Raw genomic sequence first — 115343 nt, 5'->3', positions numbered from 1 at the left:
CTATATCGATGGCAATGGTGAGTTTCATCGTGCTGGTGGTCGTGGTTATTTGCTGGATGATGCAGGTGGCGGTTTCTGGATAGCCCGTGAAGCCATGCGCCAGCTCTGGCGTGCTGAAGATGAACACCCCGACCACTGGAAAGAGTCGGAAATGGCCAAGCGCCTGTTCAAGCTCATCGGCGGCAATGACTGGAATATTTCCCGGGATTTTATTTACCACCGCAGCCGCGGTGATATAGGCAAGCTTGCGCTGGCTGTGGCGGCATCTGCCAATAGTGACCCGGTAGCCATGTCCATACTCAAGAACGCCGGCAAGGAACTGGCACGCCTGGGTACGGCCATGTGCACACGCTTTGGCAATAAGCCCATCGCACTCAGTGGCAGGGTACAAGAACTTCACCCAGCCATAATAGAATCCCTGCGCCTGCATTTGCCGCCAGAAATCAGTCTGCGCCAAAGTACTTGCGAAGCCCATTTTTCTGCAGCACGACTTGCAGCCCGCCATCTCAAAAAGCAATCATGAAAAAAATCTCACTCTATAGCTTATTTGCCGCCATCAGCATCTTCATCAGCGGCTGTGCCACCGTTGGCCCCATGGGCAAACTCGATACCAGTATCTCGGCCAAGAGCCAGGAAGAACGCGTGCAATTCATCATACTGCATTACACTGCGCTGGATCAGCCTACTTCATTGCGGGTGCTCAGCCAGCAGGCGGTCAGTGCCAATTATCTGGTCGGTGATGAAGCACCGATCAAGGTCTGGCAACTGGTGCCTGAGAATCGCCTGGCATATCACGCTGGTCTCAGTGAATGGAAAGGCTATAGCCGCCTGAATGCCAGTTCCATAGGCATAGAAATCGTCAATCTGGGTTTCAAGGATACGCCGGAGGGCAGGATTTATTTCCCCTTCCCGCAAGCCCAGATAGACCGCGTGATTGCACTCGTCAAGGATATCTCCCTGCGTTACCAGATACGCCCGGAATACATACTCGGCCATTCTGACATCGCCCCCATGCGCAAATCCGACCCTGGCCCGCTATTCCCATGGAAGCAACTGGCCGATGCCGGCCTTATCCCCTGGCCAAAAGCAGAAGAAGTTGCGCAACGCATCGCAGTCTATGAATTTCAATTACCTGAAATCAAATGGTTCCAGCAAAAACTTGCGCAATATGGCTATAGCATCCCGCAAACCGGCTTGCTTGATGAAACCACCCGCAGCGTGCTGGTGGCTTTCCAGACCAAGTACAGGCCTGCAAAATTTGATGGCATGCCAGATGCGGAAACTGCCGCCATGCTCGAAAGCCTGCTTGCCAGTCTGAAAGCGAAATAAGCATGGCAGGTGCTACGCCGCCAAACTTCATCATCCCGACGCAATTGCTGGAACAGCGCAAACTGCTGATCCAGCAAGAAGCCACCGAACTGGTGCTGGCCGAAACCGGCGAAGATGGCTGGCAATACCTGCTGACACCAGCAGCCAATCTGGCCTGGCAGGCGATGAAGCAAGCTGCCAGCCAGGATGGTATAGCCTTACTGATGATCTCTGCATTCCGCAGCATCGCCAGGCAAAACGAGATCATCAGCAACAAACTGGCAGAAGGTAAAACCCTGGAAGATATCTTGCTGGTTTGCGCCCCGCCCGGTTATAGCGAACACCACACTGGCCGCGCCATTGACATAGCCACACCAGAAGACCCGGAACTGGAAATCTCTTTCGACACCACGACAGCCTTTGCCTGGCTGCAAAATAACGCCTGGCGCTTTGGTTTTCATATGTCTTACCCGCCAGGAAATAGCAGCGGGTTTCAGTATGAGCCCTGGCATTGGTGTTTTTAGCCAGAATAAAATCATTGGCCGATAATGAACCTTGCCCTTATTGAAGATAAATTATTCGTCGTCAGCGAACAGCTGGGCCTTGCCGTCTATGACTTCGATTTTGATTTGCATTTCCAATGCGCGCATCCCTATCTGATTGAAGGGCAACGCCCCTGCATCATGCGGACAGGTGCCATCGCCAATTATGTGCAAGAGTATGAAGAGAAAATGGAGATAGGTTTACAACTCATCAACTCACCAGACCAGCATGTATTGGCAAGCGAGCTGGAAGCCTGGTATCCATTAATAAGTGAGTTAACACCACGCACCGTCGTTTATGAAACCTTACCGACAGCGCAGGAAATTGAATCCAGCTTTGACTGGCCGGTTTTTTTGAAGGGCTCCAGGCAAACCAGCAAACACAATCCCGATCTCGCCGTCATAAAAAACCGCGCTCACTATGAAAGAGCAGTTCAGCTGTATCAAAACGACGCCATATTGCATTGGCAAAAACCCGTCATCCGTGAATTTATTCCTCTGGCAAAAGTAGATGCGACCGTTCCGGGTAAAGTGCAGGTATCGATTGAATATCGTTCATTCTGGTGGCATGGTGTCTGCGTTGGCTGGGGGCGCTATTGGTATCAGGTGCAGCCATATGATTGCCCGGATACCGATATTGGACTTGCCATTGCAGCCGAGGCTGCAGCAAGACTGGCTGTTCCATTTTTAGTCATCGACTTTGCAAAAACAGCTGATGGTCACTGGATCATCATAGAATGCAACGATGCACAAGAATCTGGCTATGTGGGAATACAGTCTCTGCAATTATGGCAGAGACTGCTGGCACAAATCCCCTCACCTCCTAGCAGTTAGCTTTTGCTTATATTAATCCAGCGTCTGCCTGTACCTCTTCAAAGCCACAAACCCCGCCAGCATTAAAAATACCAGCATGGGCCATAGCTCGGGCAAGAGTTGTCCCGTCGTATTCCCTTTCAATAAAATACCCCGCACGATGCGCAGGAAATGTGTCAGGGGCAAAGCCTCCCCTATGACTTGCGCCCATTCTGGCATTGCGCGGAAGGGGAACATGAAGCCGGACAAGAGCATGGATGGCAAGAAGAAAAAGAAGGTCATCTGCATGGCTTGCAACTGGTTTTTTGCTATCGTCGAAAACGTGAAGCCGACTGCCAGGTTGGCCAGGATGAAGACACCTATCATGCTCATCAGCAGGCTGAAGCTGCCCATCATAGGCACCTCAAACAACAGGAAAGCAGCGCTGATGATGACGCCCAGTTGTATATAACCCATCAGCACATAGGGCAGGATTTTACCTACCATGACTTCTGCCGGGCGTACCGGTGTTGCCAGCAGGTTTTCCATGGTGCCGCGCTCACGCTCTCTGGTCATGGCCAGTGAAGTCAGCATGACCATGGTCATGGTGAGTATGGTGCCTATCAGGCCAGGGACAATGTTATAGCGTGAAAGACCTTCAGGGTTATAGCGACGGTGTACACGCACTTCATAAGCGGGTGCAGCGGTTTGCAGATATTGCAAAGGGCCTTTCAAGTCATGATGCAGGGCCTGGGTGGCGATGGCATTCAATGCAGCAATCGCATTGCCCGACGCAGATGGATCAGTAGCATCGACAGATATCAGCAAAGCCGGTTTTTCACCACGTACCATTTGCTGGGTGAACTGTGGTGGTATCACCAGCATGAATTGTATTTTGCCGTTTTCCAGCAGGCGTTCTGCCTCTTGCTCACTTTGGCCTACCGAGTCGATACGGAAGTAACCGGTGTTTTGCATGGCAACTACAAAGCTGCGCGCCATGGGGCTGTTGTCGGTACTGACTACGGCAGTTGGCAAACCCTTGGGGTCGGTATTGATGGCATAGCCAAACAAGATAAGCTGCAAGATGGGAATACCTACCGCCATGGCAAAGGTCAGGCGGTCGCGCATCATTTGCTGGAATTCCTTGATGAAGATGGCAAACATGCGCGCCACAGAAAAGCGCTTCATGCTGTCACCTTTTGCCGTATTTTCTGTACTTGCTGAACATCGTCTTTGGAAAAATTATCAGGTGCACTGGCGATGAGGCTGATGAAAACATCTTCCAGATTCGCCGCACTGGGCGTGATTTGTATATTGGCCTGATGCCTGATGGTGTCCAGTGCCTGCTGGATCAGTGTTTCATCCAGTCCGGCCACGTGAACGGCGTTGCCGAATGCAGCGACACTCAATACACCTGGCGCTGATTTCAGTGGTTCCAGCAAGGCACCCAGTTGCTCACCTTGCAGTGTCCAGACCTTGAGTTTGGAATCACGTATGATTTCTGCCTCGGTACCACGTGCCAGTATTTTGCCGTAAGCGATGTAGCAGAGTTCATGACAACGCTCTGCTTCGTCCATGTAATGAGTGGATACCAGCACCGTGATACCCTGGTCAGCCAGCAAATGGATCTGGTCCCAAAAGTCGCGGCGCGCCTTGGGGTCCACGCCAGCCGTTGGCTCATCCAGCAAGAGCAGGCGTGGCTCATGGATGAGGCAGGCAGCCAGTGCCAGCCTTTGCTTCCAGCCGCCTGACAATGATCCTGCCAGTTGATGCTGGCGCGCTGTCAGGCCCAGTCTTTCCAGCGACTGGTCAACCGCATTTTTTCTGCTTGGCAGTTCAAACAGGCGCGCCACGAAATCAAGGTTCTGGCGTATCGACAAGTCGTCATACAGGCCAAACTTTTGCGTCATATAACCTACCTGGCGCTTGATCTGTTCTGCCTGTTTGATGATGTCCAGGCCCAGGCAAGAACCAGTGCCAGCATCGGGTGTCAGCAAGCCACACAGCATGCGTATGGTGGTGGTCTTGCCGCTGCCGTTAGGGCCAAGGAAGCCGCAGATGCGGCCCTTGGCAACTTGCAGTTGGACCTTGTCAACCACTGCACGACCGCCATAGGATTTGCTCAGGCCATGGACATTGATGGCGAGATTTCCGGTATCAGCGCTGGTATTCATTGCGGCATTCACTGTGCTTTTCCTGTAGTTGCCATAGCCAGTAAAGATACATCCAAGGGTTGGCCGGGATGCAGCAAGAGCTTGCCGGGCTGATCTGGTTTGGCCTCAACCATGAACACCAGCTTGGCTCTTTGCGCATTTGAATAAATCACAGGTGGCGTATATTCAGCCTGGCTGGCGATGCGGGAAATATGTGCAGGGATAGCTGCCGGGCAGCCATCGCAATGCAGGCTGACTGCCTGGCCAACAGCGATTTTGCCGAGCTCGCCTTCAGGTACAAAAAACCTGGCTTTGCGGTTTTCTGGCGGAAGCAAAGACAAAACAGGCTGACCAGCTTGCACATATTCACCCTGGCGGAAAAACACTTCAGCCACCAGCGCATTTGCAGGCGCGTTTTGCGATTTTTGTCCTGAGCGCCAGGTAGTCTGACGCAAGGCTTCTTTTGCCGCATCAGCACTGGCCTGCGCAGCAGCGCGTTCATCTACGCGGGCGGGCAGCTTTGCGACACTCAGCGCCGCAGTCAACTCTGCCACACGGGCTTCACTGAGTTTGACATTGGTTTGTGCATCGTCGATACGGGATTTGGACACAAAGCCCTGCCCTACCAATTGCTGCTGACGTACCAGCTCCTGCCTCGCCAGTGCTGCCTGTGCCTGTGCACTGCTCAGTTGTGCCTGGGTGACGGCAATCTCTTCTGTGCGCCTGCCTTTTTCAGTATTGCTGACTTGTGCCTTTGCGCTTGTGAGGCGGGCATTGGCTTCGTCATGGGCGGCATTTTCAGCTTCGGCATCAAGGGCAAACAACAGGCTATCCCTGACCACTTGCTGGCCTGCCTGCACCTTGATGCTGTCGAGCTTGCCACCCAGAGGCGCAGAAATATAGACGTACTCCCCTTCTGCATAACCTGACCAGTTGGCGGATGGTTTTTCATTGCAGGCAGTCAGCATGACAAACATGACGAGAGTCAGGCTCATTGTGGTAGGCAATTTGAATTTTTTATACACGGTGTAACTCCTCATTGCTGGCAGCCAGGGCATACAGGGCGCGGTTGACGCGGTCGGTAATTGCCGCGTCGCTTAATACCTGGCTCAGGGGTTCTTGCAACATGGGAGGCACAAAGCCCATCTCCAGTGCACGTGGCACGATGACCATGGGGGCTGCGATACTGCCCATCAAAAACGCCAGCGCCTGGGTAGGTGGTGCCATGGCCAACTCGCCAGCCTGCATGGCTTGCATCAGCAAACCGGTGATCAGCAAGACATGGCGTGCGCCATTTTTTTCGAGAAACTGTCTGGCGACTTTTTCACCCTGGGCAGCATCAGCCCAGACCCGGCCTATCCAGCTGCCATGTTCACGCAACAAACGCCCCAGCAAACACAGTGCCTCGCGCAAGCGCTGCAAAGCCGAGCCATCGTGATTAACCTCTGCCTGCAGCTGGGCAAAAACTTCGTCGTACATGGTTTGCAGCAACTGCGTCAGGAAATTGTCTTTGTTTTTAAAGTGGTAATGGAACATGCCCACATTGACTTGCGCATGCTCAGCCAGCATGCGCAAGGACAAACCACCGCAACCATGCTGGGCAAACAAGGCACGGCCACTTTGCAGTAAAACTTCATCTAGTTGCTGGGAAGGACGGGCCATTTTTGCTTTCTTCAACAATTATTATGCACTTGACTAATAATCGAAGTTTGCGAGCTTTTCATGACCCTGTCAAGAACTTATTTGCCAGCTTATTTGCTTGCCATACCCTCGAAAAAGAATTCTGCCGCATCAAAACTCAGGCTTCATCTTTGTCGATAAAACATTCAAATTAAATATTGTTTTTGTACTATGCTGATAGATATAGCCCTGATGGGAGAACAGCATGTCTTTGCACAATCTATGGATACGCAAGCTCTTGTTTATCGCCCTGCTCTTGTTTGCGACAGACTCTTATGCAAGGAAGTTGGTGGATGTCCGACAGGACTTTGTTGTGATTGAACAAGTCCGGTAAACAGAGGACGTACTTAGAATAAGTAGATAGAAGAAATTGCTGAAGAAAACAGCTGTAATCAGGCCGTTGGCCTGCTGTCAAGAAACGTCCGCATCACCACAAATCACCTCCCTCAATTCATCCGCTGCAAACGCATTCCGATACTAGAAAATTGCACTTCGTCGCTTGCTGCTGGCGGCATTTCTGGCTGCGATCTACATTGCAATCACTCCCACCCGAATTGAAAGGAAATATCATGAACATCTCAGCAAACATGGACGGCGTTGTCATTGCTACTATCGCCTTGGTTATCATTAGCAGCTTGTTGCGCGTCATCATCGCTTAAGGAAAAATGATGCTAGGCTTCCTGATCTGGATCATTTTGTTTGTACTCTGCTGGCCTTTAGCCATACTGGCCCTGGTGTTGTATCCACTGGTATGGCTATTGTTGCTGCCTTTCCGTGTACTTGGCATTGCAGTGAACGGCGTGTTTGAATTATTGCGGGCTATCTTCATGCTGCCAGCCAACCTGTTAAAAAGCCGCCCCTGAATCTGGGCGGCTCTTCAGAAAACCTTAACTGCTTGCAAACTCAACTACAAAAAATAAGCTTAATGCGCATGATTGAATAATTCATGCAATTCTTCAAACCTGTCTTCGACCTCATCAGCAGATAAACCGAGAAACTCGCAAGCAGCGTCGCCACCTTTTTCCCATTCGCAGGATGATTCCTGTCCATGGTATTTTTGTATGCCGTATTCAGCCAGCAATGCCAGAGCAATCAGGCTTTTTACTGAATCTTCTGTATTGGGATCATTGAGGACGCTATAGTCGTGATGCAGGAGTATCGCCAGGGACACACTCTCTGGCAAACCCCAGGTACGTGCCATCAAAGAACCTATGGCAGTATGTGAAGTGGCATGACGCCCGTCTTCTATTGCAGTAAAAGTATCCTGCGCTTCCTGATTAGCCAGTTCCAGGGTTTCTGCATAATCAGGAAAACGTTCCAGCAACAGCGGTATGCCGATATCGCAAAACAGGCCAAAGGTATGGGCCTGGTCAGGCGGACATACGCGCATGCGTCTTGCCAGTTGTGTCATGGCCTGGGCACGCTTGGTAGAAAAGTCCCAGAACTTGACCAGGGAAACTTTCTCAACCTGTATGCTTTGCCGGGCAATAATCCCTGTCATTAAATTACCACACTGAGTAATCCCCAATAAATTGACAGCATGCTCTACCGATTTGGCTTTCAGGCGCAGACCAAAGAAAGAGGAATTGGCAAGTTTCAATAAAGATGCCGACATGGCCACATCATTGGCAATGATATTGGTCAGTCTGCGGGGATCCGGGTCATTTGCCGCCAACTCAGCCTGGACGTCCGCCAAGAGGCTGGGACGGGGCGGGATGCGTATCGTCTTGATAAGCGCATCAACGGATTGTTCAGTGGTCAGCTTGGGAGCTGCGGCGGAGCTTGTCATATTAGTACGCTAGGGGAAATTACGCTTACAAACTACATTGTAAGCGTAATTGGTTGCCGCATAGAAAAACCTGCTTATCTTTCCCATATCAGCACAGCAATTTATTTGATGGGTATGGGGGTGGTGCGATCAACTGCTACAGCGGTCACACTATTCTTTGGTGAACCTTCTATCAATTTGTCAGAGTATGTTAAATAGATCAGGGCGTTGCGTTTTTGATCCACCATGCGCACTATCCGCAACTTTTTGAACAGGATGGACAAGCTTTGATTGAATACTTCATCTTGCTGTTTCAGGGGGCCGGTGAAACTGATGGGACCAACCTGGCGGCAAGCTATTGAAGCATCAGACTTGTCCTCGGCCAGGCCCAGGCCACCAGAAATACCACCGGTTTTTGCCCTTGATATATAGCAGGTAACGCCATTCACTTTAGGGTCATCATAGGCTTCCACCACGACCTTATGGTCTGGGCCTATGAGCTTGAAGACAGTATCCACACTACCGATATTTTCTGCATGTGCAGTGAGGCTGCATGTTGAAAATATGCTGAGTGCAGCGATGGCGGCAAAATTCAGTGATAACAGTTTCATAATCTCGCTCTTCTCCTGAAAGCGCCCCGGATTGGGCGCATCAGGAATATCAGGCTTATTGCTGTTTATTCAAGTGTGAATGGGCTTTGCTATACAAGAAATAAATCGCGATAGCGACTGCCATCCAGATAAAGAATACATGGTAAGTCGTGGCCGACAAGTCCTTCAGGATATACAAGCAAGCCAGTATGCTCAAGCCCGGTATCAGGTAAGGGCCAAAAGGCACGCGGAAACCTCCAGCGCCCTCGCCCAGTTTTTGTTTGCGTATAACAGGAACAGCAACCGATACCACCATGAAGGCAACCAGGGTACCCATGCTGACCATATCCCACAAGAAAGTGGAATCAACCAGACCAGCAACTATACCCACCAGCAGGCAAACCATGATGGTGTTGCTGACAGGTGTACGGGTACGGGCATGTACGCGCTGGAAAGAGCTGGGGATGAGACCATCTTTACTGATCGCAAACAAGATCCGGCTTTGGCCATAAATCGTCACCAGCGTCACACTGAATACCGAGATAACAGCGCCGGCAGACAAGATCAGAGCAGGCCAGGCTTTGCCTGTCACATTTTGCAATATCACTGCCAGACCGGCTTCCTGGCCTTCAAACATTTTGGCAGGCTGGGCACCAACTGCCGCCACAGCAACCAGCAAATAAAACACGGTAACGACGATCAATGCCGCCATGATACCCAGAGGCACATTGCGCTTGGGGTCTTTGACTTCTGCCCCCGCCGTTGCCACGGTATCCAGACCGATGAAAGAAAAGAATACCGTTCCGGCAGCAGCAGTCACACCAGCCATGCCAGCCAGACCCTTGCTGTTGTCCGTATTAAAGAAGGGTGTGAAATGCTCGGCATTAAAGCCGGAAAATGCCACGACGGCAAAGAAAGTCAAAATCACCAGCTTGATGATGACCATGACTGCGTTCACAGTGGCAGATTCCTTAGCACCACGCAACAGCAATATGCAACATATGGCAACCAGGACCATGGGTGGCAGGTTGAATTGTCCAGCATGAAATTCCACGCCATTGGCGCCGGCCACTATCATCGGCGAGCGCAGCATTTCCGGTATTTGCCAGCCCAGGGCATTGGTCAGGAAGTTATTCAGATATGCCGACCAGCCTATCGCAGTGGCACTGGCTGCCAGGCCATATTCAAGCAATAAACAGGCAGCAACAATGAAGGCACCAAACTCGCCCACGGTGGCATAGGCATAAGAATAAGAAGAACCGGACGCCGGGATGCGGGAAGACAATTCTGAATAGCACAAGGCTGTCAGACCAGCAGTAATTGCGGCGATGATGAAAGACAGGATGACCGATGGACCGGCCTTGGGCACTGCTTCAACCATGGTAAAGAAAATACCCGTACCGATGGTAGAACCTACACCTATCATGGTCAGTGAAAACAATCCCAGGGAACGGTGCAAGCTATGTCCCTGATCATCGGTCACTTGTTCGCTATGGTCTATGGGCTTGGTGCGGGTCATTTGCTGACCCAGGCTGACTTGTCTCAAGATCTATCCTTCTGCTGATGCCCGTCTGGGGCTTGTTGATCTAATAGTTTGTAAATTGGGGAAATAACGCACTGCTATCTGACAAAGCTGAAATAATCCAGACGATGATATCAAGATAGCCAGATTTTGCTGCCTGCCATTCTGCGGCATAGCGCAGACTTGCCCCGAAAATCGCCATGATATCCCCAAATTTGCCTGATTTGATGTCAGCTTGCTTATTTTTCCTGAGTTCCAACAGCAAATTTGTCGTCGCACAGAAGGGTGATACAATGCCGCCCCATGTCCGCCCGCCGCATTTCCCTGTCGTGTTTTCGCCACCTGGTGCGTGCAGTACTGCTTATGTATGTACTGACGCTGGGTGTTGCCATGGCATCATCTGTGGTGAAATCTGGCGAACAGGGCATGAACCTGATATGTACCAGCACTGGTTACAAGTTTGTCAAAGCGGATGGCGATGGAGTCAAGGAAACTGGCAAGAGCATGACGCACTTGCTGGATTGCTCCATGTGTCTGGCCGCCAGCTTGCCTGCTGATTTCCCGCAGACTTCCGTTTGCGCTGCGCCACATGCCTTGTCGTATGCAACGCGCTCCATCCCGGCGGCACGCCTGGCGAGCATTGTTGCAGCACCCATGCCCGCACGCGGGCCTCCTTCCCTCTAAAAAATCCGGTCTTATTCAAGCTTGCCATGCCTGTGACATGTTCCTGTCCTGTGCTGCCTGGCATGCATTGCGCATTCGCATGCGCTCCAATTTTTTAGAGTATCCTTATGTCGAATTCTTTACGCACAGTGCGTTTGCGCGCACTAGTGGTTGCCATGGCAGCCGCCTTCCCCTTCCTGCCTGCAGACGTGCAGGCCAGTGAAACCACAGAAAACACCAGCACGGCTGAACGCGTCATCATCAATGGCGACCGCCCGTCTTCCCTTCCCAAGGAAATACCGACGACCATAGAAGGCATCAATGCCAGGACTATGGAGCAGACCATCAATGCCATCGATGCAGAAGATGCTTTGAAATACCTGCCCAGCCTGCTGGTACGCAAACGCTATATCGGTGACTACAACCATGCAGTGCTGGCGACACGCGCCTCTGGCACGGGCAATAGCGCACGCTCCATGGTGTATGCCGATGGCATCCTGCTGTCCAACCTGCTGGGTAATGGCGCAAGTTTTACACCGCGCTGGGGTCTGGTGACGCCCGAAGAAATTGACAGGGTAGATGTATTGTATGGACCGTTCTCAGCCGCCTATGCAGGCAATTCTGTCGGTGCAGTAGTCGATTACGTGACGCGTATGCCCAGACAGTTTGAAGCCCATGCCAAGCTGGTGGGATTCACCGAGAATTTCCAGCAATATGGTACGGACAAAAACTATAGTGGCAAGCAGCTCAGCGCCAGCCTGGGCAACAAGCAAGGGGCTTTCTCATGGTGGCTGAATGTGAACCAGCTAGATAGCGATGGCCACCCTATCGTCTTCGCCAACAAACTGGCATCTACGGGTGTCAGCAGTACAGAAGGAAAAGCTGTGACGGGTGCGATTGCCGACAAAAACCCACAAGGCCTGGACTGGTGGGTTCTGGGCGCGACCGGTCAATACCATACGACGCAAGACCATGCGAAGATCAAGCTGGCCTATGAGCTTAGCCCGACTTTACGTGCCAGCTATACCTTCGGCTATTGGCGCAACAATATGAATAGCGGGGTCGAAAGCTATCTGCGTGATGCAACGGGCAATGCAGTGTATAGCGGCGACATCAATATCGCCGGTAAAAAATATACCCTGGCCCCGACTGATATGTCCAACAGCAAAAACCAGCTGGAACACATCACCCACGGTCTGAATTTGAAGAGCAATACCAAAGGCGTATTTGACTGGGAAGTAGCGGCCAGCCTGTACGACTACCGCAAGGATATCGCCCGCGCACCTGTAGTTGCCATCCCCCGGGCAGATGCAGGTGGTGCCGGACGCATCACCGATGGTGCAGGCACAGGCTGGAATACCCTGGCCCTGAAAGGCATCTGGCGCCCACATCCAGAACATACTGCAGAATTTGGCTATCAGCGTGAAGCCTATCAAATGCGCACCCAGGTATCTGATACCGATGACTGGATCAATGGTGGTGCAGTCAAGCGTTTCTCTGCTTTCCAGGGCAATACCCAGTTACAGAGCCTGTATGCGCAAGATGCATGGCGCATCAATCCGGCATGGAAAGCCATTATCGGTGGCCGCTTTGAACAATGGCAGGCAGATCGCGGTGCTATTTCAAATGCCAGTTCCACCCTGCTCTTCGCCGGACGCAAGGAGAATTATTTCTCTCCAAAAGCAGCAATCGCCCTCAAGGCCAATGAAGACTGGACGTTGAAAGCATCAGCAGGTCGTGCTGTGCGTATGCCTACCGTGTCTGAACTGTATCAGGGCAGTATTTCCACCACAGCCATCGTCAATAATGACCCCAACCTGAAACCAGAAAAATCCTGGACTACAGAATGGACAGCCGAACGGGTGCTGAATGAAGGCAAGGGCTTTTTACGCACTACCCTGTTCCACGAGAGAACCAGGGATGCCCTGTACTCACAAGTGAATACCCTGGTCACACCGAATGTAACGAATATCCAGAATGTCGATGAAATCCACACCACAGGGCTGGAACTCGCTTATCAGGCAAGTGATGTTTACACCCGTGGCCTGGATCTGGCAGCCAGCCTGACTTATGCCAATTCCGAAATTACCCGGAATGACAAATTCCCAGTCAGTGTAGGCAAATGGCAACCACGCGTACCAGCCTGGCGCGCCAATTTTGTCATCAGCTATCGCCCTGATGAAAAGCTCAGTACCACCCTGGGCTTGCGTTATAGCGGCAAGCAATACGGTTCACTTGATAACAGCGACAGCAATGCCTTTACCTACCAGGGTTTTTCAAGTTTTGTGGTTGCTGACGTGCGTGTGCGTTATCAACTGGCCAGACAATGGACAGCGTCTGTAGGTATAGACAATCTGAACAATAAAAAATACTGGGCCTTTCACCCCTACTCGCAACGCACTGTCGTCGGTGAATTGAAATTTGATTTTTAAGCTGCTCTGATCATGAAGGCGTGTTCTGTTTTTTTCAGTTTGCCAGATGCGCCTTCGCGTAAGTTTCCTTATCGATTTCCAGTACCTCAACGCACAACTGCACATCCAGCCCTTGCGGCCAGGTTTGTGCAGTCTGTATCACTACCAATACACGCTCTGATAACTGTCGTCTTACTTCGGCGCTGCGCCCTGTCAATATCGCCAGTTTGGCATGCAGGAAAGCACGCTCATCTGGCGTAGTGCCTATCACTACATCTTCCAGACGTATCGCCCTGCTCTTGATATCAATTTCCTGAAAGTGCTGACTTTCAACCAGAGAGGCATTAATTTTCAGCAGTAAATCTCTGGCTTGAATTGGCAGATTGCTGGAATACTCCAGAGTAAAGTGAGGCATGGACTTCTTTCTTGTTTTGTTAATTTTTATAATGTGACCTGCATCAGCAGATAGGAATTTCTGACGCCGGTTTGCACAAAACCGCAAGAGGCATACATGCCCGCTGCCGGGTTTTGAGGATGCACAGTCAGGGAAACTTGTTTGATACCGTGTTGACGCGCCACATCCAGCGCCGCCAGCATCATGGACTTGCCATAACCCTTGTGCTGATATGCAGGCAAGAGGGCGATCCCCAGTTGCGGCGTCTGTTCATCGATAAAGGCCAGACCCATGCCATCTGGCACCAGACGCATCCAGCACGCGCCTATGGGGTCTGCTTCACCTTCCAGGATGGCAATCACGCCAAGATCACTGTCGCGCCCCCAGTTCTCGGCATAAATACGAACTGGCGGCAATTGCAGGGTTTCCAGTGGACGCAAGCCAGCCGGTGAGGGGTCCCACAAGGCGATATGCAAGAAATTCCAGAGTAAATCCTGATGCTGTGGAAGCAAAGGCGAAAAGCGTAAACTCATTTAGGCACTAAAAAGTGTAGGGCAATACGCATATTCTAAGCAAATATCGGCACTGGCGCTTGGTGCTGCATCAAATACGCAAAACGGGAGTACGGAAGTACATTAACCGGACAGTGTTGCCCTGGCGGCTCGGCTATCGTGCGATAGCGCGGTGCTTATTATTGAGACGATTTGACAAGCGCGCTGGCACTTGCCTTTTTCCATTCATCTTCCGGATTGCAGCCACCTACCTGTTCACTGTCAAATATGACAGGTTCCCACTTGCTTTCCATGATGGATTCTTTTTTTGCCACGATGTAATACCGGGTGCATGCCTGCACATCCAGCAACATGGTTTTCTGAGTAGGGATATGCGACCCGGAGTGAGCCAGTTCTACCACCAGCATATGCTTGCCGGGTGCAAGTTGAACTTCTCCGCGGAAATACAGGGACTGATCTACCGATACAATACGGACAGGATATTGATGGTTCAGCAAAGGACGGTCAGGGCGTCCGCTCAAAAAAGACAAGGGTGCAGTCTGACATGCCCCAAGTAGTATCATGCCAGTAACAACGACGAGATTTTTTATCCTGAATATCATGCAAGCCTCTCACTGCCTGTAGTCCGGCAAGGCTACAATTGTACAATACGGCGACATCTGCCAAACTGCAATTATTTGTATCGCTACGTAGCGCCAGAGTCGCAGTTCCCGCATTTCTCATGCATAATCGAAACAAATTTTTATGGAGCAGGCATGAGCATCACGATGATCATTTTTTTCAAGGCCCTGATCGTAGTACCGGTCACCTTGCTACCTATTTTGAACCCTATCGCTATTGCCCCTATTTTCTTGTCCATGACAGGGCCTATAGAACCACCACTGGCTAACCGCCTGGCAAAGCGTATTGCCCTGAATTGCTTCTTCCTGTTAATAGGCGCCATCTTCGTCGGCTCGTATGTGCTGGATTTTTTTGGCATCTCCCTGCCTATCGTCAGGGTTGCCGGTGGCATCGTGGTTGCCATGGCTGGCTGGAAATTATTGAATGACCAGGGCCAGGATAATTTGCGCAACTCTGTCGCCGCTTCACATGTCGGTAGCTGGAGCAGGGAGGAATTGCGCAAGCGCAGTTTTTACCCCTTCAGTTTCCCCTTGACAGTGGGGCCTGGCACCATCGCTGCTTCAGTCACGCTGGGCACGCAGATGCCACACAAGCCTGTGGACTGGATCATTACCGGCGTTGCCTCTCTGGTGGGCGTCTTGCTGACCAGTCTGGTGATTTATCTCTGTTATCGCTTTGCACGCAATATGGAAAGAATGCTGGGTGATGTCGGTGCCATCGTATTGTTGCGCCTGTCTGCCTTTATTCTGCTATGCATAGGCATAGAAATTGGCTGGGCCGGTGTTTCCGATTTGCTGGGTGATTTAAAAATCCGCTAATCCGGCTTCACATTAATTCATTTACCCGGCGCATGGCAGGCACAAGCTTCGCCATGCGCTGCAGCCACCAGTTCATGCAGAATGCCGCATTCCTGGCCCTGATGCTGCTCATCACAACGCGCCCGCAGTTGTGTCAATTGTTTCTCTAAAGCCCGCATACTTTTCAACCTGGCCTTGACGCGGCTGATTTGCTGGTCGATAAGCTCATTGATATCCCCACAATCTTCCAGCGGGCTGGCAATGAAAGAAACCAGCCGCCGGATGTCTGCCAGGGGAATATCCAGAGCGCGGCAATGGCGTATGAAAGACAGGCGCTCCAGATGCGCTGGCGTATAGCTGCGATAGCCGTTCTCTTCACGTGCTGGCTCTGGCAGCAAATCCTGTTTTTCATAAAAACGTATGGTCTCTATCTCAACGCCGGTAGCGTTCGCCAGTTCACTGATGCGCATGGGTACTCCGTTTAAAATGAGTGATAAAGCAGACAATATTCAACTGAATTATGACAGGAAATTTGTCCTTGACCCTGTAGTGACTCCACAGTTTACACTCATTGTAAACTATCGCTGAGAGATGCAAATGTCTGAAAAAAATACCTGCTGCAGCCATCAACATCATCATGAGAAATCGCCTGTCAAGGTGGACATAGTGACACCTGGCTTACCAGACTTGCCCAATTTGCCATCCAGCGCCAGCAAGTTCAGGCTGAAGATCGAACAAATGGATTGCCCGACTGAAGAAGCCCTGATACGCAAGGCCTTGTCTTCATTGCCCGGTGTGCTGGCGCTGGAATTTGACCTCATCAACCGTGTGCTGACGGTACATCATGAAGCAGCGGATATGGCAGCCATTCAGCAACGTCTGGCTGGTACAGGCATGCAAGGTATAGAACTCACCGGCGAACAAACTATAAAAGAACAAGCTGCAAACGTGTCTGCACGCAGCTGGCTGCACTACTGGCCAGTCGCCCTGGGCGGCCTGGCAGCCATTGCAGCAGAATTGCTGGGATGGTATAGCGGTGATGAAAATTCACTCGTCATTGCCCTGCTGGCACTCTGCACCATACTCAGTTGTGGTATCCCTACACTAAAAAAAGGCTGGATAGCCTTGCGTCACTTCAGCCTGAATATCCATTTACTGATGACAGCAGCCGTGCTGGGTGCAACTGCCATCGGTCAATGGCCAGAAGCTGCCATGGTGATCTGGCTGTTTGCCATTGCCGAACTGATAGAAGCCGCCAGCCTGAGCCGCGCACGCAATATTATCCAGGGCCTGCATTCACAAGCGCCGGAAACCACTTTGCTGCAACAAGCGGATGGAAGCTGGCTTAGTGTCCCAACCGGGAGTGTCGAACTGGGAAAAAGCATACAGATACGCCCAGGTGACAGAGTGCCACTGGATGGCATCATAGAAAATGGCCAGTCAAGCATCAATGAAGCAGCTATTACCGGCGAAAGCATGCCGGTAGAGAAAAAGACTGGCGACCTGGTCTATGCGGGCAGCCTCAACCAAAGCGGCTTGCTGCAAGTCAGGGTGACAGCAGTGCAGGCATCCACCATGCTGGCCAGGATTGCGCAATCAGTGCAAGAAGCACAGGGCCAGCGCGCCCCGACCCAGCGTTTTGTTGACCGTTTTGCAGCAATTTATACTCCAGTGGTGTTTGTGATTGCCATATTGCTTGCGGTATTGCCACCATTGCTATTGCAACATGGCTGGCATGACAGCCTGTATCGCGCCCTGGTATTGCTAGTGATTGCCTGCCCTTGTGCCCTGGTCATCTCCACCCCGGTGACCGTCGTCAGTGGCCTGGCACTGGCGGCCAGACGTGGCATCGTCATCAAGGGCGGCGTGTATCTGGAACAGGCCAGGCATTTGAAAACCATTGCTTTTGACAAAACCGGCACCCTGACAGCTGGCAAGCCACAATTAATAGAAACCGTCAGCCTAGGCGAGAAAAGTGCTGAAGACATACTGACACTGGCTGCCAGCCTGGATGCGCATTCCAGCCATCCGCTTGCCATCGCCTTGCTGAATGCCTGCAAGAACCCGCTGCTGACAGCGACGAATATCAAGCTGTTTGAAGAAGGTCGCGGTCGTGGTGTCAGTGGAGAGATGAATGGACTTGACTATCATCTCGGCAATCAAGCCATGTGGCAGGCCCTGCAAACTATGGATGCACCAGGCAAACAGCCTGCCGCACTGGAGCAAGAGTTAAGCAGACTGGAAGCTGCCGCAAATACCGTGCTATTCCTGTGTCAGGGGAATCAGTTGTTGGGCTTGCTGGCACTGGCAGATCAAATACGTGAACATAGCCGTGCGGCACTGGCTGAGCTGCAAGACATGGGTATCAAAACCGTGATGCTGACCGGTGACAATGCTAAAACTGCTGCGGCCGTCGCCGCACAGGCCGGTATCAGCGAATTCCAGAGCCAGATGCTGCCCACGGAAAAGCTGAGCGCGATACAGAAATATGGCGAAAAAGGTTTAACAGCCATGTGTGGCGATGGCATCAATGATACCCCGGCCCTGGCGCGCGCCGACATCGGTTTTGCCATGGCAGCAGGCAGTGATACTGCCCTGGAAACAGCAGATGTGGCTTTCATGCAGGATGATTTACGCAAGCTGCCAGAAATGATCAGAATCTCGCAGCGTACTGCAAGCATACTGACGCAAAATATCAGCTTTGCCTTGCTCGTCAAATTCGTGTTTTTTGGCCTTGCACTGACTGGGCATGCCAGCCTGTGGATGGCAGTATTTGCTGACGCTGGCACCAGTGTACTCGTGGTATTGAATGGCTTGCGCTTATTGAATAGCAAAAAATAGTCTGGTAAACATGGCCATAATCTATCTATATAGAAGAGTTAGGGGAGTGAAGCAACTTCCCTCCCCTGCAGGCAAGAATTTACTCGGCGTTGGAAATGGGTTCATTGAGCATCAGCGCATGCTCGACGATTTCTGTCTCATCACCGATGCGACTATTCCAGGCACGCACGAAATAATTTTTTTCAGCCTGGGTCGGCGCCTCATACCAGATCACCATCAGCGTGCCCTTGTGGTCATGTATCTTGGCCAGTTTGGTGATGCATTCTGTATTGCCATCAATATCTGCCAATCCCATTGCATAACCATAGACGCGGCTCAGACGTTCTATGCGGTCCGGTTCGGTTTCGCTATTGGTGGCAGAAATTTTTGGGTGGTCCAGATACATGGTGCGTCTCCGTCTTCTGATGGGTGTTTTTCATTCTAACCGATAGACAGGGCTGTCGCTATCTGGATTTAGAGGCTTTGCGCTGCCAGCAAGAAAAACTCAGGCTCTGTTGCGTTTTTCCCATTTGCACTCTTGCCGCGCCAGCACTTTGGATTCAGGATCAACCGTTTCCAGATAAACATCAAACCCCCATAATCTGGCCACATGCTTCAGCATTTCCCCGGTTTGTGGATTGAGGGGGCGACGCCGGTACTGGGTATGGCGCAGAGTCAGAGCGCGGTCACCCTGCATGTCTACCGACCACACCTGTATATTTGGCTCACGGTTACCAAGATTGTATTGCCCTGCCAGTTGCTCACGCAGATAACGATAGCCATGTTCATCGTGGATGGCTGAAATCAGCAGCTTATCCTTGCTGTCATCATCCAGTATCGAGAAAAAATGAAAGTCGCGCATCAGTTTGGGTGACAGATACTGCGCAATGAAACTCTCATCCTTGAAATTGCGCATGGCAAACTGCAAAGTTTTTTTCCAGTCGGCACCAGCAAAATCAGGAAACCACTCACGGTCTTCTGCCGTAGGGTTTTCACAAATCCGGCGTATGTCACGCATCATGGCAAAACCCAGGGCATAGGGATTGATACCACTGAAATAGCGGCTGCCTACTGGCGGCTGATAGACGACATTGGTATGGCTTTGCAAGAATTCCATCATGAAACCATCGCCAACTACGCCTTCTTCATAAAGCTGATGCAGGATGGTGTAGTGCCAGAAAGTAGCCCAGCCTTCATTCATGACCTGGGTCTGGCGTTGTGGATAGAAATACTGCGACACCTTGCGTATGATGCGCACCACTTCACGCTGCCAGGGTTCCAGCAGGGGTGAATACTTTTCTATGAAGTACAAGAGGTTTTCCTGTGGTTCCGGTGGAAAACGTTGTTTGACCAGGCTTCCCGGCGCTTCATTGCGACGCGGTATGGTGCGCCACAAGTCATTGACCTGGGATTGTATGTATTTTTCCCGCTCTTCCTGCCGCTCTCTTTCTTCGGCCAGGGAGATACGGGCTGGGCGTTTATATCTGTCCACGCCATAGTTTTGCAAGGCATGACAGGAATCGATGATCAATTCCACTGCCTCCATGCCATAACGCTGCTCGCAATCGGCAATATAGTTTTTGGCGAACAGCATATAGTCGATGATGGCATCGGCATCGGTCCAGGTACGGAACAGATAATTACCTTTGAAGAAGGAATTATGTCCATAGGCGGCATGTGCTATCACCAGGGCCTGCATGGTCAGGCTGTTTTCTTCCATGAGGTAAGAAATACAGGGATTGGAATTGATGACGATCTCGTAAGCCAGGCCCATTTGCCCGCGTTTATAACTTTTTTCAGTCGACAGGAAATGCTTGCCAAAAGACCAGTGGTTATATGACACCGGCATGCCTACCGAGGCATAGGCATCCATCATCTGTTCAGCAGTAATGATCTCCAGTTGATTGGGATAGGTATCAAGGCCGAATTGCTCGGCAACACGGCGTATTTCCTCGTGAGCCTGTTCGATGAGCTCAAACGTCCATTCCGATTGTTCTGGCAAGGCGCGTGCATGTTTTTTTCTGGGGCTGACATGGTCGTTTTCCATGGATTACCTCATTTTGGCTGTTTCTTGAACAGTTCCCGAAAGACCGGATAAATATCCGCCGGCGTTTCTATTTTTTGCATCGCAAAGTGCGCACTTTGCTCGGCGACTTTTTCATATTCCAGCCACAGGTTTTGCGGCTGGCCATCAGTAATTTCCACATAGGCATAATACTGCACCAGGGGCATGATGGTATTGACGAGCAATTGCTTGCAAGTTGCAGAATCATTGTCCCAGTTATCACCATCGGAGGCCTGGGCCACATACACATTCCAGTCGGATGCGGCATAACGATCGCGTACAATTTGTCCAAGCAAATTCAGGGCAGAAGAAACGATGGTGCCGCCAGACTCACGCGAATGGAAAAACGCCTCTTCATCGACTTCCAGTGCCGTTGTGTGATGGCGGATGAAGACCACTTCTATCTTTTCATAAGCGCGTGTCAGGAACAGATACAACAAGATGAAGAAACGTTTTGCCGTATCTTTTTTTTGCTCATCCATGGAACCGGACACATCCAGCAGACAAAACATGACGCACTGACTAGCTGGTTTGGGCACTTTGACGCGGTTACTGTAACGCAGATCAAATGGATCAAGAAAGGGGATGGCCAGCAAACGGGTACGCAGATGATGTATTTCCTGTTTCAATGCGACGAAGTGAGGTTCTTTAGGATCCACACCTACTTCCAGCAAGACTGTCATTTCCTGTTCTGCGTCTTTCAATCTGCGGGCCGATTTGCCACCGACTGCTATCCTCCGCCCCATCGCGCCGCGTAGAGAACGCAGTACATGCAGGCTGGAAGCCGTGCCCGATGTTTTGTAGCCAGCACGCTGGCTCTTGAAGTCTGTCGTCGAAGTCAGTTGCGTCTTGACCATATTGGGCAATTCCAGATCTTCGAAGAAATAATTCATGAATTCTTCGCGTGACAACTGGAACACAAAATCATCTTCGCTGGGGTCTTCGCTATTACCACCCTGCCCTTTACCTGAACCACCTCCACCGCCACCCTTGGGTCTGGCAACCTGGTCACCGCGCTGGTATTGCTCGTTACCAGGTTGCACACCTTCCCACACACCACCGTGGGCATGGCCAAAAGTAGGTTCGCTGACATCCTTGACTGGAATGGAAATGCGTTCACCACTTTCTATATCGGTGATGGAACGACCTTTGACTGCTCTGGCAACAGCATCTTTGATCTGCCCCTTATAGCGACGTAAAAACCGTTCGCGATTTGGGGCAGATTTATTTTTACCCTGGACACGCCGGTCAATCAGATGAACCAAAATGCTCTCCCGTTTGCCCTGAAATTTCCCTGCAAATCAGTTACGCTTAAAGTCACGCATCAATTAAGAAGATTTCCTGACACGCAAATACCATTCGCATAGCAGGCGTACCTGCTTGGCCGTGTAACCTTTGGCGACCATGCGCTCGACAAATTCCTGATGCTTGTTGGAGTCATCTGCACTGGCTTTGGCATTGAAAGAAATGACAGGCAATAATTCTTCCGTATTCGAGAACATTTTTTTCTCGATGACGGTGCGCAGTTTTTCATAACTGGTCCAGGCTGGATTTTTGCCGGCATTCTGCGCCCTTGCCCTCAGTACGAAATTGACGATCTCGTTGCGGAAGTCTTTGGGGTTGGATATGCCTGCCGGTTTTTCGATTTTTTCCAGTTCGTTATTGAGCGCATCGCGGTCAAAACTCTCGCCTGTATCAGGGTCTCGGAATTCCTGGTCCTGTATCCAGAAGTCAGCAAAAGTCACATAGCGGTCGAAAATATTCTGACCATATTCTGAATAGCTTTCCAGGTAAGCCGTCTGGATTTCCTTGCCTATGAATTCGGCATAGCGTTGCGCCAGGTATTCTTTGATATAGGACACATATTTCTGTTCGACCTCGGGCGCAAACTGCTCACGTTCTATCTGCTGTTCGAGTACATACAGCAAATGCACGGGGTTGGCTGCCACCTCGGTATTATCAAAGTTGAAGACCTTGGACAATATCTTGAAGGCAAAGCGCGTAGACAAGCCATTCATGCCTTCATCGACACCGGCATAATCAGCATATTCCTGACGTGATTTGGCCTTGGGGTCGGTATCCTTGAGGTTTTCACCATCGTACACCTGCATCTTGCTGAAGATGCTGGAATTTTCTGGCTCTTTCAGACGTGACAGCACGGCAAATTGCGCCATCATTTTCAGTGTACCTGGCGCACATGGTGCTGCTGCCAGTGAAGACGTACGTACTAGTTTGTCGTAAATTTTTATCTCATCATTAACGCGCAGGCAGTAAGGTACCTTGACGATATAAATACGATCAAGGAAGGCTTCATTGTTTTTATTGTTCTTGAAGGTTTTCCATTCTGACTCATTTGAGTGAGCCAGTATGATGCCCTCAAATGGTATGGCACCAAAGCCTTCTGTACCTTTAAAATTGCCTTCCTGGGTCGCAGTCAATAATGGATGCAAGACTTTGATCGGTGCCTTGAACATCTCGACGAATTCCATCAACCCCTGATTCGCCAGGCACAAACCACCTGAATAACTATAGGCATCAGGATCATCCTGCGCATACTCTTCGAGTTTGCGGATATCAACCTTACCTACCAGCGAAGAAATATCCTGATTGTTTTCGTCCCCTGGTTCAGTTTTGGACACAGCAATCTGTTTCAGTACCGAGGGGTAGCGCCTGACCACACGGAATTGATTGATGTCGCCATTAAATTCATGCAGTCGTTTGACAGCCCAGGGGCTGGGTATATTTTTCAGGTAGCGGCGTGGTATGCCAAAATCTTCTTCCAGCAAGAGGCCATCTTCATCTTCGTTGAACAGACCCAGAGGTGACTCATTGATGGGAGACCCCTTGATGCAATAGAAGGGGATTTTTTCCATCAGGGATTTCAATCTTTCAGCAATAGAGGATTTACCACCGCCGACAGGCCCTAACAGATATAGAATTTGTTTGCGTTCTTCCAGACCTTGCGCCGCATGGCGGAAGTAGGAAACAACTTGTTCTATGACTTCTTCCATGCCATAGAATTCGCGGAAGGCAGGATAGATCTTGATGACTTTATTGGAGAAGATACGTGATAGCCGCGAGTCGTGCCGGGTATCGACCAGCTCAGGCTCACCGATGGCAGCCAGCATGCGTTCAGATGCGCTGGCGTAGACAAGGCGGTCTTTTTTGCAAAGATCGAGGTATTCCTGCATGGAATACTCTTCTTCACGAGTCCGTTCATACCGTGCGGTGTAGTTGTCAAAGATATTCATCCCGACCTCCATGGATAAGCAGTGAACTTGCAAATACCGAACCGGGCTGGCAGCAATATCAAATCAATCCGAACGCATACAAATCAAAAAGATTAATTGCCCGCCAGCACACTACAACTTTAGTGTAGTTGAAATTATCAAAACGTGCAGACGAAATTGTTACTCTGTGCAAAATGTTGGAATTAAGCAAAACCAAATAAGAAAACCGATTAAAGGCGAACGCATTAAGTCAGAAAATTAAACCAAACAATTAAGTCAAACCCAACAACACATAAAGAAGCAATCTACACTATCCAACGCGATTGCGTGGAAGGCGTTGACAGTGATTGTTAATTTCTGTGATGTGAGAATTGCTGAGATACCGCTTTGCACAAATTTTTTTGTGCAGCTCATCACAATTCATTTATACATATTCAGGAATGATGACGAGCAGGTATTCAGGCTAGTTTGAACTGGTAGGGAGGCAGTGCTTCTTTGGCGGGCATTTCAGTGAGTAACAATTCCAGCGCTGAAACCTCCAGCGGTCTGTAATAATAATATCCCTGGAAATAATCGCAGCCTATCTCTTTGAGAAAGCTTTCCTGGGCTTCGTTTTCCACACCTTCTGCAACAGTATGACAAGACAGGATGTTAGCCAGCGAGATAATGGCTTTGATGATCATTTCACTTTTCTTGTTGTAGCCTATCTGCGCCACGAAAGAACGATCAATTTTGACACTCTGCGCCGGGAAGTGGCTGAGCTTGGACAGGGACGAGTAACCAGTACCAAAGTCATCAATCGCGATATTGAAACCCCGCGCCTTGAGTTCATCGAGGTGATGTATGGTCAGGGCTTCATTGGCGATCAGGCCAGTCTCGGTAATTTCAAATTCTATATAAGACGGCGCAATATCATAACGATTGCAGCAACTGTCGATGAGCTGCAACAAGTCATTGCGGGCAATATCGGTTGCTGACAAATTCAGGGCAATGACAGGGCAATCGGCATAGCGGTTCAACCAGTCCCTGACCTGACAGCATACCTGGTTCATGACATAGTTGCTGATCAGGCGTATCAGGCCAGCACGTTCAGCAATAGGGATAAATTCTGCCGGTGCGACATTGCCCAGGCTGGGAGACTCCCAGCGCAATAAGGCTTCCAGGCCTGCTATCTTGCCTTCGCGATCAACTTTGGGTTGATACACCAGACGGAATTCATTTTGTTTGAGTCCATTGACGATACCAACTTCAATCTCCACGCTGCGGCGTATTTGCAGGGCATCTTCTTCATCAAACAAAGTCACGCTTTGATCACTGGAACGGCGCGCGGTATCCAGCGCCACTTCACTGCGGCGTATCAGGTCATCAGGCTCCTGATCTTCCGGCCTGACCAGGGCAATACCAGCAGAGAATTGTATCAACAGATTTTCACCATTGACGTCCATTTCCTTGGGCAAATTATTCCTGACTTTTTCTACCAGTTTGATGATTTCACCGGGGGTACGCGAATTCTCGACGACAAAGGAAAATACGATGCTGCGCAAACGCGCACAAAAACAATTTTTTGGTAAGGCCCGCGATAATTCTTCAGCGAAGCGGCGCAAAAGGATATCGCCAGTGTGTGCACCAAATTGCTGATTGGCGTGGCGTATACTATTCAAGCGAAAAGAAACCAGGGCTGTTACCTTGGTATCGTCATTTTTTGCCAGCACGTCTTGCAAGTGGCTGCGCAACATGTCCCGGTTGGGCAAATTGGTCAGGGCATCATGACGGCTCAGATAATCTTCACGCTGCAAGCTGAGTTGCAATGCATGATGCATGGAATGCAGGCCAGAGACATCACGCAGGGCAACGATGTAATGGTCAGTCGAGGTCTGGGAAATATTTTCCAGTGCCACCAGCTTGCCATCACGTGTGCGATAAGCTGACATGCGCATGTTTTCTGACTCATCGCTGTTGGGGCTTTTCAGGCGCACACTATTATCCAGCGACAACCAGGCAAACAAGGCAGATTCATCCTTGTCATCCGGATGACGTCCCAGCAAATTATTGGCCAGCTGGTTCGCCTGCAAAATTTGCCCGCTGGCATCCGTCAGCAATAAGGCAGATCCGGCATTCTGGAAAACTTCTTCATATTGGGCATGGCTGACAGCCAGGGCAACACTGGCCTGGCGATACCGTAATGCTGACACGTCCAGTTCGTGCAAGACCCTGAACACAGCCAGAGGAACACAGGCATTGAAGAACAGGAACAGTAGCGATTGCACATAGGTATTACTGGCAGGCAGCGTGATATCAAAGCCGGGTATGTTCAGCAAAGGCCGGTTCAGCAGCAGTAAAAGAAAAGGCAGGATGTTAAAAACCATCAGGCCTATGGCCAGCCGCGTACCAAAAAACAGGCGGGCAATGACAGGCGTTGTATAGATGAAGATATAGCCAAACTTGGCAATCTCGTATTGATTGATGAGGCTGACAATGGCAAACGCGGACGCATACACCGTCGCTATGAGGATGGCGGCACCAGCACGCAAATGACGGGATGAATAATACAAACCCAATGCCAGCACAACATAAAAAAAGCCAACTACCCACAACACCTGATAGGCACCAACTGCGATTGCATCCAGAGAACTGTGAATCGCTACTGCCGCTTCCAGCACAAAGCCAGACATCAAAATGATACGTAGTGCACTTAATTTCCATGCAGCGTGCTCGGCAGGCGTTAATGCACTTTCATTAAGAAAAAGCCAGCGAAACATGTCATGTAATCAAAAAAATAAGCTGAACCTGTTGCTACAAATCGGGTGAATACATGAACTATTATGCAATTTTCTTAAGCAAAAGCAATAAAACTGATTTCAGGTATTATCTTGCCAATTTTACATCAACAAACTCTTGTGAATCTGTGAAAAAATGTTTCCAAAAGGATTATGCATTCTCTCATAGATTCACGGCTTTTCCGCACATATTGTCGCCTTTGGCAGCATTAAAAATGAAAACTAATTTTCATTTGGAGAAATGATTAGATATTTATATTTCATATTGTAAATTTTGCGTAAATAGCAATCTCTTCGCGCATTTACCTGCGGAAACATTCTCTTTCCACTGCAGGCGCAGGAAAAAACCAAACCTTACTCTTGAAAAGAGCAAGGTTTCTTCATTGCAATTTCAGGTGGATTTTTTTATCACATCCAGGCGAAAATTCAAGCCGCATCATGTACAGGATGCGACTGACGATGATATAAAAATTCCAGCACTTCGGTACGGTATTTCGCATATTGTGGATTTTGCGCTAAGGCAACTCGGTCGCGCGGTCTGTCCAGATCTACTTGCAAAATCTCACCTATGGTCGCTGCCGGGCCATTGGTCAGCATGACGATACGGTCTGACAACAATACTGCCTCATCCACGTCATGAGTGACCATGACTACGGTAGATTGTGTCTTGGCGACTATCTTCAGCAATTCATCTTGCAGGTGCGCACGCGTCAGCGCATCAAGTGCGCCAAAAGGCTCATCCATGAGCAAGACTTTGGGCTCTATTGCCAGCGCGCGGGCAATGCCCACGCGCTGCTTCATGCCGCCAGAAATTTCGTTAGGTCGTTTTTTTTCTGCGTGTGTCAGCCCCACCAGTGACAAGGCCTGCATGGTACGTTTTTGCAGTTTCGTGCCATTCTCGGTCGCGCCAAATACACGCTCGACTGCCAGGAAAACATTTTCATAACAAGTCAGCCAGGGCAGTAAAGAATGATTCTGGAATACCACGCCACGCTCTGGGGACGGACCAGAAATTTCTCTGTTTGCGCACAACAGGGTGCCAGCACTGGCAGTGGTCAAGCCAGCAAGCAAATTCAGCAAGGTAGATTTGCCGCAACCGGAATGACCGATCAGAGTAATGAACTCGCCTTTTTTGACATTCAGATTGATATCGCGCAGCGCATGGAAACTGCCCTTTTTGGTATTGAAAACCATTTCTACCTGATTGATTTCTATGTACTTGCTATCGACTTCTTTCATGATCATGTCCCCACATCTTCGTAAGTAAAGGCGCGCGCTATCGCCACCAGAATTTGTTCCAGTATCAGGCCCACCAGGCCTATGACAACGATGGCGATGATGATGTGCGGCACGTTCAGATTATTCCATTCATCCCATACCCAGAAACCTATGCCTACACCACCGGTCAGCATTTCTGCCGCGACAATGACCAGCCAGGCTGTGCCTATCGCCAGTCTGACGCCGGTCAACATATAGGGTAAAACCGAAGGCAAAAGAATGCGGGTAATGATTTTCCATTCAGACAAATTCAGTACGCGAGCGACATTCATATAATCTTGCGGGACGCGCTGCACACCGATTGCAGTATTAATGATCATGGGCCAGATAGAGCAAATAAAAATAGACCAGATCGCCGCCGGGTGGGCCGATTTGAATACCAGCAAACCTATAGGCAACCAGGCCAGTGGAGACACTGGTTTCAAGAGGCTGATGATGGGATTGAACATGCCAGATAAAAACTTGAAACGGCCTATTAAAAAGCCCAGCGGTATACCCACCGCTGCGGCCAGGCCAAAGCCGACCGCCACACGTTTCAGCGAGGCATAAATATTCCAGCCTATGCCTTGGTCATTAGGTCCCTTTTGATAAAAGGGATCAGAAAAAACCTTGATGGCTTCCTGCAAAGTCACCCATGGCGAAGGAAAGCTAGTGTTCTTCAGGGCGATAATTTCCCATATCAGTATCAGCATGCCTATGCCAAATAAAGGCGGCAACACGCGCAGAAAAAAAGGCCGGAAAGATCGAACTTTCTTTTCTGCTTTGGGTTTGATTTGCTTTGCCAATTTTATTTCCGTCACTGTTGCTGCTGCGGCGGAGGTATCGTCAGCCGCGGGCATTGCACCATGTACCAAGGTATTCATCACCACTCCTTAAGCCTTGATTTTGAAAGAAGCTGCATAGGCAGCCGGATTCTTGCCATCCCACACCGTACCATCCATCAACTTGCTGCTGCGTATGGGGTCTTTGGGCACCGACACTTTAGCCAGCGTCGCCGCATCCTTATAAATGTCAATGCGGTTGACGGCTTTTGCCACCGCCAGATAATCTGGATCTGTCTTCAGCAAACCCCAGCGCTTATGCTGGGTCAGGAACCACATACCATCTGAGAGATAAGGGAAATTCACCGCTCCATCATTAAAGAACTTCATGTAGTTGGGGTCATCCCAGGTCTTGCCCAGACCATTTTGATATCGCCCCAAAATGCGCTGATTGATGACATCAACCGAGGTATTCACATAGGATTTATCGGCGATGGTTTCTGCCATCTTGGTCTTGTTGGACAGGGATGCATCTATCCAGCGGCTGGCATCGAGGATGGCTGCAACAACAGCGCGTGCCGTATTCGGATACTTCTGTGCGAATTCAGATGTGGTCCCCAATACTTTTTCTGGATGGTCTTTCCAGATATCCTGTGTCGTTGCTGCGGTGATACCTATGCCATCGGCAATCGCCCGGTGATTCCAGGGTTCACCTACACAATAACCATCCATATTGCCTACCCGCATGTTGGCCACCATTTGCGGTGGCGGCACGGTGATGACCTTGGCATCTTTCAGGGGATTGATGCCATTTGCTGCCAGCCAGTAATACAACCACATGGCATGTGTGCCCGTGGGGAAAGTCTGGGCAAAAGTGTATTCACGCTTATCAGTTTGCATGAGCCTGGCCAGGCCAGCGCCGTCAACTGCGCCCTTCTCTGCCAGCTTTTTAGACAGGGTGATTGCCTGACCATTATTGTTCAGTGTCATCAACACGGCCATGTCTTTTTTATTGCCACCTATGCCCAGTTGCACACCATAAATCAGGCCATACAGCACATGGGCAGCATCCAGTTCGCCATTGACCAGTTTGTCGCGCACACTGGCCCAGGAAGATTCTTTGCTGGGTATGATCTTGATACCGTATTTTTTGTCGAAACCCAGTACAGACGCCATGACTACGGATGCGCAATCCGTCAGCGGGATGAAGCCTATGTTGACTTCTTCCTTTTCTGGCTTGTCTGATCCTGCAGCCCATACCCCACCTGTGCTCAAACCCATGATGCCCGCCCCGCTTGCCAGTGCAGCAGTTTGCAAGAAACTGCGACGTTTGAAATTAGGTTCATTTTCTTCCTGCGTCTTGATGAGATTGTGAGAAGCTTCCTGATTCAACATGTCTGCACTCCAGCTTTAATAGTTTATATAACGAAAAAAGGTGCCATCCCGCCACGGATCAACCGTGTGGAAAGACACCTTTGTCTGGTGAGGTGACCGCCGTTAGTCAGGCTCACTTTTAAAGTGCCAGCGTTGGCACTTTGTTTTTGATACAGCAATTGCCGTGCCAGGCCGAACATCAGGATTTGTATGGCTAAACCAGCCAGGCAACTGCAATCCAATTAAAACTTCGCACTCAAATGACGCATTGCACCATTTGTATGCACAAGTCTGGACTCAGCCGCCCAGCAAATCCGCCACGTCCAGCATGCGCTGGGCCAGATCAACCAGCTTGAGGTTTTTTTCCATGGCTTGCTTACGCATTTTTTGATAGGCCTCGTTTTCTGACAAATGATGTCGCTCCATCAACAAGCCCTTGGCACGCTCTATGGTCTTGCGCTCTTGCAGCTTGGCCTTGGTATCAGACAATTCACTGCGCAGCTTTTGATCGGCATTGAAGCGTGCCATGGCAACATCCAGCACAGGCTTGATGCGCTCTGACTGCAAACCGGCAACTACGTAGGCAGAAACACCGGCTTCCATGGCTGCCGCCATATTGGTTTGGCTACCATCTTCAGTGAACAAGACGATGGGGCGTGGTGCATCACGTGTCAGCATAACCATGTGTTCAAGCACATCGCGCGAATCAGATTCTGCATCGATGATGATCATGTCCGGCTGTAACTGGGTGATGCGCTCACTCATATAGATGTCACCGGGGATGACAGCGATGATGTTATAACCCGCTTGCAGCAAGCCTATGCGCAAGGCACGTGAACGCGCCAGTTGCGCCTGAGAGTCCTCATGCAATTCATCCTCGCTCTGGATAACGGTATTCACGACCACGATCCGCAGACTGAGGCCAGCTGATGTTATCGCATCGTCATTATTTGCTTTGCTGCGCATTGATGGCCCATGCCAGATATAATTACGTTATACGAGTCATAGCAAGAATCGCTCCAATCTCCGGGCCTGAAATGAAAAATGCCCCGTATGGCGTTCCTGCCCGCAGGTGCAATGGCTTACACTCCCTCCCATTTAGAAGCAAACATGATAGTTCTCGGCGTTGAATCCTCCTGTGACGAAACCGGTCTGGCCCTGTATGACACAGAGCGCGGTCTGCTTGCGCATGCCTTACACTCACAAATTGCCATGCATCAGGAATATGGTGGCGTCGTGCCGGAGCTGGCTTCGCGTGATCACATACGCCGCGCCCTGCCCTTGCTGACCGAAGTATTAACTAAGTCTGATGTAGACAAACAAGCCATAGATGCCATCGCCTATACCCAGGGACCAGGCCTGGCCGGTGCCTTGCTGGTGGGGGCATCGGTTGCCTGCGGCCTTGGCATGGCGCTGGACAAGCCTGTGCTGGGTGTCCATCACCTTGAAGGGCATTTGCTATCACCTCTGCTGGCCAGCAAGCCGCCAGAATTTCCTTTTATCGCCCTGCTGGTATCTGGCGGTCATACACAATTGATGCGGGTGGATGGCGTGGGTCGCTATCAATTGCTGGGAGAAACCCTGGACGATGCGGCTGGTGAAGCTTTTGACAAGTCAGCCAAATTGCTGGGACTGTCTTATCCTGGCGGCCCAGCGATTTCACGCATGGCAGAATTTGGTGACCCGGCGGCCTATCAATTCCCGCGCCCTATGCTGCATTCCAAAGACCTGAATTTCAGTTTTTCTGGCTTGAAGACAGCAGTACTGACCGTCGTCAAAAATCATCCAGCCAATATCTGTGAGCAGGATAAGGCCAATATCGCCCGTGGCTTTGTCGATGCCATCGTTGCAGTGCTGACAGCCAAGTGCGTAACGGCGATGAAGGAAAGTGGCTTGAAGCGTCTGGTGATTGCCGGTGGTGTCGGCGCCAACCTGCAATTGCGTGCATCGCTCAATGCAGCGGCGGCCAAGAAGCGCTTTCAGGTGTATTACCCTGAGCTGGAATTCTGTACCGATAATGGCGCGATGATTGCCTTTGCGGGAGCCATGCGCCTGAAAAACAATCCCGGCCTGGCGACGCGGGATTATGGTTTCAATGTCAGGCCGCGCTGGCCCTTGCAAGAACTTGTTGCGGCATGATCAGGATTCTTGCGATGCTGCCTGTCTATTTATAGATACCGCAGCCAACAATGACATTCTCGAATTTTTCTATGTACATGGACTTGGGTTCTATCTGTTTGGTAGTGGGATTGACGAACTTGTAATCCTGCCAGGCCTTGCCCTTGGCTTTCACTAAATCGATACGCTCGCGGATGAAGAATTTACCATCGACATCGGTCAGATCCATCATTTCTTTACCCACCATCTTGGGATTCAGGTGGGCCAGGTTTTTACCGTTCATGTCATACACGACCACGTACAGGTCACGGTCCTGATACTGACCATCACGCTTGTTGATTTCATTGATGGTTGCATCAATGCCATGCTTTTTCATCGCATCGATGGCTTTTTGCACCATGGCCTTTGCTTCATTGGCGCTGCCACGCTCTGCGGCCATGGCTGAAAAACTCAGCAATGCCATAGACAAGACACTGAGCATCCACAATTTCACAAATCGAGCCAGGAATTGAGCCGAAATTTGAGCCAACATAAGCAAACCCCCAATCATGATTAAAAAAGCATGCTATTTTTTAATCATAATTGGGGGTTGCAAAATAATCTAGATTTATTTCTTCTTTTCTTCTTTTGCCTCGGCCTTTTTACTACCCAGGCGACTTTCCTTGCCAGCGATCAGATTGGCAATGTTCTGGCTATGACGATACACCAGCAAGCCACTCATGATGGCTACGGCCAGCATTTTTACGTCGGGGCCAAATAACAAACCATAGTAGAAAGGTGCAAAAATCGATGCGATCAAGGCGGCAAGTGAGGAGTAACGGAAAGCAAACGCAACGATCATCCAGGTCGCCAGAGTCGCTACACCAAGCCAGATATCTATGCCTATCAGGACGCCGGCAGCAGTGGCCACCCCTTTACCACCGACAAACTTGAAAAACACTGGCCACAAATGGCCAATAAACACGGCCAGCGCCACCAGGGCGATACTGCTGTCATCAAACTGGAACTGGTCCTGAAACCTGATTGCCAGCCATACTGCCAACCAGCCTTTGAATGCATCACCCAGCAGAGTCAGCACAGCCGCGGCCTTATTCCCGCTGCGTAGAACATTGGTGGCACCGGGATTTTTTGAGCCATAAGTACGCGGATCAGCCAGACCAAATAATTTGCTGACGACCACCGCAAATGATAAAGAGCCGATCAGATAAGCTGCAACTACAGCCAGAATTGTATTCATCTTATTCCTTCATTCATAAATGCTTCGCAAGTATAAGCCAGGCCAGTGGCCTGAATGACTACCTACGCGAAATTAATGGCATCGAAGCTAGAGCTATTTTTCCAGCTATTCATCCAGCGCGCAATCAACCGGGCGTGCCTGCAACAGGCTTTCCAGTAAGGCAGGAGCAATGCCGATCAGATAGCCACGCTGGCCGCCGTTGATATAAATTTTTGGCAGCGCCAGTATGCTGCGCTCCACATAGACAGGCATGGCCTTTTTAGTGCCAAAGGGTGAGGTACCACCAACCAGATATCCAGAATGCTTTTGCGCATTTTCTGGTTTGCAGGGTTCTACAGATTTACAACCGATTTGCCTGGCCAGATTTTTGGTCGATACTTTTTTGTCGCCATGCATAAGCACGATCATGGGTTTGGCAGCTTCATCCTGCATCACCAGGGTCTTGACGACGTGATGCTCATCCACTCCCAGCTCACGCGCAGACACTGAGGTGCCACCGTGTTCTTCATATGCATAGGGATGTTCAGTAAACTCTGCCTTGTGCTTGCGCAGCAACTGGGTCGCCTGGGTGACCGATACATGTTCTTTCTTGGCCAAATTACACTCTCAAAAACGGGATTTGCGAAAACTGCGGCTGTAAAGCCTCTGTAAATTATAGCCTCAGGGGACGAACTTGCATAATTTGAGCACTCGCCATAAAAAAACCGACAAGCGAACTTGTCGGTTTTCAATTTAATGCTAAATCACTTTAGCTCATGACTATTATTTTTTTGCTGCAGGAGAGCTATCACCAATATATTTATCGATGAAGCGCAGGACAGATTCACCCCACAAGATGTTATTACTTTCTTTCGCCCAGCCATGTCCCTCACCAGGAAACACCATCCACTCCACCGTGTTGCCTTGCGCTTTCAATTTGTCGCGCATTTTTTCACCATGGATCAGGGGTACACGTATATCCTCACTACCATAAGCCATCAGCACAGGTGCCTTGATCTTGCTGGCGTTTTCTATTGCCGACACTTTCTGGAAATAGGCATCATCGGTTTTAGGATCACCATGCATTTTTGCGCCGATGTTGTCCATGACAGGACCAGACATATCTGACCAGTTCACCGTGAACAACATCTTAACGTCTGTTACACCCACCCAGTTAACGCCGCATTTATACAGATCAGGATCTTTGACCAAACCGTACATAGTGGCATAACCGCCATAACTGGCACCAATAATGCACACACGATTCTTGTCAACGATACCTTGCTTGACCAGATTTTCTATGCCGTCGGTAATGTCATCCTGCATGGCAAGACCCCATTGCTTCCAGCCAGCCGTATGATGTTTCCAGCCAAAACCGGTAGACATGCGGAATTGCGGCTGCAAGACGGCATAACCACGCGATGCGAGCATTTGCGTCATAGGATCATAGCCATGCTGGTCGCGTGCATGTGGCCCACCATGAATGTACGCTACCAGAGGCAGGTTTTTCGCTGGAGTACCCTCAGGCAAAGTCAGGTAAGCGGGAATATCCAGGCCATCGCGTGCCTTGTATTTGATGACTGTTTGTGCAGATAATTTCTTGCCTTCCAGTTCTGGCTTGACGACATACACTGGTTCCATGACTTTTTTGTCAGTGTCATAAAAATAGACAGCGCCAACATGATTATCACCACGCACGAAGACAACGACATTTTTCCCGCTCCACTGGAAAGAAACTTCCTGTCCTGGGAAACTTGCCTTCAGAGTTGCCTGCATCTTGGCATAGTCGTCATCAAAAAATATGATTTCTGGCTTCATTGCGTCAACAACTGAACCAAGCAATTTTTTGCGTGAACGGTCTGTCGAAAAGCTTGCCACATCAACATCAGGATGATCTGCGATGATCTCACCTGCGGCTTGCTTATCAAAATCCCAGATATGCACGGCCATCTTGTCACGCCCGTTGAAGCGGCCCGCTACCAGCATAGTCTTGTTGTCGAAGTCAAAGCCCAGTGGATGCATTTCCTTGCCCTCATCCATGTAAGCCTGATGAATGACTTTCCACGGCGCACCTTCAGCGTCGCGGTAATACACAGTCTGCTTGATACGCTTATTATCCGGATCTACACTGGCTGATACGCCAACACGAATAACATTATTCTGATCAAGTACCCAATCACCTATCTTGCCAGGGTTATCAAAAGTCAGGAGCTTGGTTCTGCCAGAAACCGTATCAAGGCGCAATACATCAGATGCCCCTAATTTGGTATCTCTGCCACGCTGATTGTTGACCACGATCAGGTCGTTCGTGCCATCAAAAGTGCGGGACAATACTGAAAACGGTTTGTAAGCGATATTGCCGCCGCGTGCTTCTTTTCTGGTTGGCACCAGTTTGCGAAAGGCCGAGCCATCGCTATTAACCGCAAACAAACCACCGCCATCATTGTCTTCCATCACGACATCACTGCCACGACTTAAACTAAATACCAGGCGATTGTCGTTGATCCATTGAGGAGCAACGATGTCATAGTCCGGATCTGAAGCAATGACTCTGGGCTTGCGTGAATCAAGGCGGATGATCGCCAGGACAAAACGACCATTGCGCGGAGTCAGTACAGCCATGCTCTGGCCATCAGGGGATAAAACTGGCCGTCCACTGAATTGTGCTTTTTTAAAAAAATCTGCGACCGGAATAGATTTGTCTGCATAAGCAGGCAAACTCACTGCACTTGCGGCACATAACATGCCGGCAAGTACTGTCTTGAATATGTGTTTTTTCACAATATGTCCCTCTGAAGTATCTGTTTTTATCACTATAATTTTTATATCGCCATCGTGTAGAAAGCGAGCAGATAAAAAAATAAGTGCCGGAATAGAAAATTCCGGCACTTATCAGTTCACGAGATTACTTGAATTTGTAATCTACAGTGATCTGGAAGTAACGACCAATCACATCATGCAAGCCAGTCAATGCTGCAACAGCTTGTGTTGATGTAGCACTTGGAGCAAACGGAGGCATACGATCAAATACGTTCCTGATCGCGAAGCTCAGTTTCAAGTCTTTCACCAAACCAGTGTAGCTGCCACCCAGGTTGAAGGTCGTGAAGGATGGGATATCCTTACACAAGTTCGCATAACCCTGAGTTTCGAATACGCATGGTTGTGTAAAGTCACCATTGGAAGACATATGGCCGACATGTACTGCGTCCAGAGATGCTCTCCATGCTGCTTTTTCCCAGCCTATGCCTGCAGTCGCAGTGACGCGCGGTTGATTACGCGAACCTGCGTATTCAATTGCTTCTGCTTCTGGTGAAGGAGCTGATTTATAAGAGTGGTTATAAGTCACTTTCAGATTTGGTGAGATACGACCATATTCACCCAGATTGAACTTGGTATTGATGTCGAGATCAACGCCGCGAACTTGTGTTGTCGCCACGTTAGTCAGCAACAATCTGAGATTGGTGATTTCACCAGCAGTCGCACCTGCTGTTTTATCAGCCGCACTCAAAGCGTCACGAGTAATCACTACTGCAGAGTTGCCCGCATAGCGACCAGGATTTGCCAGAACAGTAGTCAGATCAAATGTAGAGATTTCATCCTTACGCTTGATTTGCCAGAAGTCCAGGCTGGCATTCAGCCAGGATGTTGGCTCCCAGACCACACCCATAGTGAAACTGTCTGCAGTTTCTGGTTTCAGGTTAGGATTGGAACCACTTTCGTAAGCACTGCTCCATTGGCAACCATTCTTGAATTTATCGTTGCAACGCTCTGGATCACGATAAGACAAGAAAGCTTTCAAGATCTGAGAAGAGTTTTCTACCAGTGTCGGTGCACGGAAACCAGTTGCATAAGTACCGCGTACCAGCAAAGTTGGATCTGCATTCCATTTAATGCCGACTTTTGGTGTTGTTGAATTACCATAGTCGGAATAACGGTCATAACGTGCTGCGATCTGACCTTCCAGTGTTTTGAAGATAGGTACAGACAATTCAGCATAGGTAGACGCAATATTACGACCGCGTTTATAGCCTGGCTGAGCTTGCGCACGGTGATACAACTCACCATCGATAGACAACTGAGATGGATTCACTTCCAGAGTTTCACGGCGGACTTCTGCACCAATCGCGACAGACATAGGGCCAGCAGGCAACTGCATCACTTCGCCAGATACCTTGGCATCCCACATATACATGCCGGATTTAAAGTTATCGGAAGAGCCAGTCACGATTTTCTTGTACAGTTCAGCATTTTGTGCCGAGCTACCAAACAGGAAAGTACCGTTATTGTAGGCTTCGATAAAAGGCTTGGACAAAATACCGGCTGTTGCTTTGGACTCAACTTTGCTGGTGTTGAACATCAGCGCAGATTCCCAATCCCAGTTTGAATACGTACCTTTCAAGCCTGCCAGATAACGACCGAAATCTGTCGTATTTTCCAGACCCTGGCCTGGGAAATCTTTCAGGGAAGCGCGGACACGTACAGTGCCGTTACCGCCTGCCAGCGTCTTGCCAGTCACTGGATCGATCAACTCTTTAGGGTATTGTGGGTGGGTGATTGGCAAGGGTCCTGTTGGCTGGCCAGTCTGACCTGCAAGCCAGTGTGGTACGCCTGTTACAGTCGCCTTGTTCTGGTTGTACATGATTTCTGCAAATGCGCTGGTGTCTGCATTGATTTGCCATGTACCGCGGCTGGTCAGGCCAACACGGTCAGTTTTACCGCCAGAGTTGACGGAGGCATCTTTCAAATCATCGAATACGCAGACGTTACCCACTGTGCCGGCACCAAAGAAAGGCTCGGCTGGAACCAGGTTCTGCGGTGCGCAATTTTTGTCCAGTGTTTGTGAAACAAATTTGCCTGTGGCCTTATCAGTCCAGTAAATATTGCCTGGGAATGTGTACAGTGAGCGATTGTCTTTGTAGCCATAAGGACGCAGATCTTCTGTGCTCAGGTAACTATCGCGCTTGCTGATAAACATCGGTTTGCGCTGACGAATATCCAGAGTTGCATAGACGTTAAAGTGATCTTCAACCAGGCTACCAAAACCATAGCTCAGGCTGGTACGGATTTGTTCGCCGTCATTTTTTTGTGATTGCGCATAGGATCCGCTGATTTCTGCCCCCACAAAACTGTCACGCAAGATGATGTTAACAACACCGGCCATCGCTTCAGAACCGTAAATCGCCGACGCGCCATCTTTCAGGATTTCGATGCGATCAACTGCACCAACCGGTACAGAGTTCAAATCAACGAAAGTCGTTTGATATTCTGGTTGCGCATAAGCAGCAAGGCGACGACCGTTGATCAGCACCAGTGTTGCCTGGCTACCGATACCACGCAGGTTCAGGCCGGATGCACCAGCGGTAAAACCATTGGTACGGTTTTCATCAACCCCGCCGAGGTTGGAAGAAATAGTTTTTAATACTTCTGTCAGGGAAGTAGCACCACCACGAGCGATTTCATCACGGCCAATGACTTGTACCGGGGATGCAGTTTCGTAGTTGATACGCTTAATTTTTGAACCAGTCACTTCCACCTTCTGGATTTTTTCTGATTTCTTTTCATCCTCTGGGGTGGTCACTTGTGCCAATACGCCAGTGGCGATGGAGAACAAACCTATGCTGGACAATGCAAATGCGAGACGACTCAGCTTCATGAATTACCTTTCTATTTTAATTTTTCAATGCAAGCGCGAACTTCCAGGAACAGTAGTGCAACATTTTTACGCAAATTTTATTTGGCACGGTAATCAGTTTTATCCGAAAAAACCGATGGTCTCCCTTGCTTCACCAGATAAATTTGCTTACAAAAACATAAGGTTCTTTGAAAGAACAATGATTATGAACTGTGACATTATGTAACTTGTTTAGTTTTTCTTAATGAGTCCCAGACACTACACCTGCCATTTTTGAAAATTGGGAATATTGTTTTCGTTTAGTCCGGAAAATACATGTTTTTTATGGAATTTTCTTCATAGCCAGAATTATGTTTTTAAAAATTGCATAGAAAACAAGTATCGAAATATATTTAATGTTGTTGTTTTTTTGTATCAAAGCGGGAACTTTTGGCCGAACAAGGAACTCGCGACTACGTCTGAAAGCATTTGTAACATCTGCACCCAAAAAGCAAAAACCCGTGCGATGCACGGGTTTTTGCAAGTCAGCTTATTTTTTAAATAACAAATAATTTACATAATAAGCATCATTATGGCAATCAGACCCCTGCCCTGACCAGTGAGGCCTTGAGTACTTCGTTCAAGGTCGCCATGCTTTCTGACAAATGTGCGCGCGACTCTGCGCTCATAGGCTTGCCTACTGCGCCACGAATTGCCACCAACAGTTGGTTTGCCTGCTCTCTTTGCAAACTACGGGCATCTGCCGGCGCTGTCGCGGATGGCTTCAACAAGGCATTGGATAAACGTTTCAGATGCTCGCGTTGCAAGTTGCGACGCGCAGAAACAATATCGGCCCCACTGGACAATTCACTCCAGATAGTCGATTGCAAATTGCCATACAGCTCATGCAGGGACAATACTTTCTTAGGATCGCGCAGTTTTTCTGCTGTATTGAGCATACGCTGTGCCACAACATCTGACATCAATTGATCCAGTGCTGCTGTTTGCAAACCCAGCAAACGGGCAGAAATGGAAATGTCGTTACGATTGCCACGCTGGAAGTGATCCACACCCATACGGCTTAACAGTTCAGGCGAGAAGACAAAGCTCTTGGCAGTAAACAAGCTATCGGACACCAGCTTCAAAGCCTGGCGCTGACGCTCAGCGGCGATAGGTGTGTAAGTTGCACGTCCAGTACCAGCATGGTCACGCAAGAATGTAGTACCACCAACAAACTTGGTTGCCAGCGGCACGGTACGGGCAAACTGACCGAAGCCATATTCAAAACTACGGCGCAGACCCTCATAGCTGTCACCAGCTTTCAACTGACGTGTTTGCAATCTATCCCACAATTCGCGTGAAATCGTCAGGCGTTTCTGGATATAGGCCAGTGGATCTGAACCCAGGTCAAACACGTTGACATCAGGATCTGACACCAGGGTACCCATGGAATCTTCGTCGGTACCATAGGCCAGCAAAGGCTCGGTAGAACGTGAGGCTATGCGGGCCAGCTCTTCTTTTTCCTTGTCTGCATCGACAGGTTTGTAGGCGTATTCAATTGCCCAATAGTCATACGGGCCAAGAGAAGACATGACATATTCGCCCTGAGGCTCACCCTTGGTTGCCAGATTGAAAGGCACGTAATCCATGATGGAACCGGCCAGGCCATTGACCTTGGTAAACGCCGGATCTTGCAATTGCTTCAAGGTGTAAATGGTGGAAGAGCGGAAGTTGTGACGCAAACCCAGAGTATGGCCGACTTCATGCATGATGACGTCTTTAACATAGGCTTGTGCAAGTGCTTCAGCTTTAGGACTATCCATATCAACTTCACCACGGGCATCCAGCAAGTCCATGGCAAAACCCATTTCCATGGAAGCTTCATGGGCAAAATCACAATCACCATGAGCATGGCCGGACATGGCATTTGTTTGCGCATCCTCGCCGATCATGCGGCGTGCGCCACGGGCGAAGACGTCCGACATACCGATATCGGCATCCAGAATTTCACCACTGCGCTCATCGACGCGTGAAGGGCCAATCGCAAAGCCTACGTCAGCGCCAACGAACCAGCGTATCGATGCATGACGTGCATCCATGGTGTCGAAATTATCTTTTTCAGTTTGCTGTTTGGCGACGACGGCGTTTTTAAAACCTATCTTTTCAAATGCCTTATTCCACTCCAGGACACCCTCAGTAATGGACTTGCGATATTTTTCTGGAACGTTTTTATCCAGCCAGTAAACGATAGGCTGTTTGGGTTCTGACAAGGCCGCGGTCGGGTCTTGTTTTTCCAGACGCCAGCGGTTGACGAAATGGCGTGAAGTCTTGGGTTTGACGTCTTCTGTGAAATCGTAACTGGTCGTGACGAAATGTCCCAGCCTGTCGTCAGCCAGACGCGGACGCATGACTTCAGTTGGCAATGCAGAGAAATTGAAATAAAAGCCAACAAAGAAACTACGTGGATCAGGGGTTGTCTGTGGCGGAGTAGGAAGAGCAACTGGTGGTGGCACCAGCGGCGCAGCAGCAATACGTGGCGTGGCAAAGTGAGCATTCACAAAAAATCCGGACAGGGACTCATCTGTACTCAATTTGCCAAAGCTGGAATTTGCCCGGTCCAGCACGTACATGGTGCGGTAAGCATATTCCAGCCTGGTGGAGTAAGCAGGAATATCATTGAACAGCAAAGTGCTGGCATCTACCAGGATACCTTTGGATTCACTATTGGGAGAACTCAGTACCGGCGCGCTCGCCAGCAAACTGTCTGAAAAAGCCTGGGCTACTGCCAGCGCCTGAGGTGTACCTGGCTTGGCATAGAATTCTGTATTCATGGCCAGCAATTGCACCTGATTACCAATTTTCTTGAACACCGCCTGATAACCGCGTCCCATCTGGCTGCCATACAAACCACGCTCGCCTATGCTGTTGGGAATATTATAAGTAAACAGGAAAGGCTTATCAAATTGCTCAGGACGGATTTCCATCCAGACTTTGTCGTCTTTCTGATACAGATTAAAAAAGCCCTTAAGCTCTTTCGCATCCTTGATGATATCTTTGAATGGACGCAGTCCAGGAGCTGGCGCAGGAGCTGCTGCAACTGGCGCAACGGCAGGTGTCGCCGGTGTAGCACCGTTAGTTGCAACTGGCGTTGCAGCAGGAGGTGTCTGCGCCAGTGCGACTTCACTCAAGGCACACAACAAAAGGAGTAGGGTCTTTTTCTTGAAATGTACTTCTTTTGGCAATTTCATATATTTTTCCTGGTTAATTATATACATAGTTAAACATGCCGCTTTCATTTGGGCGTGCACTCACTAAGGTCGTAGACAGATTTTCCCGTTACAAGTTCTTACAAGTTGCAGGAACTTATTGGTGGCCTCGATTTTTACAGAAATCTCAAAATTTGAAAATTTTTTCGCATTTTTTTGTCCACCAACAAATAAGCAAACTCCCGGAATTTGAGGGAATTTCTGTTCATATAGTTCATTTTCTCTGAATTTTATAAGCTTATCCATATAAATTATATGGAATTAAATAGATTTGCAAAACGATCACACAATCTCAATTTCATGAAAATTTAGAAATTAAATTTTCATTTCTTGTCTCCATCAAACAACAGCACAGCAGAAATTGGTAACAAACGCTTTCCCCGGAGGGTATTTTATTTACATAATAAAGTTCTGTTTGATTCATTGCCTTTCATTTCTTCCACGCAAATAAAGAGAAGAAAGATTTGGTAAAAACTCATCGGACAGCAGCACAGAAAAGTTTGAAAATTCACAAAATTTTTGCAACTTTACCCTGACTGCCAAAACGGATCCGGCACCCGATTGCATCTGGTCTATCAACAAAGAGGGAACAATAATGATATTTAAAGAAAAAATAGGCGTGCAGTCAGTGCGCCTGGCGCTCAGCGTATTTGCTGGCTCCATGCTGATCGGGGGTTATGCCCACGCTCAGACTGAAGCACCACAACGTATTGAAATTACCGGCTCGAACATCAAACGCGCTGATAAAGAAGGTACATCACCGATACAAACCATCACCGCTAAAGAAATCAAGCAAAGTGGTGCAACTACGGTGCTGGAGTTGTTGAAACAAGTACCGTCCATGGGTACAGGCGGTTATAACGATACGCCCGATCAAAATGGTTTCTCCCGCGGTGTTGCTACAGCATCCCTGCGTGGTCTGGGTTCTACATCTACACTGATACTGTTGAATGGCCGTCGCATGGCACCATCTGCCTATGCAAATCCAAACAATGGTCAATCAACGCTGTATGATCTGAATGCCATCCCTCTGTCCGCTATCGAAAAAATTGAAATCTTCAAAGATGGCGCGTCAGCTATTTATGGTTCCGATGCGGTTGCTGGCGTTATCAACTTCATTACAAAACGTGATTATCAAGGCGCTGAAGTCAGTGCCAATATCAGTGCCAACGATGACCGTGAATTCGGCCGTCAAAATGTTAATGGCACGATAGGTTTTGGTGACTTCGCCAGCCAGGGCTATAACGTGTTGTTCGCAGTCGACTATAAAAAACAAAATGCGACCACGGTACAAAATGGTTCCAATGATATCGAAGCCAAGCTGTATTCAGATATTAACTATCGTCTGAATCCATATAGCAGCAGCATCTCTAACCAGGCATTCTTCTACAAAGAACGTACTCCTGGCGCACTGTCCTTCTTCACGACTGGCGCCACTGTCATCAATCAGACAAATTGCGATCCATCCCGCTTGCTGGTTGGTGGTGCACAACACAATATCGCGTCGTCCAGCGTGTTGTTTGGCCGTACTTTCTGTAACTACAATGCAGATGCATTTACTGATGTACAAAGCAAAGGTGATGACATCAATTTCATGTCCGTCGGTAATCTGAAAATTAACGACAAATTGTCAGCCTTTGCAGAATTTGCATACTCTGAAACCAAACGTACCTACCGTGCTGGTGCCCGTACTATCAGCGGTACATCACCAACAACCAACTTCCTGGTAGGTGGTCTGGCTGCACCGTTCCAGGCTATTTTGCCTATTGGTCACCCTGACAATCCTAATAAGGATGCCCGTTCTGCCGTTTCTTACCGTTTTGAAAATCTGCTGACCGGTACAGACCTGGACAACAAGGGTGCACGTTTGCTGGCAGGCCTGAGAGGCAGTGTCGCAAGCTGGGATTGGGAAAGTGCTGTTTTGTGGAACCGTTCCAAGCGTAATGAAGTGGCGCATGGTTTCCTCTACTTGCCTACACTGCGCAAGCTGATTACTGATAACCGTACTCTGGCCTCGATCGCTGCTGATCCTACTATCAGCCCTGACCTGACCAATATCGGTACCTCTGAAATCACACAATGGGATGGTAAAGCATCGACGGAATTTGGTTCCCTCGGTGGTGGCGCTATCGGCTTTGCGGCTGGTTTCGAATTGCGTCAGGAAAAACTGGCTATCGATCCTGATCCTATCAATGCCCGTGGTGACATTCTGGGCCTGACAACGACAGCGATCAATTCCAAGCGTAATGTTTCTTCTGCATTTGTCGAGTTCCGCACTCCATTCTTTAAAAACTTTGAGATGGATTTTGCTGGCCGTTACGACAAATACGAAAAAATCAAAGGCAATTTCGTACCTAAAGTCGGTGCAAAATGGACAGTTACAGATGGTCTGGCATTCCGTGGTACTTATGCTGAAGCCTTCCGTGCTCCTGGCCTGTCACAAACCGCTGCTGGTGGTGCACAGTTCTTCCTGAACGGCACAGTTGATCCTATCCGCTGCCCTAATGGTGCAAATCCTGTTGCTGGTGCAGAACAGGTTGATTGCTCCAAGAGCGTTTCCGGTGTTGGTGGTGCAAATCCTGATCTGAAGCCAGAAAAATCCAAGAGCTACTCTCTGGGCATGATCTACTCACCTACCAGCAATTTCGACGTGGTTTTGGATATTTACAAATTGCGTCAGGAAGGCTCTGTTGTCCTGAGTAGCTCTACATTCCTGCTGGAACACCCTGCCAACTTCCCTGCTGACTATATTTTGCGCGATACCAATCCGCTCAATCAGTTGAAAGATGCCAACGGTAATCCTATCCCAGGTACTGGCCCATTGCTGGCTGTTAAAACACCATGGATCAACCAGGGTGCAACAGAAACCAGTGGTGCAGATCTTGAGCTGAAAATGCGTAATAACCTCGGTGAAAATGGCAAGCTGACATCTTCCCTGCGTGGTACTTACCTGTTCTCTTATCGTCGTGCTGAAGTTATTGGCGACCTCGAAAGAAATGCAGTTGGTACACAAGGTGGCTTGAATGACTGGGCAACTTCAGTTGGCAATATCCCACGTCTGCGTGCAAGTTTTAGCACTTCATGGGAAAAAGGTCCACATACTGTCTACGGCAGCGTCAGATTCACAGACAGCGTGTCTCTGTATCGCCGTTATGACAATACAACGACATACGCCACACCGTACTGCCACTTTGGTTCTGGTCAGCCAGCAACTGCAACCTCGATCCAGTTGCAGCCTAACTACAACAAGTACTTCCCAGATTGCCAAATGGCCAGCTGGACTACTGTTGACCTGGGCTACAACTACACTGGCTTCAAGGATTTGACTCTGGGCATCAACGTGAAAAACATTTTTGATTCCAAAGCACCATATGCTGCAGGATCAAATACCAGCACAACTGTTCAGCAAGGTTATGACACTTCCTTGCATAACAACACTGGTCGTTACTTCACATTGTCGGCAAAATACGTTTTCCGTTGATCTGGTAATATAATGACATGAATAAACGCCTCGTACTCGGGGCGTTTATTTTTAGTGCTTCTTATTTTCATTTTAATTTCATGGGAACATCAATGAATCAAATGCTCACTTCCCTGTTCCGATGCATCTCAGTCGGCGCAATTATTGCAAGCGGTCTTACATTGCCAGCACATGCGCAAAACACACCAGAGCGCATCCCGGTAGAAAAGTTTTTCAAGAATCCGCAAATCAATGAAATCCGTTTTTCTCCGGATGGTAAATATTTGGCGATGATCACCGCAGGCTCGAATGAAAGATTGAACCTGGCTATCATGGATCTGACTAGCCGTACCCCCAAGATCGTGGCGCAATATGAAAAAAGCGATGTCACCTTCTTTTCCTGGGTTAACAATAACAGGCTGGTATTTGGCATTGGCGACAGAAAACTGGGCGCAGGCGAGGTCTATAAAGGTAGTGGATTGTTTGCTGTCAATAAAGATGGCTCGGAATTTCGTCAATTGATAGAAACTGCAGGACATTCAGGAAAGTTTCGCGTCCTGGGACCCCGTCATTATTTTCTCAGTACAACAGGTGTAGAGAATTCGGATGATGTATTCGTGGCCCACGGTAGCGGCACAAGACAAAACCCGACAATAAGCATTATCAAACTCAATACACTGACTGGCTATAACGAAATCGTACAAACGCCACCTAACTCTACTGGCTTCCTGGGCGATATCAATGGTGAAGTGCGCATCGCCATGACCAATCTGGATGATGTCAGCGGCGTACAATACAAAGACCCGAACACCAAGCAATGGCGCAAGCTCATTGAGTATAACAATAGAACAGAAGATGGTTTTTTCCCTTCATTTATAGCACCTGATGGTCAGCTTTATGTCACGGCCAATCAGGGACAAGATACCAAGTCCGTCTATCGTTATGATCTTGAAAAAAATAACATAGATCCAACACCCGTCATTTCAGCCAAGGGATTTGATTTTTCTGGTCGCTTCATCTTCAATAGAAAACAGAACAAGCTGTTAGGCATACGCTATGACACTGACGCGCCTGGCGTGATGTGGTTTGATGAAAAATATAAGGCAATACAAAAGAAAATCGACGAAAAATTGCCAAACACGTCCAATTCGCTGACCATCGCTGAAGGCGAAGACAGTAGCGTCGTATTGGTTACTTCTTTCTCAGACATTCATCCTGGATCAATATTCTTGTATGACACCAAGGCTGAGCAATTCACCCCAATTGGTGACAGCTTGCCGGAAGTAGATTCAAAGAAAATGTCCTATAAGGATTTTTTCCGTATCAAGGCACGTGACGGTTTGGAAATCCCGGTTTACCTCACATTGCCACGCAATAGTACGGGTAAAAACCTGCCTATGGTAGTCATGGTTCACGGTGGACCTTATGTACGTGGCGGCAATTGGGGCTGGAATCCACAAACACAATTCCTGGCTTCACGTGGCTATGCAGTTCTGGAGCCAGACTTCCGTGGTAGCGAAGGTTATGGCAAGAACCTCTTCAAGTCAGGCTGGAAGCAATGGGGCCTGGCCATGCAGGATGACATTACTGATGCCACAAAATGGGCGATTGAAAAAGGCTATGCTGATGCCAACCGTGTTTGTATCGCTGGTGCCAGTTATGGTGGTTACGCAGTATTAATGGGTTTGATCAAAGACCCTGATCTATATCGTTGCGGTATTAGCTGGGTAGGTGTATCTGATATTAATTTACTGTATGACGTTACCTGGAGCGACCAGGACGGAAGCGCATGGCAACGTTATGGCATGCCTATCCTGATCGGTGATCAGCAGAAAGATGCGGCACAATTGAAAGCAACTTCCCCTGTTGAGCAAGCACACAGACTGACCAAGCCTTTGATACTTGCCTATGGTATTGCTGACAGACGCGTGCCTCTGATACATGGTGAAAAATTCAAAAAGGCAGCGCCTGCAAATGCCAAAATTGAATGGATCACTTACAAGGAAGAAGGCCATGGCTGGCGTCTGCTGAGAAACAACGTCGACTTCTGGACCAGGGTAGAAAAATTCCTGGATGAGAATACCGCTGTTAAATAAATGCTGATGCTGCAATGAAAAATCCACGCTTTTGCGTGGATTTTTTTTGACTACGGCAAAGACAATTCAGCCACGCGGATGATGTTCTGCATGCAGTTTCTTCAAGCGTTCACGCGCCACATGCGTATAAATTTGTGTCGTTGAAATATCAGCATGGCCCAGCAACAATTGCACTACCCGCAAATCAGCACCGTGATTTAATAGATGGGTGGCAAACGCATGGCGCAGGGTATGTGGCGATAAATGCGTGGCAATATTTGCCTGCAATGCATATTTCTTGATGAGTATCCAGAACATTTGCCGGGTCATAGCGCCGCCACGTGCAGTGACAAACAAGGCATCATCGATCTGGCCGTTCAGGATAGCTGGTCTGCCCTCGCGCAGATAGCGTTCCAACCAGACCCGTGCCACTTCACCAAAGGGCACCAGCCTGGTTTTGTCGCCCTTGCCGGTAATGCGCAAGACGCCTTCGTTCAAGCCTACTTCTATAGAACGCAAGCCAACCAGCTCGCTGACACGCAAACCACATGCATACAATAATTCCAGCATGGTCTTGTCACGCAAGCCATGGGGATTGGTCTCATCAGGTGCCTGCAACAGGGCCACTACTTGCGATTCACTGAGGGTCTTGGGCAAACGCTGCCCCTGCCTGGCTGAGCGCAATTTGCTGCAGGGATTCTGGCTGACCAGGTTCTGGCGAAATGCCAGCAGGTAAAAACGCTTGAGCACACTCATGCGCCGGTTGGCTGAGCTAGCTTTGGAAGTCTCGTGTTTTGCCGCAATATAATTGCTGATATCCGCCTGGCTAACCTGGTACAAATGCTTGCCCTGCTCTTTGTGCAGATATTCGGCAAACAGGCGCATGTCGCGGCGATACGCTTCTATGGTATTTTTTGCCAGACCATCTTCCAGCCAAAGAGCGTCACAAAACTGGTCAATTTGTCCCGTCAACTGTTCGGGCAAAATGACGGGTAGCGGCTTTACTTCCACAATGCTTCCTGGGTGAAGCCGGCGACACTTTCATGCGTCAACAGCCAGCGTTTTACACCGAGATGAAAGCCGGTCTCATCGTCATGATGGGCAAACCCACCCAGCCCGCCAGCGGCAGTGACCCTGTGACATGGGATAACCAGTGGATACCAGTTGGCACCACAAGCCTGACCAACTGCACGAGGGGCGGAGCGTATGTGCTTGGCAATCTGCCCATAAGTCAGTACCTGGCCACGCGGTATCGAGGAAATCGCTTGCCATACCCTGGTTTGAAATGCCGTACCAGCCTCTTTCAGAGGCAGCTTGAATTGAAAGTCAGGGTCTAGCAAATAGCTTGCTACCTGCCTGGCTGCTTTTTCAGCCACTTTGTCAACGGGTGCTTTTTCCTGGAAGCGCGGTGGTAAATACACCAGCTCACTGACCAGCTGGTCTTCACAACGTATTCCTACGGCACCAAAGGGCGCTTCGACAATGGCAGAGAAAAAGCCTGTTTCCCTGGATTCTTTCTGTTCTTTGTTCAAGATGGGTTCCTTTTTGACAAAAGAAAAAAGGCGCATCATCCGATGCGCCTTTAAAACGTCTTTCGCGTTTTCGGCTGTTTAGTGTATGCGATTTTTTAAATCTTCACATCCACTCAGCTTGTAGTAAAAACGCGCGTCTCCTCAGTGTGTACGGTATTGTTACCGTTATTTTGCACTACCGCCTTTTAAACCTGTGTGCTTTTTTATTATTGTTTTTGTCTTGCAGAAATCTGAACTGCCGTGAATATAGCATGACAAGTTTTGGCTTTCAAAATAAAAATGACACAAAACAGTGCACTGTTGCAGATATGTGAAAATTGATCATAATCCTAAAAAATGTGCTAGGCAAGACCAATTTAAATTCTGCCAAAATAAGAAATGCCGTATTTCCTTGTGGGAAATACGGCATTTTCTTTTAAACTTTCGCTAGTTTACTTTGTTTAACTCATTTATAAATCAAATTTGGCAACCACATCGTGATCTGCGGGACGTAGGTAATCAATACCAGGAAGCCTATCATTGTCATTAACCATGGCAAAACAGCAACGGTTAACTCTGTAATCCCCATTTTGGTGATTCCAGAAGCGACATATAAATTCAGCCCGACTGGGGGATGACACATACCTACTTCCATGTTCACCACCATGATGATACCAAAGTGCACAGGGTCAATGCCGAGCTTCATGGCAACCGGGAACAGGATAGGGGCCATGATCAGAACGATGGATGATGGCTCCATGACATTACCGGCCAGCAGCAACAGGATATTTACCACCAGCAGGAAAGTGATCACGCCAAAACCCTTATCCATGATCCAGCCAGCCATGGCTTGCGGGATATTTTCACTGGTCATCAGGAAAGAGAACAACACAGCATTCGTGATGATGTACAACAGCATCGCGGACATGGCTGCAGAATCCAGCAAGACCTTGGGTACTTTCTTGAGGGTCATGTCTTTGTACACAAATACCGCGACGACAAAGGCGTACACGGCTGATACTGCCGCAGCTTCAGTCGGCGTAAACATGCCAGAATAAATTCCGCCCATAACAATGACGATCAACAACAAGCCCCAGGCACTTTTGCGGAAAGCAGCCCAGCGCTCGGCCCAGCTTGCCTTCGGCATGCGTGGATAGTTATGTTTCTTCGCCAAAAACCATGTTGTCAGACCCAGGAAGAAAGCCAGTAGCAAGCCTGGTATCACACCCGCCATGAATAACTGCCCCACGGATGTATTGGTGGATACTGAATACATAACCATCACAATGGATGGCGGAATCAGGATACCCAAAGCACCAGACGTCGTAATCACGCCAGCACCAAAGCCTTTTGGATAACCCTGCTTCACCATCGCCGGCAAAATGATGGAGCCAATCGCCACCACCGTTGCTGGTGAAGAACCAGATACTGCAGCAAACAATGCACAAGCCATGACACCAGCAAGTGCCAGTCCACCATGCCAGTGTCCAACCATGGAAGCGGCAAAATTGATCATGCGCCGCGCCACCCCGCCATGGGTCAGGAAATTACCTGCCAGGATGAAGAAAGGAATCGCCATGATTTCAAACTTCTCTATCCCCGTGAACAACTTCAAGGCGACCGACTCTATCGGCACCTCGGTCATGGTGAACAAGAAGGTTAGCACCGTCAGGCCCAGCGATATTGAAATCGGCATGCCTGTCAGCATCAAAGCTAACAGCAATATAAAAATTATCGCGGCATTCATGCTTTCACCTCTTCTTCCAGGCCTTCAACATGAGCATGGTCATGCTTGGGTAATTCACCTGTTTTAACGAATGTCCAAGCAACTTGCAGGAACCTGAAACACATCAGGTAAGAACCCAAAGGTATCGCCAAATAAACCCACCACATAGGGATTTCCATATCGGCCGAAGTTTGGTCCGTATGTGCCATCTCCCAGACAAAACTTGCCCCCAGAGTACCAACGATGCCCGTAAACAAAGCACCAGACAGCAAGCCCAGCACAACAAATTTATTGCGCCATTGCGGGTTCATTTTGTTGATCAACACGTCCACACCAACGTGGATGCCAGTACGCACGCCATAAGCTGCGCCAAACTTGGCCATCCAGACAAACATGTAGATGGTCAGTTCCTGCGCCCAACTGGTGTTAAGTGTCAGCAAATAATCTTGCACAACCGGTATGGCAAAACCAGACAAGTACCGATGTACTACCGCAATAAAAATGACTAGTGTGGCCGCCCCCATCAGGGTGGCGATCAGCCATTCTTCAAGGTGATCGAGAAATTTCATATAAGCTCCTGAACTGAGTAGCAGAACGCCAACCCGGAACCATGCGCGAACGCGCAGACTGTAGAGAATGCCACCACGACCAGGTCATGGTGGCAGGCAGGATATTATTTGAAGCCGAGTTTGACGGCTTCTTTATTTACATTGGCAATCAAGTCCTTGCCTATGCGCCCTTCCATATCTTTTTGCACTGGCAACAAGGCCTTGCGCCATTCGGCTTTTTCCTTGTCGGTCAGGTTGTAAACCGTGGTTTTACCTGATTTCTTGACTGCTTCAAGAGAATTATCATTCTCTTGCTGGGCGATGGCGTTGGCGTATTTGGTTGACGACTTCATCGCTTCATCCAGTTGAGCACGAACATCTGCTGGCAAGCCATCCCAGAATTTTTTGTTGACGATCACTGCATATCCCAGATAACCGTGGTTGGTAACTGTCACGTGTTTTTGTACTTCATGCATCTTTTGAGTGTACAAATTGGATGGCGGGTTCTCTGTGCCATCAACAACGCCGGTTTGCAATGCCTGATACACCTCGGAGAATGCCAGTACCTGAGGATTGGCGCTCAAGGCACGCATTTGCGCATCCAGCACTTTGGATGATTGTATGCGCAGCTTTTGCCCTTTCATGTCTGCTGGCAAGTGCATGGGCTTGTTGGAAGACATGACCTTGAAGCCATTATCCCAGAACGCCAGACCAGTAATACCCTTGGACTCCAGCTTTTTCATCAAATCCTTGCCGATTGGGCCTTCGGTCACTGCGTACAACACGTCTTTGGATGGAAAAATGTAAGGCAAATCGAAGACTTCAAACTCTTTAACACCTAGCGGGCCAAACTTTGCCAGGGATGGTGCCAGCATCTGCACGGCCCCCAGTTGCAGGGCTTCCAGCTCTTCCTTGTCCTTGTACAAAGTGCTGTTGGGGTAAAGCTCCACCTTGACACGTCCCTTGGTGGCTTTCTCGGCCAATTCTTTGAAACGTTCGGCAGCCTTGCCTTTTGGCGTATCGTTTGCCACCACATGACTGAATTTGATGACAATAGGTGCCTGCGCAAATGCAGCACCACTCACCAAAGAAGCAGCTACCAGGGAAAACAGCAGGGATTTCAGTTTCATCTTTGTCTCCAGTCGTTATAAGGGTTATTACACAGATTATTTCAACCAAAGCATTATCTTGCAACTGTGGAAAACCACAAGACTTAATTGTTTTGTCGTAAATCTGTCGATAAATCTCATGCTGAAGTAAACTAGGGAGATGAAAAGCTCGCACCGCTCCCAATCCTGGCCTAATCAAAAATGGCGCTGGATTATTCCCATCCTGCTGCTGTTATTATTCTTGTCCACGCTGATCTGGTTACCGTGGCAGGCGCAGCGCATGGAAGCCAATGAGCGCCAGGAACAACTGATCGCCGATTCACTGTGGGTAGAGCAAGCCATACAATTCCAGCTCAACCGCAACGACGAAGTCTTGCGCCAGATAGGCAGTGAAATCAAATCTGCCAAGCTCAAAAAAGAAGCCGTGCTTGAGCGCTTCAGCACTATCCTCAAGAATAACCGTGAAATCCAGCGCATCGCCTGGTATGACGCCAGCAACAAGGTCCTGGTCGACACCCGTGAATCGCTGCAAGCCAGCGCTGAGCGCCTGCCTCTGCCCCATTTTGAATTTGGGGCACTCGATGTCAGCGAAGAGACGGTATGTCTGAAGCCGGTGCTGGAGATTAATGCCAAGAATGCCTACCTGATGCATTGCCAGATCCCCCTGATCAGGGATGAACGCAGGATAGGTAGCATGATGGTCAGCTACCGCATGAACGCCCTGCTGGAAGAGCTGGTGCCCTGGTGGTTTGCCCAGGATAATCAAATCACCATCACCGATATCGATGACCGTATCCTGGCCGAGCGCAGTGCCGGTGGTAGCGGCAAAAACGTCTACACCCATAACCGCGCCCTGGAACTACCCAGCCTGACCCTGGTATTGCGTACCAATAGCATCAAGACTGAGCCCAAGCTGCTGTCCAACTTGCTGGTATTGTCTGTCATCCTGTTGTCGATAGGCTTGATCTGGAGCTTGCTGGCCCTGTGGCGCGACATCAACCGCCGGCTGGCAGCAGAAGGTGCCTTGCGCCAGCAGGTCACTTTCCGCACCGCGATGGAAAACTCTCTGGTGACAGGTTTGCGGGCACGTGACATGACGGGCCGCCTGACCTATGTCAACCCGGCATTTTGCCGCATGGTGGGCTTCCCGGCAGAGCAAATCATAGGGCGTATCCCTCCCATGCCTTACTGGGCACCCGAGGCCATAGAAGAATACCAGCAACGCTTTACCCAGTTGCTGGCAGGCTCGGTGCCATCCGAAGGCTTTGAAACGATCTACCAGCATGCCAGCGGCGAGCGCATCCCTGTACTGATTTATGAATCAGCCCTGATAGATGAACAAGGCAAGCAAACTGGCTGGATGAGCTCCATCCTTGATATCTCAGAACTCAGGCGCGCGCAGGAACTGACGCGGCAACAGGAAGAAAAACTGCATACCAGCGCCAAGCTGGCCACCATGGGTGAAATTGCCTCCATGCTGGCACATGAACTGAACCAGCCACTGGCAGCCATTTCCAGCTATACCACGGGCGCAGTCAATCTTTTGCAGGCGGGCGTGATAGACCGCAGCCTGTTCCAGAGCGCCCTGGAAAAAGTCAATGCCCAGGCCCAGCGCGCTGGCCAGATCATACGCAGCGTGCATGAATTCGTGAAAAAACGCGAAGCCGCCCGCGAGCCACTGCAGATTGCTGACCTCATACAAAGCGCCATGCCTCTGGTGGAATTGCAGGCTCAGGCCAGCCATGTCGCCCTGCAATGGAAGATCAGACCGAAACTGCCACTGGTACTGGCAGACCGCGTCCTGCTGGAACAAGTATTGCTGAACCTGACCAGGAATGGCATAGAAGCCATGCAAACCACCACGCCAGAAAAACGCATACTGCGGGTAGAGGCAGTGCTGGACGACGACAACCAGCATATCATCGTCAGCGTGAAGGACAGGGGCCATGGCATACCGGCAGAAGTCGCCGAGAAGCTGTTCTCACCTTTTTTCACCACCAAATCTGCGGGCATGGGCATGGGTTTGAATATCTGCCGTACTGCCATAGAATTCCACGGCGGCAAGCTCTCACATCATGAAAATCCTGCCGGTGGTACTATTTTCCAATTCGCTTTACCTATACAAGACTATCCGAGCGCAGCAAGCTAAGTAAGCCACATAATGCGCCACACAAAATACGGGAGATTACATGTTACATATTATTGATGATGAAGAAGTCATACGCGACTCTTTATCCTGGCTGGCCAGGTCCAGGCAGATTGCAGCACATAGCTATGAAAGCGCAGAAAAATTCCTGGTCGCCCTCGACAAACCCCTGATGTTTGACAGCCAGGGCGATTGCATCTTGCTGGACGTGCGTATGCCCGGCCTGACTGGCATCAACCTGTTTGAAATGCTGGCAGCACGACAACTGACCAAGCGTTTGCCAGTGATATTCCTGACTGGCCATGGTGATGTGCCTATGGCGGTGGATACCCTCAAGCGGGGTGCCTTTGACTTTTTTGAAAAGCCCTTCAATGACAACAAACTCATGGACAGGGTGCAGGAAGCCCTGGCCGTATCGCGTCAGGCTGGTTCTGCGGCACTGGTGCATGATCGCTTGGCCAGTCTGTCTGCCCGCGAAAGAGAAGTGCTGGACCTGATCCTGCTGGGCAAGATGAACAAGGTCATTGCCGACCAGTTGGGTATCAGCATGCGTACGGTGGAAGTACATCGCGCCCATATCTTTGACAAGATGCAGGTCAAGACTGCGGTAGAACTGGCGGGACTGTTGAAATAAGTTGAAATAAGTCGAAAAAAACGATGTCGATTTTCACCCTGCTCTTCCCCGACTTCAGCCTGATACTCCTGGGTTTTCTGCTGGCGCGTCATGCGCACTGGGGCGGGCATTTCTGGGCAGGTGTCGAGAAAATCGTCTACTTCATCATGTTCCCGGCACTACTGTTTTACACTACTTCACGCACCCGTTTTGACTTCCATGCGACTGGGCATTTGCTGCAAGTCGCCGTCATCACCACTGCCTGCGGCATGCTGCTGGGCTGGCTGGCGAAGTTCATGTTCAAGACCGCGCCAAGGATATTTGAATCCGGCGTGCAAACCGCATTTCGCTTTAATTCCTATATTGCATTGGCGATAGCTTCGCGCCTGGCTGGCGAAGAAGGCACGGCCTTGATGGCCTTGCTGATAGGTTTTCTCGTCCCGCTTTGCAATATGGGTGCAGTGTATGCCCTGGCTCATAATAGCGGCAGACTCATGAAAGAAATCGCCAGCAACCCGCTGGTCGTCGGTACTGCCAGTGGTGTCGTGTTCAGCGTACTTGAAATACCCATGCCAGAAGGCATTGCCGCCACCCTGTCGCGATTAGGTAATGCATCCATCGCACTGGGCTTGCTGGCAGTAGGTGCGGGCATGCGCCTGTCCGGCCTGCGCGAAGCCAAGGGCATTGCCACCTACTTTTTATCGGTAAAGCTGCTGGCCCTGCCAGTGATTGCATTATTTCTCGGTCGCTGGCTGGAATTGCCGCCCCTGCAATTGCAGATCGCCGTCGTCTTCTGTGCCCTGCCTACTGCTTCCAGTGCCTATGTGCTGGCAGCGCGCATGGGTGGTAACGGGCCTTTTGTAGCATTTCTGATTTCTGCCAGTACGGTGTTGTCGGTGCTGACTTTACCGGTGTGGTTGAGTTTGGTGCGGTAATTAAAAACAACAATCCTTCAAGTCAGATAAGTTACACTCATTATCCTCAATCGCCACAATTCGGACCGAAGGTAGTGTCTCAAAAGTCAGTTCGTGATGATGAAATCCACGACCACCATGACCATACCGTATCGTCCATTTTGAACCAGAATATCCTGCCCAACTAATCCCACGCAAGGGCAGCGTTGCATCTCTTCTAAAATCCGTTTGTTCGTAATCTTCGCCAATATCCGCGAAAGAGCACTGTTGACATAAATCGACAAGGGTCTTCATCACTTCAGATGGAATTGCCACCATTCTGTTAACTGGTGTATACCCAGGTTTGTTATAAGCTGGCTCTGAATAGCCGCAGGTAGTTGCTAACAACGCCAAGCAAAGAATGGGAATTAATTTTAATTTCATCACACTGCAACTCCGTGCTGCCCAAGAGCCCAAACCACATGCTCCCTCACCATCTCAGAAGGATGTGCTAAGCGAGACTGCAATGCCGCCACGATTTCAGCATCGCCACGCATAGCAGTTGCCGCATTCCCCAGCCCAACCGCAATATTCCGCAACCACCGCTCATGCCCTATGCGCCGTATCGGGCTCCCCTCCAGCATGCGCAGGAATTGTTCTTCCGTCCAGGCAAACAAATGCACCATGCGGGCATTGTCGAGGCCATTGCGAACAGAGAAATCGTCAACAGCCGCAGCCTGGGCAAACTTATTCCAGGGACAGACCAGCTGGCAATCATCACAGCCATATACCCGGTTACCGATCAGGGGGCGCAATTCCACCGGTATGCTGCCGTGCAATTCTATGGTCAGGTAAGACACGCACAAACGCGCATCGACAGTGTATGGCGCAACGATGGCCTTGGTCGGGCAGACATCCATGCAGGCGCTGCACTGGCCGCAATGCTGGCCGACTGGTTCATCGACAGGCAAAGGGATGTCAATCAGGATTTCCCCCAGAAAGAACATCGAACCAGCTTCGCGACTGAGTAAGAGACTATGTTTTCCACGCCAGCCCAGGCCAGCCTTGGCTGCCAGCGCCACTTCCATGACAGGGGCGGAATCGGTAAAGACCCGGTAACCGAAGGGGCCTATGGCTTTTTCTATGCGTTCAGCCAGTTGCTGCAGGCGGGTGCGCAAGACTTTGTGGTAGTCGCGGCCACGGGCATACAGGGAGATCACGGCCTTGTCTGCCGCCTGCCCCTGCTCTTCAGCTCGCCAGCTTTCAGTCTTGGGCAAATAGTTCATGCGCGCAGAAATCACCCTGACCGTGCCCGGCACCAGCTCTGCCGGGCGGGTGCGCTTGCTGCCGTGGCTGGCCATATAAGCCATTTCGCCGTGGTAACCGGCATCCAGCCAAGCCTGGAAGCTGCCTTCTATATGCGACAGATCGACATCACCTATGCGCAGCTCGGCAAAACCCAGCTCCTTGCCCCACAGGCGTATTTGTACCGCCAGGTCGGCCAGGGCTGTACTATCCAGACTCACGCGCCCGCCCCTCTGTAGTACACAGATTGAGGGTGTTGTGCTATGTTAGGCAGATTCATGAACAGGAACTTTGCAGGAAATGTCACATTATAAGACCACACTCGCCGATGAAGCAGCAACCCAGGCACTGGGTAAATGCCTGGCGCATGCGCTGACACCGGGCATGAGTATCTTTTTGCATGGCGACCTTGGTGCGGGCAAGACCGCCCTGACCCGCGCCATGATCCATGCCGCAGGCCATAGCGGCAACGTCAAAAGCCCTACCTATACCCTGGCCGAACCCTACCAAGTCATGCTCAAGGGCCAGGCTGTCACCATCATGCATTTTGACCTGTATCGCATGATCAGTGCGGATGAATTTGCCGAGGCGGGCTTCAGGGAAGAGTTTAATGACAGCAATATCTGCGTCGTAGAATGGCCAGAGAAAGCCGATGGCGTGCTGCCAGAACCCGATTTGAATGTATTTTTGCGCGTCGCTGGTGACGGTCGTGAGGTAGAATTGCACGCGTTGTCTGCTAAAGGTATCGCATGTCTCGCATCACTCAAGTTCGCCCCGAATCTGTAAACGCTGGAAAGCCTGAAAGTACGTCTGGTACTGATACAGCGCGCTCCCAAAAACGCCGCGTCCTGCTCAAGGCAGGCGGTACCCTGCTGCTCTCTGTCCTGGCACCTACTGCCAATGCGGCGCAGATACTGGCCGTGCGTGTCTGGCCAGCAGAAGACTATACCCGCGTCACGCTGGAAAATGACAGCGAGCTAAAGACCAATCACTTCGTGCTGAAAGACCCATATCGCCTGTTTGTCGATATCGAAGGCCTGGAACTGAATGCCAAGCTCAAGGAGCTGGTCGCCAAGATCAAGTCGAATGACCCTTACATCAAGCAGGTGCGCGTGGGCCAGAACCGCCCCAACGTCGTGCGCCTGGTGTTCGATCTCAAAGAAGAAGTCAGCCCGCAGGTATTTACCCTGCCACCGGTAGGCAATTACAAACACAGACTGGTATTCGACCTTTACCCGTCCAACCCCACTGACCCGCTGGCGGCATTGATAGAAAAAGGGGAATGGAACAAGGAGCCAGGTGCCATCACCCAGGCACCGGTGGCAACCGCCAACCCGGCAGATATATTGGCGGGCAAGAATGAACCCAAGCCAGAGCCCAAGCCCGAAGTCAAGCTTGATCCCCAGCCAGAAGTCAAGCCCGGTGCGCCGGCCATAGAAAAACAGGAAAAACCGGTACACCTGACCCGCATGATCACCATCGCCATCGACCCCGGTCATGGCGGTGAAGACCCCGGTGCCATAGGCCGCGGCGGCAGCCGTGAAAAAGACGTGGTGCTGGCAATTGCGAAGCGACTCAAGGCCAAGATAGAACAGCATCCCAATATGCGCGTCATGCTGACCCGTGACTCTGATTACTTTGTGCCACTGAACGTCAGGGTACAGAAAGCCCGCGCCGTGCAGGCAGACTTGTTCATGTCCGTGCATGCAGATGCCTTTGTCAATTCCAGCGCACGCGGTTCATCGGTATTTGTCTTGTCAGAAAAAGGCGCAAGCTCGACTGCCGCCCGCTGGCTGGCCGATAAAGAAAACGCGGCCGATCTGATCGGTGGTGTCAACATCAAGACCCACGACAAGCAGCTTGCCAGCGTCTTGCTGGACTTATCAACGACAGCACAAATCAGTGACAGCCTGAAGCTGGGCAAGGTCGTGCTCAGTGAAATCAGCGGTATCAACAGGCTGCACAAGGGTTCAGTTGAACAGGCTGGCTTTGCGGTATTGAAAGCCCCTGACATCCCCAGCATCTTGATAGAAACCGCCTTTATCTCCAACCCGGAAGAAGAAGCCAAGCTGACCGACAATGCCTATCAGGACCAACTGGCAGATGCAGTCATGAAGGGTATCAAGAAATATTTTTCCAAGAACCCGCCTCTGGCTAAAAACCGCATGACTTGAGTATGTCAATGGACGGTAACAATTGAAATCTCTGATTCTGCCTATGCTGGCTCTGCTGACTTTGACACTTGCGGCTCCTGGTCGGGCCGAAGATAAAGCCGGTATCCCAGTCTATGTGGAAATGAAAGTTCTCAGTTGCTCCTCCGCCCTGCCCTTGATAGAGCAAAAAATAAAAGGCGAGGGTTATTCCGCAAAAGAACTGGAAGAAACCCGTATCTCAGCCAGGTATTTCAGTCTGTTCACTGCCCAGCCCCTACAGGAAGTGGAATACATACGATCCTACTATGATCATGGTATCGACACTTACAAAGGACGGATAAAAACCCTGAACAAGGTCGTTGTGCGCCAATTCATGTCACCCGGGCATGATATCGACTTTTGCAATGCCTACTATCTTGGCAAGACACAGGTTTTCGAAATAACTGAAAGCATATCCTGTGGTGAAATCAGAGCCAGTCAAAAACATGTCACGGTCGCGCAATGTCTGACTGGCTTACCAGCGGGACTTGGCATGCAGGTAAAAATTAGCGAGATGAAAAAATTCCCTGCGCGTTGAATCTCAAATAGCAATCGCGCTTAAGGCTCTTCAGAGCCAGCAAGCCGCGTTTATCTTTGTCAGGGCTTGTTCAAGAATATCCAGCGGAACTGAACCTATCGCCAATCGCAAGGCCTGTGGCGCAGTTATTCCGGCGTTAAAAGCATCGGCAGTTGCCACCATGATGCCTTGCAACGCAAGACTCGCTGCAACTTGTTCTGCACGAAAGTCTTCTGGCAAACTCAGCCACACATAATAAGAGACTGAATGCGCCGTCAGCACACAGTCTTGCAGAGCTGCCCGCGCAATTCTCTGCCTTTGTCGCGCATCCTTGCGCTTTCGCAATTCCAGCTCATCGACTAAGCCATCCTCTATCCACAAGCAAGCCAGGGCTATCATTAATGAGGGCGTATTACCTGATGTGACACGAATGGCTGTTTCCAGCGAGGGTATCAATGCTGGCGGCGCAGCCAGCATGCCTATGCGCAAACCCGATGCCACGCTTTTTGACAGGCCAGAAATATACACAGTCTGCTCAGGCGCATAAGTAAACACTGGCTTGGGTGCAGGCTCTGCCAGGAAGGCATATGCCCCATCTTCTATAATCAAAAATTGATGCTTTAGCGCGAGTTGCGCAAGCTGCTGGCGCTCTGCATCTGTCATCACCGTGCCCATGGGATTATGCATGGTGGGCATGACGTACACGGCACGCACTGGCCGTCGTTTGCATAGCGCAGCCAGGGCTGGCAAGTTCAATTTGCCTTCTGCCAGCGGCAAGGCTTCTACATCCAGCCGTGCTGATTGCGCCAGGGTTTTCATGCCAGGGAAAGTCAGCGCATCCATGACCAGGATATCGCCCGGCGCCAACAAGGCCTGCACCGTCACCGCCAGCGCCTGCTGTGCACCATTGACGATAAGTACTTGCTCCGCAGGCAGACGCAAACCGCGATTGCGCAGATGCCGGGCGATGATCTGCCGTTCATGCGGGCGGCCACCCTGGGGGGCCGCATGCAGCAAGGCATCCAGGTCACCTGAACTGGCGATTGAACGCAAGCCTTCGCGCAGCATCTCGTCCTGACCTGGCAAACAAGGGTAATTGAAAATCAGATCTACCGCACCGGTTTGCAAGGTCTGCTGCTCCAGCCCCAGGCCGCGCGGCAAGCTGGTATCCCGCACAAAAGTGCCCCGTCCCATCTCGCAGGCAACCAGGCCATGCCCCTCCAGCTCGGTATACACACGTGAAGCTGTCGCCAGCGCAATGCCATGCTCCTGCATGAGCTTGCGCAGGGTAGGTAGCTGCGCACCGGGACGCAATTTTCCGCTGCGAATGCGGGCAGCATAATCATCAACGATGGATTTGTAGCGGGCCAGAGCCATAAGTCAGTGACAAGAGAGTATCTAGAACAATTTTTTTACTGTATCAGATCAAAAGACTACACTGCCCCCATCTTTTCAGCAACCACCAGGGCCGCTAACATGATCAGCCTGACTACTCTCGCCACCTTCAGCATTGCTGTCCTGCTGTTGCTGTGCTCACCCGGCCCAAACATGGCTTTCGTCATGACTTGCGGCATGCAATATGGTGTGCGTGGCAGTATCGCCGCAGCCCTGGGCATAGGGCTTGCCGATATCCTGCTGACGATACTGACAGCCTGCGGCATCAGCGCCATCATCATTGCCTGGCCACCTTCATTTGACCTGATACGTTACGCAGGTGCAGTGTATCTGCTGTGGATGGCTTACAAAGCCTTGCTGAAATCCGCGCCTGCGACACCTGCTGCCAGCCAGACTGTGCCCTTGCGCACCGTGTTTGCCCGTTCCTGCCTGAACAGTCTGCTCAATCCCAAGGCCTTATTATTTTTCATGGTGTTCTTGCCGCAATTTGTTGATGAGCAGGCAGGTGCTGTTACCAGCCAATTATTGTTATTGGGCGCGACACTGACTATCATCAGCACGGTCTTTCATACCTTGCTCGGCAGCTTTGGTCACCTCATACGCCATGCCCTGATGCGGCACAAGAAGGCAGCCAGGCTGCAGGCAGGCGTACTGGCAGCAGTATTGTCTTTATTGGCCCTGCGCTTGCTGCTCATGGCGCGCTAGCGGCTTTGCGTTTCAGGGGGGGCTGTTATCTGTATGCTATGATTTACGGACATAGTCGAACCACAGCACACAATTTACCCCTTCACAGGAAATATCCAACCTATGGCAATCAAAACCATCCTGAACGTAAGCGCCCTGGCTGGCGTTAAAATCACTTCCCGCATCATAGGCTATACGGTATTCGGACTTTTCCTGAACCTGGTGTTATTCCTGTTTTTTGCCAGTTGGGCTGGCAGAGGCCAAAGCGGCGTGCCCATGCTATTGCTAGGACTGGCAAGTTTGCTGGCACCCGTTTTGTATTTCCTCATGGGCAAAAAACAGGGCATCGCCACTGCCTTGCAGTTTCTGGCAGAAAGGCATGGCTCAGACCTGAGCCAGTTTGTCGTTAGCAAACTGACCGAGAATTACCCGCAACTGCTGGACAAGGCGCACAGCGCTGGCAACACAGGTGCCGCCATCCATGAAAAGATCACTGCGCAGCTAAATAAAATGAGTGAACAATCCGCCCTCAACAAGCTGATCGTTGATACATTACTGCAAAAGTTTGATTTTATTTCTGTAGTAAGCCGGGCTATTGAAAACAATCCAGCCGCTGGTTCAGAAAACCGTGAAGAAACTGCAGACAAGATCGCCAAGACACTGGAAGAAAAATTGAATGCCAATGATCTGAAACCAGATTTAAGCGCACCAGGCAAACTGGTGGCTGGCAATGTCGCCGTGGCTTTGGTCTGCGCCAGTATATTGCCGATGATATTCAGGTAGTAGCAACTGGAAGAGGCATTAATTGCATAGTTTGGGCCGGGCTTCGCCAGGCTAAGGGGTATCAGCCCAACGCTAGGCGTTTAAATAATGTATACGTGTATATAGGCCCAGTGTTGGGCTGGTAAATCGTAGCCCAAGCTACGAAATTGCAACCAATCGCAGCGTATCACCAAGCATTAAAGAAACAGGGGCTTTTGCAAAAGGCCCTTCTAAAAACTACTCCCCCACGCTCGCATCAGAATCACAAGCTGTCCCCGCCGCAATCCAGCGCCTCACACGCCTGCCAAACCAGCCCTGCCAGGCAAACGGCAGCCAGCGCACATAAAGGCCTGCCTGCAACAACATCCCGCAGCGATATTGCTGCACATCGTCATGCCATTCCAGCGCGTGGCAACTGCCGCGAAACTGCCATAAAAACACCCTGGACACCGGGCAGGGTTCAGCAGCGCAACAAACGCCACAACCATTGCAAGCCTGCCCCAGAGCAGGCTTCTTTGGTGCACTGGCATGCAGCCAGATAATATGGGATGAAGTTGGCTCTGCTTTCACAATACCTTCAGATGTTTCAGGATGACTTTTTACTTCCCCGGAAGAGTCTCCACAAGCCGCCAAGCACGACAGGCACGACAGCAGCAGCAACGCCTATCAGTACTACCGTATTCAAATGATCGCGCAGGATAGGAATATTACCAAAATAATAACCTGCCAATACCACGCTGAATACCCATAAAAAAGCGCCGAGTACATTGTAGAGCTGGAAAGTCTTGTGCGTCATCTCGGAAAAGCCTGCCACGAAAGGGGCAAAGGTACGCACCAGGGGTATAAAGCGCGCCAGCACGACCGTCTTGCCGCCATGCTTTTCATAAAACATATGCGTCTTCATCAAGGCATTGCGGTCTATCCAGCGATAATCTTTTTCTATGACCTTGTGGCCTATGAGGCTGCCTATCCAGTAATTAATAGAGTTACCAGTGATGGAAGCGATCACCAGCAAGGCAATCAACACCCAGACATTCAGGGGCGAATTGGCATTGGCGCACAGGGCACCGGCAATGAATAACAGCGAATCCCCAGGCAAGAAAGGGAAAACCACGAAAGCTGTTTCACAAAATACAATGGCGAACAAAATGACATAAACCAGCGTGCCATACTGCGTAACAAAACTGCCCAGCATTTTATCGACATGTAGAATCATGTCGAAGAGTTGCATAAAATCCATTATTGTCCCAGGGTCTAGATAGTCTGTAGATAAAGCCGCCGCAATCATACACTAGACGGCAATGTCTGCGACGCCTGACAGGTATAATCATGGCATGAATTCGAACCCTGCTACCCATCGCCCCATCCTGGCCCTGCCCGACAACCTGATTTCCCAGATCGCCGCTGGCGAAGTCGTGGAAAGGCCCTCTGCCGTCGTCAAGGAAGTGCTGGAAAACGCCCTCGATGCCGGTGCCAGCAATGTCGTCATCCGTCTGGAAGAAGGTGGCGTCAAGCGCATTGCCATCACCGACAATGGCCGCGGCATACCGCCAGACCAGTTGACGCTGGCTGTGGCCCGCCATGCCACCTCCAAGATTGCCAGCCTGGATGAACTCGAACATGTCGCTACCCTGGGCTTTCGTGGCGAGGCTTTAGCCTCCATCGCCTCGGTATCGCTGCTGACGCTGACCACCCGCACCGCAGATGCCCCCCATGCCTGGCAGATAGAAAACGGCAAGGTCTCACCCGCATCCGGCGCACAAGGCACGACGGTAGATGTGCAAGACCTGTATTACAACACCCCGGCCAGACGCAAGTTTTTAAAGTCTGAGCAGACAGAATTTGGCCATTGCGCCGAGATCGTGCGCCGCATTGCCCTGGCCAGACCCGATGTCTCGTTTTCACTAAGCCACAATGGTAAGGCAGTGGACCACTGGAATGTCAGCGCCATCGACAAACGCAGTGCGCAGATTTTGGGTGAAGCATTCTCGAATGCCCGCCTGTCCCTTGATGAAAGCGCAGGCCCCTTGCGCATACACGGCTTTGTCGGCCTGCCCACCGCATCCAAGGCCCGCGCCGACGCCCAGTTTTTCTACGTCAATGGTCGCTTCGTGCGCGACAAACTGCTGACGCATGCTGTGCGCGCTGCCTATCAGGATGTTTTACATGGTGACCGTTATCCATCCTACGTGTTGGGGCTGGACCTGGACCCGGCACTGGTCGATGTGAACGTGCACCCATCGAAGATAGAAGTGCGCTTCCGCGATAGCCGCTCTGTGCATCAGTTTGTATTCCATGCAGTCAGCCGCGCCTTGGCGCAAACATCGGCGACTGCATTTGGTACAGTCCCCGGCCCCATGTCTGCTGGCTCTGGCATCGCTACTCCAAATGGTGGAGGTACGCCATGGATATCCGGTGAGCAAACCACTTTTGCCGCGCAGTTTGCCAATCCATCCCCCTATGCTGGAGGTGGTGGCGGAAGTAATAGTGGCGGCTACGGCAATGCCTACCAAAACCCTTACCGCCCACAGCCAAATGGCGGCGTCACCCAAAGCATGGAAAACTATGGTGCTTTCTTTAGCCCAGGCATAAATAGTGGCGTCAATGAAGCAGGTGCCAGCTACGCACCCGCCAACCAGGTCGCCAACAGCCTGCCAGATGACGATTACCCCTTGGGATTCGCCCTCGCCCAATTGCACGGCGTCTATGTGCTGGCGCAAAACAGCAAGGGTCTGGTACTGGTAGACATGCATGCAGCCCATGAACGCATACTCTACGAACAATTAAAAAACGCCCTCGATGAAAACAGCATGCCGGTGCAACCCATGCTGATCCCCGTCACCTTCTTTGCCGATGGCGTAGAGGTTGGTACGGTAGAAGAACATCAGGACACCTTGAAAGCACTGGGCTTTGACATGGCCGCCATCTCGCCAACCACGCTGGCCGTGCGTGCCGTACCAGCGCTGCTGAAGAATGCCGATGCACAGTCACTGGCACGCGATGTCTTGCGTGAAGTGCGTGAATTTGGTGGCTCGCGCGTGCTGATAGACAGGCGTAATGAATTACTGGGCACCCTGGCCTGCCACACCGCCGTGCGCGCCAATCGCAGCCTGACCGTGCCAGAAATGAATGCCCTGCTACGCCAGATGGAACATACAGAACGCTCAGACCAGTGCAACCATGGCCGCCCGACCTGGGTGCAACTGGGTTTGAATGATCTCGACAAAATGTTCTTGCGTGGTCAATAACGTGGTTGATAAAGTGCAGACTTCAGAAGCAGCCATGAACCAGCCAGCCCAGGCCATCGCCCAGTTCTCGACAGCGCCGCTGTTCTTTTTGATTGCCGCATTCCTGATGCTGCAACCGCTATCGACTGACCTGTACCTGGCATCCCTGCCCAGCCTGGCGGCAGTGTTTGATGTGCCTGCCTCCACAGTGCAACTGACGCTGTCCATCTTTGTGGCTGGCTTTGGTGGCGCACAACTGGTCATAGGCCCATTATCTGACCGCTTTGGCCGCCGCCCCGTCGTCATCGCCGGGCTCAGCCTCTACCTGCTCGCCAGCCTATTGTGTGGCGCATCGCAAAGCATGGGCATGCTCATCATTGCGCGCTTTTTGCAGGCCCTGGGCTGCTGCTCTGCCGTCATCATTGCGCGCGCGATAGTGCGCGATGCTTATGACCCGCAAGACAGTATCAAAGTGATTTCCAAGGCCAGCAGTTGGGTATCTGCCGCGCCTTTGCTCGGGCCTATACTGGGTTCATTCCTGCAAGTCAATCTCGGCTGGCGTGCCGCATTTTTTGTGCATGCCCTGCTGGCAGCAGCCTTGCTCATCATGGTCATCGTGCGCCTGCCAGAAACCAATCTGTATAAAGACGCCAAAGCCACCAATCTTAGCGGCTTGCTGCACAATTACCGCATTGTGCTGGGTGCGCCAGTGTTCTGGGTGTATGCCTTGCCGGGTGCCTTGTCATATGGTTCCATCTTTGTCTTTATCTCAGGCGCATCCTTTGTACTGATCAAGGTGCTGCTTTTGCCTACAGCCTGGTTTGGTTATTGTTTTGCCTTTGGTGTATCTGGCTACCTCAGCGGCACCGTGGTCTGTCGCCGCCTGCATGCACGCTTTGGCACCAAAATCACCATGCGCATAGGCAGCAGTTTGTCTCTCGCTGCTGGTGCTACTTTTCTGGCAATGACACTGGCGGGCGTGCAGCACTGGACCATGATACCGCCCATCATGTTCATGACCATGGGCGCGCATGGTATCAACTTCCCTATTTCGCAATCCAATTCTGTCTCGCCCTTCCCGCAACAGGCGGGCACTGCCGCTGGCCTCATGGGCGCGCTATATATGCTGGTCGCCTTTATCGTCGGCAGCATCGTCGGTGCCACGCACAATGGCACTGTCTACCCACTCGCCATCATCGCCTGCAGCATGGGCAGCCTCATTTTTATCGCCGCCCGTGTCCTCCCTGCGTTGATCCCGGCAGAACAACCTGTATGAATATGTCAGTAAACAAAGTCATCGCCATCATGGGGCCTACCGCCTCAGGCAAAACCGCCGCCGCGCTGGAAATTGCGCGCCATTACCCGGCAGAAATCATCTCCGTCGATTCTGCCCTGGTCTATCGCGACATGAACATAGGCACTGCCAAACCCAATGCAGCAGAACTGGCCGCCGTACCCCACCACCTCATTGACATCATCGACCCGGCAGAATCCTACTCAGTTGCGCAGTTTCGCAAAGACACCCAAAGACTGGTCAGCGAGATACAAGCCAGGGGCAAGCTTCCCCTGCTGGTAGGCGGCACCATGATGTATTTCAAAGCCCTGATGGATGGCCTCGACGACCTGCCCGGCGCAGACCCCGCCATACGCGCAGAACTCGATGCAGAAGCCGCCCGTATAGGCGTACCCGGCCTGCACGCCAGACTGGCAACGCTGGACCCCGAAACCGCAGCAAGGTTGAAGCCGCAAGACAGCCAGCGCATACAACGCGCCCTGGAAATCATCGCCATCACCGGTCAGCCCATGTCCGCCCTGCTGGCCAAACAGGAACGCGCCGCCCCACCCTTTGATATGCACGCCATCTCGCTGGAACCATCAGAGCGCAGCGTACTGCACCAACGCATCGCCCTGCGCTTTGACACCATGCTCCAGCAAGGCTTTATCGACGAAGTCAAAGCCTTAAAACAAAGACCAGACCTGCACGCCAACCTGCCATCCATACGCTGCGTAGGCTACCGTCAGGCCTGGGATTATCTCGATGGACTAACCACCCTGCCAGAAATGCGCGAACTAGGCATCATCGCCACCCGCCAGCTAGCCAAACGCCAGGTCACCTGGCTAAGATCCATGCCCAACCGCATCATCATCGACTGCCTCGCAGCCGATGCCCAGGCACAGATCATGGAGAGTGTCAGGCAGGCATTGAACAGCTCGGCATAAAGCTTACGCCAATGCCCGTGCGAAGCTCGGTATAGCTCTCAGTGCAAGCCTCATTTTTAACAGTACGCAACCTAATTCAGACACAAAACCAGAAATGCTTTGCTTTTTAAGCAAAAATAGCCGCAGTTTCCATCAAAATCTGGTTTTGCATATTGACAGCCCAAGGCCAAACTGACATAATCGCAGGCTTCTTGGTGATATAGCTCAGTTGGTTAGAGCACAGCACTCATAATGCTGGGGTCGGTGGTTCAAGTCCACCTATCACCACCAGAGAATTCGAGCCGTAACCTATGCAAATGGGTTACGGCTTTTTTCTTTTTATATCTCTTCAATACAAAGACAAAGCCCTCTCCCATAGTTTGTTTTTTCTTTAACTGTAAGTCGGCGCAAAACTTTGAACTACTTTGCACTTGATTTTGCACAAATCCCATTAGTAATTCAAATCGAAAACTATTATGCAGGCTCTTTCCAAGGCTTCGCTAACGATGGGGTTTGCCAGGGCTCTCTGTTCTTAGCTTCCCACGGATATTCTGGGTCAACTTCAAAATAAATGGGATCCTGAGCTGCAAAGTCGGAGGTACCCCTGATTATTCTACTTGCTGAGATCACCTTACCTTCTTCAACGATCCACTTTAATTCTTGAATCCATCGTCCATTACGCGCATTGAAAAACACTAAAAAGTTACCTATTGGCAGACTAGATTCCCATTTGCCTACCGTCTTAGCATAGACAGCGCCAAATTCTGGAAAGAGCGTGCCAATGTCATGAAAGTCATGTGATGTGCCACCGAGGTTTTCAACGTTAATAAGCCGAACGCTTACATCATGAATCGGATGGCCGCCAACACATGTGAATGTCCAGGTCATTGCTTCGCCGATCAATACAACCGGAGTGGCATAGCAGAAACCATCGCCGCCGGTGATGTGGTTTACCAAATTCAAAGTTTTCTCATCTAATTTTTCTAACAACTTTTCTGCTTTTGCCTCTATTCCATTTAAATTCTTATCAACCTTTAACTGTCTGCTGATTCGATTCCACTGTGCAACCCAAAATCCGCACATTGAGAATATGCCAATAATTTCTGCGGTATTTTTAGGATTTTTTTGATATGAAGAATACAACCAGGCAAGGAATGTGAGAGTTACGGGCAACCAAAATTCCTTCAGTAGTGACAATAGGATTGGCACCTGCTTTTTGATAGTCGTTATTATATTCATTGTGACTCCTGCATTATTTGCAGATTGGATCTCGACATATATCAATGCATCTTGTACCTTGATATGGCTTTTAACGCTTTAGCATTATATTAAAAGTATGTAGTTATCTTCCTGTATTGTTTCTTGAATTCTGCATCTGCCCCCATCCCCCCAGAACCCATGCCGGTGCAAGAAAGCTCACCACCTGTGAGACTGAAGAAAGCACTGACCGTAGAATCCGATTAATTTTCTTGACCAGCTGCCTTCTTTCATTTACTGATAACACTTCAGTCAGCCAAGTAATAAACTACCAAGGACGTAAAAGTGAAATTTTCAGCGGGTGACCTCAAACGAGTCGAAGATTTAGTTTTTAGCTTTTTCTGCCAATCTTCTGATTTTAATGGCATCGGACTGCGGCGCATCTCTAAAGAGCTGAACATAGACTACGTTCATTCAATTGATCTGATAAAGCAACTTGTGATCGATGGAACGGTATCGATCCAATCCAGTACAAATCCTAATATTATTGGGTTCAGGCACCATGCCAAAGAACTCCAGCAGGATGTTTTAGAGAATGCAAAGCACATAAAGGAATCTAAGACTTTAATTGGAAGTTTTAAATTGGTTTCGGAACAAACTGAGTATCCAATATGCGTTTATCCGAGCAAAGAGTACCTAAAGATGCACCGAGACGTAACAGATTTTGGGTACGCAAAGTACAAAGTGGCTTTGGCACTAGCCGAACCTCAATTGAGTTTCAGATTTTTTGAAACAGATGTTTTGGAGCGATATTCAGGTGAGCCTCGATTCGATTTTCAGTTCCAAGATTTTAGTGGAAGTATTTCTTGCAAATATGATGAAGTCGGCAACGCCGCAATGAGGGAAGAAGATCAAATATTTTTGAAATCATTCGGACTTGGATTTGATGCTGCTGCAAATAGAGTTATTGCTGTCTTGTTGTGTGATTTAAGCAAATTATCATTCGAGCATCAGGTTTTTTGGAGTACTAAAGAAATTCCTCCGGAAAATTGCAAAGTGTTAAAAGATTATTATGACAATATCATTGAAGGGGATTGGATCGCTGCTAGGTCAGTATTTTCTGCTTTGATTGAAGAACTAAACGCAATTTACGCGTTAACACAATCAATCTTTGGGATATCTATTTTCAGTAAAGAATTGCAAAAAGAAGAGCCAGCAAGAAATTTCACATTTTTCTTCTCCCCAACGTCAAAAAATTACTACGAATTCATTAACCTGCTAGATAAATATCTTTCAGAAAACATAAATAGATCATTTTTTGAAGGCAAGATAACATTAGAAGAACTAACGCCCTTAGATGACTCCACTTTTGAACGTAAACAAAAAGGCACGTTACGTTTGTTGGAAGAATGGATTACCAGTGATTTTAACTACTCTGATAAAACCATTCCTGCACAGATAATGGCACCTCTAAAAAAAGTGAGAAGAGAGAGACAAACACCTGCTCATAAAGTATATGAAAACATTTACGATGTGGCATTTATTGGCCGTCAAAAGGAGATTATGGAGAGTTGTTATTTGTCCATTCGCAGCATTAGAAGAAATCTCCAAACTCACCCACTAGCAAAAAATGTAGATTTGGGAAGTGATTTAGATGAAGATAATGTCAAATACTTTTAATCTTGCTCTGCAACCGAGTGAATTTTGGAGCCTGCTAACACTTTCCGAGAAATGCTTGAATCAACTACTTTAAAAGTAATGCTTAACTTACTATGCACCACCAACACCCTGTGAATTTTCGCGATGTCAGCGATGCCTTGGGGCTTTGGCTTGATGAGGTGCCTTTTCCACTTGGTCGATTAATTCGTGGCGGTAAATTTGACGCCATGTCCACACTGGCAGATTTGGGTTTTCCCAAGACAATTATCAATTTGCGTCAAGGGCCCGACCCACAACATCTTGGTGCAAAACTGATACACCTCCCAGCTACTGATTCAGTTGAGAATTACGACACCAGTCATTCAAAGGTGCGTCGTTGGATTGCTACGGTTCTGGAAGTCTTTGTTGATCCTGCGACTCAATGGCCGGTCTACATTCATTGCACTTCGGGGCGGGATCGTACTGGTGTCGTCGTTGCTGCCACATTGCTACTGATAGGCATCCCCAGAGAAATCGTTGTTGAAGAATTTTTGCTGAGCAGTGGTGCCGAACGTGAATCTGTTTTACAGGCTATTGATGGATTGTGCAATCGTTCATGTGGTCCGCTGGTCGATCCACATAGACTGAAGCAGGCGCTTTTGGGAGAGGTGGGTGAAACTGCTCGGGTCAATCCAGCTAGCAAACAAACACTTAAAGAAAAAAGACCAGACTAACCCCAACTTAGCCCTTACAGACATTAAAACTAGTGGGACAAAATTTGATGTAAACGTCGGGCCATAATCCAGCGGAAACTAACAATCCAGCAGGCAGCATTAGGGAATTACGCATTCAAGCGTTACAACATAAAAACCGATTGGGGAAATTAGCCCATGGCCTGCGGCAAAAATCATCGCATGCACGCTATGTGTACTCATGAAAAATTGAATATCACGCCATGATGGAGCAAAGTTTCACCTATGAGCTTGAAGCAATTCTGACAGAAAATACTTTCCCAAATCAGCCAATCTGATCTGGTCTGTCCTATCATTATGCGTATCACTATCAAGAAATATCCCAATGAAACAATCCATTTCTGGCATAACCAGGGCAGCAACGCTGCTACTTATTTTGTGCCTATTATCCGGCTGTACACTGATTAAAACCGGCGTGGCCTTGATGCATACACGCGAGGTATTTGTAGCCAGCAAAACCAATCCCGATGTGCGGTATCTGGCTGGAGCCTCGCCTGAGATTGCAGAACAGGTGGCGAACCGGGTTGCAGCAGCTATCCAGCATTCGCGTGAGGTGGTTGAGAAAGCGCATGGTGCAAAGTTTGCTCATGCACCTCAAGTGTACATATGCCATGCAGATTGCTTTACCCGCTATGTGCCCGTTACTGTCAATGAACCGGCAGCGCAGTTTGGTGACAGTATTTTTTTGAATATCGACGCGCTGCTAAAAAGGGAGGCGCGCGGCGCGTTGCAGCTGGAATATATACTCACACATGAGCTGACGCATCTCTTGCTATATCAGGTGGGAGGGACGATGGCCTATGGGCGTGTGCCAGCCTGGTTCCGTGAAGGCGTCGCTTTGCAGATTTCGCAAGGGGCAGGTGCTTCAGAGTTTGTCACTATGCCTGAGGCGGCTCGTATGCTGCTGGATGGCAAACATTTCGATCCGGCAGAAATTGGCAGCATATTTGCCAACCGGACTGCCACCGCCTACAAGCTGACCACGCCTATGTTCTATCGTGAGGCCCTGATGTTTGTCGATTTCCTCAAGGCCAATAATCCGGCTGCGTTTGACAAGGCATTGCATGACATTGTCATTGGCAAGGATTTCCATGAAAGTTTCGAGGCAGCGTATGGCGCATCGATTGCATCATACTGGCCTGCGTTTATTGCATCAGTCGCCGCCATCACTCCCATGCCAAATATTAATTAAGCGTCTCACGTTAGCAAACAGCTTGCAAGACCGGATGCAAGCATGTCTTGCGAAGTGCTAGTGACAACCATTCTGCCTTACCTCGATAATTTCGGATTGCAGGGATATCGGCCAGCAACTATGCCTTGGGTGCGTAACTGTCTTTATTTTCTTTGATGAAGATATTCAATTGCGCCAGCAAGCCTTTACTGGCATTGCGCGTAATGAAATTGAAGGTCTCACCGGTCGTACCGGCGATATGATGGATATCTGCCAGAGCCAGGCCGCCTGCCACATCTTTTTCATATGCACTGCGCAGGTAATGGTTGCTGACATCACCTTCGGCAAAGGCGTCGGCTTTATGGTTGGCGATGAGGGTCTTGACGATATAGCCCTGGGCATCAGCCTGCCCTTCGGCAAGTTCGTCTACATACTGTATGGTGCAAGTGCGGTAACGTGTTTGTGCGTCTATATCAGCAGTAGAGCCACGGGTGACGACGATGATTTTTCCGGCCAGGGTTTCAGGGTGATCAAATGCGGTCTGGTCGGCAGTGCGTACCAGCAGTGATCTCTGGACCTGGAAATAGGCATCGCTCCATGCGCCACCAGGCCCGACATAGCGCTTTTCACGTTCCTGTACGCCAGCAGCGGCGACATCACATATATTCTCGTCAGGCATGGTCCAGATGCCGTCGAAGTCATGCTCGATCAGGGCGATATCCAGCCCCAGGCTATCCGCGAATTTTTTCAGGAAGATGACGTCGAGGCCAGTGAGTTTGCCGCTCTCGTCTTTGTAGCAGACTGGCGCGAATCCGCCGTAAGTGCAAACCGTCAATTTGCCAGCGACCAGGGTGGTGATTGCCATAGCATCTTTCGTCATCGTATTTCCCTCTTAGTCAGCACAAATGAACACTAATCATGACTTACAACATTCTGCCGTGTTAATAAAAAATTCACAGTAGCTCTTTGTATTCTATCGGCCAAATTAATAATATGCAAAGACATTTCCGGGCCAGCCCTTAGTCCTCTAAACAAGAGTGCCTCTTTCGCCGTCTTGTACTGGCATCCTCTTACTTAGTTGTGGAATAAGATGCAAAGCAATGCTGGCGCAGGATTGATATCAGACCCATCCTTTTCTGGTTGCAGAGACCGGTTCATATCCAAATCTTGATTCCAGGTCTTTTACAATCTTGATCGAACTTTGAAAGACTTCCCCTTCATTTTCACGCATAGTGGCAATAAAATTTGCCTCTGCAGCTATCATAGAATCGCTATCAAAATTAAAACTGGCGTATGGGCAAATCGTTATAAGCACATCTGAACGCCAGGTTCTAGTGGAAAAAAATTTGACTGGCTTGTTCTGCTTTTTCCCACAATTAAAACGAAGTTGCCATTCCTCCCAATATGTCCCATTGCGGAAACTTATCAATACAGTTTTAGAGCTGTGCTCACGAATAGAGGCCATGGGATAGACGCGCATTTTTTCAGGTTGAGAAAGACCAATAACTGCTTTTTTTTGGATTACACACATATAAGGCGTATTTTAATAGGGAAGCCCCGTAAAAGGCGCAGAACCCCTTACATTGTCTACCGCACATAAGAGTTCAGTCCTTTCGCAGATAATGACTAAACAAACAGCAGTCCCGCTATCAATACCTGAAAGGTGCAAGCCATGTTCACTCTCTCCGCTGCCAAATCACCCTCCATGCGACAAATACTGCTTGCCTATGTGGTCACCCTGCTTGCAGTGCTGGCACTGGATCTCGTATGGCTGGGCTTATTGATGGGGCCAACTTACCGGCATTACCTGGGCGACCTGATGCTGGCCCAGCCCAGACTGATACCGGCAGCGCTGTTTTATCTCTTGTATTCAGCAGGTTTGCTGGTGTTTGGCATAGTGCCAGCACTGCGTGCACAAAGCTGGCGGCAAGCTACGTGTCTGTGTGGTTTGTTGGGCCTGGTGGCTTACGGGACGTATGACCTGACTAATCAGGCGACACTGACCGTATGGTCACCCATGCTGGCGTTGATGGATATAGGCTGGGGCATAGCGGTGTCGTGCATCGCTGGTACACTGGCTTATTTTGCTGGCAAGCGAGTTGCCTGAGCCGGGGGAACTCGAATCAGGGCGTGCGGTCGAAACCAGCGCGCATATAACCCCTACCCACTAGCCGACTACCGCCAGATGCCTTTACCCTACCAACTCATTATCTTTGACTGCGACGGCGTACTCGTCGACAGTGAACGTATCACCAATACCGTCTTCGTTAAAATGCTCAATGAGCTGGGCTTGCCACTCAAGCTGGAAGACATGTTTGAGCAATTTGTCGGCCATTCCATGGAACAGTGCATGAGCAAGATTACTGCCATGCTGGGCCAGGAGCCGCCAGCAGAATTTTTAGCTGATTATCGCCTGCGCACCAAAGCAGCGCTGGAAAATGAACTGGTAGTCGTAGTAGGCATACCTGAGGTGCTGGCACAACTGACTTTACCTTACTGCGTGGCATCCAGCGGTGATCATGAAAAAATGCGCACTACCCTGGGTGTGACTGGCTTATGGTCAAAGTTTGAAGGACGTATTTTCAGTGTGACCGATGTCAACGCACCAAAGCCTGCACCAGATGTATTTTTGCATGCAGCAGCCACAATGGGTTTTGCTCCGGCAGATTGTGTAGTGGTGGAAGATACACCTACTGGTGTGCGTGCGGCACTGGCAGCGGGCATGACCGTACTGGCCTACGCTGCACTGACACCAGCCCAGCGCCTGCGGGATGCAGGGGCGCATATTATTTTTGGTGACATGCTGGAGTTACCTGCCTTGCTGGCAGGTGGCAAACCAGACCGCATAGCTAGCTGAAATCAATAAAACAAAAAAAACCAGTCATGAAAGATGACTGGTTTTTTTACGCCTTTACGGCAAGTCGCCTGAAAGATGATCAGGCCAACTTATCAGGCATGTGCCCTGACCTGGTCACGCAAGACTTTGATGGTGTCATGATTGCGCAATACGCCTTGATACTGGCGTTCAACTACCAGGCGTATATGGGTAGGCAAGTCTTTTTCCAGGGCTTTGCGATAGACCTTCACGGCCACGTCTTCGCCGCGTTCGCACTCATTGAGGACGGTTTCGTCGTCATTGCCAGTGATGGCTGTGCGGATATTGGTCCAGGCACGGTGCAAAGCACCAGAAACACTGCTGCTGGTTTCAGGGTCACCACCCTGGTTGCGTACCAGTTCCTGCAATTCGGCTGCCGCTGCTGCGCATTCGCGGCCACGTTCTGCCAGCATGGCTTTCAGTTGTGGATGACGGCCGCTCGCATCTTCCGAGCAAACTTTAAATCCTTCTTCGCCATCTTTGCTGGTTTCAATCAGATCGTTCAGGGTAGAGATGATGTCGTCGTTGTCCATGATGTTTCCTTTATTGATAGTGAATAAGAACGGCATTAAAGCTGCTCATGATCGTCTGGCGATGGCTGACGGAACAGCTTGCCGGTAATTCTGCCTGTCTCAATACAAGCCGACATGGCAGAGATTTCGTCAAAGAGACATAACTCGCTGACATGGATACATGCTAATGCTCTTGCTTATTTGGCAGTATCGGACATGGGCTTGCCGACATGTAGGAGTTTGGGACGGTCAGCGCCCTCCTCGCCGAACCGGACAAATAATGGGGATGGAGATAGCCGCGCTGAAGACCCGTTGCCAATATTTGCGACAAAGAGAAATGCCTGCAAGGTCTGGTTTACTTCATCTATTCCTACAAATGTGGACGTTCGTGTCCTATATGGGCCTACAAATGCCGATGCTAGTATGCATTGCAAGTCGGGCGCAGTTCCAGTGACAAGCTGGCGAGACTAACAAAGCTGGCGAATACAGGCTTACAGCTCATCAGGATTCACCAATTTTCTGGAGAAATCGAAATGAATACATGTTTGGTTAAAAGCGGCGTATTTTTTGTCTATGGTTCACTGCGTGTAGGCATGGGTCATTTGCTTGGCAAGCATCAATTGCGTGCCAGTGGCTATCAGATGCTCACCAATGCCAGATGCCAGGTTGCCATTGGCGATGCACAAAGGGTGATCAGGCAATGCATCAAACGCCAGCAAAATAGCCTCACTTCTTAGTATTTACCAGATGTAGCGATTCATTCACGCACCACCATACTTTTTGGAGAAATATATGATAAACACTAAACACCTCTTCATCGTCGCCGGTCTTGCCAGTTGGGCTTTGATGACCGCTTTTGGCAAAAAACGCTATCACGAAAAACATGCTGCCAAGAAATTGCACAAAACCGAATTGAGTACCTGGGAAGGTGAAGGTGGCAACCTGCCACCAAGAGTCAACCGCCCTGCTGCAGACGCTGCCGCAACTCAATGAATTGCATCGCCACTATAACAGCGCCCTGACTTTATTATCCAAGGGCCTTGATTACAGTAAAAGGACACATCATGCCTACCAATACAACAAATGCCACTCCGGCAGCCAATGAGACTGCTGCAGATATTAATCATCCATCTATCCCCTTCCCCACCAGTGATAAACCACCATCACTGGTTGAGCAAGTTCAGGAAAAAACTGCAGAAGCAGTAAAACCAGTAGCAGAGAAGATCACTGCATTGAAAGAACAGGCAGCCAGCAAATTAAATACCGGCACTAATCAGGCCATCACGAAACTGTGTGATCATAGCGAAAAGCTGTATCTGTCCCAGGCAAAATTGCTTGATACCTGCCGCGTGAAAGTCAGGAAACAGCCCATGACCATCCTCGGTGTGACAGTCGCGACCGTTGTGGCTCTGGGTGTTTTGTTCCATCGTCAGACACGCTAGTAAATCGTGCAGGCCGTAACGGAGGTGCAGGAGAGGTGCAGGCGGCATTTACCTGGCAGCCCTGTGCAGGCCTTTGCAAGCCTTTGCAAGCCAGTAATAGCCGCATTTCAGGAACAGCAGGAGTGCTCTTGCTGTTTTTTATCATTGCAGGTTTTGTTATGCTGTGAACCGCTTTTTAACGACTGTTCACCCATATTTTGTCCAAGTGCTATGCTATGGGTAATGTATATTGCTTGCACTGTGCGATATAGCTATACAACAGACTCGGGCGCGGGAAAGTTGAATACTAGCCAGCATTCTGTTATTGATAACCGGATGATGCCATGTCGAAACAAATTGTCGTGATTTTGTGTATTGAAAACTGAAGGAAAAAAATGATACGAATAGCAGTCTGTGACGACCATCAAATTGTGCGGGCTGGCTTCAGGCAAATATTTTCGGAAGTCAGCGATTTCCAGGTAGTGGCTGAGGCCACGACTGGTCGTGAAGCGCTGGAAATCGCCAGGAAGGAAGCTTGTGACGTCATGCTGCTTGATATCAGTATGCCTGACCAGAGTGGCATAGACACCTTGCGCACGATCAAGCAAGGCCAGCCCAATTTGCCTATTTTGATTTTAAGTGGCTATCCGGCACAGCAATACGCCGTCAATCTCTTGAAAATGGGCGCCAACGGTTATCTGAACAAGGAATGCGATGCAGATGAGCTGATCAAGGCTATCCGTACCGTGTCTACCGGGCGCCGTTATGTCAGCGCAGATGTGGGTGAGATTTTGGCCCAGGGCTTTGACCATGATGCAGAAACAGCCTTGCATACAGAACTGTCTGACCGTGAATTCCAGGTATTTTTGAGACTGGCCAAGGGTGAGTCGGTTTCTGATATTGCGATTACCTTGTCACTCAGCGTCAAGACCATCAGCACTTACCGGACGCGCGTCATGGAAAAAATGAACCTGCAATCCAATTGCGATCTGACTTATTACGCCATGAAAAATAATTTGCTGGAATAAGGAAGCCGCCAGTTGATTAATGCAGCGGCAAACTAAAGAAATGAAGGGGAATAGATAGGGGCTGAACTGCTGAACTGGATCAATGCGCCATAGCTTGAATATGGCTGACCAGGCTGTCCATTTCACGGGATTTGTCGAAGAAACCTTCCGCTCCCAATGACATGGTGCGGGTTTTCAGCGCATTGCTGGGATTGCTGGTAAACACCAGGCGCGAGCCGTAAGGACAGCCATCATCCTTCAAACCGGACAACACAGCCAGGCCGCTACCTTCACGCAAACCTATGTCTACGATCGCAACGTCCCATTCGATAGAGCGTAATTGACTCAAAGCCTCTTTTTCACTTTCAGCGAAACCGATGACTTCTACATTATCCGCTTGCTGCAATACCTCTATCAGCACTGAGCGGATTCTTTGCGCATCCTCGATCAAAAACACTTTTAATTTCTTCTTGTTGTCCATTTTATTCCAAACCCTGACGAACCCAGACTTGCGTGAATGCCAGCGTAAAACCTTTGATAAGCATTATATTCCTGTTTATTACATTTTTATTTTAAGGACACTGCAAGCGATTAGCAATACGCTTTGGCGGAATCACTTGTAGGAGGAAGACTACCTCCATGATGGCCGTGGGGCTAGAGTAGATATATCAAATTTTATGACACATAATTTATCAATCAAGATATTGTTTTTCATAGAAGAAAAACAAAAATTCCCATCTTGAAGAGAGGGATTTCAATGAAAATGCTCAGGCATTTTTTAGTATTCTTTTCCTGCATACACATTGTAATTTAAGGTATTTATTAAGGTAGCTTTCATGAAAAAAACCACATCGACTTCCATACCCTTGTATATCACGGTTTTATTTGTGACTTGCCTCGTCATCCTGATTGCCAATGCCTATTCTGCGTACCAGAATCTGGAAAAATTGAAGAGCAACAATGACTGGGTTGAGCATACCTGGAGTGTCAAAGACAAACTCAAGAATATCAATCTGCTCATCATGGACTCTGAGAGCAGCCTGCGTGGCTACTTTATGTCCGGGAATGAAATCTATCTGCGCCCCTGGCATATCGCCAAAAACAAGCTGGAAAGTGATTTCAAGGAGCTTGAGCGACTATTGGGCGACAGCCCGGCGCAAGTGAAGAACCTGACAGAATTGCGCAAACTGTATGACAGTAAAGCCAAGATCTTTGAACTGGGCATTTCAAGATATAAGGAATTTGGCCTGACAGGCATCATAGAATTGTCCAAGGTAGGAGATGGTCGAGAAGTCATGGATGAAATCCGGCTGCTTGATATCATCATGGAAAAAGAAGAAAACGAGGCACTGGTCAGCAGACGCGAACGCTTTTACAAGGAATACAAGGATGCGCTGTTTTTCGGTACGGCGACCAACGCCATTGCCCTGCTGGTATTGATCTTGTTCTATCGTCTTATCTATCGCAGTTTTTACAAGCAGCGCGGGATAGAAAATGCATTGAAGATCGCCAACGACAATCTGGAAAGTACAGTGCTAAAGCGTACCGAGCAATTATCGGTCTTGTCACACCACTTGCTGAATGTCTCGGAAAAAGAAAAGGCCAAGCTGGCGCGTGAGCTGCATGATGAGATGGGCTCCAACCTGACAGCGATCAGCATGGATATATCGGTGGTGACAGAAAAACTTAAAAACAAAGAGCCGGATCTGGCCAAGCAATTGCAAAGGACAAAGCGTGCCTTGCTCGATACTGTGGATATGAAGCGCCGTATCATAGAAGACTTGCGGCCGAGCATGCTGGATAATCTGGGCTTGTCTGCATCCATACAACACTATTGCGAAGAAGCGACAGCGATGGCTGGCCTGGGTTATGTGACCGATATTACGGAAGACTTCGACACCATAGACCCGGCCTGGGCTATCGCTCTGTTCCGCATTACCCAGGAGTCTTTAAATAACGTCATCAAATATGCGCAGGCTACCGAGGTCAAGATCAGTCTGAAACGCATGGATAAGGGTTTGTGGCTGCAAATACTTGATGATGGCATAGGCATACAAAAGGATGCAGTCGCCAAGCCAAAGACGCATGGCATACTGGGTATGCGTGAGCGCGCCCTGCTCCTGGGTGGCAGCTTTTCTGTCAAGCCAGGTGAAAAAAATAAGGGAACTGCGGTGGAGGCTTTTATCCCCTTCAAGGAATGATACTTCGCCATCATGAAAAAACTCCCAAGGCTGATATCCAGCCCCGGGAGTTTTTTTATGTTTGTGCTAAAAGTTTTGCAGATGTATCAACTTTGTGATCAACGCACCATGCCTGAAAGTATCTGCTCAAACTCTTGCTTGGACACGCGATAGCATTCGCCAGCATGCATTTCCAGGCCTTCACGATCAAGCATGGTGATGTTGCCGCGTTTGTACTGTATCAAGCCTTCCTGCTGCAATTTCCCAGCTGCTTCTGTCACGGTTTCGCGACGTACCCCCAGCATGTTGGCGATCATTTCCTGAGTCACTTTTAATTCATTGCCTTGCAGGCGGTCAAGGCGGTCAAGCAACCAGCGAGACAGTTGCTGATCAATCGAATAGTGACGGCCACAGACAGAATTTTGTGCCATTTGTGCAAACAAAGCCTGGGTGTAGCGCATCAGCAATTGCTGCAGCTTGCCACCTCTGGCATTGGCTTCTTTCAAGACTGAGGCTTTGAGTTTATAAGCTTCACCAGCACATTGCACCATGGCCGTACCTGTGGCGCGCTCGCTCATCAGGGCAGAAATACCGAGCAAACCTTCATGTCCAGTCACACCAATTTCAGTAATGTCGCCATCTGCCAGCACATACAACAGCGCTACGATAGCCGTTGTAGGAAAATATACATGGGAGAGTTTGGCACCGTACTCATACAGTTCTTTATCGAAAGGCAGATGAACGAGTTCCAGGTGCGGCATCAAAAATGCCAGTTCATCTTCAGGCAGGGCAGCCAGGATATCATTCTGAATAGGCTCATCAAGCAAACCAAGATTCATCGGCAATGTTGCAGCAGGTGTGTAGCTGACTGAGTACCGGCGATGCAAGCTGCCGCCAGAGGACAAGGATGGATGTGCAGTCATGGAAATGTGGGTCTGAGTGCTGTTCATTTTTTTGCCTCTTATCAAAAATATTGAATGTTGTACCGTGCTTTTTCTCTTTGGACATCTGGCGTTTTCCGCATTAATTGATATCCGTCGAACTGATTACACTTTAGTTTTTTATTCGTGATGGCGGCATCGGAGAGTCTGGCGACGAGTTGTACGCTGAGTGCGCTGTGGTTTGTGGGACTGTTCCTACAAGAGAATAATTTTGTTACATATGTCTTGCGTTTCAGGGCGATTAAAGTGCGTCATCGCACCGACCTGCCTCAGCACAAAGCCTAGGATTCCCATATCACCAACAGTGGAGAATCATCATGAATATCTATAAGCAGACTGCCATCGCTGTAAGTATTGCCGCCTCTGTCGCGTTGGCTGGTTGCGGCAGCAGTTCCCCCTCAGTGACAACGGGTTACCCTGCCTCGCAAATGACGCGAAACAGCTATGGCGTGATTGAATCAATCCAGGTAGTACAGGTATCAAATGAAAGCCGTGGCCCAGGCGCTGGCGCTGTAGTGGGTGCTGTCGTAGGCGGTATCCTGGGTAACCAGGTAGGTGGCGGCCTGGGTAATGCAGCAGCAACCGCAGCCGGCGTGGTTGGCGGCGCTATTGTAGGTAACAATATTGAAAAAAATAATCGCAACCAGCAAGTGCGCGAAGCATATCAAATCAGCGTACGTCTGGACAATGGCGTATATCAGAGCATAGTGCAGGACAATATCGTGGACCTGCGTGTAGGTAATCGTGTGTATGTGAGTGACAATCACGTTTATCGTAATTAAAATTTGGCAGCTAAACTCAATACTCTTATACTGACAAAAAAAGTCGTTCCTTTGATGGAACGACTTTTTTATTATGCAGGGCACAAAATACTGTGCCGAATTCTTATAAATATTTAACTTATTCGCTTACTCACTCAATAACTCTGCAACAGCTTGCATGCCATCGACATGCTCAGAAACCACTTTCACAATCACGATAATAGGCACACCCAGCAACAAGCCCCAGGCACCCCATAACCAGCCCCAGAACAGCAGGGAAATAAACACCGCTGCTGCATTCATGCGGGTAATGCGGCCCGTCATCCATGTCGTGACCAGCATCCCCACCATCGTTGCAATCGCCATGGAAACACCTGCCACCAGCAAAGCCATGGAGATAGTACCAAACTGCACATAGGCGATCAGGAAGGCCGCTAATGCCATCAGAATGGAACCAAAATAAGGAATGATATGCAGCAAGCCAGCGGTAACCGCCCAGGCCCCGGCGTTTTCCAGTCCTATAAGATGAAAAGCTATCCAGGTCAGCAAGGCCAGCAAGCCGTTGGTAACCAGGAGCATGAACATGTATTGCTGCACCGAAGTATTGATCTTGCTCAGTATTTGCACTGTCACACGCTTTTGTGTCAGTGAAGGCCCGGTAATCTTGACCAGCTTGCGTTTGAATTTATCGCCGGAGAGTAGCAGGAAGAAAATCAGAAACAGCATCATGACTGTCTGCCCCAGCAAATCCATGATACCGAGTGAGCCAGCCAATAATAATTCGCGCAATTTAAGAACCGGGGTTTCATTGACCACAGTCTTTTTCACATTCTGTGGCACACCGGTTGTCGCCTGACTGGTTGCTTTTTCTATCTCTGTCGCCGCCGTCTGCATTTTTTGCATCAAGCCGCCCTGGCCATATTGCAGCTTGCTCATTTCATTGGAAAACTTACGGGTGGCTACTGGCAACTGATCGAGAATGGCATCAAATTCTGTATGTAATGAACTGATCTGCGTCACGAATATGGTCAGCATGCTGATCATGACGATAGTAGTGGCAAGCGCACGCGGCATGCGCCAGCGTTGCAGTGCATCTACCAGGGGAGACAGGGTGTAGGCAATAAAAATGCCGAAGGTCAGCGGAATAAAAAAACGTTGTGCTGCACGCAGGGCAAAAATGAAAGCGATTGTCGCCAGGACAGTCAGGGCTACCCCTCGTGCATCAACATGAACCCTTGGGAATAATAATGGCTGCGCATCGGTTTGTGCTTCAGTTGCGGAGGCGGGGTCAATCTCAACAGCATCAGGATACTCCACAACAGACTCATTTTTTGTCACGGTTTTTGCATCGTCTGCAATGCGATCATCTGATATAGGCATGTCCATCGCTTTTCCCTACCTGTCTTAATTATTTTGACTGCACTTGTTTATGTCGAGATATGAAAATGCGGTAATGCGCGGTAAAACTCATTGGTAATTGTCATTTGTGATCACATCTCATCCTTGAGAAGCGAAGCTGACATCAAATGAATTTCCGGACTTTTGCGCCACCCAGGATGGCGCAACAGTCCGGAAAGTAGCAGACAATTAGTGCTTTTGATTGTCTTTGAGTGCTTCTTTCAAATTACCAAAGCCTTTTAGCACACTACCTTCAACTTGCTTTGCAGCGCCTTTGATTTGCTGCTCTTTGCTGCCGACCAGCTTGCCAGCTTCTTCCTGGACTTTACCTGCGACTTTTTTCGCTGCGCCTTTGACTTGATCTGAATTCATGGTGAAACTCCTTTATGAAAGTCTACTTGCGTAGAAAGTTGGTATTGCATGGTTTACTTCACGTTGTTACTTGATGTTGCTAATTCATATTGCTACTTCAAGTTGGACATGTATTCCTTTGAAGTGAGACCAGTTTAAGTAAAAAGTGAAATTAATTCGGTACGCTAGCGAACCTAAGGAAAAAAAACTCCACAATCAGCATGATTTACTGACTGTGGAGCGCAAGGCAATCACGTCTGGCTGTCGCGTGATTGCGAGGAACTAAAGAATTGCATTAGATATGGCAATAATTGCGGCACCATCTGGCTGAATATATGTCTGACTTCTTTACTGGCTATTACTGTAGTCAACAGCGTAACGCCAGTGTCAAAACCAGCCTTGATCACTTTGCGCGGTCCTATCGCCAGCAAGATGGCGGTGCCTGCCAGTACCCAGCCTGGATGCGCGGTAATCAATTGCATCAAGTGACTATGCGGAAAACCGCCTACACGCCCTTCATTGCCAGCAGCGCCATCTTCCCTGCCCTCATCTGATGCTGATGGAAACTGCATGCGCATTTTTTTGCGGCTATGACGCAAGCGGTCGAGCACAGCCTGTTTTTCTTTTTCGAGTTCCTGCAAAGAAGCGTTCATAACAAGTCCTTGAGCATCTTGATGTCATCCTGCATTTCTTGTTTGAGCGTGGCAAACATGGGCGGAGCAGCGAGGTGTTGACGAGCTCTCCAGAATGCAAACAGCGCCAGCAATATATATACGCCAGCTACTGACCATGCGGCCACGATGCGGTAACTGCTGTCCCAGTAAGTCACGATAATTGCCAGTCCAAGGAAAAATCCGGCCATCAGCACAAAAAACAGACTTGCAGCCAGGCTTAACAAGCGAACACTGACATCATGACGCTGGATATCAATTTCTATGCGTAGCAATTCCAGGTAATCAACGATGCGGTCTAGGCCAATGACGGCAATCTGCCTGGCTTTATCGATGGTTTCGAACACAAGATTCTCCAAAGAGAGGAAATTTCCGGAAGGTGAAATGCAAAGTGCCGGCGCTTACGCCGGCACCCGCAAGGTCGCATTCAACAGCTCATGTGCTTTGCGACTGACGCAAGGCTATTTTTTTGCGAGCAGGTAACCGATCAAAATACCCACTCCAGCTACTGCTGCCACGGACTGCAGGGGTCGTTCTTTTACATAATTGCCTACTGTATCGACACCATCATTGATTTGGGTACGTACGTCGGCTGTTGCATCCAGCGCAGCATCTCTGGCATTGACAAATTTTTCCAGCAACGCCGCTTTGGCTGCATTAAGATCAACGTCGGACAAGGACGGGATACGTGCAACCAGTTCATCCAGGTCAGCTTTGAGATTTTGTATTTCATCCTGAGCTGCAGAGCTGATTTGTTTACCAGCCTCTTTGGTGACACCGATGACATTGCCGACTGAACTGCCGACATGGCTTGCTAAATTATTGGCCGCTTCCAGCGCAGAATTTGTTTTGGTAGCGATAGTATTCGATTGCATAAACTACTCCTGGGAGGCTTGTCTTAACACGACGTGGAAAAGACAAGTTTGGTCTTTGGACTGCCGATTTTATCGCGGCGCGAGATGCTATGAATTAGCATAAACTGACATGAGCTGACATGAGCTGGCATGAGCAGAATCAGAGTCTGCTCATGCCGCAAGTGCATTACTTGACGCGGATATCGTTTTTAACAGATTTCACGCCTTTAATGCCACTGGTTACACTCACTGCTTTGCTAGAAGAGGCAGGATCAGCAACAAAACCACTCAGTTGAACGACGCCTTTGTAGGTTTCAACATTGATTTCAGTTGCCTTCAATGTAGGCTCATTGACGATAGCGGCTTTTACTTTGGTGGTGATGACGGTGTCATCAATATACTCGCCAGCACTCTCTTGTTTGGCAGTTGAAGCACAACCAACCATGATCATCATCATACCTGCCAGAAAAATGCCCGTGATTTTTTTTATGAAGCTATTCATTTTAAAACTCCTTGGTGAGGGTTTCATCTGGTTATATTCCAGACGAGGAACTTGCTTTGGTTTTTAGGGGTGCCAGCTTGAGTACAAGAACAACATGAAACAGCAAGCTGGTAACAGCGGCGCGAAACCAGCCTGCGGATACTGCGAATACCGAGGATAAAGCCAGAGTATTTATTTCAGCATTATTTATACTGATTTTTTGCAGCAGTAATGCAAGCGTCTTTGGCTGCCCCAGACATAGGATCACATTTCTCTACCGCTACTTTGTAGTTGGCATCATTGGCAGTAGTCGCTGCGTCGACTTTGGCATCAAAAATTTTCTTGCCAGCTTTAGCATCGGCAATCGCTATTTTTTGTGCGGCCTTGGCTTCTTTTTTGCACACATCTTTGTCATTGCCGGACTTGTCGTCACATTTTTCAGCGGCCAGTGCATACTCAGCATCAGCAACATCGGTGGCTGCCTTGACATGGTTCTTGGCAGTGTTCTCGTAGGATACCAGCGCCTGAGCCTTGGCACGTGTACGGACAACCTTGGCTTCTTCTACGCAAATGTCTTTTGCATTGTCTTTCAAGGCATCACATTTGGCTTTGGAAACTTTGTAATCAGCTTCTGCACGTTCTTCTGTTGCTTTGAAATTTGCTTTTGCCACGTCTGCAGCAAAACTGGAATTGGCGATCAGACCGGCAGAAATCATTAAGATAGTGAATGCTTTTTTCATGATATTTCCCTTATGTAAGTAAATGAACTGATTAGCCTTTTTTGTATTTGAAACACTAATTCAGAGGCATGTAAGTATCGTAGCAGCGCCCCCGGACCTCAGATATAGGACACCGGACCGCGGATTTGTAGGACAAACAGAAATGAAAAGGGCGGGCTGTTAGTAGCAGTTCAGCTTTTACTGAGAGCGAAGACCTTAGCTTTGCTCTGGGCAATCACGGTGCCCGAGCAAACCGAAGTCAAGTAACACCAACCAATAAGCACTTGGGAATGGACTGAAGACTCAGTTTATAATCGAAGCTTGCCAGCCCTCACTTAACAGTACAAAGATCAGACAATGCTCAGGAAACTATTCTCCAAACCCGCCCCAGCCGCAGCTGCGCCAGTTCAACAAGTAGCACCTGCAATGCATGTTGGAGCCAACCCCATTACAAAATTTGGCGACTGGGCCTACAGTGAGCACACCACGACTGAAGACATTTTCCATTGCTTTCGCCTGATTCTGGGCCGCTCACCTAATCCTGAAGAATGGCCAGGCCATGGCGCTCAGGCTGGCAAACCCCTTGATGCCGTCGTCGCTTCTTATCTGAATTCGCTGGAATTCGCCCAAAGGCAGGAAAAACTGGCGATCAAGCGTGATGCTGGTGGGATTCAGCTAGTCAGCATCGGTGGCTTGAGCATGTTTGTCGATCCGGAAGACCTGGACCTGGGAATGCCGCTGATACATGGCGAGTACGAGCCGCATGTGACAAAAGTCTTCAAGGACCATGTTCAGGCTGGCATGGGCGTGCTCGACATAGGTGCCAATATTGGTTACTTCAGCATGATAGCCGCATCCCTGGCGGGTGAAACGGGCGTGGTTTATGCGGTTGAGCCGAATACCAACAATGTCAAATTCATAGAACTCAGCAAAAGGGAAAATGGCTTCAAGAATATCAAGATCATCAATAGCGCGGCTGGCGAAGATTTTGACATACTGAGCCTGAACAGTTCCTACAGCAATGGCACGACAGCCCATTTGTCGGAAGATCAGCAGACATTGATGAAAAGCACGGTCGTCGCCTGCATGCCACTGGATAATCTTATTCCTGCGGACAGAAAAATTGATTTCATCAAAATTGACATCGAAGGTTTTGAATACCGCGCTCTGCTGGGAGCCAGACGGCTGGTGGAAAAATGGCGTCCGGTTATCGTCAGTGAATTCAGCCCGGACTTCATGCCACTGACTGGCGGCAATGATGGTCCTACCTATCTGCGGTTTTTATTCGACCTGGGCTATACCGCTGCCATCATCCAAAAGAATGGCGAATTGTTTGAAGCAGGCAATGATGTTGCCAAGGTCATGGACTACTACAAAGACATGGGCGTAGACCATATAGATATCTTGTTCAAACATACTGCAGTGCCAGCATAAGACTTTGCAGTATGTGAAAATTATTGACCCGCTTTGAGCAGTGTCCCGCCATATCGATCGAAATAGGACACTGCTGCATCATGGAAGACATACAGGATCTGGTCAGGTGCATATTCAGTAAGCAAAATCTGTCTGAACCTGGCTTGCTCTTTAGCATTGAGCTGGTTGATGCTGTTCAAAGAGACGTGCCAGACTTCGCCATAATATTCTGAAAAAAAACCAGCAATACCCTGACCAAATGAATCTGTAATCAGCAGCAGTTTAGGACCTGGCACCGTAGCATGGCGATAGCGTGAAACATCGCCTATCTTGTCCGCTGTGCCTGTAAACTCAGGGAAGCAGGCTACACCCAGACAGGCGGTAATGCCCGCTTTGGCATAGTCAGGATCATAAGTAGGTACGGTCAGTGCCACCCCTGGCAGGAAATGCTGTATGTCAGATGGCACATCATGCAGATTGCTCGTCAGTGTCAGCAGCCTTTTGCGGTGCATATAATTTTCTGCGACCAGTTGCGCCACCGGTTGCGGGCCATTACCTGTCCAGTGAAAAGTATTCTTGGGAAATACAGCCATGTTTTTCTTGAGTGCCTGCATTTCCGCCAGCGGATAAATGATTTTATCTTTGAGTCCGGGCAAGGCCTTCAATGTCTCTACGATGCCTGGCAAGCTCGGCGTGTATTGCGCACATTGTTGTTGCAGCCAGTCTGGTAATTTGTCGGCATACACCACTGGCTTGGTAGGCACCAGCAAAAGATAACTCTCTGCTTTCACCTGCACTGCCATGCGCATGAAGTCAGATGCGGTCCTGACTATCTCCGCCCGGTCTTTTTCTGAAACGTTTTTCCCGCACAGAAAATCTATCATGGCCAGCGGGGTATTGGCCGCGTGCGAGTTAAAGAAGATGTAAGCATCTTTACCGGCTGTCAGTTGCACGGCATTAATATCGCCAAGCAAGTGATAGCGCAGTTGATTATTCCATGCGACCAGATTATTCCTGAGACCAAAATTATCATTGAGATAGGCATCAACTGCGGCCGGGAATTTCAGGCTTTGTGCAAATGTCGTTGGCACTGCCGGTTTGGCGGCGAGTTCGCGGTTTTCTATGCCAGGGCCCTGGAATTTAGCACTGACATGGACAAGAGCTGGTGTCAGCAAGATACCAAAGAAAGTGATGATAAAAATGATGCGCCCGTAAAAGTGCGTTTGTACGCGCGACTTTAAGCTGGGTGTGCTGGAATTATTCATGGTGCAAAACCCGGCCTCAGAAACGGAAGTAAATGAAAGGGTTATAAGCTCCGGTCGCCAGACTGGTGGCTGACAACAGAAACAACATCAGGCTGACGACGGGTGCCAATACCCGGGCTGGCGCCTGTGGTTTGTTCAGTATTTGCAAGACGGGTGTCGACACCAGCACACCTGCAAGCAGTGCCGTAATGACCGTGCCATTCATGAAGCTCATGACAGGGGCAACGACATTATCTGCTGGCATGCTGCCAGCCATGGCTGCCAGATAATGCAGGGCCTGTGCAAAGCTGTCGCAGCGGAAGAATACCCAGCCCACCATCACGATCACGATGGTGTAGAAGTGCCTGAACGGTCTGGGCAAACCTGTCAGCAGCTTTTGCAGGCCTATGCGCTCCAGCACCAGGAAACTGCCGTGATACAGGCCCCAGACGACAAAAGTCCAGCTCGCTCCATGCCATAAACCGCAAAGGAAAAACACGATGAACAGATTGCGATAAGTAGCCAGAGCTGAGCCGCGGTTGCCACCCAGTGGTATATACAGATAATCGCGGAACCAGCGCGACAGACTCAGATGCCAGCGCTGCCAGAATTCAGTGATCGATTGCGCGATATAAGGGTAATTGAAATTACGCGGAAAAGTAAAGCCAGTGACCAGGCCCAAACCTATTGCCATATTCGAATAACCAAAAAAATCAAAATAGATTTGCAAGCTATAGCAAGTGATGCCCAGCCAGGCACTGGCCATGCCCAGGGCTTCTGGTGCCAGTGAAAATATCTGATCTGCGGGCAAGGCCACGCTATTGGCAATCAATACTTTTTGCGCCAGACCCAGAATAAAAATCTTGCTACCCAGCTCCACCCTGCGCAAAGTATGGTGGCGCTGGTGCAATTGCCGGGCGATGGTAGAAAACCGTATGATAGGCCCGGCTATCAGTTGCGGGAACATGGTGATATACATGGCCAGCGCAAACAGGTTTTTCTCATGCCGGGTCTTTTTGCGATAGACGTCCACCAGATAGGAGATCGCATGAAAAGAAAAGAAGGATATCCCCAGAGGCAGGGTAACCGCGTCTACTGCTGGCATGGCGATATCCAGCTTGCCCAGCACAGCGACCACACTGCCCAGGGCAAAGTTAAAGTATTTGAAGTAAGCCAGCAGTGCCAGATTAAAAACGATGCCCGCGATGAAGATGGCTTTGCCTGTTCCGCCTTTTTCCTGAGCCTTGCCCACACCCAGGCCACACATATAATTGATCAGGATGGAAATCAGCAATAATGGCAAGTTCTTGGGCTCGCCCCAGGCATAAAAGATCAGGCTGGCAACCAGCAAGACCATATTGCGCAACTGGCGAAACGGCAAGGCGAAATACAAGACGATGAATATCGGTAAAAAATAAAATAAAAAGGTAACCGTACTAAAAACCATGTTTTGTACTTTCTTGTCGCAGCGCCTGCTTGCCCGGCGCCTGAGTGCGCTGGCAAAATGTGTGTTTGGTGCGGGATTTTAATGCCAGAGTGGGCAAAAAAGAAGCAGAACATCGGTTTTTGACAGGGCAAACCTCAATTTACAGTGCAAGAAAATCAGTGAAAATTGGAAATGCATGCATCCTGGGCAAGAAATGCTGCTTTCTGCTCAGTTATTCAGGCCTGCCTGACCTTCAGCCTGCAAAGGCTTTTGCATAGCCAGTAAATAACCTACGCCCATGAAGCCATGCAGGCGGAAAGTTTGCGTCAAAGGGTTATAACCCAGGCCACGCTGCTCGCGTAAGACCAGTCCGGCAGTATTCGCCATGGACAGCAATTCTGCCGGTTTGATGAAGCGTGCATGCCGGTGGGTGCCGCGTGGCAGTATGCGCATGATGTATTCAAATGCCACGATCGCCAGCATATAACTGAGGAAATTGCGGTTAATCGTGGAAAAGAACACCCAGCCACCTGGTTTGACCATATCAGCACTGGCCTGGATGACCGCGGCCGGAGAAGGCACATGCTCCAGCATTTCCATGCAGGTAATGACATCATACTGCCCTGCGTGCTGTTGCGCCCATGTTTCGGCACTGCTATTGGCATAGTGCACGTCCACATCCTGATCTTGCGCATGCCATTGCGCTATTTGCAGCGGCTTGTCGGCCAGATCTATACCTGTGACTTGCGCGCCCTTCCTTGCCATGGATTCAGCCAGGATACCACCGCCGCAACCTATATCCAGCACCTGCTTGCCAGGAAGCTGGACCAGGCTGTTTATCCATTCCAGTCTGTGCGGGTTTATCCTGTGCAGGGGTTTGAATTCTGAACTCTCATCCCACCAGCGACTTGCCAGTTGATTGAAGCGTGCCAGTTCGGCGGGATCTGCATTGCCTGCGGTGATGTCGATAGTGCTCATGCTGCTCTCCAATTGAAATGATTTTGTTTGAATTACCAGTGGCCACGCCTGCGATTCCAGCGGTACAACTGCCTGGCGATCAAGTTGTACAGAGGATGGGTCAGAAAGCCCAAACGCAGTGTCAGCCAGGCCAGCCAGCGCCTGCCTCTGGTTTGTGACCAGAGAGCCGCCAGTGCCTGCTCGCCTGTCAGTACCTTGCCACTGCCATCCCTGACGTGCAGGCGCTCACGCACGGCTTCCAGCTCACCGTTGAAGTCGCTGACTGCGTCTGGCTGTGTATGAACATCAACCCAGTTGATATTGCATGCCTGCATGCGCTGACGCTGGTCGCGTATGCCTGCATCACAGACTGGACAGGCGCTGTTGTAATAAACCGTGGTAATAGCACCCGCAGCCTCTGTTGTTCTGCTTTTCTCAGTTTTCATGATGCTTGCCCTCGTTTTCATGACTCATGAAACAAGCATAGACTATATTTAGCTAAATGTCTAATTATCTAATTAACTTCACCAGCTTCCAGAAAAATGCTAAGATGACTTAAGGGCTGCTATTAGCTGGCCATTTACCAAGCATTTGCGATCATGGAAAAAGTTTTTGAAGCTTTGGCATCAACGCCACGCCGGAAGATTCTGGCTTATTTATCGGAGACAGAATTGTCTGCCGGTGATATTGCTGCGCGTTTCGAGATGACCAAGCCTTCTCTGTCCAAGCATTTGCGGATACTGGAATCGGCAGGACTGATCGCCAGCGACAAGCGCGGGCAATTCGTTTTCTATCGTTTGCAGGGAGATAACCTGGCCAACACCCTGGCCTCGTTCATGCAGGCAGTGTGCCCGGTATCCAAAGCCCTGAAAAAAGAAAGCAAGGCTTTGGCTACGCAGAAAAAACTGGAAACTAAATAGCCATCTCTTCAACCGGCTCTAAAATTTGCCCGCTTCGGGTTTCGCTTGTCTGCAATGTCGTGTATATCGCCAGCGCTTCATCTGGCGGCGCGTCATTTTTACTTACAAATAATTTCCGGATCAGATAAGCCATACGGTTTTTCTGGAAATCCTCATACACATTCAGGATGCGCTCTACCGCTGCCACCTGGGCCTGCAATTCCAGCGCCACCATGGGTGAGATCCAGTCTGTGCGCCAAGAAATTCTGGCTCCGCTGTCCAGATCCAGCTCACCCAGGACGGGCTTACTGCCTGAAATTTCACAGGCCAGCGCATGGCTAAAATCCTTGTCGTAGAATTTTCTTAAAGTGCCCAGGCCAAAATCGATGATGTATTGCTCATCAACGATGCAGACTGCATGACCTTCCCTTTGTTTGTCCTTTACGTAGCCTTTGTAGCCTACGTAGAAAATACTATGGTCATGTTTGATTTCTGCATAACAGCCCTGGACTCTGGCGCTGTAACCTTTGTCGGTCAGCAATTTTGCCAGCATGGCTGACATGGCAAAACAGCAGCTGCCATATTGCTGGAAGAAATCGATGATTTCAAAATCATCGGCGATTTGTCTCAGTTGGTGAGCGAGCTGGCGGTCTTTTACTACTTGAAGAAATGCGGTGTTCATTATTGCTGGTGAAGATAGTGCATGGCCAAAGCCAGGCACTACAGGTGAGACTGTTTACAAGAAGCAATAATATAAAATTCACAATCCTATGTGGGTGTTAAATCGTAAATACTTGTAAGCAGATGTTTCACACTTCATTTCATCATCAACCAGATAAAGTCAGCGAGGAGCCTCAACCAGCATGCCAGTCAAGCGCCTGACCAGGGGCAACACCACCAGCAAGGTAGGAAATGCCACCAGCCAGGACAAGGCCCAGGAACCCATCCAGACAGAGGTGAAATGATCGACCATGCCTACACTGCGCAAGGTACTGATAAGTGACACGATAAAGGTCATCAATATCGACAAGAGGAAAGGCATGACCAATCCGGCAAAACGTGCGGGCAATTTGCGCATGGGATAAATCCGGGTTTATTTTAATGCCATCAATATCCCGCAAGCAGGGTTGATGACTAAGTTTCGAGGCTAAGGAAAGACTGCTGACACAGTGTAATTGGCAGCAAAGTCAAAGTAAACTCACATGCGCATGCCTGCCCATACCGACATACAGGCTTGCCAGCCCTATGCCCTTGCGTGTAACTTGGCGGCTTTCCGTCGTTGCATCAAGATCATGATTCCTCAAGAAAATCTGCAGCACACTTTTTATCAGGCGACAGCACCTTCATCTGCTCGCTATCCGCAGTTGCAAGAAAATCTGGAGTGTGAAGTCTGCATCATCGGTGGCGGCTTTGCCGGGCTGGCTACAGCATTGGGCTTGCTGGAACGTGGCGTCAGCAATATCGTTTTGCTGGAAGCAGAACAAATTGGGCATGGCGCATCGGGCCGTAATGGTGGCTTCGTATTTGGCGGCTTTAGCCTCGACAATGCCGACCTCATCAAACAAGTAGGTAGCGAACCTGCCCGCCGTCTGTATCAGCTGACGCTGGATGCAGTCGCCCTGATACGCCAGCGTATCAAACAATATGACATGGATTGCGACATCAACGAAAGCGGCGTGGTGCTGGCCAACTGGTTTGATGACGCCAGAAAATTGCAGGATCAGAGAGAATTCATGCTGCGTGAATTTGATGTTGACTGGACGCCCTGGTCGCGCGAACAAACCCGTGCTGCCTTGCATAGTGAAAGATATTTTGGTGCCCTGCATGAAAAAAATGCCTTCCATTTTCATCCACTTAAATATGCGCAGGCGCTGGCGAGGGTGCTGAGTTCACAGTCTGTACGTGTATTTGAACAAAGCCGTGTCAGCGCCATAGAAACTCGCACTGCCGAAAAGCTGGTGCGCACCCGCATTGGCACGATAAAAGCCAGGCATGTCGTAGTGTGTTGTGGTGGTTACATAGAAAGCCTGTATCCCCAGCTGGCACACTCGGTGCTGCCTATTGCCACCTATGTCATGGCAACAGAAAAACTGGGCGACAAATTAGCTACCGCCATGCAAACGGCAGCCGCCGTGTATGACACCCGCTTTGCCTTTGATTATTACCGGCCACTGGCTGACAGCCGTCTGCTATGGGGTGGCCGCATCTCCATACGCGAAAGACAGCCAGCCGAGGTCGCCTCTTTATTATACAAAGACATGCTGAAAGTCTATCCGCAACTGGCAGTCAGCAAAGTGGAATACGCCTGGAGCGGTTTGATGAGCTATGCCCAGCACAAGATGCCACAAATTGGTTGCCTGCCAAACGGAGTATGGTATGCCATGGGATTTGGTGGCCACGGTGTTGCACCAACTACCCTGGCAGGAGAAGTGGTGGCGCAGGCAATTGCCAGGCACCAGCCCTTGCCAGGCGGGCTGGATCAGTTTGGTTTGCCACCCAATTTTGGCAAGCTGGGCTTGATGGCTGCGCAGTGCGCTTATTGGTATTATGAGTTGCGTGACTGGATGCGCGAATAAACATTGCATGTCGTAATGCGTGTTTACGGTAATATCTCGCCATGAAATCCCATCTCGTTGTCGCCCTTGCCTATGACCAGCTGTGTACCTTTGAATTTGGCTGCACAGTAGAATTGTTCGCCCTGCAGCGCCCAGAACTGGGCGTGGACTGGTATGACTTTGCCGTTTGCGCTGCCGACACCGGCAAATTGCGGGCCGCAGGGGGTATCACAGTAGAAGTACAGCATGGTCTGGAGATGCTGGATAAGGCAGATACCATCATCATGCCAGGCTGGCGCGATGCGGATGAAATACCACCACCAGCCTTACTCGATAAAATCCGCGCCGCCCACGCCCGCGGTACACGCATTTGCAGCATCTGCTCTGGCGTATTCATTTTGGCGGCAGCAGGCATACTGGATGGCAAAACCGTTACCACGCACTGGCGTTATGCAGAAAAATTGCTCAAACGCTATCCGCATATACAGGTGCAAACCAATGCCCTGTATGTAGATCAGGGGCAGATCATGACTTCAGCCGGGTCTGCTGCTGGTCTGGATATGCTGCTGCATCTGGTCCGCAAGGACCAAGGTGCCAAAGTGGCCAACCTGGTGGCCCAGCGTCTGGTTGTGCCGCCACATCGCGAAGGTGGCCAGGCGCAATTTGTCCCGCGCCCCATGCCCAGCGATGAGCATGCACGTCTGGCAAAGTTGATGGACTGGGTAAGGGCTCACCCTGCCCTGCCGCATAATCTGGCATCCATGGCAGAAAAAGCGGCAATGAGTACTCGTACCCTGCAGCGTCATTTCAAAGACAGTACAGGTCTGGCACCTGGTGAATGGCTAATACGTGAACGGGTTGCCATTGCCAAGGAATTGCTTGAATCCCCCAGTACCAGCCTGCCGCAAGTTGCCGAGCTGGCGGGCTTTGGTTCGGAAGAATCGCTGCGCCGCCATTTCCGCCGTATCGTGGCAAACAGTCCCGGCAATTATCGCAAGCAATTTTCTGATGCTGGTGCCATTCATCCCTGATCAGACGGTAGACCAGGTTTGTGCTTACCAAAGCAGGCAAATGCAGGTAAACTGCCTGTCGCGCTCGTGGAGACTACATAATTATCTATAGCCCTCACATCCCTTTTCCCAACAAAAAACAAAACCCGCCTGTCAGTTAAAAAGAATCATGCAAGTAATCACCCTCATTTCCGGCAAGGGCGGCGTCGGCAAAACCACGCTGACCAGCAATCTTGCCATTGCACTCAGCCAGCGCAGCAAGCGGGTATTGGTGATTGATCTTGATCCGCAAAATGCGGTGCGTCACCACCTGGGTATGGACCCCAATGATGATGCTGGTCTAGTGCGCGAAGGCATTTTCCCGGAAGTGATTTTTGAAAGCCCCTTTGGCGTTGACTTCATTCCTTTCGGCCGCGTCACTGAAGAAGAATTGCTGGAATTTGAAGCCGGGCTGGAAGCACGGCCCACGTGGGTGGCAACCGCCCTGCAGGGTCTGCACAGCCTTGACTATGATTACGTCTTGCTGGATACGCCACCTGGTGCCACTGTCTATCTGCCGCAAGCCTTGAACGCTGCTGCCAGGGCGCTGATCGTGGTGTTGACAGATGCCGCCTCGTATTCCAGCCTCAGGAAGATTTTAAAATTACTGGCAGAATACAAAAAAGACCCTGCCAATAAAGTGGCAATGACCCACATATTGCTGAATCAGATGCGGGAAGACAGTGAACTGGCGCAGCAAGTCAGGGCAGCCATGATGGATAGCTATGGCAGCAAGATGGCCCCCATGGTCATCCACAGGGATGCACTGGTGCCTGAAGCACTGGCGTATGAAAGATCAGTCTTGCAATACGACCCTGATGCACAAGCCAGCCGCGATATCCAGCATCTGGCAGACTGGCTGGCAAGCCGGAACTGACGTCTAGAACTCATTTCATAAATAGGATGAGTGCGAACAAGACGATTTGGGATGCAGTGCAAGGCCTCAGGTGTTTACCCTGTGCAGCTAAGGCTCTTGCCTTTGCAAGCGGCACAACGCTGCAATGCGCCCAAATCGTCAGTTCCCGAAGGGTTTGCCTCATAACGCGTGCTGGACAGCGTTGGACTCGTTGTCAATAGGCGAAGCTATTGACTGCCTCGTCCGCCTTGCCAGCCCACGTTATGAGGCAAACGCATCTCACCCTATTTATGAAATGAGTTCTAATTGAATACCGCCTGATAAGCATAATTGCCAGGCTCCAGCGCTTCAAAGACAATCGCTGCACGGAAATCATCAATGCGCCGGACTGTGGCCTTGGGCATGCCTATCTTCAATCCCAATACATTTGGCAGCTGGGATTTTTGTGGCAGCATCAAAATCAGGCTGGCATTTGCCAGCGGCTTTTTACCGGTGACAGTCAAATCAAATTCGATACGCTTGCCTGCAATGCTGGACGATAACTTCAACCTGTCACGCTCATGCCACCAGTCAGTCACCTGTGAGGACGATGCCAGCCAGACGCTATTTCTATTTGCCTTCAAATACGCCAGATAAGCCGGAAAAGCCTGTGTCAGCAAACTGTTTTCTTCAAAGCTCTGGCTATGCACGCTGAGCAAACCCAATGCGCCCATTTGCTTGCTGGTTTCTGCATCGCTGATGAGCGCCTGCCTGGTTTGCTCAAGGTCGAGTTGTTCCTTGCTTAAATTAAAATCGTCGCGCTGGGTACGCGGCAGCAAGACCATGGCCTTGTCATCACTAACGCCATCGATTTTGACAAAGGTCGGCAAGCGGCCTTCGCTACTATTGGGGTCAGTCACATGGTGCAGGAAACCATTTTTTTGCAATAGCGATTGCGTGGTCTGGTCATAACCTTCCAGTGGTGCGCGAAAGCCAGTGATGGCAGGCAGCTCTGGCAGTATGGATTTCAAGTCTTCACGCATGGTATTGATGCGTTTTTCCTGCTCATTCAAGCCCTGTTCTTTAAAGCTGATATGGGTATCGCCGTGATAACCGATATCATACTCACGCGCCAGCTGTTTCATTTCAGCAGGAAATTGTTTGGCCACTGAAGTCAGTACATAAAAACTGCCGCGATAGTTGATGCTGCGTATCAAGGATGCAAAACGCAAGGCATTGGCAAAGCCTTCTTCCGTATCCATTTCTATGATTTGCGCTGCATACTTACCTTCTGGCCAGGTGGCGCGCAACAATGCCGGTCTTCTCTGCAACCAGCTCAGGGTGTCATCAACCAGGCTGTAAATGGGATAAGGTTGCGATTCCCAGGCTGATTCGGCAAAGGCAAACACGGCACTGCGTCCGGCATCGGCTGCCGTTTCTGCGTATAACACGGCAGCTTCATTTTTTCTTTCCGGATCTTGCACCCTTGCCCAGTCCATGATGCTGGCTGCGCCCTGTCCGCTGAAACGTAAAAGACTTTCCGAGGCATTTCCCAGCCAGATGCGCTGACCAGCGGCCTGGCTATGTGTCAGCGGCGTCTCACCATTCAGTATCAGGTATCTGGCTTTGGATTCAAGCGCGATTTCGCCCTTGGACGCAGCGCCCATGGCTTCGAGGAATTGCCAGCCTGCCCATTCACCTTTTTCATTTCGGGTGCCACTAGCCCAAGTCGCCAGGATGGCACCGCCACGGGCGCGATAATCCTGCAAGCTGCTGCGTTCTTGCTCGCTGAGTGCCACAGCCGATGCCAGCACCAGTACGCCATCCTTGATACTGCTTAGCTCTTGCGGGTCGGAGATTTCCTTGAAACTGAGCTGGCGTTGTTTGGCATAGGCGCGCCAGGGTGATAACAAGCGGTCATAATTACCGCCTATGGAAGCAAAATAACTGCGTGTATTTGGGGAAGCATATAAATACAAACTTCTGGATGCAGGCGTGGAATTTGGCGCGCCAGCAGACTTGAAAGCTGTTTGCAGATTAAATTCCGGCATTTGCCAGCCCAGTACCTGCATGGATGAGAGGTAGGCAAATACAGATATGGCCATACCCAGCACAATCAGCGCCAAAAGATAAGTGCCTATGCGGCGGTAAGCAGGCCGGTTTTCAAAACCGCCGGGGTCTTCTGTTTGCATGAAAATTTGAACCAGTGTAACGAATGAAAACTACCATAACTGCACAGCTAGTCAAGCTGGCTTATCTGTCGATGCGGCATTTGCCTGTTTGACGGGAACATAGCGCTTCAGAAAAATTGCCTGCATCTCGCCATGCTCTTCTGCCGTCGGGTCTTTGCGTTTTGGCTTGCGTTTGTCGCGCAGTTTGAAAGCAATATAGGCGGCAACGCCAACCACCAGCGTGCCTATGGTAGTGATCAGTATCACGGTTGCCAGTATAGAAATCAGGTCCATATCAAAGCTTGCCTTCTCTTTGCAGCTTGCCCCAGGTCATTGCCGTGCCACGCCATTCTTCTATGGTGGCAAATACCTTGGAAATATCAATAATCGTAATGTAGAACAGCCTGAACACGACGGCATAAAAAATCAAGGAAGGATCTTCTTCTTCCACGATGACACAATAAGTGGCTGCAACGATATCAAGTATCGTCAGTTGCAACCACCAGTAAAACAGAAAAATCACCACGCCGTATTGCAAGCCTACATAGACAAAAAACAGATTGCCCAATACAGTGGAAAATGGCCACATGATGCCTTCAAACAGCATGTACCATAAAATGAAAAAATTGATACCGGCACGGCGCGGGTTCCACAGGGCAGAGCTGTGCTTGCGAGTTGCCTGCAGGATGCCGCGGGTCCAGCGATAGCGCTGCTTCAGCAAATCCAGCAGGCGGCTGGGAGTTTCCACCCAGGCGACGGCCGTGGGTTCATAGGCAATATGCCAGCCGCGCATGAGCAGCTTCAGGGTCAGGTCGCAGTCTTCGGCAAAGGTGTCATGGTCATAACCACCAGCCTGCTGCAGGACACTCTTCCTGAACATGCCCAGCGGCCCAGGTATGATATTGACTGCGCGCATGAAGCTCTGCGCCTTGCGTGCCATCGCCAGGCCCTCAACATATTCCAGTGCCTGCACCCTGGTCAGGAGGTTTTCGCGGTTGAGTACCTTGACATTGCCAGCCACCGCGCCCACTCTGGGATCATCAAAATGGCGTATGCAAACCCGGAGGGTATTGCGTGAGAGCTTGGTATCACCATCCATGTTCAGGATAAATTCACCGCGAGCGGCACTCATGCCGGTATTCAGGGCATCGGCCTTGCCACCATTTTTCTTGGTAATGACGCGTATGGTCACCTGGTGATCTTCCCGCGCCACGGCCAGGGCTTTTTCATAGGTATCATCGCTGGAACCATCATCAATGACGAGGATTTCATAATTGGGATAATCCAGCAACAACAAGGAGCGCAAGGCAGGCTGTATCACCGGCCCTTCATTATAAGCAGGCACCACCAGGGTGATCATGGGCAGCGAAGCTTCATCATGAAAATTGTTTTCCGGCTCCTGGCGACGCTTCATCATGTATTCCAGATGCTCCATGAATGAATACAGGATAAGCATGGCGTACCTGAGCACTAGCAGCGCCAGGAAAAACAATAGATAAGCCGAGACTACGCTGAGAAACAGGTTTTCAAACAGGATGCTGAACTTGCCCAGGTCAAATTGCCGGATACCGCCAAAGCTGATGACGAAAAGATAGACCACCCCCGCAATGGAAGCAGCAGCCATCAGATAGCGGTAGATTTGCCTCAATCCCAAAGCTTCTCCAGATTCACGGAAAACGATTTTGCGCGATAGCGGGCATTGTCACGGCGGCTGGCCATGGACCAGAGATTGACACCTACTGCCAGATTTTTATCAAGCCAGAGCTTGCCACCCATGCCCAGGCTCCAGTTACTGCCCGCTTCGCCATACAAGCGCGTACCGACCTGGCCACTGCCATACAGGCTCCAGTTTTCATTCGCCAGTTCTCCCTGCAAACCTAGGTAAGCAGTGCCGAAGCCATCGACAGGCGACCAGTATTTATTCGAGTAAAAGCGTACATCACGCGTCTCGATACCGACAAAGGGTTTCAGACGGTGGCCAAATGGCCGCCATGAAGGGATGAAATTACTGCGACTGGTGAGTATGACGTTGCTGTCAGAGACGCGGAAAATATCGATGTGCTCGGTAAACTGGCCGCTGTCGAAATGCAGGTTGGCATCCAGCCCTATATGGGCCGCATTCAAACCATCTTCCAGCGCACGTGCATTGAAGGCAGACTTGCCCCAGTTGGTGCGACCTATATCAACCAGGAAACGGCCTTCATCGATTTTCAATTTGAGGCTACCGAATAAATCGCCCTTGGGTTTTGCCTGCGCCTCCAGTGCCAGACGCGGTTCCAGCGGCAGGTTCAGGTTTTGATAGGCAAAGCCCACCTCACCCTGCGTTGCCGTGGTGACGGGTAATTCATCGCGGGTACCACTGCTGCTGACTTCAAAAATATGACGGCCAGTATCATCACGCCAGCGCTGGCTGATATTCAGTTCACGGCGTTTGGCGTCGCCTGAGTCCTGTGCTGCCCCGGCACTGACAAAGGTGCGCGGATTCAATTCACGTTTGGCATACATCAGGCCTTCATTGGCACCTGCATGCCGAGGGTCTTCTGCCAATACCGATTGATAAAGCGGTAAGGCTTCATCATCACGCCCTTTCCAGCGATACAGATTGGCCAGGCCAGTGCGGGCTTCTTTACGGACTTTGCTATTGGACAGCGCCTTGTATTGCATCTCAGCCTTGCGCATGCGCCCTGACCAGGCCAGGCTATTGGCAATGACCAGACGCAGGCCAGGATCGGCTTTTTCTTTTTCCAGCAATTCCAGGCCTTTGGTACCCGCTGCCTGATAGTCCTGCGCTACACTCAAGTCCAAAACCTGTTGCTGGGCCGGGCTCAATACAATGACAGGTTCCTCAGCCGCCAGTGCTGGCGAGCTATAGTTCAACACGGAGATGAGTAATGCTGCTGACAGGGGTGGCAATGCTTTCTTGCTCAATGGATAAATACGCATAAATTTTTTGATTGGATACCAGGCTGATAAAGTATCAGCCTGCTTGTTTCTTGTAAGCCGCCCGGGTCGCTCTTGGTGCAGGCTGCTTGCCAAATACCTGGTTGGCAGCCCGCATGGCGCTATCATCAGCTACCGGGTTGAATTTGAATTTCTCGTCATCGTCACTGGATAATTCCGGCTCTTCATCTGCGATGGCCGTGACTATATCGATATCCTGCTCAAGCGCTTCATCTGGCTCATGCACAAAGTGCCTGTCGGCCTGTACAGCAATTGGTGCAGAGACTGATATTTCAACTCGCGTATCAAGCTGTTCGTCTAGCTGTGCTTCAAGCTGCCCATCAACTTTTTCAGCAGACTGATAGAACAGTGGCACTGTCGGCATTTCCATTGCCACCCGTTCAGGCGTTCGTTCAGAAGTCCGTTCAGAAACGCGGCTGGAATAATCAGTCAGTTCCACATCCCTGGCAGCATGTACCAGATTACTCAAGGCCAGGGCAATCTCCCGCCGGTCTATCAGATAACTCACTTCGTGAAAGGCCGTGCCTGCCGCAGCACCGAGTATGCGTTCCAGCGTCAATTGCAAGGCTGATTCAGGGCAGGCATTAAAAAACAGATAGCATGCCTTGCCATCACTGGATAAAAGATCGCCAGGGCGGGAAATACTGATGCGGGCCAGGATATCAGGAAAGCTGGTGCCTTCGACCAGTTCTCCTATCACCAGCACACAGGGTATATTCAGGGCAGTGCCGCGCTCCATGATGATGCCAGCTTCCCGGGCAAAACGTGGTGGTAGCAAATAGCCGCGCAAGCCAGAAGGTATGACACTGGCCAGGGCAACTTCAAAATCAATATCTACATTGCGGTCAAAACTTTGCCCTTTGAGTGACTCCAGCAACAGGGGCAAACGGTTTTCCGGTATGTCGCGATGAATGACCAGGTTAACACCCAGGCGCAGCAAGAGTGCTTCGTTCTGATAGCGTAATGAAGCCTGCTTTTCGCGTATGACGATATGGGCTTTTTTGCCCAGGCTCATGCGCAGTGTGTGCACGGTCTCAGCGAGTTCACGCAAGCCCGTGTGACGCTGGAAACTGAGTACCACGGTCGCTGCCTGCAAACCACGGGTGGCATGCAACATGCCAATCAGGCTGCTCACCCGTTGCCAGTTACCTGGCAATTCATTGGCCAGGCTGGCCAGATCTTCATCCATGTAAAAAAATTTGGCCGGGCCATGCTGCTGCACTTCATCGATTTGCTCAGCCATTTCTTCAGCAGCCCGCGCGCCCACTTTGTACATGCCATTATCAAGCGTCAGCAAGGGGTACTGTCTTGCTGCAATCGTGCCTTCGGGTGACTGCCAGTAATCGAAAGTCAACTCCAGCCCAGGGCGGCCACTACTCATCCTGACGATGCCGGACAATTGGTCCATCATGGCTTGCAAGGTCTCGGCACTATTGCCGCTCAGGCGTGAAAACACCAGCAAGGCAGTCACCCTGTGCTTGCCAAACCACAGACGCAAGGCTTCTACCTGCTCCATCGCCAGCGACAAATCATGCAGGCTGAATAATTCGTCGGCCTGGTCAAAGATCAGGTAACTGTCATCCGGGATGCCAAAATAATCGAGTTCTTTGGCAAAGCGTTCAGCGCCGAAGCGGAACATGTTTTTTGCGAAATTGTCCTGGCGCAAAAAGATCTGCAGCTTGCCACTTTCCAGTGCCCTGCTGGTATCGTAGACGCCAAGTGCATCAATGCGTTCAAGAAATGCCTCGGGATGTGAAGGCAGGATGACAGTACAATTTTGCTGCTTGCTCCAGGCATATTGCAAACTGCTGGCCAGTACAGGAATGCGGGCTGGTGGCATTTCTGCAATCAGCGCATACAGGCCGCCGCTCAGCATCTGATCTGTCAGGCTGGGGAGGCCAGGGATACTTAGTCTGGCGTTGGCAAGGACGGGGGTCTCATGCATAATGGCGGACGCCTTTGTTTAAATGGCAAAACATTTTTACCCGGAATTAATTGATCTTTGTGACTACATGGTCATCGCTACATTCATGACGAATTTCATGAATTGTCACTATTCCATGATTTTATCATGTGAAATTTTCGGGCAAGGCTTGATATCCATGAACATTTGTTAATTTTTTATTATCGAATGAGATTTGAGTATTTAGTCGTGCGCTAGTCAAGCCACAAAACCTGGCGTCACCGTGATGCCTATACCAAGGAAAATTTCATAGTGCGTTTGCTCACTTATTTGCTCACTTATTTGCTTACTTATTCGCTCACTTATTTGCTTACTTTTACAGGTCTGCTGGCCAAAAGTCGAATTACGCGCTTGTCAGCTATCAGACTGCTCATTGCGCACACGTTTGGGATTAGTCTGGGCCTGGCCATGCATGGCAGCAGCCTGGCACAATCTACCGGGGTTTTATACGAACCAGAACCACCTGCAAATGCCGCTTATGTACGCATAGTCCACCTCAGCCCACACGAGCAAGTTGATGTGCTGGTAGATGGGAAACTGCGTCAGTCAGGCTTGCAACAGGGGCAGTTTGGCGACTATATGATATTGCACGCTGGTCAGCACGAGCTGCAATTACGTTCACGCCTGTCATCAAAAAAAATCACGGCCACCCGCCTGGATATACGCGCTGCCCAAGTGCTGACGCTGGGATTTGGAAACCTGCAGACCTCATTGGCGCCGCAGATATTCGAAGACAAAACCGGCCAGAACCGCATGAAGGCCAATCTTACTGTTTATCACCTGGCTGACAAACTGGGGCCGGTCAACATCAGTACAGCTGATGGCAAGACCAGCGTATTTCGCGCACTCGCGCCATCAGGCAGCCAGACCCTGGCCGTCAATCCCATCAAGGTTGAACTGCTTGCCTGCCCTGCGGCCAGCCAGCCCAGTGGCGCGGGTGATTGCAGCAGCCCTGATACGCAACAGGCAAAGGCTGCACTTGTGCTTGAACGTGGAGACAATTATAGTTTGCTACTGTCCACGGATGCCAATTCTGCACTGCAGGCACGCGTCTCAAAAAATACTTTGGAAACGCGTGTGGGCAAATGATGATGCGCATCTGAAGCGCATTTGAAACACCGACACATTGAGCATTCATCCCGCACTAACAAGGAGCATTATCATACTGCGCACATCTTTACGCCTGTCTCACATGGCCTCGCTGACCTTGACATTACTGGCAACTTCGGCTGTTTGCATGAGTGCCGCCCCAGTACATGCAGAAGAAGCCGTCGGCATCATCGGGAAAAACGACTGGCTGTTCTACCGCCATGAATGGGCGAATAGTGCAGACATGGCTGCCACCAACACCTCGGTGGATCTGATCAAATCCTTTAGCCAGGCATTGCAGGAGAATGGCATCACACTGGTGGTCGCAATGGTGCCGCTGAAAGCGCGTATCTATCAAGCCTATGTGCCTGAACAGAACAAGCTTAATCCCTATATGGCGGGAAATTATCAGCGTATGGCACAGGCCCTTAGTTCGGCAGGCGTGAAAGTCGTTGATCTGAATACCAGCTTTTTGCAAAGCGCAAAAAATCGTCCGGATAAACATCTCTACTTCCGCCTCGATAGCCACTGGACACCGACAGGCGCCTTGCTGGCAGCAGAAACCGTGGCCAGCAGCATTGACGCCGATGCTGCCATGAAAAACCAGCTACGCCAGATACCCGCAGAAAAATACAACATGCGCTGGTCTGAACAAGCCATCGCCACCGTTTCACGCGATCTGGTCACACAACTTCCCAAGGGTGCACCTGCTTATGCGCCTGAATATGTACTGGATGCCGAGATCACCAAAGCGAGCTCTGGAAGTAATTTGCTGGGTGACGCCAGCACGCCCATGATTAGCCTGGTAGGCAGCAGTTATTCAAAACCATGGACACGCTTCCCTGATTTTTTGAAATTTGCCTTGCAAAAAGATGTGCTGGCGATTGCTGTCGGCGCTGACCAGGGTTCCTGGGTAGGTATGGAAACTTATCTGCGCGATGATGCTTTCCAAAATACGCCACCTAAATTTCTGATCTGGGAGATGCCGGAAAGAGATATGCGTGCACCACCCGCCTTTTTATATCGCGAGGCACGTTATCGCAGCGATAACCAGGAATGGCTGCAACGCGTAAGTACCATGGTGCAAATGCAGTGCCGCCCTGCTGCAGCCAGCGCAAAATTCACGGGCCCGGGTGCCCGAGAAGCTCAACGTGCGCAATTTGCCAGGACATCGGCGTCTGATTACGCCAGCCTGCAATTCAGTCAGGCAGTTGATGCACAGGATTATCTGCTCGCCAGCATCAGTGCCAGCAACAACAATGCCGCTCAAAATCTGGGCCTCGAGGTCATGAAAGGCGATGCCAGTGCAAAAAAATGGAATATCACTATCAATGCAGATGGTGCAGCACACACCCTGAAAATCGCCCTGCCAGCCGGAGGCAAGGCCTACACGGCTTTGAAGATATGGCCGGGTGAAACTGCAGGTTTGACGATCAGTGATGTGAAACTTTGCCGCTTGCCTGCACATATGAGCAAGTAAACTTCTGACAACAGCGTTTCAATTATTTCTATCTTGCGACTTCAATGATTGATAAAATAAATTGGATTGACACACTGGCAGTAAGTGCCCAGCTTATCAAAGGAAGCAGAAACCAATAATGAAACACCGGAACGATGCCAGTGAGCAGCAAGAAAACTGGCCTATTTTGCAATCGATCGCCGCCAGGCAGGCGGAGCGCCCTGCGCTCTTGTCGGCCGCGGAAAAAGAGGCGCGATGGCAATTCCAGCCCCAGCCAATAAACAATTTGCAGACATGGCCCGCAGCACCCAGCATTGCTACCCAAAAAGCACATCAGATTGCCAGCCAGTTACGTCACCTGGCAGTATCAACACCTTCAGCACCCTCTATGAATAATAGCAGCACCAGTGCCCAGGCAGCGGCAGGTGGCTCTGTCCACGCCCTTTTCCAGCGCCTGGCACAAGGCGAACAAAAGCCCTCAGCACAAACTGGCGAGAGCAGACTGACAGGGCAAGTAGCTAATGAATAAAAATAGCAAATAACAATAAAAAATGAAAATTATTGCAGTTGTTTCAATGAAAGGTGGCGTGGGTAAAACCAGCGTGACCGCGAATTTGGCCGCTGTACTGGCCGAAGATGCCGAAGCCAATGACATAGCCGTACTGAACCTCGACCCACAAAATAGCCTGCACATGCATTTCGGTCTTGGCATTGCGCTGGAAGAAGGTGTCGCATGCCAGACAGATGCAGAGGGCGACTGGAGTGAACTGGCCTTCCCTACCCCCTATAATGTCATCAACCTGCCCTATGGTGAAGTCAGCGAAAGACAGCGCAAAGCCTTTGAGGCTTGCCTGGGCACTTATCCAGACTGGATAGAAACACGCATACGGCAACTGGGTTTGCCAGAAGACGGCATCCTGCTCATCGACACTCCTCCTGGCCCTTCCCTGTATTTGCGCCAGGCACTTGCCTGTGCTGACGTGGTCGTCATGGTTGCACTGGCCGATGCCAGTTCCTATGCCACCATTCCGGCCATGGAATCCTGGCTGAGCAATATGGAAACCCATGCGACACTGGACAATTGCGTCCTGGTACTGAACCAGCTTGAACCTGGCAATAAACTCAATACAGATATTGCCAAGGCCCTGGCAAACTCCTATGGTGAGCGCATGCTTCCCTATGGCATACCGCGTGATGATGAAATCAGCCTGGCCTTCGCCTTCCAGCAACCGCTCAGCCATTATTCGCCAGACAATCCAGCCCTGGAAGTGTTCCGGCAAATCGCTGACTGCCTCCCTTTGGATTGATTTTTTTGTTCACATGGCACCAGAAAAAAAAAGGGCTGCACGAAACTCGTACAGCCCTGTCAAGCGCAATGCAATCTGCCAACTACAAATTATTCATGATTAAATGATTTCTGCAAACCAGCCGCCGTAAGCTGGTAATTCGACAGTTTTGCCATGACTTTGTCCGGCCATACCTGACTTTGACAATGTATTTGCGCCCTGCGCATCTGGCCACACAAAACTGACAGGCTGATTTCCCAGATTGAATGCAGCCAGCAAGCTCGTGCTGCCTGCAAGATCGCGGCGTATTGCCAATACCGGTTCAGGGGCATCAAAGAAACTGATTTCACCGCGGCTAAGTTGCGTGTATTTCTTGCGCCATGCCAGGATATGACGCGCATAATTCAAGACCGAATCTTGTTGAGCATCTTGTACCGACACAGCATTTTCTGCATGCTCAGCGGGAACTGGCAACCAGGGTTTGCCAGTAGTGAACCCTGCATGTGGCTGATCTGCCTGCCATGGCATGGGCGTGCGGCAACCGTCACGGCCCTTGAATTCTGGCCAGAAGGTAATACCGTAGGGGTCTTGTATATCTTCATAGGCAATGTCGGCTTCTGTCAGTGCCAGCTCATCCCCTTGATACAGACAAGGCGTGCCTTTCAGGGCCATCTGCATGGCCAGCAACATCCTGGCAAATGCTGGTGTCGCCTCTGCCCCACCCCAGCGCGTCATGACACGTACCGAATCGTGATTGCCCACTGACCAGGATACCCAGCCACCTTTGACACGCGCCTCATACTCTTCCACTTGCTGGCGTATATAGGCAGCAGAATACGTCGCCGTCAGCAAGTTGAAGCTATAGGCCATATGCAGTTTATTGCCATCGGCCGTGTAATCCGCCATCACCGCCAGCGAATCATCTGCCCCAACTTCACCAATGGCGATTGCGCCATACTCATTCAAGAGGCTACGGATTTTTTCCAGGAAAGCCAAATTTTCAGGCTGAGTCTTGTCGTGGACGTGTGCCTGCATGCCATAGGGATTATTGTCCTGCACCGTCTTGTTATCGCGCACCTGGCTAGGCGGATTGTCGCGCAAAGCCTGGTCATGGAAATGAAAATTACAGGCATCAAGACGGAAGCCATCCACACCACGTTCCAGCCAGAAACGCATATTATCCAGATGCGCCTGCTGTACTTCTGGGTGATGGAAGTTCAGATCAGGCTGGCTGACCAGGAAATTATGCATATAGTATTGGCGACGCCGTGCATCCCATTGCCAGGCCGGGCCACCAAATACTGACAACCAGTTATTCGGTGGCGAGCCATCTGCCTTGGGATTAGCCCAGACATACCAGTCAGCCTTGGGATTATCACGACTCTTGCGGCTTTCAACAAACCAGGGGTGTTGTTCAGAACAATGCGACAAGACCTGGTCTATCATGATCTTCAAACCCAACTCATGCGCACGGCTGAGCAAGACATCAAAGTCAGCCAGCGTGCCAAAGATGGGATCGACATCGCAATAATCTGCCACGTCGTAACCAAAGTCTTTCATGGGCGAAGTGAAGAAAGGCGAAATCCAGACTATATCCACACCCAGGCTGGCGATGTAATCCAGCTTTGCAGTAATGCCGGGCAAATCACCTATGCCATCACCATTGCTGTCTGAAAAACTGCGTGGATAAACCTGGTAGATCACGGCATCACGCCACCAGTCATTTGTTTGCTCTTTGTTAGAGTTATTCATGGATATGGAGTTTGATTATTAATCTGAAAAGCCAGACCTCTCAACACAGAGACACGGAGACACAGAGAAAAGCAAAGAGAAAACATGAAGGAGAATTTTACTTACCAGATCAATTTTTCCCCTCAGTGCCTCCTCTGTGCCTCTGTGCGCCTATGTGATAAATGGTCTTTCATTCAAGCATCAGTATGAACAGTCAAGGACAGTCGTTCATTCAATATCGCAGAGACACCCAGAAATGCAGGATACTCTGCCGTAATCAGGTAAGTCGGTATTTGTGCCAGGTAATCGGTAAAACGCCCCTTGGCTTCAAAGCGCTGGCGAAATGCTGAGCGGGTAAAAAACTCTCCCAGACGTGGGACTATTCCACCGCCTATATATACGCCGCCAGTCGCCCCCAGCGTAACGGCCAGGTTACCTGCAATGGTGCCCAACATGGCGCAAAAATAATCTACCGTGCGTATACAAATATCACAACTGCCATCCAGGGCGCGGCGGGTAATGTCGGCGGCACTCATCTCTTCAACATCAGTCTGCTCATCCATTTGCACCAGAATACGGTACATCAATTCCAGCCCCATGCCAGAGATCAATCGCTCTGCGGAAGCATGCGGATATTCTTTCCAGACCTGGCGCAGGATTTCTATTTCGATTTCATTGCTGGGAGAAAAACTGACATGCCCGCCTTCACTCGATAAAGGCACCCAATGCGCACCAGATGGAATGATGCCGGATACACCCAGGCCAGTGCCAGGACCAATCAGACCTATGGCACGGCTGGCTTGCGGTTTGCCACCGCCAATTTGCACACGCTCATGCGCAGCCAGATGCGGCAGGGCCATGGCCAGCGCAGTGAAATCATTCACTACCACCAGATTGTCAAACCCGGCAGCCAGCCGCAAAGCTTCTATGGAAAAAGTCCAGTGATGATTGGTCATGCGCACCATATCGCCATCGACAGGATTAGCGATGGCGATGGCGGCATTTTTGACAGCCGAAGAGCAAACCGCAACGACTTCAGGGCTGGACAAATAAGCCGCAATGGCAGATTGCAGGTCAGGATAGGCATTGCAGGGCAATACCGCAATAGCGGTAAATTCCTGGCTATGCAGTTCCAGTGCGAAACGTGCATTGGTGCCACCTATATCTGCCAGCAAGCGCGGGGCGATACTGTCTGATTTTTTCTGATTATTGCTCAACATCTCACCATTCATATTTTTTTGCACCTGAATCTGCAGGCATAAGAAACCAGCCACAAGCAGATTTTATGTAGCAATACTACATATATCAACAATCCATGTCTAACAAATTTGCGATTATTGGGTTAAAATTTGAAAAAATGTTGGCTTAAGCCACAATTAAACCGGTAAAACTGGCTGTAAACTCGATTTTTATTATGTAGTCACACTACTTTTTAGTTTATGACGCATTCCAAATCGATATTTGCATAGCCGTTTTCTCAGGAGACTACTTTGCTTTTTGAACAAGTTACTACGCATACAAAAAGCCGCAACAGCTTTTTACTGGCCTGCCTCCTGACAGCTTATTCCGCACAGGCAAGTGCTTACAATAAGACGGGCAGCATGATGGCCGCATGTAATGCAAAACCGTTCGCAAGCACCCTGCTGCCATCCGCAATGGCAGAAAAAGAAGCCCGCGCCTATTGGCTTTCCAGCAAACTGATACGCTGGCCGGGCATGACCTCAGGAAGCAAAGTCAGGCTTTACGTATCTGCAAAAGGACAACTCAAACTCAGCAAGGGCAGCAAGCCACAGGGTTTTGACAAGATATTTACACTGAGCGAGCCAAGTACAGCACTGGACAGCAATGTAGCGAAACGCTACAACTTCACTGGGCCAGGCCAGGAGTATGAGCTTGCAGATGCTGACTTAAAACAGTTAAAGTCATTGCAGCAAACCCAGGCAATCATCGCAACAGAAGATAGTGAAGGCAGGATACTAGATTACACCAGCCTGCAAATTGCTGGTGCACTGGATGATTTGTACCAGGCAGCCAGCGCCCGGAATGATTACGGCGCAAGCATCAGCAAACCAACAACTCGCCCAGGCAACCAGACACAATTCAATCTCTGGGCACCTACGGCTCAGCAAGTCTCGGTTTGCCTGTACCCAGATGGCAATAGCAAGTCCAATGCCCAGCTAAGCATGCAATTCGATAGCGATACAGGTAGCTGGCACGTCGCAAATAAGACTGACTTATCCGGCAGCTATTACACCTACCTGGTCGATGTACTTGTACCCGGACAGGGCCTGGTACGCAATCGTGTCACAGACCCCTATTCTGTCAGCCTGACTACAGATTCGCAGCGCAGTTATATTGCAGACCTGTCTTCCAGCAAATTAAAACCCAGGGGCTGGGATGAGCAAAAACTGAGTGATAAAGTTAAAAACCAGACCGACATGCAAGTTTATGAATTGCACGTACGTGATTTTTCCATCAATGACAATACGGTAAAGCCGGAATGGCGCGGCAAGTACCTTGCCTTTACTGAAGCACATGCTAACGGCATAAAGCATTTGCAAGCCCTGAGTGCAGCTGGCATGACGGACATTCATCTATTGCCTGTCTTTGATTTTGCCACTGTATCTGAAGCCAATTGCAAAACCCCGGCCATCAAAGGCAGGGCAGCCAGCGAAGAACCTCAAAAACTGGCGACACAATATGCCGATCAGGATTGCTATAACTGGGGCTATGAACCCTACCACTACAGTGCGCCCGAAGGCAGTTATGCCACGGATGCCAGCGATGGTGCAAAGCGCATTGTGGAATTCAGGAAAATGGTCATGGCCCTGCATGCAACAGGTCTGCGCGCAGGCATGGACGTGGTCTACAACCATACCGCTGGTGCCGGTCAAACCACCTACTCTGTTCTGGACCGCATCGTTCCTGGCTATTATCAGCGCCTGAACCAGTTGGGCCAGATCGAACGCTCCACTTGCTGCGACAACACCGCCACTGAAAATCTCATGATGGCCAAGCTGATGAGTGACTCTGTCCTGCTGTGGGCCAGGCATTACAAAATAGACTCTTTCCGCTTTGACCTCATGGGCCACCAGCCCCGGCAAATCATGGAAGACATGCAGGCCCGCTTACTTAAAGAAACTGGCAGGCAGATACAATTCATCGGTGAAGGCTGGAATTTTGGTGAAATTGCTGACGGCAAACGCTTTGTTCAGGCATCTCAGTTGTCACTCAATGGCAGCGGCATAGGCAGCTTCAGTGACCGCGCCCGCGATGCCATACGTGGCGGCGGCCATGGCGATGCTGGTGAAGGCATAGTCAAAAACCAGGGTTACATCAATGGCCTGGCAAACAGGGCCGATTCCAGGCAAGCGCTGTTACGTGCAGCAGACATGATAAGGCTGGGACTGGCAGGCTCCCTGCGACAATTTCGCATGCAAGGCTTTGACGACCAAAGCAGGCAATTACAGGAAATCGACTACGCCGGACAGCCCGCCGGTTACGTCAGCCAGCCAGGCGAAGTGGTCAACTATGTAGAAAACCACGATAACCAGACCCTGTTTGATATCAATGTCTATCGCCTTCCCGTCACAACCAGCAGCGCTGACCGCGCCCGCATACAAACCCTGGCACTGGCAACAACCGCCTTCAGCCAGGGTGTGGCCTATTACCATGCCGGTGTTGATATCCTGCGCTCCAAATCCATGGATGGCAATAGCTTCAATTCTGGCGACTGGTTCAATCGCCTGGACTGGACCTACAACGACAACTACTTTGGCACTGGCTTGCCACCAGAAAAAGATAATGCCCAGTTTTACCCCTACATCAAAGTCCTGCTGAACAACCCGGACATCAAACCATCCAGAAAAGATATTTTGTTTAGCCGGGACCAGTTCCGTGATTTATTGAAAATCAGGTCCAGCTCCAGCCTGTTCAGAATGTCCAATATGACCGATATCGAACAGCGCCTGCATTTTTATAATACTGGCTCCACACAAAATCCCTTGTTGATTGCTGCACATTTGAATGGCAGGCAAATGCCTGGCGCAAACTTTGCATCCATCGTGTATTTCATCAATGTCAGTCAGCAAAGCCAGACGCTTGATGTACCCAGGGGAAACCAGGCAGCTTATGTATTACACCCGGTCCACAGAGCGGCAGAAGCAGCGGACCAGCGCGTCGCGCTAGAAGCAAAATACGATACAAGCCAGGGCAGGTTTACCATCCCTGCGTTGAGCGCCGTGGTTTTTATAGAGGCAGAGTAAAGCAAACCGGGCAATACCAGCCTGTTTTGGGGCAAATGCTTGCCATGATTTGATGATTTTGGTGCACACCTGTGCCCATGCAGACATACATGCAGGGACATAGTGTAGAAATTTGTTTTGGCATTCGTTTATTTTCGCGCAAACCAGCGCAAAAACATGGTTCAAATATTGCTTATCCATGCAAATATTTTTGATCATCCAATCAAAAAACTTGATCCATTTGGGCAATGCGTGCTTACAAACTAAGCATGGGAATTTATCTGGATAGGGCTCACATATGCTTGCTACAAAAAATATGAAAAGTTTTCGACCGAGAAACGCAAATTTTTCACCAACAGCGGTTATTATTACCGCCTTCATATTCTAAGATCGAGGAGACAGCCGGAATGGATTTTTCAAATCGCCAGCAAGAGCCGGGGAAGAAGTTTATAGGCATAGGGCTGGTAATCGCATTTCACGTACTGGTGGTATATGCCCTGG

General features: G+C 49.9%; 108 protein-coding genes and 1 tRNA gene (1 of these 109 running past the window's edge). 46 read left to right on the top strand and 63 right to left on the bottom strand.

The genetic code is table 11. The features are described from left to right. The 4 genes in view from DFR42_RS14215 to DFR42_RS14200 are tightly spaced (at most 24 nt apart) and all read left to right on the top strand, a layout consistent with a single transcriptional unit that may run on beyond the window. A protein-coding gene (locus tag DFR42_RS14215; RefSeq protein WP_110255666.1) for an N-acetylglucosamine kinase crosses the window boundary here: on the top strand, window positions 1-523 show its 3' portion. 419 nt of this gene lie to the left of the window's left edge; 523 of the gene's 942 nt are visible here — the last part of the coding sequence; its start codon lies off the left edge, out of view; the stop codon is at window positions 521-523. Further along, on the top strand, window positions 520-1329 hold the full coding sequence (locus DFR42_RS14210) for an N-acetylmuramoyl-L-alanine amidase (RefSeq protein WP_110255665.1): 810 nt from the start codon (window positions 520-522) through the stop codon (window positions 1327-1329). Before DFR42_RS14215 ends, DFR42_RS14210 begins: the two co-directional genes overlap by 4 nt. Before the next feature lie 2 nt (window positions 1330-1331). Next, a complete protein-coding gene (locus DFR42_RS14205) occupies window positions 1332-1832 on the top strand; it encodes a M15 family metallopeptidase (protein WP_110255664.1) in 501 nt (166 codons plus the stop codon). 24 nt (window positions 1833-1856) lie between these two features. Beyond that, entirely contained in the window at window positions 1857-2684 is an 828-nt protein-coding gene (locus DFR42_RS14200; RefSeq protein ID WP_211324312.1) for an ATP-grasp domain-containing protein, read from the top strand. Between the two features lie 12 nt (window positions 2685-2696). On the opposite strand, the gene DFR42_RS14195 is transcribed toward DFR42_RS14200, so the two are convergent. From DFR42_RS14195 to DFR42_RS14180, 4 genes are read right to left on the bottom strand one after another with little or no spacing between them, the layout of a single operon-like run. Beyond that, window positions 2697-3830: an ABC transporter permease gene (locus tag DFR42_RS14195; protein WP_110255663.1), complete on the bottom strand. Its 1134-nt coding sequence runs from the start codon at window positions 3828-3830 to the stop codon at window positions 2697-2699. After that, on the bottom strand, window positions 3827-4816 hold the full coding sequence (locus DFR42_RS14190) for an ABC transporter ATP-binding protein (protein WP_110255878.1): 990 nt from the start codon (window positions 4814-4816) through the stop codon (window positions 3827-3829). Before DFR42_RS14190 ends, DFR42_RS14195 begins: the two co-directional genes overlap by 4 nt. An 8-nt stretch (window positions 4817-4824) precedes the next feature. Next, window positions 4825-5820 (bottom strand): HlyD family secretion protein, encoded by a 996-nt coding sequence (locus DFR42_RS14185; protein WP_211324311.1) that lies wholly within the window; start codon window positions 5818-5820, stop codon window positions 4825-4827. Continuing rightward, complete coding sequence (locus tag DFR42_RS14180; protein ID WP_110255661.1) at window positions 5813-6457, bottom strand: TetR/AcrR family transcriptional regulator; 645 nt, start codon at window positions 6455-6457, stop codon at window positions 5813-5815. Before DFR42_RS14180 ends, DFR42_RS14185 begins: the two co-directional genes overlap by 8 nt. A gap of 223 nt (window positions 6458-6680) precedes the next feature. On the opposite strand from DFR42_RS14180, the gene DFR42_RS29900 reads away from it, so the two are divergent. Together DFR42_RS29900 and DFR42_RS14175 are read left to right on the top strand one after the other, a co-directional pair. Then, on the top strand, window positions 6681-6809 hold the full coding sequence (locus tag DFR42_RS29900) for a hypothetical protein (RefSeq protein WP_281275161.1): 129 nt from the start codon (window positions 6681-6683) through the stop codon (window positions 6807-6809). 334 nt (window positions 6810-7143) lie between these two features. Then, window positions 7144-7338, top strand: coding sequence for a hypothetical protein (locus DFR42_RS14175; RefSeq protein WP_110255660.1), 195 nt, complete (start codon window positions 7144-7146; stop codon window positions 7336-7338). 59 nt (window positions 7339-7397) lie between these two features. Here the strand turns inward: DFR42_RS14175 and DFR42_RS14170 are convergent, their stop codons facing one another. From DFR42_RS14170 to DFR42_RS14155, 4 genes are all read right to left on the bottom strand, one after another. Further along, window positions 7398-8264, bottom strand: a complete 867-nt coding sequence (locus DFR42_RS14170; RefSeq protein ID WP_110255659.1) for an HDOD domain-containing protein — start codon at window positions 8262-8264, stop codon at window positions 7398-7400. 101 nt (window positions 8265-8365) lie between these two features. Then, window positions 8366-8854, bottom strand: a complete 489-nt coding sequence (locus tag DFR42_RS14165; RefSeq protein WP_110255658.1) for a CreA family protein — start codon at window positions 8852-8854, stop codon at window positions 8366-8368. A gap of 55 nt (window positions 8855-8909) precedes the next feature. Further along, on the bottom strand, window positions 8910-10352 hold the full coding sequence (locus DFR42_RS14160) for an APC family permease (protein WP_110255877.1): 1443 nt from the start codon (window positions 10350-10352) through the stop codon (window positions 8910-8912). A 67-nt stretch (window positions 10353-10419) separates the two neighbouring features. After that, window positions 10420-10614, bottom strand: a complete 195-nt coding sequence (locus DFR42_RS14155) for a hypothetical protein (protein WP_211324310.1) — start codon at window positions 10612-10614, stop codon at window positions 10420-10422. Between the two features lie 44 nt (window positions 10615-10658). Between DFR42_RS14155 and DFR42_RS14150 the strand changes: the two genes are divergently transcribed. Next, window positions 10659-11039 carry a DUF2946 family protein gene (locus DFR42_RS14150; protein WP_146218853.1) on the top strand — a complete coding sequence of 127 codons (381 nt, stop codon included), beginning with the start codon at window positions 10659-10661 and terminating at the stop codon, window positions 11037-11039. Between the two features lie 107 nt (window positions 11040-11146). Next, on the top strand, window positions 11147-13450 hold the full coding sequence (locus tag DFR42_RS14145; protein ID WP_245936970.1) for a TonB-dependent receptor: 2304 nt from the start codon (window positions 11147-11149) through the stop codon (window positions 13448-13450). 34 nt (window positions 13451-13484) lie between these two features. Here the strand turns inward: DFR42_RS14145 and DFR42_RS14140 are convergent, their stop codons facing one another. The 3 genes from DFR42_RS14140 to DFR42_RS14130 all read right to left on the bottom strand — a co-directional run bounded on the left by DFR42_RS14140 (window position 13485) and on the right by DFR42_RS14130 (window position 14937). Then, window positions 13485-13844: a 5-carboxymethyl-2-hydroxymuconate Delta-isomerase gene (locus DFR42_RS14140; protein WP_110255655.1), complete on the bottom strand. Its 360-nt coding sequence runs from the start codon at window positions 13842-13844 to the stop codon at window positions 13485-13487. Between the two features lie 26 nt (window positions 13845-13870). Next, a complete protein-coding gene (locus DFR42_RS14135) occupies window positions 13871-14356 on the bottom strand; it encodes a GNAT family N-acetyltransferase (protein ID WP_110255654.1) in 486 nt (161 codons plus the stop codon). Window positions 14357-14514: 158 nt separating this feature from the next. After that, window positions 14515-14937: a hypothetical protein gene (locus DFR42_RS14130; protein WP_110255653.1), complete on the bottom strand. Its 423-nt coding sequence runs from the start codon at window positions 14935-14937 to the stop codon at window positions 14515-14517. Window positions 14938-15090: 153 nt separating this feature from the next. On the opposite strand from DFR42_RS14130, the gene DFR42_RS14125 reads away from it, so the two are divergent. Continuing rightward, window positions 15091-15774, top strand: coding sequence for a MarC family protein (locus DFR42_RS14125; RefSeq protein WP_245936969.1), 684 nt, complete (start codon window positions 15091-15093; stop codon window positions 15772-15774). Window positions 15775-15791: 17 nt separating this feature from the next. On the opposite strand, the gene cadR is transcribed toward DFR42_RS14125, so the two are convergent. Then, complete coding sequence (cadR, locus tag DFR42_RS14120) at window positions 15792-16223, bottom strand: Cd(II)/Pb(II)-responsive transcriptional regulator (RefSeq protein ID WP_110255652.1); 432 nt, start codon at window positions 16221-16223, stop codon at window positions 15792-15794. Between the two features lie 127 nt (window positions 16224-16350). On the opposite strand from cadR, the gene DFR42_RS14115 reads away from it, so the two are divergent. Next, window positions 16351-18594 (top strand): heavy metal translocating P-type ATPase, encoded by a 2244-nt coding sequence (locus DFR42_RS14115; protein ID WP_170133530.1) that lies wholly within the window; start codon window positions 16351-16353, stop codon window positions 18592-18594. 79 nt (window positions 18595-18673) lie between these two features. Here DFR42_RS14115 and DFR42_RS14110 read toward each other — a convergent pair whose 3' ends face one another. From DFR42_RS14110 to DFR42_RS14070, 9 genes are all read right to left on the bottom strand, one after another. Next, window positions 18674-18979, bottom strand: a complete 306-nt coding sequence (locus DFR42_RS14110; protein WP_110255650.1) for a hypothetical protein — start codon at window positions 18977-18979, stop codon at window positions 18674-18676. A gap of 99 nt (window positions 18980-19078) precedes the next feature. Further along, a complete protein-coding gene (locus DFR42_RS14105) occupies window positions 19079-20620 on the bottom strand; it encodes a SpoVR family protein (RefSeq protein ID WP_110255649.1) in 1542 nt (513 codons plus the stop codon). 8 nt (window positions 20621-20628) lie between these two features. Then, a complete protein-coding gene (locus DFR42_RS14100; protein WP_110255648.1) occupies window positions 20629-21903 on the bottom strand; it encodes a YeaH/YhbH family protein in 1275 nt (424 codons plus the stop codon). A gap of 63 nt (window positions 21904-21966) precedes the next feature. Beyond that, a complete protein-coding gene (locus DFR42_RS14095) occupies window positions 21967-23889 on the bottom strand; it encodes a PrkA family serine protein kinase (RefSeq protein ID WP_110255647.1) in 1923 nt (640 codons plus the stop codon). 437 nt (window positions 23890-24326) lie between these two features. Beyond that, the gene (locus DFR42_RS14090; protein ID WP_110255646.1) at window positions 24327-26627 is read right to left on the bottom strand and encodes a putative bifunctional diguanylate cyclase/phosphodiesterase; all 2301 of its coding nucleotides are present in this window, start codon (window positions 26625-26627) and stop codon (window positions 24327-24329) included. Between the two features lie 444 nt (window positions 26628-27071). After that, a complete protein-coding gene (locus DFR42_RS14085; protein ID WP_110255874.1) occupies window positions 27072-27884 on the bottom strand; it encodes an ABC transporter ATP-binding protein in 813 nt (270 codons plus the stop codon). Between the two features lie 2 nt (window positions 27885-27886). Beyond that, on the bottom strand, window positions 27887-28786 hold the full coding sequence (gene ntrB, locus DFR42_RS14080) for a nitrate ABC transporter permease (RefSeq protein ID WP_110255645.1): 900 nt from the start codon (window positions 28784-28786) through the stop codon (window positions 27887-27889). A 9-nt stretch (window positions 28787-28795) separates the two neighbouring features. Continuing rightward, window positions 28796-30079, bottom strand: coding sequence for a CmpA/NrtA family ABC transporter substrate-binding protein (locus DFR42_RS14075; protein WP_110255644.1), 1284 nt, complete (start codon window positions 30077-30079; stop codon window positions 28796-28798). Window positions 30080-30355: 276 nt separating this feature from the next. Further along, window positions 30356-31024: an ANTAR domain-containing response regulator gene (locus tag DFR42_RS14070; protein WP_110255643.1), complete on the bottom strand. Its 669-nt coding sequence runs from the start codon at window positions 31022-31024 to the stop codon at window positions 30356-30358. A 144-nt stretch (window positions 31025-31168) separates the two neighbouring features. Between DFR42_RS14070 and tsaD the strand changes: the two genes are divergently transcribed. Next, window positions 31169-32197: a tRNA (adenosine(37)-N6)-threonylcarbamoyltransferase complex transferase subunit TsaD gene (tsaD, locus tag DFR42_RS14065; protein ID WP_110255873.1), complete on the top strand. Its 1029-nt coding sequence runs from the start codon at window positions 31169-31171 to the stop codon at window positions 32195-32197. Window positions 32198-32222: 25 nt separating this feature from the next. On the opposite strand, the gene DFR42_RS14060 is transcribed toward tsaD, so the two are convergent. The 6 genes from DFR42_RS14060 to DFR42_RS14030 form a co-directional block, all read right to left on the bottom strand. After that, a complete protein-coding gene (locus DFR42_RS14060; protein WP_110255642.1) occupies window positions 32223-32708 on the bottom strand; it encodes a cache domain-containing protein in 486 nt (161 codons plus the stop codon). A gap of 75 nt (window positions 32709-32783) precedes the next feature. Beyond that, the gene (gene plsY / locus DFR42_RS14055; RefSeq protein ID WP_110255641.1) at window positions 32784-33413 is read right to left on the bottom strand and encodes a glycerol-3-phosphate 1-O-acyltransferase PlsY; all 630 of its coding nucleotides are present in this window, start codon (window positions 33411-33413) and stop codon (window positions 32784-32786) included. A 105-nt stretch (window positions 33414-33518) separates the two neighbouring features. Beyond that, window positions 33519-34010 carry a Cys-tRNA(Pro) deacylase gene (gene ybaK / locus DFR42_RS14050; RefSeq protein ID WP_110255640.1) on the bottom strand — a complete coding sequence of 164 codons (492 nt, stop codon included), beginning with the start codon at window positions 34008-34010 and terminating at the stop codon, window positions 33519-33521. Window positions 34011-34175: 165 nt separating this feature from the next. Then, window positions 34176-36173 carry a S9 family peptidase gene (locus DFR42_RS14045; protein ID WP_110255639.1) on the bottom strand — a complete coding sequence of 666 codons (1998 nt, stop codon included), beginning with the start codon at window positions 36171-36173 and terminating at the stop codon, window positions 34176-34178. A gap of 124 nt (window positions 36174-36297) precedes the next feature. After that, complete coding sequence (locus DFR42_RS14040; protein ID WP_110255638.1) at window positions 36298-39045, bottom strand: TonB-dependent receptor; 2748 nt, start codon at window positions 39043-39045, stop codon at window positions 36298-36300. 557 nt (window positions 39046-39602) lie between these two features. Further along, window positions 39603-42251, bottom strand: a complete 2649-nt coding sequence (locus tag DFR42_RS14030) for a zinc-dependent metalloprotease (RefSeq protein ID WP_110255636.1) — start codon at window positions 42249-42251, stop codon at window positions 39603-39605. A gap of 613 nt (window positions 42252-42864) precedes the next feature. Here DFR42_RS14030 and DFR42_RS14020 point away from each other — a divergent pair. Beyond that, on the top strand, window positions 42865-45750 hold the full coding sequence (locus DFR42_RS14020; protein ID WP_110255634.1) for a TonB-dependent receptor domain-containing protein: 2886 nt from the start codon (window positions 42865-42867) through the stop codon (window positions 45748-45750). 92 nt (window positions 45751-45842) lie between these two features. Continuing rightward, window positions 45843-47825 (top strand): S9 family peptidase, encoded by a 1983-nt coding sequence (locus tag DFR42_RS14015; protein WP_245936968.1) that lies wholly within the window; start codon window positions 45843-45845, stop codon window positions 47823-47825. Window positions 47826-47891: 66 nt separating this feature from the next. On the opposite strand, the gene xerD is transcribed toward DFR42_RS14015, so the two are convergent. From xerD to DFR42_RS13990, 5 genes are all read right to left on the bottom strand, one after another. Further along, entirely contained in the window at window positions 47892-48815 is a 924-nt protein-coding gene (xerD, locus tag DFR42_RS14010) for a site-specific tyrosine recombinase XerD (RefSeq protein WP_110255633.1), read from the bottom strand. Beyond that, window positions 48806-49336, bottom strand: a complete 531-nt coding sequence (locus tag DFR42_RS14005; protein ID WP_245936967.1) for a methylated-DNA--[protein]-cysteine S-methyltransferase — start codon at window positions 49334-49336, stop codon at window positions 48806-48808. Before DFR42_RS14005 ends, xerD begins: the two co-directional genes overlap by 10 nt. Window positions 49337-49781: 445 nt before the next feature. After that, window positions 49782-51062: a TRAP transporter large permease gene (locus tag DFR42_RS14000; protein ID WP_110255632.1), complete on the bottom strand. Its 1281-nt coding sequence runs from the start codon at window positions 51060-51062 to the stop codon at window positions 49782-49784. Then, window positions 51059-51610 carry a TRAP transporter small permease gene (locus DFR42_RS13995; protein ID WP_110255631.1) on the bottom strand — a complete coding sequence of 184 codons (552 nt, stop codon included), beginning with the start codon at window positions 51608-51610 and terminating at the stop codon, window positions 51059-51061. Before DFR42_RS13995 ends, DFR42_RS14000 begins: the two co-directional genes overlap by 4 nt. A 104-nt stretch (window positions 51611-51714) precedes the next feature. Then, window positions 51715-52719, bottom strand: coding sequence for a TRAP transporter substrate-binding protein (locus tag DFR42_RS13990; RefSeq protein WP_110255630.1), 1005 nt, complete (start codon window positions 52717-52719; stop codon window positions 51715-51717). 139 nt (window positions 52720-52858) lie between these two features. On the opposite strand from DFR42_RS13990, the gene DFR42_RS13985 reads away from it, so the two are divergent. The 3 genes from DFR42_RS13985 to DFR42_RS13975 are packed head-to-tail and all read left to right on the top strand — an operon-like array spanning window position 52859 to window position 56392. Next, window positions 52859-54847 (top strand): sensor histidine kinase, encoded by a 1989-nt coding sequence (locus DFR42_RS13985; RefSeq protein ID WP_110255629.1) that lies wholly within the window; start codon window positions 52859-52861, stop codon window positions 54845-54847. A 40-nt stretch (window positions 54848-54887) separates the two neighbouring features. After that, a complete protein-coding gene (locus DFR42_RS13980; RefSeq protein ID WP_110255628.1) occupies window positions 54888-55478 on the top strand; it encodes a response regulator transcription factor in 591 nt (196 codons plus the stop codon). Window positions 55479-55501: 23 nt separating this feature from the next. Beyond that, window positions 55502-56392 carry an AEC family transporter gene (locus tag DFR42_RS13975; protein ID WP_110255627.1) on the top strand — a complete coding sequence of 297 codons (891 nt, stop codon included), beginning with the start codon at window positions 55502-55504 and terminating at the stop codon, window positions 56390-56392. Here the strand turns inward: DFR42_RS13975 and DFR42_RS13970 are convergent, their stop codons facing one another. Beyond that, window positions 56393-56794: a hypothetical protein gene (locus DFR42_RS13970; RefSeq protein WP_110255626.1), complete on the bottom strand. Its 402-nt coding sequence runs from the start codon at window positions 56792-56794 to the stop codon at window positions 56393-56395. After that, window positions 56794-57876 (bottom strand): tRNA epoxyqueuosine(34) reductase QueG, encoded by a 1083-nt coding sequence (gene queG, locus DFR42_RS13965; RefSeq protein WP_110255625.1) that lies wholly within the window; start codon window positions 57874-57876, stop codon window positions 56794-56796. Before queG ends, DFR42_RS13970 begins: the two co-directional genes overlap by 1 nt. A 79-nt stretch (window positions 57877-57955) precedes the next feature. On the opposite strand from queG, the gene tsaE reads away from it, so the two are divergent. Genes tsaE through DFR42_RS13950 form a run of 3 tightly spaced genes read left to right on the top strand, consistent with a single transcriptional unit; the run spans window position 57956 to window position 60385 of the window. Then, window positions 57956-58441, top strand: coding sequence for a tRNA (adenosine(37)-N6)-threonylcarbamoyltransferase complex ATPase subunit type 1 TsaE (tsaE, locus tag DFR42_RS13960; RefSeq protein WP_110255624.1), 486 nt, complete (start codon window positions 57956-57958; stop codon window positions 58439-58441). Continuing rightward, entirely contained in the window at window positions 58405-59829 is a 1425-nt protein-coding gene (locus DFR42_RS13955) for an N-acetylmuramoyl-L-alanine amidase (protein WP_110255623.1), read from the top strand. The genes tsaE and DFR42_RS13955 overlap by 37 nt, the downstream gene beginning before the upstream one ends. Window positions 59830-59851: 22 nt before the next feature. Continuing rightward, the gene (locus tag DFR42_RS13950) at window positions 59852-60385 is read left to right on the top strand and encodes a hypothetical protein (protein WP_146218852.1); all 534 of its coding nucleotides are present in this window, start codon (window positions 59852-59854) and stop codon (window positions 60383-60385) included. 30 nt (window positions 60386-60415) lie between these two features. On the opposite strand, the gene DFR42_RS13945 is transcribed toward DFR42_RS13950, so the two are convergent. Continuing rightward, window positions 60416-61741 carry an aminotransferase-like domain-containing protein gene (locus DFR42_RS13945; protein ID WP_110255621.1) on the bottom strand — a complete coding sequence of 442 codons (1326 nt, stop codon included), beginning with the start codon at window positions 61739-61741 and terminating at the stop codon, window positions 60416-60418. Between the two features lie 99 nt (window positions 61742-61840). Between DFR42_RS13945 and DFR42_RS13940 the strand changes: the two genes are divergently transcribed. Together DFR42_RS13940 and DFR42_RS13935 are read left to right on the top strand one after the other, a co-directional pair. Beyond that, a complete protein-coding gene (locus tag DFR42_RS13940) occupies window positions 61841-62464 on the top strand; it encodes a LysE family translocator (RefSeq protein WP_110255620.1) in 624 nt (207 codons plus the stop codon). A 102-nt stretch (window positions 62465-62566) separates the two neighbouring features. Beyond that, a complete protein-coding gene (locus DFR42_RS13935) occupies window positions 62567-63226 on the top strand; it encodes a hypothetical protein (RefSeq protein ID WP_110255619.1) in 660 nt (219 codons plus the stop codon). A gap of 216 nt (window positions 63227-63442) precedes the next feature. Here the strand turns inward: DFR42_RS13935 and DFR42_RS13930 are convergent, their stop codons facing one another. After that, window positions 63443-63775, bottom strand: a complete 333-nt coding sequence (locus DFR42_RS13930; RefSeq protein ID WP_245936966.1) for a hypothetical protein — start codon at window positions 63773-63775, stop codon at window positions 63443-63445. Window positions 63776-63791: 16 nt separating this feature from the next. Continuing rightward, on the bottom strand, window positions 63792-64445 hold the full coding sequence (locus DFR42_RS13925) for a VTT domain-containing protein (protein ID WP_110255618.1): 654 nt from the start codon (window positions 64443-64445) through the stop codon (window positions 63792-63794). A gap of 94 nt (window positions 64446-64539) precedes the next feature. On the opposite strand from DFR42_RS13925, the gene mutL reads away from it, so the two are divergent. The 4 genes from mutL (at window position 64540) to DFR42_RS13905 (ending at window position 68922) form a co-directional block, all read left to right on the top strand. Then, window positions 64540-66453: a DNA mismatch repair endonuclease MutL gene (gene mutL / locus DFR42_RS13920; RefSeq protein ID WP_211324309.1), complete on the top strand. Its 1914-nt coding sequence runs from the start codon at window positions 64540-64542 to the stop codon at window positions 66451-66453. After that, entirely contained in the window at window positions 66419-67708 is a 1290-nt protein-coding gene (locus DFR42_RS13915) for a multidrug effflux MFS transporter (protein ID WP_110255616.1), read from the top strand. Before mutL ends, DFR42_RS13915 begins: the two co-directional genes overlap by 35 nt. Beyond that, the gene (gene miaA, locus DFR42_RS13910) at window positions 67705-68652 is read left to right on the top strand and encodes a tRNA (adenosine(37)-N6)-dimethylallyltransferase MiaA (RefSeq protein WP_110255615.1); all 948 of its coding nucleotides are present in this window, start codon (window positions 67705-67707) and stop codon (window positions 68650-68652) included. The genes DFR42_RS13915 and miaA overlap by 4 nt, the downstream gene beginning before the upstream one ends. Window positions 68653-68845: 193 nt before the next feature. Next, window positions 68846-68922, top strand: a tRNA-Met gene (locus DFR42_RS13905). 183 nt (window positions 68923-69105) lie between these two features. On the opposite strand, the gene DFR42_RS13895 is transcribed toward DFR42_RS13905, so the two are convergent. Next, a complete protein-coding gene (locus tag DFR42_RS13895; protein ID WP_110255613.1) occupies window positions 69106-69870 on the bottom strand; it encodes a hypothetical protein in 765 nt (254 codons plus the stop codon). Window positions 69871-70173: 303 nt separating this feature from the next. Here DFR42_RS13895 and DFR42_RS13890 point away from each other — a divergent pair, with 303 nt between their 5' ends. The 3 genes from DFR42_RS13890 to DFR42_RS13880 all read left to right on the top strand — a co-directional run bounded on the left by DFR42_RS13890 (window position 70174) and on the right by DFR42_RS13880 (window position 73410). After that, window positions 70174-71508: a hypothetical protein gene (locus DFR42_RS13890; RefSeq protein WP_110255612.1), complete on the top strand. Its 1335-nt coding sequence runs from the start codon at window positions 70174-70176 to the stop codon at window positions 71506-71508. A 110-nt stretch (window positions 71509-71618) separates the two neighbouring features. Beyond that, on the top strand, window positions 71619-72200 hold the full coding sequence (locus DFR42_RS13885; protein ID WP_170133529.1) for a tyrosine-protein phosphatase: 582 nt from the start codon (window positions 71619-71621) through the stop codon (window positions 72198-72200). A gap of 343 nt (window positions 72201-72543) precedes the next feature. Then, window positions 72544-73410 carry a hypothetical protein gene (locus tag DFR42_RS13880; RefSeq protein ID WP_110255610.1) on the top strand — a complete coding sequence of 289 codons (867 nt, stop codon included), beginning with the start codon at window positions 72544-72546 and terminating at the stop codon, window positions 73408-73410. Between the two features lie 118 nt (window positions 73411-73528). On the opposite strand, the gene DFR42_RS13875 is transcribed toward DFR42_RS13880, so the two are convergent. Both DFR42_RS13875 and DFR42_RS13870 read right to left on the bottom strand, forming a co-directional pair. Then, window positions 73529-74269, bottom strand: a complete 741-nt coding sequence (locus tag DFR42_RS13875) for a substrate-binding periplasmic protein (protein ID WP_110255609.1) — start codon at window positions 74267-74269, stop codon at window positions 73529-73531. 240 nt (window positions 74270-74509) lie between these two features. Next, window positions 74510-74920, bottom strand: a complete 411-nt coding sequence (locus tag DFR42_RS13870; protein ID WP_146218851.1) for a hypothetical protein — start codon at window positions 74918-74920, stop codon at window positions 74510-74512. Between the two features lie 141 nt (window positions 74921-75061). Between DFR42_RS13870 and DFR42_RS13865 the strand changes: the two genes are divergently transcribed. Continuing rightward, entirely contained in the window at window positions 75062-75496 is a 435-nt protein-coding gene (locus DFR42_RS13865; protein ID WP_245936965.1) for a DUF2177 family protein, read from the top strand. Window positions 75497-75574: 78 nt separating this feature from the next. Next, window positions 75575-76246, top strand: a complete 672-nt coding sequence (locus tag DFR42_RS13860; protein WP_110255607.1) for an HAD family hydrolase — start codon at window positions 75575-75577, stop codon at window positions 76244-76246. A gap of 92 nt (window positions 76247-76338) precedes the next feature. Here the strand turns inward: DFR42_RS13860 and DFR42_RS13855 are convergent, their stop codons facing one another. Then, complete coding sequence (locus DFR42_RS13855; protein WP_110255606.1) at window positions 76339-76797, bottom strand: PA2169 family four-helix-bundle protein; 459 nt, start codon at window positions 76795-76797, stop codon at window positions 76339-76341. A 512-nt stretch (window positions 76798-77309) separates the two neighbouring features. Here DFR42_RS13855 and DFR42_RS13850 point away from each other — a divergent pair. The 4 genes from DFR42_RS13850 to DFR42_RS13835 all read left to right on the top strand — a co-directional run bounded on the left by DFR42_RS13850 (window position 77310) and on the right by DFR42_RS13835 (window position 79225). Beyond that, on the top strand, window positions 77310-77513 hold the full coding sequence (locus DFR42_RS13850) for a hypothetical protein (RefSeq protein WP_110255605.1): 204 nt from the start codon (window positions 77310-77312) through the stop codon (window positions 77511-77513). A gap of 55 nt (window positions 77514-77568) precedes the next feature. Beyond that, the gene (locus tag DFR42_RS13845) at window positions 77569-77769 is read left to right on the top strand and encodes a hypothetical protein (protein WP_110255604.1); all 201 of its coding nucleotides are present in this window, start codon (window positions 77569-77571) and stop codon (window positions 77767-77769) included. A gap of 71 nt (window positions 77770-77840) precedes the next feature. After that, window positions 77841-78218 (top strand): hypothetical protein, encoded by a 378-nt coding sequence (locus DFR42_RS13840; protein ID WP_110255603.1) that lies wholly within the window; start codon window positions 77841-77843, stop codon window positions 78216-78218. Between the two features lie 374 nt (window positions 78219-78592). Further along, on the top strand, window positions 78593-79225 hold the full coding sequence (locus tag DFR42_RS13835; RefSeq protein WP_110255602.1) for a response regulator: 633 nt from the start codon (window positions 78593-78595) through the stop codon (window positions 79223-79225). Window positions 79226-79304: 79 nt separating this feature from the next. Here DFR42_RS13835 and DFR42_RS13830 read toward each other — a convergent pair whose 3' ends face one another. Continuing rightward, on the bottom strand, window positions 79305-79685 hold the full coding sequence (locus DFR42_RS13830; protein ID WP_110255601.1) for a response regulator: 381 nt from the start codon (window positions 79683-79685) through the stop codon (window positions 79305-79307). A gap of 355 nt (window positions 79686-80040) precedes the next feature. Between DFR42_RS13830 and DFR42_RS13825 the strand changes: the two genes are divergently transcribed. Further along, window positions 80041-81405, top strand: coding sequence for a sensor histidine kinase (locus tag DFR42_RS13825; protein WP_110255600.1), 1365 nt, complete (start codon window positions 80041-80043; stop codon window positions 81403-81405). 98 nt (window positions 81406-81503) lie between these two features. Here DFR42_RS13825 and DFR42_RS13820 read toward each other — a convergent pair whose 3' ends face one another. Further along, window positions 81504-82223: a Crp/Fnr family transcriptional regulator gene (locus DFR42_RS13820; protein ID WP_110255868.1), complete on the bottom strand. Its 720-nt coding sequence runs from the start codon at window positions 82221-82223 to the stop codon at window positions 81504-81506. Between the two features lie 419 nt (window positions 82224-82642). Between DFR42_RS13820 and DFR42_RS13815 the strand changes: the two genes are divergently transcribed. After that, entirely contained in the window at window positions 82643-83107 is a 465-nt protein-coding gene (locus DFR42_RS13815; RefSeq protein WP_110255599.1) for a glycine zipper 2TM domain-containing protein, read from the top strand. A 126-nt stretch (window positions 83108-83233) separates the two neighbouring features. On the opposite strand, the gene DFR42_RS13810 is transcribed toward DFR42_RS13815, so the two are convergent. The 7 genes from DFR42_RS13810 to DFR42_RS13780 all read right to left on the bottom strand — a co-directional run bounded on the left by DFR42_RS13810 (window position 83234) and on the right by DFR42_RS13780 (window position 87581). After that, on the bottom strand, window positions 83234-84472 hold the full coding sequence (locus tag DFR42_RS13810) for an AI-2E family transporter (protein WP_245936964.1): 1239 nt from the start codon (window positions 84470-84472) through the stop codon (window positions 83234-83236). Between the two features lie 201 nt (window positions 84473-84673). Then, window positions 84674-84856, bottom strand: coding sequence for a CsbD family protein (locus tag DFR42_RS13805; RefSeq protein ID WP_110255598.1), 183 nt, complete (start codon window positions 84854-84856; stop codon window positions 84674-84676). A gap of 230 nt (window positions 84857-85086) precedes the next feature. Then, window positions 85087-85488 carry a hypothetical protein gene (locus DFR42_RS13800; RefSeq protein ID WP_110255597.1) on the bottom strand — a complete coding sequence of 134 codons (402 nt, stop codon included), beginning with the start codon at window positions 85486-85488 and terminating at the stop codon, window positions 85087-85089. Continuing rightward, the gene (locus DFR42_RS13795) at window positions 85485-85853 is read right to left on the bottom strand and encodes a phage holin family protein (RefSeq protein WP_170133528.1); all 369 of its coding nucleotides are present in this window, start codon (window positions 85851-85853) and stop codon (window positions 85485-85487) included. The genes DFR42_RS13800 and DFR42_RS13795 overlap by 4 nt, the downstream gene beginning before the upstream one ends. Window positions 85854-85967: 114 nt before the next feature. After that, on the bottom strand, window positions 85968-86381 hold the full coding sequence (locus DFR42_RS13790) for an ElaB/YgaM/YqjD family protein (RefSeq protein ID WP_110255595.1): 414 nt from the start codon (window positions 86379-86381) through the stop codon (window positions 85968-85970). 166 nt (window positions 86382-86547) lie between these two features. Then, window positions 86548-86862 (bottom strand): BON domain-containing protein, encoded by a 315-nt coding sequence (locus tag DFR42_RS13785; RefSeq protein ID WP_110255594.1) that lies wholly within the window; start codon window positions 86860-86862, stop codon window positions 86548-86550. Window positions 86863-87044: 182 nt separating this feature from the next. Further along, window positions 87045-87581, bottom strand: a complete 537-nt coding sequence (locus DFR42_RS13780; RefSeq protein WP_110255593.1) for a hypothetical protein — start codon at window positions 87579-87581, stop codon at window positions 87045-87047. A 336-nt stretch (window positions 87582-87917) separates the two neighbouring features. On the opposite strand from DFR42_RS13780, the gene DFR42_RS13775 reads away from it, so the two are divergent. Beyond that, the gene (locus tag DFR42_RS13775) at window positions 87918-88994 is read left to right on the top strand and encodes an FkbM family methyltransferase (RefSeq protein WP_110255592.1); all 1077 of its coding nucleotides are present in this window, start codon (window positions 87918-87920) and stop codon (window positions 88992-88994) included. Window positions 88995-89014: 20 nt separating this feature from the next. On the opposite strand, the gene DFR42_RS13770 is transcribed toward DFR42_RS13775, so the two are convergent. The 4 genes from DFR42_RS13770 to DFR42_RS13755 all read right to left on the bottom strand — a co-directional run bounded on the left by DFR42_RS13770 (window position 89015) and on the right by DFR42_RS13755 (window position 93046). Continuing rightward, complete coding sequence (locus DFR42_RS13770; RefSeq protein WP_110255591.1) at window positions 89015-90238, bottom strand: alginate O-acetyltransferase AlgX-related protein; 1224 nt, start codon at window positions 90236-90238, stop codon at window positions 89015-89017. Window positions 90239-90254: 16 nt separating this feature from the next. Beyond that, window positions 90255-91664 carry an MBOAT family O-acyltransferase gene (locus DFR42_RS13765; protein ID WP_110255590.1) on the bottom strand — a complete coding sequence of 470 codons (1410 nt, stop codon included), beginning with the start codon at window positions 91662-91664 and terminating at the stop codon, window positions 90255-90257. A 207-nt stretch (window positions 91665-91871) separates the two neighbouring features. Then, complete coding sequence (gene ubiG, locus DFR42_RS13760) at window positions 91872-92621, bottom strand: bifunctional 2-polyprenyl-6-hydroxyphenol methylase/3-demethylubiquinol 3-O-methyltransferase UbiG (protein ID WP_110255589.1); 750 nt, start codon at window positions 92619-92621, stop codon at window positions 91872-91874. 32 nt (window positions 92622-92653) lie between these two features. Continuing rightward, the gene (locus DFR42_RS13755) at window positions 92654-93046 is read right to left on the bottom strand and encodes a thiol-disulfide oxidoreductase DCC family protein (RefSeq protein ID WP_110255588.1); all 393 of its coding nucleotides are present in this window, start codon (window positions 93044-93046) and stop codon (window positions 92654-92656) included. A gap of 153 nt (window positions 93047-93199) precedes the next feature. Here DFR42_RS13755 and DFR42_RS13750 point away from each other — a divergent pair, with 153 nt between their 5' ends. Beyond that, entirely contained in the window at window positions 93200-93520 is a 321-nt protein-coding gene (locus DFR42_RS13750) for a metalloregulator ArsR/SmtB family transcription factor (RefSeq protein WP_110255587.1), read from the top strand. Here the strand turns inward: DFR42_RS13750 and DFR42_RS13745 are convergent. Both DFR42_RS13745 and DFR42_RS13740 read right to left on the bottom strand, forming a co-directional pair. Then, window positions 93513-94181 carry a hypothetical protein gene (locus DFR42_RS13745; RefSeq protein WP_110255586.1) on the bottom strand — a complete coding sequence of 223 codons (669 nt, stop codon included), beginning with the start codon at window positions 94179-94181 and terminating at the stop codon, window positions 93513-93515. The two genes, DFR42_RS13750 and DFR42_RS13745, sit on opposite strands and share 8 nt — an antisense overlap. A gap of 159 nt (window positions 94182-94340) precedes the next feature. Then, on the bottom strand, window positions 94341-94577 hold the full coding sequence (locus tag DFR42_RS13740; protein ID WP_211324308.1) for a DUF2798 domain-containing protein: 237 nt from the start codon (window positions 94575-94577) through the stop codon (window positions 94341-94343). A 214-nt stretch (window positions 94578-94791) separates the two neighbouring features. On the opposite strand from DFR42_RS13740, the gene DFR42_RS13735 reads away from it, so the two are divergent. The 3 genes from DFR42_RS13735 (at window position 94792) to bcsQ (DFR42_RS13725) (ending at window position 97980) form a co-directional block, all read left to right on the top strand. Next, a complete protein-coding gene (locus DFR42_RS13735) occupies window positions 94792-96075 on the top strand; it encodes an FAD-dependent oxidoreductase (protein ID WP_110255866.1) in 1284 nt (427 codons plus the stop codon). 41 nt (window positions 96076-96116) lie between these two features. Further along, complete coding sequence (ftrA, locus tag DFR42_RS13730; RefSeq protein WP_110255584.1) at window positions 96117-97085, top strand: transcriptional regulator FtrA; 969 nt, start codon at window positions 96117-96119, stop codon at window positions 97083-97085. A 148-nt stretch (window positions 97086-97233) separates the two neighbouring features. After that, window positions 97234-97980, top strand: a complete 747-nt coding sequence (bcsQ, locus tag DFR42_RS13725) for a cellulose biosynthesis protein BcsQ (RefSeq protein ID WP_110255583.1) — start codon at window positions 97234-97236, stop codon at window positions 97978-97980. A gap of 281 nt (window positions 97981-98261) precedes the next feature. Here bcsQ (DFR42_RS13725) and DFR42_RS13720 read toward each other — a convergent pair whose 3' ends face one another. From DFR42_RS13720 to DFR42_RS13700, 5 genes are read right to left on the bottom strand one after another with little or no spacing between them, the layout of a single operon-like run. Further along, the gene (locus tag DFR42_RS13720; protein WP_110255582.1) at window positions 98262-100130 is read right to left on the bottom strand and encodes a polysaccharide deacetylase family protein; all 1869 of its coding nucleotides are present in this window, start codon (window positions 100128-100130) and stop codon (window positions 98262-98264) included. A gap of 51 nt (window positions 100131-100181) precedes the next feature. Beyond that, window positions 100182-100403, bottom strand: coding sequence for a hypothetical protein (locus tag DFR42_RS13715; protein WP_110255581.1), 222 nt, complete (start codon window positions 100401-100403; stop codon window positions 100182-100184). A 1-nt stretch (window position 100404) separates the two neighbouring features. Beyond that, complete coding sequence (locus DFR42_RS13710) at window positions 100405-101763, bottom strand: glycosyltransferase family 2 protein (protein ID WP_170133527.1); 1359 nt, start codon at window positions 101761-101763, stop codon at window positions 100405-100407. Then, the gene (locus DFR42_RS13705; protein ID WP_110255579.1) at window positions 101754-103052 is read right to left on the bottom strand and encodes a tetratricopeptide repeat protein; all 1299 of its coding nucleotides are present in this window, start codon (window positions 103050-103052) and stop codon (window positions 101754-101756) included. The genes DFR42_RS13710 and DFR42_RS13705 overlap by 10 nt, the downstream gene beginning before the upstream one ends. A gap of 34 nt (window positions 103053-103086) precedes the next feature. Then, window positions 103087-105015, bottom strand: coding sequence for a BcsE family c-di-GMP-binding protein (locus DFR42_RS13700; protein ID WP_110255578.1), 1929 nt, complete (start codon window positions 105013-105015; stop codon window positions 103087-103089). A 369-nt stretch (window positions 105016-105384) separates the two neighbouring features. Between DFR42_RS13700 and DFR42_RS13695 the strand changes: the two genes are divergently transcribed. The 4 genes from DFR42_RS13695 to bcsQ (DFR42_RS13680) all read left to right on the top strand — a co-directional run bounded on the left by DFR42_RS13695 (window position 105385) and on the right by bcsQ (DFR42_RS13680) (window position 108888). Next, window positions 105385-106122: a DUF4397 domain-containing protein gene (locus DFR42_RS13695; protein WP_146218850.1), complete on the top strand. Its 738-nt coding sequence runs from the start codon at window positions 105385-105387 to the stop codon at window positions 106120-106122. Between the two features lie 148 nt (window positions 106123-106270). Then, window positions 106271-107602: an alginate O-acetyltransferase AlgX-related protein gene (locus DFR42_RS13690; protein ID WP_170133526.1), complete on the top strand. Its 1332-nt coding sequence runs from the start codon at window positions 106271-106273 to the stop codon at window positions 107600-107602. 118 nt (window positions 107603-107720) lie between these two features. Then, window positions 107721-108110 carry a hypothetical protein gene (locus DFR42_RS13685; protein ID WP_110255575.1) on the top strand — a complete coding sequence of 130 codons (390 nt, stop codon included), beginning with the start codon at window positions 107721-107723 and terminating at the stop codon, window positions 108108-108110. Between the two features lie 22 nt (window positions 108111-108132). Continuing rightward, a complete protein-coding gene (gene bcsQ / locus DFR42_RS13680; RefSeq protein WP_110255574.1) occupies window positions 108133-108888 on the top strand; it encodes a cellulose biosynthesis protein BcsQ in 756 nt (251 codons plus the stop codon). Between the two features lie 99 nt (window positions 108889-108987). Here the strand turns inward: bcsQ (DFR42_RS13680) and DFR42_RS13675 are convergent, their stop codons facing one another. Together DFR42_RS13675 and DFR42_RS13670 are read right to left on the bottom strand one after the other, a co-directional pair. After that, entirely contained in the window at window positions 108988-110619 is a 1632-nt protein-coding gene (locus DFR42_RS13675; protein WP_110255573.1) for an alpha-amylase family glycosyl hydrolase, read from the bottom strand. A 173-nt stretch (window positions 110620-110792) separates the two neighbouring features. Next, window positions 110793-111842: a glucokinase gene (locus tag DFR42_RS13670; protein WP_342766847.1), complete on the bottom strand. Its 1050-nt coding sequence runs from the start codon at window positions 111840-111842 to the stop codon at window positions 110793-110795. Between the two features lie 246 nt (window positions 111843-112088). Between DFR42_RS13670 and DFR42_RS13665 the strand changes: the two genes are divergently transcribed. Next, window positions 112089-114863: an alpha-1,6-glucosidase domain-containing protein gene (locus tag DFR42_RS13665; RefSeq protein WP_245936962.1), complete on the top strand. Its 2775-nt coding sequence runs from the start codon at window positions 112089-112091 to the stop codon at window positions 114861-114863. Window positions 114864-115343 lie beyond the last annotated feature (480 nt).

Origin of the sequence: Undibacterium pigrum (assembly GCF_003201815.1) — a bacterium.
In the GTDB taxonomy this organism is placed as follows: Bacteria; Pseudomonadota; Gammaproteobacteria; order Burkholderiales; family Burkholderiaceae_D; genus Undibacterium; species Undibacterium pigrum.
The sequence above is the reverse complement of the archived record's forward strand: the minus strand, read 5'-3'. Positions and strand labels throughout refer to the sequence as shown.

Excerpts from the sequence above, each read along its gene's own strand:
- DFR42_RS14210 (WP_110255665.1), top strand. The coding sequence starts at position 520 with ATGAAAAAAATCTCACTCTATAGCTTATTTGCCGCCATCAGCATCTTC.
- DFR42_RS14205 (WP_110255664.1), top strand. The coding sequence starts at position 1,332 with ATGGCAGGTGCTACGCCGCCAAACTTCATCATCCCGACGCAATTGCTG.
- DFR42_RS14200 (WP_211324312.1), top strand. The coding sequence starts at position 1,857 with ATGAACCTTGCCCTTATTGAAGATAAATTATTCGTCGTCAGCGAACAG.
- DFR42_RS14195 (WP_110255663.1), bottom strand. The coding sequence starts at position 3,830 with ATGAAGCGCTTTTCTGTGGCGCGCATGTTTGCCATCTTCATCAAGGAA.
- DFR42_RS14190 (WP_110255878.1), bottom strand. The coding sequence starts at position 4,816 with ATGAATACCAGCGCTGATACCGGAAATCTCGCCATCAATGTCCATGGC.
- DFR42_RS14180 (WP_110255661.1), bottom strand. The coding sequence starts at position 6,457 with ATGGCCCGTCCTTCCCAGCAACTAGATGAAGTTTTACTGCAAAGTGGC.
- DFR42_RS29900 (WP_281275161.1), top strand. The coding sequence starts at position 6,681 with ATGTCTTTGCACAATCTATGGATACGCAAGCTCTTGTTTATCGCCCTG.
- DFR42_RS14175 (WP_110255660.1), top strand. The coding sequence starts at position 7,144 with ATGCTAGGCTTCCTGATCTGGATCATTTTGTTTGTACTCTGCTGGCCT.
- DFR42_RS14170 (WP_110255659.1), bottom strand. The coding sequence starts at position 8,264 with ATGACAAGCTCCGCCGCAGCTCCCAAGCTGACCACTGAACAATCCGTT.
- DFR42_RS14165 (WP_110255658.1), bottom strand. The coding sequence starts at position 8,854 with ATGAAACTGTTATCACTGAATTTTGCCGCCATCGCTGCACTCAGCATA.
- DFR42_RS14160 (WP_110255877.1), bottom strand. The coding sequence starts at position 10,352 with ATGACCCGCACCAAGCCCATAGACCATAGCGAACAAGTGACCGATGAT.
- DFR42_RS14150 (WP_146218853.1), top strand. The coding sequence starts at position 10,659 with ATGTCCGCCCGCCGCATTTCCCTGTCGTGTTTTCGCCACCTGGTGCGT.
- DFR42_RS14145 (WP_245936970.1), top strand. The coding sequence starts at position 11,147 with ATGTCGAATTCTTTACGCACAGTGCGTTTGCGCGCACTAGTGGTTGCC.
- DFR42_RS14140 (WP_110255655.1), bottom strand. The coding sequence starts at position 13,844 with ATGCCTCACTTTACTCTGGAGTATTCCAGCAATCTGCCAATTCAAGCC.
- DFR42_RS14135 (WP_110255654.1), bottom strand. The coding sequence starts at position 14,356 with ATGAGTTTACGCTTTTCGCCTTTGCTTCCACAGCATCAGGATTTACTC.
- DFR42_RS14130 (WP_110255653.1), bottom strand. The coding sequence starts at position 14,937 with ATGATATTCAGGATAAAAAATCTCGTCGTTGTTACTGGCATGATACTA.
- DFR42_RS14125 (WP_245936969.1), top strand. The coding sequence starts at position 15,091 with ATGAGCATCACGATGATCATTTTTTTCAAGGCCCTGATCGTAGTACCG.
- cadR (WP_110255652.1), bottom strand. The coding sequence starts at position 16,223 with ATGCGCATCAGTGAACTGGCGAACGCTACCGGCGTTGAGATAGAGACC.
- DFR42_RS14115 (WP_170133530.1), top strand. The coding sequence starts at position 16,351 with ATGTCTGAAAAAAATACCTGCTGCAGCCATCAACATCATCATGAGAAA.
- DFR42_RS14110 (WP_110255650.1), bottom strand. The coding sequence starts at position 18,979 with ATGTATCTGGACCACCCAAAAATTTCTGCCACCAATAGCGAAACCGAA.
- DFR42_RS14105 (WP_110255649.1), bottom strand. The coding sequence starts at position 20,620 with ATGGAAAACGACCATGTCAGCCCCAGAAAAAAACATGCACGCGCCTTG.
- DFR42_RS14095 (WP_110255647.1), bottom strand. The coding sequence starts at position 23,889 with ATGAATATCTTTGACAACTACACCGCACGGTATGAACGGACTCGTGAA.
- DFR42_RS14090 (WP_110255646.1), bottom strand. The coding sequence starts at position 26,627 with ATGTTTCGCTGGCTTTTTCTTAATGAAAGTGCATTAACGCCTGCCGAG.
- DFR42_RS14085 (WP_110255874.1), bottom strand. The coding sequence starts at position 27,884 with ATGAAAGAAGTCGATAGCAAGTACATAGAAATCAATCAGGTAGAAATG.
- ntrB (WP_110255645.1), bottom strand. The coding sequence starts at position 28,786 with ATGAATACCTTGGTACATGGTGCAATGCCCGCGGCTGACGATACCTCC.
- DFR42_RS14075 (WP_110255644.1), bottom strand. The coding sequence starts at position 30,079 with ATGTTGAATCAGGAAGCTTCTCACAATCTCATCAAGACGCAGGAAGAA.
- DFR42_RS14070 (WP_110255643.1), bottom strand. The coding sequence starts at position 31,024 with ATGCGCAGCAAAGCAAATAATGACGATGCGATAACATCAGCTGGCCTC.
- tsaD (WP_110255873.1), top strand. The coding sequence starts at position 31,169 with ATGATAGTTCTCGGCGTTGAATCCTCCTGTGACGAAACCGGTCTGGCC.
- DFR42_RS14060 (WP_110255642.1), bottom strand. The coding sequence starts at position 32,708 with ATGTTGGCTCAAATTTCGGCTCAATTCCTGGCTCGATTTGTGAAATTG.
- plsY (WP_110255641.1), bottom strand. The coding sequence starts at position 33,413 with ATGAATACAATTCTGGCTGTAGTTGCAGCTTATCTGATCGGCTCTTTA.
- DFR42_RS14040 (WP_110255638.1), bottom strand. The coding sequence starts at position 39,045 with ATGAAGCTGAGTCGTCTCGCATTTGCATTGTCCAGCATAGGTTTGTTC.
- DFR42_RS14030 (WP_110255636.1), bottom strand. The coding sequence starts at position 42,251 with ATGAAATTGCCAAAAGAAGTACATTTCAAGAAAAAGACCCTACTCCTT.
- DFR42_RS14020 (WP_110255634.1), top strand. The coding sequence starts at position 42,865 with ATGATATTTAAAGAAAAAATAGGCGTGCAGTCAGTGCGCCTGGCGCTC.
- DFR42_RS14015 (WP_245936968.1), top strand. The coding sequence starts at position 45,843 with ATGAATCAAATGCTCACTTCCCTGTTCCGATGCATCTCAGTCGGCGCA.
- DFR42_RS14000 (WP_110255632.1), bottom strand. The coding sequence starts at position 51,062 with ATGAATGCCGCGATAATTTTTATATTGCTGTTAGCTTTGATGCTGACA.
- DFR42_RS13995 (WP_110255631.1), bottom strand. The coding sequence starts at position 51,610 with ATGAAATTTCTCGATCACCTTGAAGAATGGCTGATCGCCACCCTGATG.
- DFR42_RS13990 (WP_110255630.1), bottom strand. The coding sequence starts at position 52,719 with ATGAAACTGAAATCCCTGCTGTTTTCCCTGGTAGCTGCTTCTTTGGTG.
- DFR42_RS13985 (WP_110255629.1), top strand. The coding sequence starts at position 52,859 with ATGAAAAGCTCGCACCGCTCCCAATCCTGGCCTAATCAAAAATGGCGC.
- DFR42_RS13980 (WP_110255628.1), top strand. The coding sequence starts at position 54,888 with ATGTTACATATTATTGATGATGAAGAAGTCATACGCGACTCTTTATCC.
- DFR42_RS13975 (WP_110255627.1), top strand. The coding sequence starts at position 55,502 with ATGTCGATTTTCACCCTGCTCTTCCCCGACTTCAGCCTGATACTCCTG.
- DFR42_RS13970 (WP_110255626.1), bottom strand. The coding sequence starts at position 56,794 with ATGAAATTAAAATTAATTCCCATTCTTTGCTTGGCGTTGTTAGCAACT.
- tsaE (WP_110255624.1), top strand. The coding sequence starts at position 57,956 with ATGTCACATTATAAGACCACACTCGCCGATGAAGCAGCAACCCAGGCA.
- DFR42_RS13955 (WP_110255623.1), top strand. The coding sequence starts at position 58,405 with ATGTCTCGCATCACTCAAGTTCGCCCCGAATCTGTAAACGCTGGAAAG.
- DFR42_RS13945 (WP_110255621.1), bottom strand. The coding sequence starts at position 61,741 with ATGGCTCTGGCCCGCTACAAATCCATCGTTGATGATTATGCTGCCCGC.
- DFR42_RS13940 (WP_110255620.1), top strand. The coding sequence starts at position 61,841 with ATGATCAGCCTGACTACTCTCGCCACCTTCAGCATTGCTGTCCTGCTG.
- DFR42_RS13935 (WP_110255619.1), top strand. The coding sequence starts at position 62,567 with ATGGCAATCAAAACCATCCTGAACGTAAGCGCCCTGGCTGGCGTTAAA.
- DFR42_RS13925 (WP_110255618.1), bottom strand. The coding sequence starts at position 64,445 with ATGGATTTTATGCAACTCTTCGACATGATTCTACATGTCGATAAAATG.
- mutL (WP_211324309.1), top strand. The coding sequence starts at position 64,540 with ATGAATTCGAACCCTGCTACCCATCGCCCCATCCTGGCCCTGCCCGAC.
- DFR42_RS13915 (WP_110255616.1), top strand. The coding sequence starts at position 66,419 with ATGATCTCGACAAAATGTTCTTGCGTGGTCAATAACGTGGTTGATAAA.
- miaA (WP_110255615.1), top strand. The coding sequence starts at position 67,705 with ATGAATATGTCAGTAAACAAAGTCATCGCCATCATGGGGCCTACCGCC.
- DFR42_RS13895 (WP_110255613.1), bottom strand. The coding sequence starts at position 69,870 with ATGAATATAATAACGACTATCAAAAAGCAGGTGCCAATCCTATTGTCA.
- DFR42_RS13880 (WP_110255610.1), top strand. The coding sequence starts at position 72,544 with ATGAAACAATCCATTTCTGGCATAACCAGGGCAGCAACGCTGCTACTT.
- DFR42_RS13875 (WP_110255609.1), bottom strand. The coding sequence starts at position 74,269 with ATGACGAAAGATGCTATGGCAATCACCACCCTGGTCGCTGGCAAATTG.
- DFR42_RS13870 (WP_146218851.1), bottom strand. The coding sequence starts at position 74,920 with ATGTGTGTAATCCAAAAAAAAGCAGTTATTGGTCTTTCTCAACCTGAA.
- DFR42_RS13865 (WP_245936965.1), top strand. The coding sequence starts at position 75,062 with ATGTTCACTCTCTCCGCTGCCAAATCACCCTCCATGCGACAAATACTG.
- DFR42_RS13860 (WP_110255607.1), top strand. The coding sequence starts at position 75,575 with ATGCCTTTACCCTACCAACTCATTATCTTTGACTGCGACGGCGTACTC.
- DFR42_RS13855 (WP_110255606.1), bottom strand. The coding sequence starts at position 76,797 with ATGGACAACGACGACATCATCTCTACCCTGAACGATCTGATTGAAACC.
- DFR42_RS13850 (WP_110255605.1), top strand. The coding sequence starts at position 77,310 with ATGAATACATGTTTGGTTAAAAGCGGCGTATTTTTTGTCTATGGTTCA.
- DFR42_RS13845 (WP_110255604.1), top strand. The coding sequence starts at position 77,569 with ATGATAAACACTAAACACCTCTTCATCGTCGCCGGTCTTGCCAGTTGG.
- DFR42_RS13840 (WP_110255603.1), top strand. The coding sequence starts at position 77,841 with ATGCCTACCAATACAACAAATGCCACTCCGGCAGCCAATGAGACTGCT.
- DFR42_RS13835 (WP_110255602.1), top strand. The coding sequence starts at position 78,593 with ATGATACGAATAGCAGTCTGTGACGACCATCAAATTGTGCGGGCTGGC.
- DFR42_RS13830 (WP_110255601.1), bottom strand. The coding sequence starts at position 79,685 with ATGGACAACAAGAAGAAATTAAAAGTGTTTTTGATCGAGGATGCGCAA.
- DFR42_RS13825 (WP_110255600.1), top strand. The coding sequence starts at position 80,041 with ATGAAAAAAACCACATCGACTTCCATACCCTTGTATATCACGGTTTTA.
- DFR42_RS13820 (WP_110255868.1), bottom strand. The coding sequence starts at position 82,223 with ATGAATCTTGGTTTGCTTGATGAGCCTATTCAGAATGATATCCTGGCT.
- DFR42_RS13815 (WP_110255599.1), top strand. The coding sequence starts at position 82,643 with ATGAATATCTATAAGCAGACTGCCATCGCTGTAAGTATTGCCGCCTCT.
- DFR42_RS13810 (WP_245936964.1), bottom strand. The coding sequence starts at position 84,472 with ATGGACATGCCTATATCAGATGATCGCATTGCAGACGATGCAAAAACC.
- DFR42_RS13805 (WP_110255598.1), bottom strand. The coding sequence starts at position 84,856 with ATGAATTCAGATCAAGTCAAAGGCGCAGCGAAAAAAGTCGCAGGTAAA.
- DFR42_RS13800 (WP_110255597.1), bottom strand. The coding sequence starts at position 85,488 with ATGAACGCTTCTTTGCAGGAACTCGAAAAAGAAAAACAGGCTGTGCTC.
- DFR42_RS13790 (WP_110255595.1), bottom strand. The coding sequence starts at position 86,381 with ATGCAATCGAATACTATCGCTACCAAAACAAATTCTGCGCTGGAAGCG.
- DFR42_RS13785 (WP_110255594.1), bottom strand. The coding sequence starts at position 86,862 with ATGAATAGCTTCATAAAAAAAATCACGGGCATTTTTCTGGCAGGTATG.
- DFR42_RS13780 (WP_110255593.1), bottom strand. The coding sequence starts at position 87,581 with ATGAAAAAAGCATTCACTATCTTAATGATTTCTGCCGGTCTGATCGCC.
- DFR42_RS13775 (WP_110255592.1), top strand. The coding sequence starts at position 87,918 with ATGCTCAGGAAACTATTCTCCAAACCCGCCCCAGCCGCAGCTGCGCCA.
- DFR42_RS13770 (WP_110255591.1), bottom strand. The coding sequence starts at position 90,238 with ATGAATAATTCCAGCACACCCAGCTTAAAGTCGCGCGTACAAACGCAC.
- DFR42_RS13765 (WP_110255590.1), bottom strand. The coding sequence starts at position 91,664 with ATGGTTTTTAGTACGGTTACCTTTTTATTTTATTTTTTACCGATATTC.
- ubiG (WP_110255589.1), bottom strand. The coding sequence starts at position 92,621 with ATGAGCACTATCGACATCACCGCAGGCAATGCAGATCCCGCCGAACTG.
- DFR42_RS13755 (WP_110255588.1), bottom strand. The coding sequence starts at position 93,046 with ATGAAAACTGAGAAAAGCAGAACAACAGAGGCTGCGGGTGCTATTACC.
- DFR42_RS13750 (WP_110255587.1), top strand. The coding sequence starts at position 93,200 with ATGGAAAAAGTTTTTGAAGCTTTGGCATCAACGCCACGCCGGAAGATT.
- DFR42_RS13745 (WP_110255586.1), bottom strand. The coding sequence starts at position 94,181 with ATGAACACCGCATTTCTTCAAGTAGTAAAAGACCGCCAGCTCGCTCAC.
- DFR42_RS13740 (WP_211324308.1), bottom strand. The coding sequence starts at position 94,577 with ATGCGCAAATTGCCCGCACGTTTTGCCGGATTGGTCATGCCTTTCCTC.
- DFR42_RS13735 (WP_110255866.1), top strand. The coding sequence starts at position 94,792 with ATGATTCCTCAAGAAAATCTGCAGCACACTTTTTATCAGGCGACAGCA.
- ftrA (WP_110255584.1), top strand. The coding sequence starts at position 96,117 with ATGAAATCCCATCTCGTTGTCGCCCTTGCCTATGACCAGCTGTGTACC.
- bcsQ (WP_110255583.1), top strand. The coding sequence starts at position 97,234 with ATGCAAGTAATCACCCTCATTTCCGGCAAGGGCGGCGTCGGCAAAACC.
- DFR42_RS13720 (WP_110255582.1), bottom strand. The coding sequence starts at position 100,130 with ATGCAAACAGAAGACCCCGGCGGTTTTGAAAACCGGCCTGCTTACCGC.
- DFR42_RS13715 (WP_110255581.1), bottom strand. The coding sequence starts at position 100,403 with ATGGACCTGATTTCTATACTGGCAACCGTGATACTGATCACTACCATA.
- DFR42_RS13705 (WP_110255579.1), bottom strand. The coding sequence starts at position 103,052 with ATGCGTATTTATCCATTGAGCAAGAAAGCATTGCCACCCCTGTCAGCA.
- DFR42_RS13700 (WP_110255578.1), bottom strand. The coding sequence starts at position 105,015 with ATGCATGAGACCCCCGTCCTTGCCAACGCCAGACTAAGTATCCCTGGC.
- DFR42_RS13690 (WP_170133526.1), top strand. The coding sequence starts at position 106,271 with ATGAGTGCCGCCCCAGTACATGCAGAAGAAGCCGTCGGCATCATCGGG.
- DFR42_RS13685 (WP_110255575.1), top strand. The coding sequence starts at position 107,721 with ATGAAACACCGGAACGATGCCAGTGAGCAGCAAGAAAACTGGCCTATT.
- bcsQ (WP_110255574.1), top strand. The coding sequence starts at position 108,133 with ATGAAAATTATTGCAGTTGTTTCAATGAAAGGTGGCGTGGGTAAAACC.
- DFR42_RS13675 (WP_110255573.1), bottom strand. The coding sequence starts at position 110,619 with ATGAATAACTCTAACAAAGAGCAAACAAATGACTGGTGGCGTGATGCC.